We start from the raw sequence: 115,343 nt of genomic DNA, 5'->3' as shown, positions 1-115,343 counted from the left end.
CAGATGACCCAAAACAAGAAAAACTAGAAGAACCAAAAACAGATGATCCAAAACAAGAAAAACCAGAAGAACCAAAAACGGATGATCCAAAACAAGAAAAACCAGAAGAACCAAAAACGGATGATCCAAAACAAGAAAAACCAGAAGAACCAAAGACAGATGATCCAAAACAAGAAAAACCAGAAGAACCAAAAACAAATGATGAAAAGGTAGAACAACCAAAGCAAGAGAACATTCAAGTTCCAGTAGCGCAAGTAAATGAAGCGATTTTTAAGACATCTGAAAAGATGTTACAAGATGGAATTGAAAGTGATTGGGTAGCTTTAGGCCTTTCTCGTTCTGGAAAGAATGTTCCAATTGAGGCGAAATTAAATTATGTTAAGTCAGTAACTGAAAAAGTAGAAAAGCGCATTAACCGTTTTTCAGCGACAGATTTAGCTAGAACGATTATTATGATGAATGCAATGCAAGCAGACCCTACAAAGGTTGGCGAACATAATTTAGTTCAAAAATTGTACGAATCAGATAAAGTGAATTCTGTTACAGGTTATACATTTGCTTTACTTGCATTTGATACGAAGAAATATGAAGTGCCAGTGAATTCAAAATGGAATCGAGTTGCTTTAGTAGATGCGCTTTTAAACTCACAGCATACAGATGGTGGCTGGACTTACGATAGCGCAAGCAGTAAAGACAGTGCTAGTAGCGTTGATGTAACAGGTATGGTTTTATCAGCATTAGCTCCTTATCAAGAACGAGAAGATGTGAAACCCGCTGTGCAAAAGGCTGTTGCCTATTTATATAACGAACAGCTAGAAAACGGTGGTTTTTCTGCTGATGGACAAGAAAATTCTAATAGTGTTGCACAAGCAATTATTGGATTATCTCTTGTACAAGATGTAGATCAAAATCGTCTACATAAGGCAATGCAAAATCTACTGTCATACCAACTTCCAAATGGTGAATTCAAATGGTTACCAAGTGATCAAAACGGTAGCGGAATGGCTACAGAGCAAGCATTCTTAGCTTTACTTCAGTTTAAAGATCTTGGGAAATCGATTTATGACTGGTCAACTGTATCTGTTCCTGAAATTGATACGAAACCAAATGTGGATGCAGAAAATATTGTAGTAGAAAAAGAAGTTACTGAGCAACCAGAAGAACAAAAACAAGTACAACAAGAAACGAAAGATGACACGCTAAAAGTTGTTGTCGATAACGAACCGGTTAAAAGCAAAAAGTCAGGAAACGGTAGCACGTTACCAAAAACAGGAGCATCTTCTCATAGTGCAGCTACAGAAGTAGGTATGGGTGTATTATGTATTGCTTCTGCATATGTATTATGGAGACGTAAAGCAGCTTAACAAAAATTAGGAGCAATCATTTGCTCCTAATTTTTAATATGAAAGGTGAGAGACAACATGAGTAAGATGAAATGGTTTATTTCTTTAATGCTTTCACTTGGGCTACTTGCCGGGTGTGAAGAGGCAGCTGTAAAGCCTGAGAAGAAAGTAGAACCAAAGCAAGAAGAGGTAGCAAAACAAGAAGAGAAAAAAGATGAAGCGAAACCGGAAGAAAAACCGGAGGAAAAACAAGCTGAACAAGAGCAAAAGCAGCAAGAAGAGCAGAAAGAGAAACAAGAGCAAAAAGTAGAAGAGAAGCCGAAAGAAGAAAAGGCACAGGCACAACCGGAAGTAAAGAAAGAAGAGAAACCTCAGGAACAGCCTGCTACTAAGCAACCAGAACAGCAAAAAGCACAAGAAGAGAAACAACCGAAAGCGCAAGAAATAAAAGAAGAAGCGAAGGTTGTGAATCAGCCGAAAGAAACACCGAAGCAGGAGCAGAAGGTTGATCCGAATAAAGAGCAACAAGCAACTGTACCAACGCCACCAACACCGGTACCAGATCCAGTACCGCCAGTGCCAGTGCCAGATCCAGTAATACCAAAACCAAAACAAGTCACTATCTCAGTAAAAGGTGATAAAGGGTACTTATTAGGTGCGAAAAAAATGGATGTACAAGAAGGCGATACTGTTTATAAAGTATTGCAGCGTACAGGTTTAGATGTGGATGCAATGGGCTCTAAAGGTGATATTTATGTAAAAGGTATTAATGATTTATATGAAAAAGATATTACAGATACTAGTGGATGGAAATATCGTGTGAACGGTGCATTTCCAAACCATAGTGCAGGTGTAGTAACAGTTAAACCAGGAGATACAATTGAGTGGGTGTATGTATTAAAATAAGAAAGGCATTCGGTAAAGGACTATGAAAATAAGTTTTTCTTCTTTACATCCTTTTGTGAATTTTTTCTATTATATCGGGGTGATGATACTATGTATGATGTGTCTTCATCCTCTTTTTTTAATTGGAGCAATACTATTAATCGTCATAATCAATATAATGCAAGGGAATAGTGAAAAGATAAGAAAGATGTTACCGAGCACAATCGTTTTCTTTTTTATGGTCATTTTATTTAATTCGTTATTAACACATAGAGGGCGAACTACGTTATTTTGGTTAGGTGATAGCCGTATTAAGCTTGAGGCGATTATGTTTGGAGTAGTAATGGGATTATTATTAGTTGCGATTATGTTTACGTTTGCTTCGTATAATGATATTATTTCGAGTCATAAATTTTTATATTTGTTTTCTAGAATTTCACCGAAGGTAGCATTGTTAACGATGATTACGGTGAGGTTTGTTCCTTTGTTTATGAGGCGATTACAGAAAATAACACTCGTTCAAAAAACGAAAGGTGTACAAGTAGACGCAGGTTCCATTGTAGAACGGGTGAAAAATGGTATGCAATTGCTGCAAGTATTATTAATTTGTTCATTAGAAGATGCGCTGCAAACAGCAGATTCTATGCAAGCTCGTGGATTTGGTGTAACGAAGCGTACGACATATATTCGGTATAGAATGGAAAGACGAGATTGGTATACGCTCAGTTATTTAAGTATTCTACTTATCATTGCTATTATATGTAATACGTATGGCGGGGGAAAGCTAATCATTTATCCGAAAGTCGAATCTATTCTATTTCAGCAATACGATGGAGTGATGTTCGGAGTATTTATGATGTTTATTAGTCTACCAATTATAATGGAAGGAAAGGAATGGATATGGTGGCGCATGCAGAAATAAACAATTTATCATTTGTATATGCTGATGAAAACGAATATGCGTTACAGCATATTTCTCTTTCTATTCAAAAAGGAGAGTTTATTGCACTTGCTGGAGGGTCAGGCTCTGGAAAGACGACTTTATTGAAACATTTTAAAAAGGAATTACTTCCAATCGGTACACGTTCAGGAGAAATTTTTTATGATGACGTTTTATTAGAGGAAGTACCTGATTTATTATCTGCACAAGAAATTGGTATGGTATTTCAAAATCCAGAAAATCAGCTCGTAATGGATACGGTCATTCAAGAATTAGCATTTTCTTTAGAAAATATCGGGTTACCATCACAGATTATTCAAAAACGAATAGCAGAGCTTATTAGCTTCTTAGGATTTCAAGATTTATTGCATCAATCTGTTCATACGTTATCTGGTGGACAAAAACAACTTGTCAATTTGGCTGCGGTACTAGTTATGCAGCCAAAACTATTATTATTAGATGAACCGACGGCGCAGTTAGATCCCATTGCTGCGAAAGAGTTTTTAGGATTGTTAAAACGTATTAACGAAGAACTTGGTATTACGATTGTGTTAAGTGAACATCGTTTAGATGAAGTGATCCCACTTGCTACGCGCGTTATTTGTATGAATAATGGTCAAATCGTGTATGATGGAAATCCTAAAACGGTTATCGCGAACATGTGGGAAGTAGAAAAATTCCGTCCATTTATTCCGCAAATTCCAAGATTGTTTTTAGAATGGAATGCGGAAGATATTCCGTTTACAGTGCGAGAAGCGCAAATGAAACTGAATCATTTTTCAGCGATATCATATGTGAATGAGCCAATAGCACAAAGTGAAAAGCGAGAAGTCATTTTAAGTGCAGAGCATATTTCGTTCCAATATGAAAAAAATAGTCCACTTATTTTACGAGACTTAACCGTATCGATTGAAAAAGGAAAATGGGTAGCTCTCGTTGGAAAAAATGGTACAGGTAAGTCTACACTGTTAACGATTTTAGCTGGATTACAAAAAGCGAGAAGAGGGAAAGTAAAGTGGAATGGGAAAGTGATACATAAAATTGATTCGAAAGAACGATTTAAAAGGATCGGGTATGTATCGCAGCATCCGTATTATCATTTTACATTTGATACAGTGTGGGAAGAAGTGTATGAACGTGCACGAGAGTTATACGGAAAACAAGGAAAAGAAATAGCAGAAGATATGTTGAAGAAGTTTTGGTTGTATTCGCTTAAAGAACGCCATCCGCATGATTGTAGCGGGGGAGAGCAACAACTACTTGCGTTATGTACAACGTTATTATCAAAGCCGACTTTATTGTTACTTGATGAACCGACAAAGGGATTAGATCCGTGGAAAAAAGAAAGAGTAGGAGAGCTATTTAGAAAGCTGCAAAAAGAAGGTACAACAATTGTAATGGCAACGCATGATATTGAGTTTGCAGCGAAATACGTTGATCAATGTATGATGTTATTTGACGGAGCAGTCATTATGAATGACACACCGAAAGAATTTTTTAGTGGCAACTTCTTTTATACAACCTCTATTAATCGATTTATTCGAAAAGAGTTACCATATGCATTAACGTGGGAGGATGTGTACGAAGCGTGTCCAAACGATATGTTGCATTCATAATATGTATTTTTGCAGTAATAATAGGCACACTACTCTTTACTACACTTATCATGGATGGTTATTACATGTTAAGTAGTTTGTTTTTATTAGTTGTTATTATGTTACCGTTTTATATCCGTTTTGAAAGAAAGGCTTTTGTTTCACGTGAAATTGTGCTCGTTGCTGTGTTAGCGGCAATTGCAGCAGTTAGCCGTGTACCATTTTCTATTTTACCAAGTGTACAACCGACTTCATTTGTCATTATCGTTTCTGCAATTGTGTTTGGGAGTGAAACTGGTTTTATGATCGGTGCAACAGCGGCTATCGTATCTAACATCTTTTTAGGACAAGGTCCGTGGACGCCGTGGCAAATGTTTTCTTGGGGCATGATTGGTTTTATAGCTGGATTATTACGTAATACATTTTTAATGAAAAAGCTGTGGGGAAGGCTTCTATACGGATTGTTTGTTGGATTTTTATTTGGCTGGATTATGAACTTATGGGGGCTTCTCGGTTTCATACGTGAGGCAACGTGGGAAGCAGTCGTTTCGTATTATATTGCAAGTTTTTATTTCGATTTGAGTCATGCAATTTCGAATGTTATTTTCTTACTACTATTTAGTACGTCTTGGATTATGATTCTTACGAGATTTAAAAAGAAATACGGCATATTAGATAAGCATAACATGGCATAGAAAAGCATACTCATATAAGGTAGGGTCGCGACTTACATATTCGTTTGCCTCTTTCATGCTTCTTACACATTGTAAGGAGCATTTTTTAATGTCAAGAAATAGTCCAATATATATACGTTACTATATAAAATTATTTGTATAATAGTAGGTGAGAACTGCTTTCAAAAGGGAGGTGTATAGTTAATGAAGTTAGTTATTCCGAAGCAACACGGTGCATGGGCCATGCTCGTTATACCATTTCTATTAAGTGTCATGCTTGGGAAACCTACTATGTATCATATTCCATTGTTTTTAGCTTGGTTCTTTATCTATTTAGCTACGTATCCATTTCTTACGTACATAAAGCAAAAACGAAAAAAAGAGTTTTTACATGCTGCAATTGTATATTTTATCATCGCTTTCGTATTTGGGATGATCTCTCTATTATATGAATGGCGCATTCTTTTATTCATAGCAGTAATGATTCCGTTATTTATAGTAAATATGTATTACGCTCGTCAAAAGAATGAAAGAGCGTTACTAAATGACATTAGTGCGATTATTGTTTTCTGTATTGGTGGTTTAGTTAGTTATTATTTTTCAATGAAACTTATAGATAAAACAGCATTATTTATTGCGCTTATTTCATTTTTATATTTTTTAGGAAGTACATTTTATGTAAAAACGATGATTCGCGAGAAAAATAACCCGAAGTATCGTCTTATATCATGGGGGTATCATATTGTATTAACAGTCATTGTCTTTGCTATCAATCCGTGGTGTTCTCTTATTTTTATACCGAGTGTCATTCGAGCAATTATGTTATATGGCAAAAAAATTTCTATTATAAAAGTAGGGGTTTTAGAAATTGCTAATTCTGTATATTTTTTAATTATAACGGTAATAATTATGAAGTATGCCATTTGAAAAAACTTCCCACCTTATGATGGGAAGTTTTTTCAATCTTGTTCTAAAATATGAACCGTGTAATCACAGCGTTGAATAGCTTGTTCGATCGCATAAAGTGATTGTTCAATACGAGCGCGATTAAAATCTTTTTCAACAGTCTGTAGCGCTTCTTCTAAACAATGTTTTGCTTCTTGTAATGATTGAAAAGAATTTTGGACATATCCGCGAGCATTTTCGTGCATTTCATAATCCTCCTTGCATATTCATATATGTATAGTATGAACAGTAAGGAACAAAATATAATTTGTTATATTTGTTTGACAATTAGAATGAAATTACGTATAGTAAGAATTAAGTGAATATTTTCTTATCCAGAGAGGTGGAGGGACTGGCCCGATGAAACCCAGCAACCGCGATGCAGGTGCTAATTCCAGCAGAACATATTTGTTCTGGGAGATAAGACGAAGATATATACGTAACTTCTTCTTATCGGAGAGGTTTTTTTGTTGCAAAAAAACCGATTACGAAAATTTATATTAAGAAGAAAGGGGTTGCGAAGTACTGTGACACTCGAAAAATACGTAAAACTGCGTAGTACAGTTTATGAATATATGATAGAGCAAGATAAGCCAATATCATTGTTAGATATTCAAGAACATATCGTTTCGCATCATGAAGGAAAATTCACGAAAAAGATGTTACATCAATTTTATTTATCAAGACTATTAGATGAACTGAAACTGGATGGGAAAATTACATTAGCTGATGAATATCTCTATACTGAAAAAGGGGTATTTTATAAGGCGGGAAAAGGGAGCTAAGCTCTCTTTTTTTTGGAGTATGTAGCGTAAAAGACTGCTTAAGCAGCCTGATACAAGGGAATGGTGTTGAGTGTGTAGTGTCAAAGATTGAATGTGCCTGAAAGAGGCACTTCATATCGGCTGCAAATGAAAAGAGACACCTCCGCCGAATAGGTGTCAGTCGTTTTGTCATATAGACTTGCTATTTGACAGTTATTAGAATAACATGCAGGGTTTTGGAAGTCAAAAGGGAATTAAAGGAAGAGGTGTTGTTATGTACGCTTACTTACTAAATGATATAACGAAATGGATTCCTAAGTACATTATGGATAAAGGTTATGAATATTATGAAGAAGGACATGTAGAAGATGTTGAAATACAAGAAAAGAAAATATTTGCTTTTGTTACTGGAAATGCAGGAAACTATGAAGTAATGATTGATCTTGAAAATTTTACAGAAAGTAGCTGCGAGTGTCCATATGAGAATTATTGTAAGCATATGGCGGCAGTTGTTTATGATATTCAAAGTGCTGGTGAGAGTACGGTGAAAGAGAAACTGAAAGATTTAGAAAAGGAAGAGTTACTTACATTATTAAATCGTTTATTACAAAGTTCGAAAAACGTGCAAATTGTAGAGAAGATGTTAAAGAAGGGGAAACTTTAACTTATAGAGGGAGTTGTTATGTAGTGAATGTACTAATTGTATACGCTCATCCTAGTCCTTCCAGTTTTAATGCGGGGATATTAAAGCATGTGCAAAAAGGATTACAAGAAACAAATCATTCGGTTACGGTACTTGATTTATATAAGGAACAATTTGATCCCGTCCTTGTATTTAATGAGGAGAAGAAAAGACGTGATTTAGTAAATGAAGAAGAGACAGCTCGGTACAGAACGTTAGTGGAAGAAGCGGATACTCTTCTCTTCATTTATCCAATATGGTGGTGGGGGATGCCAGCTATTTTAAAAGGGTTTATTGATCGCATTTTCGTAGCTGGTTTTGCTTATAAATATGAAGGTGCCCTGCCGAAAGGCTTATTGAAAGGTAAGAAGGCATGGGTAATTAATACGTTAGACTCACCGTTATGGTACGTCGCACTACTATATCGATCAGCAGATTGGATTATGATGAAGAGAGGTGTTTTACGTTTTTGCGGCATTCGCGATGTAAAACGATCTTTTTTTCAATCTGTGAAAACGAGTAAACGAGAGAAGCGGGAAAAGTGGTTATTACAAATAGAAGAAAAGGCTCGTACGTTATGAATGAAATGGAACGTATTATAAATTGTTGTCAGTATGATAACGAACTTTTTCGTACATATATTAATTGCTTAATCCAATTGAAGAAATGTAGTGAAACGTTTCAACAAATACAGATTCAATTAAGAAATGATTATTTAATAAGAGGAATTTGTGAAAGAGAAGTGGATGAGGTAGTAAGAGGAAGTAAAGAGTATGAAACGTATTTTCTTCCTAAAGCGTTACAGTGGAATTTCTTGAGGGAAAATCCACATCTGATTGAAAAAGTATGTGAAGATTTTTTTGCATTTGAGGCATTACAGCTTACGGATATAGAGTGGAAGATCGTGATAAATTGCGTGGGAAATAAGTGATTTATTATATAAAAAAGCTAGTATAAAACTAGCTTTTCGTTTAAATAAATAAGAAACATAGACTAATGATAAATCCTGCATATAGTAAGTTAACAACGCAAAATCCCATAATATCACGAGCACCTAAACCAGCTATCGCTAATGCCGGTAATGCCCAGAATGGTTGAATCAAATTCGTCCAAGCATCGCCCCACGCAATTGCCATTGCTGTTTTTGCGGCAGGTACACCAAGTTCAGCGCCAGCTGGAATCATAATTGGTGCTTGCACAGCCCATTGCCCCCCACCAGATGGAACGAAAATATTAACGATTCCAGCACTTAAAAAAGTAAAGAGCGGGAAAGTCGTTTCGTTTGAAATGCTAATAAAGTAATTCGAAATAGCCCCTCCAAGTGAAAGTCCTTCACTATTCGCTCCAATCATCATCCCCATAATTCCTGCGTAAAACGGAAATTGAAGTAAAATGCCAGAAGCACTTTTCGTAGAGTCTGAAAAAGCGCGAATATATTGAATCGGAGTACGGTGGAAAATAAGTCCAGCAATTAATAACATAAAAATAACGATGTCTAGCGTAAGGTTAAAGCCTTTCGTATAAAAATAATTGAAAATATAAATGAGACCTAACAATCCAACGCAAAGTGTAATAATGATGCTATTTTCCATTTTTTCGGCGAATGTATTGTTTCCTACTTCTTGCGCGGCAGCTTCTTCATGGAATACGCTAGGATCTACCGTTATCGTATGTTTTTCATCTGGATGCATCGCTTTATTAATGAGAGGCATCGTAACGAGAAAAATAATAACTGGTACAAGTGCGTATGGTGAGAATAACGTTTCTGTTATTGGAATCGCTTCTTTAATACTTCCAGCTGTCGTTTTAATTAACGTTTCGCCGCCTGTTGCTAACGTAAGAGGAATAGAAGCAGAAAGCCCCGCATGCCAAATGAGAAATCCAGAGTAAGAAGAGGCAATGGCTAGTCTATAGTCTAATCCTTCAAGCTGCCGTGCTACTTCTTTTGCATATAAAACAGATACAACAATACCAAATCCCCAGTTTATGTATGCCCCTAGTAAACTTACGATTGAAATGGCAATAATACCTTGTCCATTCGTTTTCGGTAGTTTTGCCGCTTTCGTTAATCCTTTTTTAATGAGAGGCGCGTTTGCTAAAGCAGATCCTGTCACGAGTACAAGTGCCATTTGCATAGAAAAGGCGAGTAGTCCCCAAATGCCATTACCCCAGTGATTAATCATTTCCACAGGTGTTTGGTGAGTCGCAAACATGCCGAAGAAAATAACGAAAACAGTTAATAAACATGATAAAATAAACGGCTCTGGCAAGAAACGTTGCACTAAGGCGACGCAACCATTTGTAAAAGAACGAAACAAAATAGATCAACCTCCTTATGTATATGTATTACAATTATTCGAGGTTGATTCGTTCATAACCTTTTAGAATTAGAAAATTCTGATATTTTTGGAGGGATTGAAATATTGTCAAGAAGAGTAGTACCACCATCACCCTGACAGAAAAAGTTGCTTTTCCTCAATATGAAATATTGCATATAAAAATGAATTGATGCAAATGCAAAAGCTTATTATAATGAAAGCATAAATATACAACGCATCTTAATACAGCAAAGAGGAGGAAGTAATATGGAAATCGCAATGGCAGTTTTAAAATTTTTAGGTGGAGTAATTCCTTTAGTTCAAGAACTTTTAAAAGCGTTTATGTAAGGTTATTAGTTAGCTATCATATATCAATCATTATTATATCTTACTAAAAAAGAACGGGGTGATTTTTCTGAATAATAAGAAAAGTACCAAGAGAAGAAAGTTCCTTGCATGTTTATTAGTTAGTTTATGCACTCTTAATTATTCATCTATTTCTTTCGCAGAAACACAAGCCGGTAATGCAACTGATATAACTAAAAATGCTAGTAGTATTGATACTGGTATAGGAAATCTTAAATACAATAATCAAGAGGTTTTAGCTGTAAATGGTGATAAAGTAGAGAGTTTTGTTCCGAAAGAAAGTATCAATTCAAATGGTAAATTTGTAGTAGTGGAACGCGAGAAAAAATCACTTACAACGTCACCAGTCGATATTTCGATTATTGATTCTGTAGTAAATCGTACGTATCCAGGAGCTGTACAACTTGCCAATAAAGCATTTGCAGACAATCAACCGAGTTTATTAGTGGCTAAGAGAAAGCCTTTGAATATTAGTATAGACTTACCTGGTATGAGAAAAGAAAATACAATCACTGTTCAAAATCCGACATATGGTAATGTGGCTGGAGCAGTAGACGATTTAGTATCTACTTGGAATGAAAAGTATTCTACAACACATACGTTACCTGCAAGAATGCAATATACAGAATCTATGGTTTATAGTAAATCACAAATCGCAAGTGCTCTTAATGTTAACGCTAAATATCTTGATAACAGTCTAAATATTGACTTTAATGCGGTAGCAAATGGAGAAAAGAAAGTGATGGTGGCCGCATATAAACAAATATTTTATACTGTAAGTGCTGAACTACCAAACAATCCATCTGATCTCTTTGATAATAGTGTTACTTTTGGTGAGTTAACTCGTAAAGGAGTAAGTAATGCGGCTCCACCTGTTATGGTTTCAAATGTAGCTTATGGTAGAACGGTTTATGTAAAATTAGAAACCACATCTAAGAGTAAAGATGTACAAGCTGCTTTTAAAGCTTTACTTAAGAATAACAGCGTCGAAACGAGTGGACAGTATAAAGATATTTTTGAAGAAAGTACCTTTACTGCTGTCGTATTAGGCGGAGATGCGAAAGAGCATAACAAGGTTGTTACAAAAGATTTCAATGAAATCCGAAATATCATTAAAGATAATGCTGAATTAAGTTTTAAAAATCCAGCATACCCAATTTCATATACAAGCACTTTCTTAAAAGATAATGCAACTGCTGCTGTTCATAACAATACAGATTATATCGAGACGACAACTACAGAATATTCAAGTGCTAAAATGACACTTGATCATTACGGTGCTTACGTTGCTCAATTTGATGTATCTTGGGATGAATTCACATTTGATCAAAATGGGAAAGAAGTATTAACACATAAAACATGGGAAGGTAGTGGCAAAGACAAAACGGCTCATTACTCTACAGTTATCCCTCTTCCACCAAATTCAAAAAATATAAAAATTGTAGCAAGAGAATGTACAGGTCTTGCATGGGAATGGTGGAGAACAATTATTAATGAACAAAACGTTCCGTTAACAAATGAAATAAAGGTTTCAATTGGAGGAACAACATTATATCCAACTGCTACTATTAGTCATTAGGTTGGAGTAAAGCGCCCTGGTTATAGGGCGCTTTTTTACTTGTTTGAAAGAATATCGGTGTTTTTAGATGTATCATAATCAATTCGCAAATCTTGTAATCATATTTTTTTATGGCTGTATCAATGTTATTAATGATTGCATTTCCCATTATTAAATCCCCATAAATGTAGCCTATCTTAGGTTGATAGTGATGCATGGTGCCTCAATGTATATAAATGCATTTTGTCGAAATTATTAAAAAGGGGAATTTTTCTATTTGAAGAACTAATAATTGATTGTCAATATGTATTAGAAATCTCAATCTAAACTAAAGGAGAACAAAATGGGACAAAACAATAAGGGCTTTTCTGAAACAGGATTGCGCAAAATGCGCAATATATTGGCGCGGCATGTTGATTCTGGAAAGATTCCTGGGCTCGTCGCCTTAGTCAGCCGAAACGGCGAGACGTATGTCGAAGCGCTTGGAACAATGAGGCATGATGGTGGTGCACCAATGCGTCGGGACACGATTTTTCGATTGGCGTCCACTAGCAAGCCAATCGCAGTTTCACCAGTAATGGTTCTGCTCGATGAGTGCAAACTGCATTTAGACGACCCAGTAGACAAATGGCTACCGGAACTCGCCGACCGACAAGTGTTGAAACAGCCCGATGGCCCGCTAGAAGAGACCGTCCCAGCACGACGTCCTATCACTGTACGAGACTTGTTGACCTCCACATTCGGGCTCGGAGTGGATCTCACGTTGATGGGTTCTCCAATCATGAACGCGTTCTTCGAGAGTGGGATATTCGACACGCCAGGTCAGGATATGCCCGATCCAGATGAGTTTATGCGTCGCCTAGGTGCACTTCCGCTAAGCTATCAGCCCGGAGAGCGGTGGCAGTATCATATCAGTATAGAAGTAATCGGCGTTCTTGTTGCCAGGGTCACGGGTCAGACGTTCGAGTCGTTCTTGCGCGAACGCATATTCGATCCGCTAGGAATGAAGGACACTGGATTCTACGTACCTCAGCTCAAGATTGATCGGCTTCCACCAGCCTTCAACCCCAATCCGCAGACAGGTGAATTCATCGTTTGGGATGAGGGGGCGGGTGGACGTTACAGCAAACCTCCAGCATTCCAAGCAGGCGGTGGTGGACTGCTTGGAACCGTCGACGATTATCACGCGTATTTGCAGATGCTTTTGAATAAAGGGGTGCACGGTACTAAACGGATCTTGTCTAGGCCCGCAGTCCAGCTGATGACCACCAACCGTCTTACTCCGGAACAACAAGTATACCGAGACGATTTGGCCAAAAATAACGTCCATTTGTCGTTCGGACAAGGGATCCAAGGTGGCTGGGGCTTTGGGATGGCGGTGCGTACCTATCTTGGAGACTACGCGTCTATTGGTCAATTCGGCTGGGATGGTGGAACCGGTACTTCAGCTTACGCTGATCCAGATAAACAGTTTATTGGAATTCTGTTCACCCAGGTTGGGATGTCCACTCCGGCCCCATCGCATCTTATCCAAGACTTCTGGACCACGACCTATCAAGCGATCGAAGACTAGGGTATCGTTTAAAGGAAAACGCCAAGACGGATAGATAATCATAGGCTTGATGGCCACGATCAACACCATGGTTAAAAGTTAGGATAGGACCGTGTTGGAAGTACTGCGGTAATAGTTGGGCATTATTAATAATAGCACAACAAAAAATCCCCTTGGATGCAAGAGGATTTTTTTATTGGGAATAGTAAGGACGAGAGGAGGTGCATTACATATGGGAAAAGGTAGAAGTAATAATGCTGGTAAAAAGCAACCGAATTTCGATGATTCATCTAATTTCGCTAAACAAAGCCAACCGACAGAAAAGAAGAAGAAGTAAAAAAAGGATCTCTCTTGATAAAGAGAGATCCTTTTTTAATATATTGACGTTTCGGCACAACATATCGATTGCTCAACCAAATAGTCATTATAGTCATTCAGGCAAGGCTTAAACTCCTTCGAATGGAAGTTAATTTAATATTATTGCCCTGCTTTTTATAATGCTTCTTCACGTTTACCTTATTTAAAAAGCCAATAAAAAAAAGGCACGTTTCCTAAATAAACGAGCTCTTAATGGAGTATTATCTTTATTTTGAGCATTTAATAAAATTCTCCAATTTATATTTTACTCTAATAGTCTATGAAATTTAATTAATTAAATGTAAAATTTATATAGTAAGTTATAAAAATTTATGAAGAACTTTAAATATATTATTCTACAATTAGGCCAAATTATAGATTGCAAGTTCTACTAGGCTTAAAACTATTGAGAAACATGAGGAGAGGATTACATTGACTATTTATGAGCAATTTATAGAGGCTCTTAAAGAAAAGATAGGCGATACTGTAATATCTGCAGAGATAAAGGACAGATTAATAACAAAATTTAATACAAAACCGGGGAGTATTAATCCTGCTGATTATTGTTATAACCGTTATAACAAAGGGAGAGCTGTTAATAAAAATCTGTTTATATATATAAATAAAAAAACTTTTAGATATGTAGGTGAAAATTATCCTTATACAGGATTAGTTTTTCACAAACCTAAAGGGACAGATTGTGAATCTGTTGTAGGTGAGTGGGATAATGGGAAACTTCTTGTCTATGGGGATAAGGATAAAATAGGAATCTCACAAATTAAAAAGTTATATGAGGCATATTTTGAAATGTTACGATTTGAAATGAATGTTCTTGGTTGTAAGGCGACTGAATTAAGGCATCTTATAGGTCGTCTAGGTGAATTTTTTTGTGTTCTTTATACGAATGGTGAGCTATCCAAAGTGACGAATCAGCATGGATATGATGTCATTAAAGATGGACGAAGAATAAGTGTTAAAACAACTGCCCAAGAAAAAGGGTTTATCACGATCAATCAAAACACATTTGACCAATTTGATGACTTCTTTGTAGTTCAGTATAAAGATGATGAGTTGAAAGTATTATTTTATGGGCCAAAGGAAGAACTTTCGGCGCTTAGACCATATGGGAATAATTATGAGGTCGATATAAATTCTTTAAAGAGAATAGAAAAGACACTATGATAAGAGTGTCTTTTCTAATAGTTTTTTAGCAGAAGCAAGCAGCTCCAACGATGATTAATAAAATAAACAATACAACTAATAAAGTAAAACCTTCAGCAAAATCGCGACTACCACCAAATCCCATAATAGTTCCTCCTTTAATAAGAGGGAACAACAGGGGTATGCTCATGTAATTACATTCTAAACAAAAACATATTTGGAGCCACTTGGCGTTCTTATCATTAATTTTAACTTTTTGTTCAGGAATACAAGCTCTAGCATTTTGGACAATCCGTTTAGATTTCGATATTTCTTGGTGGATTCCTAATTTATATTTATTAGTTTACCCATGCTTCTTTTTACAAAGTGTTTGGAGAGAGTGTGGATGGTATGACAGTAGCATGAGAAAAGAAAGAAAAGAATTCATTTAATAAAAGAAAGACAGGGGCTTTAAGCACATTCGAATTCTAGATCAGTTTTTTCGCTAGCCTTACAGCAGAAGTTAAAACAGAAGCTAAACAATTTTTGAAATGAAAATAGCCGATGTTTCCTTAACATAGGAAACATCGGCTTGTATTATTTATATTGAGTTAGTTTACGTTTCTGGAATAATTGTAATAGCGATGGTCCGAACAGGAGCCTCTTTTTCGTCACCTTTACTTTGGGTATGGTAGTATTTATTCATTAATTCATTAAGTTCGTTTTGAAAGTTCATAAAGTGTTCTTCATCTAGCTTTAATTCCACTACAGAAAAAGTAGCATTATCTTCTTGACTGTTTTGTTCCTCTAATTTTTTAAGGTAACTTTGATATTGTGTCATAAGTGATAATTGGTAATAGGAAATGTAATTTAACTTTTCCTCATCACATAATCCTTTCCACTCACTTCCTTCAATTTTTGCATCTTCTTCATTGATTGCGTAATATTTTTCAGAAACAGATTTTACCTTTTTTTCGTTAATTACATGGACGATATCAGAATCAACCATAGTTTGTAGATGTCTATATAGAGTTGCTTGTGGTACATTTTTAATGATTTTTACCATTTCTAATGGTGTTAGTCCATCTTCTTTATTTCTCATTAATACTTGGCAAATTTTCATTCTTACTGGATGCATTAAGATTTCAACTTTATTACTCACTATATATCACCTTATTCATTATTTATTCTCATTATAAATAATGAGAATAATGTTTGCAATGCATCTGCTCTTGATTTATCATTATTATTATCAATAATGATAATGAGTTTAGGAAGGAATGATAAAAATGCAACTACATTATGGATGGAATGATCTTAAAGACATGGATATTATGGCGTTTCTCCCGATCATATTGCCAGTTATTGCAGTCGGGGTACTTTTAGTTTTCATTGCACTAATTGATTTATACCGACATAGAAAAACAAGAAAAAATGTACTTGTATGGGCGCTAATTATTCTTTTTGTTAACGTATTGGGACCTATTCTATACTTTGTTATAGGGAGAAAGGACGGTGAGAAATTATGAAATTAGAGATTAGAAATGTAACAAAATCATTTAAAGGGAAAATTGCTGTCAATACTTTCTCGATGGAACTGCAATCAGGGGAATGTGTAGGGTTAATCGGACCAAATGGAGCAGGGAAATCTACATTAATAAAAGTGATTTCGGATATTATTAATCCAGATGTGGGTGAAGTGTTATTGAATGGGATAAAAATATCAAAAATGAAAAGGGAAATTGGCTACTTACCACAATACCCTAATTTTTTTCATTGGATGACAGCGCGAGAAACCCTTATGTTTATGGGGCAACTTTCAGGGATGAAAAAAGAAGCATTGTCAAAGTCGATATCAAAAATTTTGGAGAAAGTTGGATTAAGTGGGGAAGAAGATTCGAAGGTGAGTACCTTTTCTGGTGGAATGAAACAAAGACTCGGTATTGCACAAGCATTACTGCATAAACCGGCGCTTATTGTCATGGATGAGCCAGTATCCGCATTAGATCCAATAGGTAGAAGGGAAGTATTAAATCTCATTGAAGAAATAAAAAAAGATACGACTATTTTATTATCAACCCATATATTGAGTGATGCAGAAGAAATCTGTGAACGATTTGTCATGATTAAAGATGGAACAAAGATAGAAGATACAACAATTACTGAGCTTTTACACCGTAATAGCGAAAATAAATTAATCATTGAAATTACAGCTAAAGATCGAGAGTGGATTGACGTTGTAAAAAATTTGCCTTATGTGAAGGATGTAGAAGTGATTGGACTTAAAGTCAAAGTGAAGGTTGAAAGTATCAAAATAAATAAAAATATGTTACTGCAAAATGCACTCGAACATAAAGTGGACATCGTTAAGTTTGAAATAAACAACGATACTTTAGAAGAAATTTTCTTGAAATTGGTGGTGCAAAAATGAATAACTCAATGATATTGATAAAAAAAGAATGTGTTCAAATGTTACGTGATTTTAAGATCATTTGGCTACCAATTGTTTTTATATTTTTAGGGGCAACACAGCCAATAGTAACGCATTACTTACCATCCATTTTAGGAGCATTAGGTGGAGGGCAGGGAATTACCATCGATCCAAGTATGACATCACAAAAAGGAGGCGAAGTATTAGCGAGTACTTTGGGGTCTCAGTTTGATCAGCTCGGACTTATGATTCTAGTGATTTCTATGATGGGTGCTATTCAAACAGATAAAGCTAACGGTATGTTGGCCTTTATTTTAACGAGACCTGTTACGGTTACTTCATATATAGTGGGGAAAATAGTATCAAATTATGTAATAGTAGCGCTTAGTGTAATGATTGGATACTTTACCTCTTATCTATATACAAACTATCTTTTTACTGTTGTTCCGTTTTCGCACATGATTACTGGATTACTATTTTATTTAATTTGGGTTCTTTTTATCGTATCTTTCACAACAATGATAAGTGCTATTTTTCACAGTCAAGGTATTATTGCACTAATTTCAATTGTTGTTCTTTTAGCTTGTAGAATAATCGTCGGTTTGAGTCCAATAATAGATCAAGTTAATCCAGCCAGTATGAGTAAACACGCAATGGAAACGTTAGTCACAGGGGGAGTGAATGCAACTGCAATGGTCAATGTACTACTAACGATTATTTGGATCTTATTGACACTCTTCGTGACAAATTATTGGATTGCTAATAAAAAATTCACGTATGAATAAGAAAAGAATAATCGTGATGAGGGGATTTATTAAAATAAATACCCCAATAAGAAGAAGCTTCCACTACTGTGGAAGCTTCTCTAAATGATGTGCAATATCAATATACATATTTGAGTAGACTGAATGTATTTCATTACTTGGCGTAGCGTTAGAAGAGAAGTGGACAATGACCATATTTGCTTTCGGATCGATGTAAAGTGTTTGTCCGTAACTACCTAACACTTCAAAAGCACCTTGTTCATTGTGCGGAATCCACCATTGATTATGATAAGAAATGGAAGCTCCAGGGCCAACTGCAAGTTCACCTTCTTGGACATTTTTTATATCTTTAGTAATAGAAGAAGGGAGAATTTGTTTTCCATTATATTCCCCGTTGTTTAATAGTAATTGCCCGAATCTAGCCATATCTCTAGCAGTTGCATTTAAACCAGCGCTAGCTTGTTCAACTTTTGTTTCATCGGTGACATAATAAGCATTTTCTTCCATACCAATTTGAGACCATATGCGTTCGCTAACATTTTCAGCTAATGATTTACCCGTGATAGTTCGAATAACCCAAGCGAGTGTTTCGGCTGATCCGTTATCGTAAGAAAAATCGGAACCAGGCGTTGCAGTTTCTTCTGCTTCTCGTAACATATCATAAATTTTCATCGGACCGTCGTAGTTTTTACCTCTAGGTAAAATATTGCTCGCTAAATATAGTTGTGCATCTTGATTTTCTAACGCTGGATGTTCGTATCCGTGAGTAGGGTATTCTACAGAAACTTGCATGTCCATTAATTGCTGAAGTGTGGCATTACCGAACGGTGTATTTTTTAATTCTTTTATATATGCGTCAGCTGTTTTTTCTAAGTCAATACGATTTTCTTCAGCGAGAGATTGTATAATTGCACCGGTAAAAACCTTTGCTAATGACGCCATGCCATGAGGTTCACTCTCGTTATACCCGTTGAAATATCGTTCATAAACAAGTTGTCCATTGTGTACAACGACAAAAGCATCCGTTTTGTTATCGTCTAAAAGTTTTTTTAGAGGAGTTGTATTTCCAAATCTACGCTCCACAGCAAAATCGTCTAAGTTTTGTGATGCGGTAGAGAAGTGGGAAACGTGATCCGGGTTATTATTTACCTCGTTAATTAAAGTGAATTCTTTCATATGTGTGTACGACCAACGTAAGTAAGGATCATCTAACCAATTTTTTTTCGTCACGTTATTTTTTGATGGGATTGTTTTATTATGTTTGAAGTATGTAAAACCGAGCCCTGTAATTACAAATATGAATGTGATTATGAGTAAGAGTAGGGGAGATTTTTTAAGTTTCATATCGGTCCCTCCTTTTTTATTTCTATTATAAGTATACGCTTCTATTAAAAGAAATACAAAATAAGGAAAGTAAACGGGGAAGTTTACTTTCCTTATTCATGTTAAGCGGAAACTTTTCCATCTGTATGTTGTTTCTTGAATTTTTGTTTTCGTCCGTGTAATCCATAATATAGAAGTAAAGTGAAGGCAACGATAATAGCTGCGATAAAATACATATTATGGTAACTGGATTTCGCTGCGACGATACCTAAAATGAAAGAACCAAAGCCAATACCACTATCAAAGAATGAGAAGTAAGTAGCTGTCGCAGAACCACGTCGGTGGTTTGGAGCGGCAGAAATCGCAATCGTTTGGAAGCTAGGAATTAATGTCCCGTAGCCTAAACCGATTAGCATACCTGCGCCAAGGAACCAAAATGAAGTTTGTGCTTGGCTTAAAATAAACATCCCAATTGTGAAAATAATGATAGCAGGGTAAACAAGTACATTTTCACCGAAGCGATCAAAAATCTTTCCTGTAAATGGACGAGAAATTACAACAACAAGTGCGTATACAATAAAGAAGTAACTAGCAACTTCTCCTAAACCGATCTCTTTCGCATAAATAGGAATAAAGGATAAAATGCCACTATAAGAAAAGGCTAAAACAAATCCTGTCAGAGCGATCGGAATAGAGGATGGTTCAATTAAGTCCTTCCATTTCATTTTTTCTCGTTTTTGTTTGTTCACTGGTGCTTCATGCGGAATATTTACAAGTAGTCCTAATAAAAATGCAAGCAATGAAAATACGGAACAAACGATAAATAGTACAGTAAATGAAAAATGAGAAATAATTGTTAAACCTAAAAAAGGACCAATTACCATCGGCAGACTCATGAATACGCCGAAATAGGCAAGTGCTTCGCCTCGTCTATGAGCTGGCGCAACATCTGTGACAATCGTACCAGTTGCTGTCGTTGCCATACCGAACCCAATACCATGTAAGAAGCGAAGGGCAAGTAATAAAAATAAACTTTGCGCACCGAAATACATAACAGTAGCAGCTAAAAATAATGAAAGTGAAATAAATAATATTTTCTTTCTTCCTAAATCATCGAGCCATTTACCTGTAAATGGTCTACATAAAACAGATGAAATAAGAAAAACAGTTGCAACTAAACCAATTTCCTCAGGTTTTCCTTTTAGGCCGTCTATTACATAGACAGGCAGAGTAGTCATAAGCATGTAAAATGTTAAGAAGAGAAATAGACTACTAAAACAAGTTCCGAGGAAATCCTTCGTCCAAAGTTTCTCACTTTGCATCGTCATCCCTCCAATTTAATCTAAATTTTTAATAATTTGTTGTAACACTTCAAATGCTTGATGTAAATCATCTTCGTTAATATCTTCTAGTGTTTTTTCTTCGAAAGTATCAACTTCTTCTTGCCATACCGGAATCATTTTTATCGCTGTCTCTGATAAAGAAATGAGCTTCTCACGACGATCTTTTCCTTCTGTACGAATAATCCAGCCCATCGTTTCCATACGTGTTAACGTACGAGTCATCGTTGGTGATTCAACATTTAAGTACTGGCACAATTCTGTTTGCGTACAAGAACCGGTTTGATTAATGCGGAAAATAACAGCCCATTGCGCACTGAATAGCCCAGTTGGAGATACGCGTTCATTAAATTTCTTTGTGAATTTTCGAGAAGTCTGGCTGACAATGTGAAAAAAATGTTGTTTTTCGTCCATGTATTTTGATCCTTTCAAATTAGTTACCTAGCTAACTATATACTTTTTCATTATAATTGTCTAGTAATAGACATGTTGATTTATGTAAAAATTTCGTATAGGTTTTATGTTGCGAACGTATATTCTGCATGCTATTCTTTAAGTAAGTAAAGAATTTTCTTTCTATTAAAAAGAATGGGGGAACTTGTGATGATTAAGCCTGCAACAATGGAGTTTGTTTCACTATCGAACGGAGAAACGATTGCGTATCAGGAAGTTGGAAGGCAAAATGCAGAAATTCTTGTACTCATTCACGGAAACATGACATCGTCACAACATTGGGATTTAGTAATTGAAAAGCTGCAAGACCGATACCATATTTACGCTCTTGATTTAAGAGGATTTGGACAATCAACATATAATCAATCGATAGATTCATTACAAGACTTTGCAAGAGATGTAAAACTATTTATTGATCAATTAAAACTAGAGAAATTTTCATTAATGGGCTGGTCAATGGGTGGTGGTGTTGCGATGCAATTTACAGCGAATCATCCAACTTTTGTTGAAAAGTTAATTTTAGTAGAATCAGTAGGCATGAAGGGATATCCAATTTTTAAAAAAGATATTAACGGGCAACCGATCGTATCAAGTTTAGTAAAGACGAAAGAAGAAATCGCGCAAGATCCCGTACAAATTGCTCCAGTGCTAGATGCGATAAAAAATATGAATAAATTATATTACCGTACAGTATGGAATCTATTAATATATACACATAATCAACCGGAACCGGATCGTTACGAAAAGTATTTAGACGATATGTTAACGCAACGTAATTTCGTAGATGTGAATTATGCACTCATTACATTTAACATTTCGGATGAACATAACGGGGTTGTAGAGGGAAATAAGCAAATTCATCATATTAAAGCTCCAACACTCGTCATACAAGGTGACAGAGATTATGTCGTACCGCAAGTAGTCGGTGAGGAATTAGCAAAACATTTGCCGAATGCAGAGTTGAAAGTGTTAGAGGATTGCGGTCATTCGCCGTTTATTGATTGTTTAGATGTATTTATAAAACATGTAGAGGATTGGTTAGAAGAGAAATAATCCCCGAAATGATAAGTATTGCATATACTATAACATTGTAGGTAAAAGGGGAGATTATCCATGCATCAGCCGTTCTTAATTGCGCATTCGCCATATAATCATCACTTATATACAAAAATAATGATAGCTCCGATGTATATGCAAGTTTCACCAGCTGTAGTTCCTTTACAAATGCAATACCCGCAGCCACCAATTGCTCATGCACAGCAATACGTGTATGAAACTGCTTTTTATAAACATCCGTATTTCAAGCAATTCCATAACAATGTGAAAGCGCAAGTATGGGAAGGATAAGAAGCTAAAGGATTCATTCTTTTAGCTTCTTTTTTATTCATAATATTCGTACACGCATTTGGAGAAACAGTTTATAATGAAAAGTGGAAAGCGTGAGAAGGAGAGGGAAAAGGATGTCGATGCGTTTTACTTTTTGGATTATGGTTGGAATTGTAGCAATCTCGGGTTTGTCACAAGGGATGCTTTTACCGGCCATTGCAATGATTTTTGAACAAGAAGGGGTAAGTTCAAGTATTAACGGTATTCATGCGACGGCATTATACATTGGGATATTAGTTATTTCACCGTTTCTTGAAAAACCGATGCAAAAGTTTGGAATGAAGCCAATTATCGTTATTGGTGGGTTTCTCGTTATTATTTCATTATTCTTTTTTACACAAACTTTTTCATTTTGGGTATGGTTTATTCTTAGATTTCTAGTTGGAGTCGGAGATCATATGCTTCATGTCGGAACACAAACATGGATTACGACAACATCAGACCCGAGTAAAATAGGGAGACAAGTATCGATATACGGTGTATTCTTCGGAATTGGTTTTGCCGTTGGTCCGTATTTAGCAAGCACTGTGCAGTACGGTCTTGCAACGCCATTTATTATATCTACTATACTTTGCTTAATAGGTTGGCTATTATTACTTCCAACGAAAAATGCATTCCCGGCGCAAGATGAAAGAGAAGTGAAGAGTGAATCATCATTTTCTCGTTATAAACAAGTTGTTGGATTAGGGTGGATTGCATTACTAGGACCACTTGCATATGGCGTACTAGAAGCAATGTTAAATAGTAACTTACCAGTATACGCGCTTCGTAAAGGATGGTCTGTATCAGATGTATCCTTCTTATTACCAGCGTTCGCAGTTGGGGGCATTATTACACAAATTCCACTCGGTATATTAAGTGATAAATACGGAAGAGATCGTATTTTAACGTGGACGTTCAGCGTAAGTACGGGCATTTTCCTACTTGCAGCAGTATTTGATCACTATTACTGGATCGTCTTTGCCTGTATGCTGTTAGCGGGTATGGTCATTGGATCATGCTTCTCACTAGGTCTTGGATTTATGACAGATTTATTACCGAGACATTTACTACCAGCAGGTAATATATTATCTGGAATCGCCTTTAGTTTAGGAAGTATTATGGGACCTGTATTAGGAGGCGTATTTATAGAAAAAATACAGTATACAAGCTTTTTTATTGCGGTTATGATTATAATGGGAATTCTCGCAATGGTATATATGGTCTACATGAAGAATCAATTCGCATCAAGAAAAATAGAAAGTAGGTTAGGGCATGACAAAACAACCTAATAAAAAGAAATTTGAAGTACTCGAAAACGAAACAATTACAGACTGCTTAGCACGTATGGAACAAGAAGGCTATGCACCGTCTCGTCGTATGGAAGAACCAATCTTTCATGAAGTGAAGAAAAACGGCAAAACAGAAGTTGAACCGTGCGGTAGAAAGATTGTCTTTGAGGGGAAATTGAAGTAATACGTTATATAAAAAGAATTTGCTTTTGGGTACAAACAAGATAAAACATAAAGTCACATAAGAAAACGCTATTGATTCCAATATCAATAGCGTTTTTATTTTTAACAAATATATAGATCAAAATGAATTTCTGCTTGAATGGAACTAACAAAATCAATAATGTTTTTTTGTAAATACATCGCGGGTGATTCGTTATTCTCCACTTGCATTACTACCATAAAAAGAAACTCTAAACTATACTTCTTCTTGAGATGTTTTAATTGCTCTGTTTTTCCTTCAAGGGATTTTAGAATAACTTGCAACTGATTATTTATATCGTATGATTCTTGATAGCCGGTGCTGAAAGTCCAATTAGTTTCTTTTCTATATAGGGTTTTGGTGGATACAAGATTCGGATTATCACGTTTTGCAACAACATCACCTTTTTTATAAGTTCTTGTAGGCTCGATACTTAGGGCGTCGGTAATTGCTTCAACAGGGAATATATTACCCGTTGCACTAAAATAAGCCATAACTTTTGTTTTATCCAGAATGGCTCCTCCTCTATTATTAAGATGTTAATCTTATTACATTATAAAAATTTATGAATGTAAATAGAATTTTTATCCTGCTATTTGTGGGCAGCAAAGCTTCTAATGGGAGAAAAGTAGGTGAGAGCCAATTTTTCATAAAAGCTCACTAGTTCCATTGTATTGAATTCCGGCGTTGAGGCATTAGTTAAAGATGGATACCTATACATTTGTAGGACAGAACAATTATACAAAAGTAGGATGCTTAAAAATATAAATATTTGTATGATAAAAACAAAATATATTTTAAAAATCAGAATGTAGAGGAGAGGGAAATATATAATGATACAAAGCATATATGAAACTCATTTACATGTAAGAAATTTAGAAAAGGCGATAGATTTCTATCAAAATAAGTTAGGCTTAACAGTAGCAAAAAACTATCGAAAAGACGAGTTGCGTTCTTTTGGATAGGCGAAAATAAAGAGCAAATGCTCGGATTATGGGAAGTACATACGAATGAAGAGTTTGAGACGAAACACTTCGCTTTTCGTGTAGATTTAGAGTTTTTAAAGATTTCTAAATTATGGCTAGAGAAGCGTGGAATAGAGGTAGTAGGGAGTCAAGGGAAAGGAAATCGAGAACCAATTGTCCAAAGGTGGATGCCAGCTGCAAGTGTATATTTTCTAGATTGTGATGGAAATAAATTAGAGTTTATTTCTATGTTACATGATGATCCAGATGAATTAGAATATGCAACGTATTTAAGTGAATGGGATGCGGAGCATCAAGAAAAATAAAGTTTAAACAGTAGGAGTTATATAGTTTTGGATTATATTAAATAGATAGAGACAAATAAAATCCCTCAAGAAAAAGCACGTTCTTGAAGGATTTTTTATGCTTTATATATTTTATATTGCTTGTAACTTATTAATTGAATTTATTTTTAGATATTTCAGCGCGTTGAATATAACCATCAGAGAAGCTGAAATAAAGAGAATAGCTTCCTCGATTATATATAAAGCCTTCACTAGTCATATCCTCTCCGATTCCATCTGGCTCACCAAACCACTCTTTTAATTCATTAATAGTGATATCCATTTTCACTGAAATATATCTAGCGTCCGAAGGGTACATGTCAATATTATAATCGCCGTATACCGCTATATTAGGTGCATCACATTCTGTACATGATGCTTGCTTCCAAACATCAGGCGCTCCAAATTCTTTTTTCACTTCAGATATATCTTTACCTAGTGCATCTAATTTAAATGGACCAAACGTCCCATTCTGTAAAGCTGTTGTTAACATTTGTTTCATTTCTTCTTTTGTATTGATGTTGAAATTATAAGATCGGTTCTTGGCTATTGCATTATAGAAAAATTGTGCATATTGCTCACGCTTCACAATCATGTTGCCATTAAAATTACCTGATTCGTCACCTTGTGCTATACGGTTACTACGCACTGCATTTACAGATTCATAGGCCCAATGACCTTTTGGTACATCTTTAAAGCTCCCTTGTCCTTTTGATTCTAAATGAAATGCTTTTTGTAACACTACTGCCATTTCATATCGAGTTAATACATCATCTGGACGAAATGTACCTGATCCATCACCTGTCATAATTCCAGCTTGCGCAATGGCTTTAATATCCTTTTCAAACATATGATTTGTAATGTCACTAAACATATTCGCCTGTTTATCATCTGCTATTAAACCTAAATGTCGATTGACTAAAGAAGCTACCTGTCCTCTAGTAACATTGTCCCCAAAACCAAATTTCCCATTTCCGTATCCTTTATAAATTCCTGCTGACGCTAAGTAATCGATAGCATCTTTTGACCAGTGGTCCTTTGGTACATCTGTAAATACAACGTTCGCATTGCTAGCTACCTTATAGCTATTTTCATTACCGCTTGTTTTCGTAGTTGTTTCTGCATTTACTGTACCTACCATCGTTGTAGTTGCTAATGCTGCAGTGATTATGAAACCGAAAAATTTTTTAGCTTTGCTTGTTTTCTTGCCCATTTGCGCAAGCCTCCCCAGTTTAATTTAACTTTATTAAATATACGTATTACACATTTAATATAACTAAATGCATGCATCGTAATTATAACATGTAAATTATAATTATTTGTCATTTATTTCCGCAATATGGATAAATTTTTGATAATATAACTGAAAATGTAATATTTGGATAATGGATATTCAGCTCTATTTAATAATGGTATATACAGTAAAACATTCTGCTTTCCAATCTGTAATAGAAAACAGAACGTATATTTGGTATAATCGAAACATACTATATGAAACGATGTACATGAGTTTGACATTTACGTAATAAGGTAAGTACTACATAATAATAACTACGCTATAGAATTCAGTTCATGTTATACAAATCAATCGTTAGAAAGGAAAAGAAGTAATGAATCAAATTTCATTTGAAGATTTATTTGAAGAAGAAAACAAACCAGAAAAGGTGGAGGTAGCTGATATACCAGTACCTTTATCGCCATTGCAAAAAGATATATTGGAATTAGTGGATTCTGAAGAAATAAGTACACTTGAGCTATGTGAACAATTAATACGATCCGGCAAAATATCAGATGAAAGATTCACAACGAATAAGCCGAAAGCATATGGACAAGTATGCTTAGTATTAGAAGATTTTGTTAAAGAAGGAAAGCTTATTTTTGTCAAAAGCGATGAGAAAAGAGATAGGGTTTATAAGTTAAAAGAAGAAGTTTCTAACATATAAGTTGTCCAGAGGTAAATGAATGTTTTCTAAGAAGAGAGTTCAGTAGTCAAAGAAAAAGGTGGTATCAATCAAGAAAGATTGATACCACCTTTTTCTTTTTTAACATCTTACATACTTACGTTTGAAACCAAGTCTGCCTCTATCAAGTTCTTTCTGAATACTTTCGGAAGCATTTAGCAAACTGCTTTTTTTATTATCACGTTTTACTTCAACTATACCAACTTCTTTTGCAATCTCGACTGCCTTTTCGTGTAGTGGCACATATGAAATTGCTACAGTGTTTAGAAAATTATTCATAGCGGATTTTGTTCGTTCTGGTGAATCATGGATCGTATTTTTTACCATTTCAAGCATAGTGGAAATTTTGCTTTCAGAAAACTCATTGTCTTTGCGATTTCCTAAAAGCCAGCAGTAGCAACTCCAGCCCGCTGACATTCGTAGCTCGTCTCCACTTGCAATCCATTTATCAGCAACATCTTGTGCAATATTTGATTCTGATAAAGTTACTGCCACCACATAATCGGACAACATATAAAAATATGCTCCGTCTATCCAGCGATCAAAATCAGACTCACTCATAGCTTTCGGGTCTGCAATAATGCCTGCAAAATACATAGCATCGTAGTTGCCTGTCGCATACAGTTCTTCAGCTAACTCTTGGTTTAATTTTATTTTTTTAGCGATTGGTTTCATAGCGCCTGTAGCTACGCCGAAAACTGGCTCGTGCGCACCGTTAGATATGTATATTTTTTTCGTTCTTTCCTTACCGAGGGATTCAAGCTCTTGCATAACTGTTTTTAAATCCATAGCTGTGCACTTCCTTCCTTCATATAAAAATCATTTTAATTGCGATCATCTAGTTTAAATTTTTTATCATGTCTTCCATACTTCCTAATTTTAAATCTTATGTGAGTAGGATGTCTACTTTCTGTAATTTATCGATAATTCAGTTATTGATTTTGAAATTCTAGCTATCTATAATTGTAAGGGTACTATATGAAAGTAGACGGGAAGGAAATACAGAAGTATAGCTTTTTACATAGATTGTTGGGATGAAAATAATATTTTACCTTTGGCTCTTTCTCGGTATTATCATGTTATTATTTGGAAAGGGGATAAATGGAATTTAAAGTTAAACATGTGAGGTTGGTTATAAGTGATAAAGAAATTTACTAGAGTAGTATTAACTGCAATTATGCCAATTGGTATAATTGCGGGTTGTGGAAATACTGAAAAAACTGAAGCAAAAGAGCCGAAAGCGGTACAATCGGAGAAAAAGGATTATACGGATTACTCGTATGGAAGCAAAGGTATAGTAGTAAGCGGCAAAGCGAAAGAACGTCAACAATACGAGGTTGGATATATGGATGACAATAAGTTAATTGGAATTGATGAAAATATTGAGGATTGTATTATTTTAGATAATAAAGATGAAGCAGGTCTCGTTTGGAAACAAATAGAGCGTGGGTCTATTATTGAAGTGCAATATGGTAAAGACCGCAATGATATTGTAGGCGTACAATTAGTAGGAGATCGTGAGCCATACGAAATTAGTGATAAGTTTGATCGGAATACGATAAACGAGATTGTCGAAAACGTTAAAGGGAATTTGTAATAGATGTACTTCGCTAGTATAGGATTTATTATTATAAAATGATGAATCGCATATGTGAAAATTTAGAATCAACGGCATTTTTTATATGAAAATGCCGTTGATTTGTGTTAAAAAGTAAATGCTATTCTATAGTCTTGTAGAAAAACACGTATGAAACATAAATGAATTATTCTTCTTTTAGCTGTTATGATCGCCGTAAGGTTATTATCCAAAATAAAAGAGCACAAGCACTAACAGATACACCTAATATGCATACTCCATCCCAACCATATTTTGCATACGTATTTGTTGAAAGAATTGCACCTGTTGCACTACCGATAGAGTAAAAAATCATGTAACTGGCAGTGAGTCGACTTCTCGCTTCAGGACGCACTGTGAAAAGCATACTTTGATTGGTGACATGTACAGCTTGCACCGCTAAATCTAAAAGGATAATTCCGAAAATTAGTAATAATAGAGAATGGTTAATAGATTTAATTAGGAGCCATGAAAGTACTAATAATGATAAGGCTATGCCAGTTGTTCTTTGTCCGAATCCTTTATCAGCTAATTGTCCAGCTTTAGTAGCAGCTAATGCACCTGCAACTCCAGCAAGGCCGAATGCGCCAATAGCTGTATGAGATAGATTATGTGGTGTAGCACTTAGAGGTAATACTAAAGAAGTCCATAAAATACTGAATGAAGTAAAAATGAGAAATGCTAGTATTCCGCGAACGCGTAAAAGTCGTTCTTCTACAAATAATAAGAGAACAGAGTGTATTAATTTTCGGTAAGACATAGTTGTCACTTTTTTAAGTTTAAGAGTTGGTAAGTTCCGGTGTAACAAAACAGTTACGAAGAGTAAAAGAATAGCGGAGGTGAGATAAACGGATCGCCATCCAGCTAAATCTGTTAATGTGCCTGCAAATGTACGAGCAAGGAGAATACCTATTACAACACCACTTGTAACGAAACCTACTATGCGTCCACGTTCTGCTGGATTAGCTAAAATTGATGCATATGCGACGAGTGTTTGCGTAACCGTTGCAAGAATACCTACTAAGGCCATACCTATAAAAAGTACGGTGCTTGAGGAAGCGCACCCGATTATAATTAAAGCGAAAACAGATAAAAGCATTTGGAGAATTATTATTTTCTTTTGGTTTAATAAATCACCAAGTGGAACTAATAAAAGTAAACCGAGTGCATAACAAACTTGAGTAATAGTAATCACAATACCGATAGTTGAATGACTAATCTTAAATTCATTTGACAATGAATCAAGTAGTGGATGAGCGAAGTATATATTTGCTACAGCCATCCCACAAGCGATTGCGAATAATAGAGTCATATAGCGAGACATGGTTGCATGAACAGGTGGATGTATCTGAGTGTGAGTATGTTTTAGAATGGGCATCATTTTTTCTTTACTATTCATAAAAACAGCTCCTTTTTGCATTACTTACAAATAATGTACCGAACGGTATGTTATTTGTAAGTAAAATATAATCTCGAAGAAACATATATGTCAAGTTTATTTTGAGTTAATTATAATTTTTTTGACATGTCGTTTATAATCTAATACGATATATAACATACTGATTGGTACATAAATGACGATGTGTAATCTTAATAACTAGATATAGAAAGGATATGGTTTTAAATGGCACGACTACGCGAATTTGATGAAGAAAAAGCTTTGGATGCTGCTATGCAACTTTTTTGGGAGAAGGGATACGCAGCTACTTCATTAAGCGATTTAACTGCAAAAATGGAAATACAAAAGCCGAGTTTATATTCAGCCTTTGGTGATAAAGAGGGTTTATTTGAAGCGGCATTAAGGAGATACACAAATTTACATGCGGCTAATATACGAACAAAACTTCAAAACGAACAATCTGTAAAAGGAGCAATTCGGACGTTTTTTGAAAATATGGTGGAAGAGGAATATAAAAAAGAGTTCAGTAAAGGTTGTTTTTGTATTAACACAATGGTTGAACTTGCTCCTCATAATGAAAAATTTGAAGTACTGACTAGAGAACATCAAATGTATCTTGCAGTTATTTTTCAAGAATTAATTACGAAGGGAATACGATCAGGTGAACTGCAAAGTGATTTGAACGCTAAAGCATTAGCGCAAACATTAGTCACGTCCTTAATTGGATTAACAGTGTTAATGAAATCACGTCCAGAACGTTCCGTTATAGAAAATTCGATATCGATAATAGTATCGTTAGTAAAATGATCTTTGGGCGAGGTGTTAATCAGCAAATTAGATATTAAGAAAGTCGATTCCTTATTAAAATAAGAAATCGACTTATTATAATTATTTATTTTGTAAGTTGTCTTTCCAAAAATTATAGCTATTATCAATAACGTTTTTTAATTTGAAATAGTTTTCCCAAGTATCTTGCACATGGTAGAGAGTTTCGCCTTCGTCTATAAAAACATCACTGTAATCATTTATATATTTCCAGTCCTCGTCATGGTTAAAGTAGTACTTTGCGAATTGGTTGCCCTCATCATTTAACATGTCGTCTGCTAAAACGCCATCCCAGTTCATATAAATTTCTGTGCCAGTCATTTGTTTAAGTTTAAACTGATTAATTTCGTCTTGAGACTCTTCTTCAAATTCTTCACTAAATAAATTATGTTCAAGTATCCATCCTAAAAACATACCAGTATGTACAAAAGCTTGATCAATTGGTAAGTCCTCAGGGAAATCACCTTGATAATGGTACTTCGCTTTATCATAAACGATCGTATTTAACAATTAGGTCATCCCCTTTAATGTATAATCTAATAAACTTGTATGGTTTGTTTTAATATTTCAACTATGTTTTCAAGCCATTCTACCGGTGTGATTTCTAGCCCTTCAAAATATATCCCATCTGCTGAATATCGAATGTACGCTTGTTTTTCTTCAATGCTATAATCATTTTTTAGAAATTTAGATAGAAAAACAATAGAGTCTTGTAAATATTCCTTGTGTGCCTCTTCTAATAATTCTTTAAGTGCTTCTTCGTAGAAAGTATCTTGATGGAAAGTGCCAGCTAGAAATTGGAAAACTTCATCATCTTCCATATTTTCTATTCGTAGCATACTCATACTCATCCTCCTTGTTTCGTATGTAGTGATATTTCACAATTAATTAATCTAGAATAATTAATTGTGAAAATAAACTTTCTATGTCTTTAGCATCTTTCTTGAAAAATTTAAGTATGCGTGCCATAACGTAGTAATTTTCCCCGCCACGCTCTGATACTAGAACATTCTTTTCGTTTTCTTTTGTCACTTCATTTTCTAATACAGAGTAGATGTGTTTGAAATCGCCTTTTTCAAATACTACACAACATGTTAATAATGCTATGCTGTAGTAATAGCCAATAACATCATACATAGCAAATTGATTGTTTGGCATTAAATCTAATTGGTAAGAGTGTACTGTATTGGCAACGAGTCTAGTTATTCCTTCAGATTCAATAAAAGGTTTCATACGTAAGCAGTGATTTTTATTTAGTGGTGCATGAGCAAAAGATTTTAACTTATTAACTAGTTTCTTTACAATTTTTTGGTCTTCTTCATTTAATGTATCAATATTAGTGAGTAAAATATGAGCAATTTCTTCCATATAAAAACTCCTTTCAATGTAAAAAGATGACAACTATATTATAACGAAAAATTGAAAAGCTTAGTATTTTCAAATAGGGAAATTACATTAAATCAGGATCTAATTAATAGATACATAGTATTTATGAAAAAACGTAAAGGTCCTTCTTGGTGAAGAAAATCAGTAAAAGGTATCCTAATCTATTTTTTGAGAAGTAGTAGTGTGTAAGGGGATAAGTGTTTTTGACGGCAATTGCAATTGGTTATAAAATAATGTCTGTTAAGGGATTTTATAGAAACTATCATTCACCTGCTGGGGATAAAATGAAAGCATGTATAAAAGGATGAATATACATAGGTGATGAAAAAGTTTTGTTACAAGTACATAGTAGATTCATAGTCTTTCACGAGTGAGAATAGAAAGGGAGGTTGAAGTATTTACACGAACAATGTAGATATCGATTACAGCAATGAATAAAATTATAAAAAAAAGAGTAATTGCACTATCAACAAGTTTAGTAATGTTAGGGAGTGCACCTTTAGCGATATCAGCAGAAGAGAGCAAAAACCTTCAAACGGATCAACTTCGTATCGCACAAGGGGAAGGTGGAACGAGCGGATTAAGTTATTCGAATTTCAATCTAGAAACTCCTGATCACATGCAAATTAACGAAGCAGAAGTATCAGAAAACGAGAAAATACTTCTAGAAGAATATAAGCATAAACATGATGAAACAGAAGAACTAAATAAAATGAAGGAAGCTAAAAAAGGTCAAGTAGCAGAAGATGAAGCTATTTCAAACATTGAAAAGGCATTTGAACATGTAGACGGTAAAAATGATGGCTCTACTCGTGAAATGAAGCCGGTTGAAAAGCCAAGAGCCATTCAGTATAGTGCATCGATGACTACAAAGAAATATGGAACACTTGCAGGTACTCCATTTGTAGAGTGGATTGTTCCAGCAGGAAACCCTGATATTCGCCCTGCTAATCCGATGAAAGCACGCTACATTACAATTCATGAGACTGCAAACACAGCCCGTGGTGCGAATGCTGAAAATCATGCGAAATATTTGTATAAACAAGCAACGGAAGGTACGTTCCGAACAGCTTCATGGCATTTTACTGTAGACGACAAACAAATTTATCAGCACTTACCAACAAATGAAAATGGATGGCATGCAGGAGATGGCGATGGCTCAGGAAATAGAGAGTCTATCGGTATCGAAATTTCAGTTAACCAAGATGGAGATTACAATAAAGCATTAGAGAATGCAAAGAGACTTGCAGGTTATTTAATGAACAAAGAAGGTATTAGTGCGGATCACATTTACAGGCATCAACAATGGAGCGGAAAAAACTGTCCTGATATTTTAATTTCTCGTGGGAATTGGACTGGCTTCGTACAAGGTATTCAATGGTATGCAAATGTTAATGCGCAAATTGACTCGCCTTTACAAGAAAGAGATGAGCTATTTGATTCAAATGAATATAATCCAGCTGAACCTAATATGGAGCTTGTAGTGAATGGTGACGGTATAAACGTACGTAGTGGCGTAGGACTTGAGCATCATATTGTTCGTAAAGCTTCAAACGGAGATCGTTACAAAGTGTTAGCAGTTAAAAATGGTTGGTATAAAATAGGTAATGATGAGTGGATTTTCTATAACCCAAGTTGGATTAAGATAAACTATAATGTGCCAAATAAAGAAGTGCAAAAACCAAAAGATGATATTACAGGTGGATGGTTTGAAGGGCATATTCGTAAGCTGAACAGCCTAGGAATTATGCACGGTGAAGGAAATGGTGTATTTGCGCCTTATCGTAATGTAACGAGAGCTGAGTTTGCGACATTAATCTCAAATGCTCTAAAGCTACCAGAAGGAAATAAGTCATTTGTAGATATTAACAAAGCGCATCCATCACTTCATAGCGGTATTAAACGTAGTGCAAGTGCAGGAATTATTAACGGTCGTGGCGGAGGGATTTTTGATCCTAACGCATCTATCACACGTGAAGAAGCATCTATCATGATTGACAACGCATTACAGTATAAAGGTGTTACAGGTAAATTAGTCGTATTACCATTTACAGATCAACATTTGATTACATACAAACAGCCAGTTCAGCGGTTATATAGCTTAAAGGTAGTTACAGGTGTTGGAAATAATGAGTTTAATCCTAAAGGGACAACAACTCGTGGTGAAGCAGCTGCCTTTTTAGTGAAGATGTTAGACTCTATGCAGAAATAAATGAATTGTATGTAGTAGTTTGTACTGGTACAAGAAAAAGTAATAAGGATTTTAAAGGAGCTATTCAAATGGAACAGCTCCTTTTTATATTAGCCACTATTAAGCCACTTCCAAGCCCCTCATAAGCACCTACCAAGTAATAAATCACTAAGAAAAAACAAAACAAAAACAACTACAAGAACAAAAAAGCGGGAAAAAATAAAACCGGCGTTGTAGTAGTTAAAAAAATTTGGAATTCAAATGCAAAAACAAAGCCCTCATTCCTATATGTATATTGAAGGGGTGAATTCTGCCTTTTTATGAATAAAAGGAGGAGGGAAATATATGGCGGTGTACCGTAATGTGCAGGTGAACTTTTGGCAAAATGAATTCATATTAGATTTAACGCCAGAGGAGCGTTATTTTTATATATATTTGTTAACTGGTACGAAAACAAAGCAATGTGGAATTTACGTATTACCGAAGCGTGTGGCAGAACTGGAAACAGGCTACAGTATGGAAACTGTTGAGAAGCTGTTAAATAGATTTGTTGAATACGGAAAGATTTTATACGATGCGGAAACGAAAGAGTTATACATACTAAATTGGCTACACTATAACCCTATTTTAAATACAAATGTAGAGAAGTGTGTGTTACGTGAGTTAAAGACTGTAAAAAATAAAGAGTTCATACATATGTTTTTACGTAAATGTCTTGAAGAAGAATGGAAGATTCCATTGTTATTGCAGCATTTTGGTATGCTGAAAGAAGAGGATAATAGTAGTTTACAAGAAGTTGTTGAGGAGAAGGAAGAAGAGATAGAAGAGACAGAAGAGGATACGTCGCATAGTGAAGTTTATAAGTTTTACAAACAAAATATAAGTAGTCTATCTCCATATATCGTGAAGGAATTAAAAGAGTGGATACAAAAAGCTTCAGGAGAGACAGTACTAAAGGCACTTAAAGTTGCGTTTGAACATAATAAGCGAACGTTTGCTTATGTGAAGGGGATTTTGAGGAATTGGTGTAAGAAAGGGCGGGGAGATTTCAGTGGAAGAAAGGAAGGAGAAGTCTGTTTACATGATCCATAGCATAAGAAAAGATGGATTTTTCCTATTCAAAAAGGTTCTTTCAAAATAGAAGCGAATAGTTTGAGAAAGGAGGGGTTATATGGAAGTCGTCATAAAGAAGAAACGAACTAGAGGGAAGAAAATTTTTATTTGGTCTAGTAGTATCGTTCTTTTGGTAGTTATTTGTACAGTGATTTTTTTGAACATATATACGCTTAGTTCTGTGCCAAAGATAGATGGGACGATAAAGCTAGAGGATTTACAACATGCTGTTCAAGTAAAGCGAGATAGTAAAGGGGTACCTCATATTAAAGCGGAAAATGTACATGATTTATATTTTTCGCAAGGGTATGTACAAGCGCAAGATCGTTTGTTTCAAATGGATTTAAGTAGAAGGCAAGCTTCTGGGATGTTGAGTGAAGTTGTAGGGGAAGCAGCTGTTGATCGAGATAAGTTGTTTCGAACGCTCGGTTTACGGCGAGCAGCCGAAGCATCTGTTAGTCAATATGACGGGGAAGCGAAATATGCCTTGCAGTCATTTGCTGATGGAGTGAACGCTTTTATACGTGAGGCAAAAGAAGAAAAGAAATCGCCAGTTGAGTTTACTATATTAGGCTATGAGCCTGCTGAATGGTCTATTGTTGATACGTTAACGATTGGAAAGTATATGGCGTTTGATTTAGGTGGACATTGGCACGGACAGGCGTTTCGATATTGGGCGCTGAAAAATTTGCCGAAAGAGCAAGCAAATGAGCTATTTCCTACATATCCGAAAGATGCGCCTAGATTGTTAGCTGAACTGAAAAATACAAATGTGGACGTAGCACAAAGTTTTGCAAAAACGATTATTCCGCCAGAGTTTAATGGTAGTAATAATTGGGTCATAAGCGGTGAGAAAAGTGCGTCTGGTAAGCCAATCTTAGCGGATGATCCTCATTTATCTCTTGCGACGCCTTCAATTTGGTATCAATCGCAACTCGAAATGAAAGATTTACATGTGAGTGGTGTTATTTTCGCTGGAGTACCGGGTGTTATATTAGGTCACAATGACAAAATAGCATGGGGCGTTACGAATACAGGTCCTGATGTGCAAGATTTATATATTGAGAAGCGAAATCCTAATAATGAAAATGAATTTTTGTATAACGATAAGTGGGAAAAAGCTACAGTTGTTGATGAATCTATTAAAGTAAAAGGCGGGAAAACAATTCCGTATAATGTGACGGTTACGAGGCATGGTCCAGTTATTTCAGAGTTTGCGGATAAAGTAAAAGAGAAAACAAGAACAGTATTCGCTTTGAAATGGACTGCTTTGGAGCCTTCTGCTGAATTAAAGGCTGTATTAAATATGAATAAAGCGAAAGATTGGAATGAGTTTGAAACGGCACTTCAAGATTTTCATACACCAACTCAAAACTTTGTATTTGCATCAAATGACGGCACAATTGCGTATAAAGCGAATGGAAATATACCAGTGCGTAAAAAAGGTGATGGAAGTTTGCCAGTGCCAGGGTGGACAGATGAATATGAATGGGAAGGGTATATCCCATATGATCAACTTCCAAAAGTAATAAATCCAAAACAAGGGTTTATTTCAACTGCGAATAATAAAATTGTGGATGATAATTATCCGTACCATATTAGTAATACGTGGGCACAGCCATATAGGCAAATGCGTATTCAAGAATTTTTACAAGAGAAAGAAAAGTATACGGTGAAAGATTTAGAAGAGTTACAGATGGATCAAAAAAATTTATACGGGAAAGAATTTGCCCTTATATTTTTAAAAGAGTTAAATAAAGCATCTTTAAATGAAGTAGAGAAAGAAGGCGTAAAACAATTAACAAAGTGGAATTTTTACGATAGTAAAGATGAAGCGGCACCATTAATATTCCATTTGTTAATGAAAGAGATTTCGAATACGTTATTTTCAAAAGAAATACCGAAAGATGTGATGGAGTTATTTGAAGGGAAGTCACAAGTTGTTGATGAATTGATTCGAAAAGAAGTAGCGGGAGAAAACGGCGCTTGGTTTACGAAGTACGGAGGCTTCACAAAAGTTGTGCATACATCGTACGAAAATGTAATGAAGAAACTGCAGAAGGAATATGGCCCTGATGTTGCGGAGTGGAAGTGGGGCGATTACCATCAACTGGCGTTCACACATCCAATTTCAAAATCATCTAGTATGCTAGCACTACTTGCATTTAATCGTGAAAAACCAATTCCAATCGGCGGAAGCCAAGTTACCGTTCAAGCAGCGAGTTACGGAGAAAATGGTATTGTAAATCACGGAGCTTCTTGGAGATTTGTTATTGATACAAAAGATATGTCAAACGGTTATCATATTGTAGGACCGGGACAATCGGGACATTTTAGAAGCGATTGGTACCATGATCAAATAGATGATTGGGTAAATGGAACGTATCATACGACTACATTGAATACGGAGGGGATAGAGGGGAAAGTGTTAACTTTAGAGCCGAAGTGATAATATTTCCACTGATTAAAAATTATAAATTAGAATATAACCCAGTTCTTAAATGATTTTAAAAGCCTACTATCAGTTAAGTGGATAGTAGGCTATTTTATAGGATAAGATTCAATAATTTTATTATGACAAAACAGTAAGTGTTTTAACATTTACTTATACGATAACGGGCCTTATTTACTCTGTTACAGTTGCTCATTTTTATACACCGCGAAACATTTTGTTATTCAATAATTCCAATTTCTAGAGCCTTTTGAACAGCTTCTTCTTTGTTACGGACTCCTAGCTTTGTATAAGCTGTGGAAGCATAATTTCTGACCGTACCACTCGATAAATATAACCTTGATGCTATGGTAGTGTATCGAAGGCCTTTTGCTACTAGCTGCAATATTTCTATCTCCCTAGCTGTTAGCTCATAAGCGGTTGCTTTTGATTGTGGTGTCTCTTTTTGCACATCAAACTTCTCAAATATTTTGTGAGACATTCCCTGATCAATTAGTGTCCCACCTTTGTGAATAAGACGTATCGTATTAGCTAGCTCCAACGTTTCAATAGATTTAAGTAAGAAACCATCCGCACCGTTGCGAAGCGATTCTAACGCCTGTTCGGTATCCTGAAACGTTGTAAAGATCAATACGCGGATATGTGGCCATTGTTGCTTAATCTTTTTGGTTGCTTCGACTCCATCCATGTGCTGCATATCTAAATCCATAAGTATAACATGGGGTTGAAGGCGCCCACACAAATCGATGGCTTGATTGCCATCCTCAGCCAAACCGACTACATTTAAATCTTCATATCTATCGAGTAGTGTCCTCAAACTTTCTCGAACAAATGGCTGATCGTCTACAATTAATAAACGAATAAGTCCATCTTTTATTTCAGTTTGTCGTGGTATGGTACATGTAACAAGCATTCCTTCCTCTGGCTTTGTATATACAGACAATTGACCTTGCAAGTTCATTGCCCGTTCTTTCATCGCATTCATACCGAAGCCTTCCTGCCATTCTACATTTCCTTTTCCATTATCTTGAACTTCTAATCTCGTATATTGTTGTTCAAACTGCAATGAAACTATAATTTCAGTTCCCTGTCCATGACGTACTGCATTCGTAAGGGACTCTTGTAAGCAACGAATGAAGGCTATCTTCGCTTGCCGAGACAATTCATATTCCTCTCCGAATATCCTAAAACTTACATTTACCTGAGCGTGCTCCTGAAATTCGGCTCCAAGATTTTGTAGAGATTGAATTAAGGAAGGCGATTGACACGGAGAATCCATTTGATGTAGGTAACCTCTCACGTCCTCGATGCTTTTCCGTCCCATTTCAAGCAGAGAATCTAGCCTCTGTATACCCATTTCAGTAGCAAGTTCGGTACGCAATGTTTCCATCCCCATAATAATAGAAGTATAAGCGTGACCAACTGTATCATGAAGCTCACTCGACAGTCTGTTCCGTTCTTCTGCCAGTGTAATGCGTTCAATCTGAGACATATATTGCTCAAGTACCGCGTTTTGTTTACGAATCGCTTCATTTTGCTTATGATTGACGATTAATAAATGGAAAGCGAAGCCCATTACATAAGCAAGTCCATAGTTGGTAACCATAATCCAATAGCTATTACTTGGCGCAACCGCATAGAAAATTCCAGTTGTTATAAAAACTGTTGTTGGAGCTGTCCAATAATAGGACAAATGCTGACTATTCGCAGCAATCAGAAAAACCGATATAAGAAATGTAACGTTAGCTCCCGGAAATAAAGAAGTTAAATATATACACAGTCCACCATATAGCAGTATTTCTGTGAACAAATAATATTTATAATTGAATAGTAAGGCTACCCATGGAACAGAGAAGGCAATAATTTCCCAAAGAATAATAATCCAAATTGGCAATGTTAAACTATCCTGAAAATCTAATGTGGCTATGGCGATAGAGACACTAACAAGTATACGGACTCCTAACATAATCCAATCGTACCAAAACCAATACTTAACCATATCTAACAAGTCATTTACCCCCTAAGTAGCCTACCTTTTTACTTCCTATATTATAAATTAATCCTTCATACATTGTTATACTTTTTAATTTTACACTGCAATTCTTTTACAGAAGGCAAACTTCTATTGATTTAGTTGCCGGATCATGCTACGTGTATAGCCCCCGATTTTCTTTGTTAAACCATCTACTATTCTAATACTTATGGCGGTAAATACTATACCCATAAACATTACAAAGAGTGACTTGGCAAACGTATCTATCTGTATGAATATGATATTCATTTCAATGTAGCGATACAGTAGTGGTGCTAACAGGAACATAAGTGGCATTACATAAAAAATGGTTGCACTAATGAGACTAAAAATGCCAATCGCAAATTTCTGCATTAACCAATAGACAGCAGACCAAGTGCGACGATCAGTAAGCACTAATTTCACCTGAGTCCAGTTCGATGTATCTATTGTTATACTTTTATCATAAGAGTCTGTTGAAATATCTGTATAAATTTTCGTCTGTATGCGCTCGAATTGGATAAAAGGTGTAGTAGTCTGTAGTACACGTATAACTAGTGGAATCCCAATTACCGTAAATGAAAGGGTGAAACTGAATAGCAGTGCTATTAGATAAAAACAAAAATAAAACAATCCTGTAACGAAAGTTAGCAATAAAAAATAACCATTCTGGATGAATCTTGATTTCATAAAGTTCATCGCTCCTATCTATGTAATAACCGAATTGTACTGCTTTTTTTGTCATTCTCACTAGTGTAAAAGTGTCATATGACATTTCTAAATGATGCTAAAAAGGGGAGAGTAACCTACTTCTGGTTAAAAAAGATGCTTATATTAATCTCCATAAAACAATCCCGTTCTTGCAGATGCAAGAAGGGATTGTTTTGTACTTTTATCCCGCTTTAATGGGCAGTAAGACCCCCACCTGAAAATGCAGCAAAAGCAAAGAATTTAGGTGGGGGATCAACTGCCCATAAAAGTCCGATTGGTTCAACTAATAATCAGTGGGGGATGAAGAAAATCCCCACTGATTAAAGTTTCACTTTATTTAATATGAGATGGACTTGTTTTTCGAATGTGAAAAATAATATCAAATTGCTCAAGCAATGACTTATCAAAGTATGCCAATTGGTTCGGTAAGAGTCGTGCCCCTATACTTAGTAATGGTCTTTTTGCTTTAACCCATTTCTCTGCCGGTCCTTTAAGGTGACGGTTATCCAATAAAAACATTTTATATGGTACTTTTCCGAGGGTATAATTGAAACTATTTACATCTTGTGGAATCGGATCTGTTATAATCTTATCTCCGGTGTCGTTGTATAAGGTGAAATTCCCTTCCGTAGTTGTACTGCCAATTGTGACATAATTATTGTCTAAACGTTCCTTCAAATTCTGCCCTGCAGCATAAGGGTATAATTCCTCATCGATAATTCCTTTAGCTATATGAATATTGTGTCCCCATACCATCGTTTTACCACCCAATGTCTCTTGTGCCCACATTGCATGATCGGCCAAGTATTGCTCATGTAGCTTTAACATACTTGGATAGTCGTTAGGAATTAGCATTGTTGTATATTTCTCTATTGCACTTGCCGTTGCTTTCGCCCAGATGTACTCGGGTGAAGCCATTTCTGTGTTGGCTTGCCCATTCTCATCTTTTAGTAATTGGGCTACTCTCTCAGCGTTTGCTTTGAACTTTTCTTTTATTTCAGGAGCGAGGTCCATATATTCCTTTGTACTTCCATTAAAAGCCGACAATTCTTTATAATTTTCTTCTACTTCTGCCAGCAAATCTGGTCGATGCAGCCTTACATAATCAATTACTTTATTAAAGCAACCTTGGTCCATCTCCTTTAAGTCAAGCCCAATAAATTGTATCTTTTTTTTATTGGATGGATTAGCATTATAATCTTTCATCCACTCAATCATGGCTATAATTTCATCAGTAGGATATAAATAATTTAAAAATTCCCTAGGGTTTCCTTTTCCTGTTTGGATATATTCATTTAGTTTTAAGCCGTTTCCCCAATCTTCTTCCATTGTGAAATTTGTAAAACCCATCTCAGTAACCAAATATTTCACAAGGCGAAACTTCATAGTGAAAATTTCAGAGCTTCCATGAGTAGTCTCTCCTAATCCTACATATTGTGCGCTCCCAATCATTTTCTTAAGTGGTTTTAAATCCTCAAATTTTTTTGACGGCTCTATCGTTTTTAATGGGTAAGCCTGTGATTGTATGGATTTAACTATATTTTTTTGGATTGATTGATCTGAATTTTCGACTGCTACTGTTTGAGCCTTTCCTACTTCTACACATCCTGTGACTAATAAAGCTGTACTAACCATTGCAATTATTCTTTTCTTATTCATTTTTTCCACCTCAATTGAATTATTTGTAAAAGCAAGATTGATTCATGTACTTGCACGAATCAATTGCCTTAATTCAATTGTTATCTATCCCATATCATATTTTCTAGTTACATATTGTCATAAGGTTAATTGACACAGGTCATAGACTAATCATTACACTTTTGTACTATCGGCTATGACAACTTATAAATAATAATTACATTGATGAGTCGTAAGTAAGACTAGATTATAAATTGGGGAGGGATTTTAAAGATGAATGAATTTGTATACAAAAATATTTTTATTCTAAGTTGTGTCTGTGGAAATGACAAGAAGTATATTCGATAAACAAGTGAATTATAGGGGAAGGGCGGATTACAATGATATTACACGCAAAATCGTTCCACAATAAAGATAAAATCCAACGTGCTAAAGTAGGACTTCAACTTTTTCTGAGTATCTTAATCATTACTTCAATTATCCTAAATGTAGTAGTAATAATTACGAAAAGTATGCCGCTTATTGTGGTATATATGTTTACCCCGGCAATTTCTTCTATTTTGACTCGCATAATACTGAAAGAAGGGTTTAAAGATGTATCTTTTAGTCTCGGTAACTTAAAGATATGGAAGGGGATTGGTTTTGCTCTGCTAATCCCTATGATTATTTGTGGAATTACTTATTCTATCGCCTGGTTGAGCGGAATTGCGGGGTTTCAGCATCCCGAAGGTGGTATGTTAGAACCGATCTACAATTTACTTGGGCTTCAGTATGTAACGGCACCATTCAGTTTCATTTATCTAGTAGTATTGAGCGGCATTTTCGGAAGTTTGCTTAACTTAATCCCAGTTTTGGGAGAAGAAATGGGTTGGCGAGGTTATATGCTCACAAGGCTAGTCGATGCAGAGTTTTCACGGCCTATCCTTATTAGTGGATTGATTTGGGCAACGTGGCATGTTCCAATAGTTATTGCTGGTCTATATGTAGAGGGACCATCTGTCGTTCTTTCAGTACTTGGTATCTATCTTTGTATTGTACCATTTGGTTATATTACAGCTTATTTACGACTTATCACAGGTAGCGTTTGGCCTTCGGTTATCATCCATACTACTTGGAATGCCATTATTCAAGGACCTTTCGCACGTGCAAGTACAGGGTATCAAACTGAGATTTGGATTGGAGAATCTGGCTTGATAACCGCTATTATTATCTTGATTACGGCAATAATTGTGTCTCGGATAATAAGATTTACTAAATATTGATTTTTCACATAAATTTTTAAAAAATGATTGTTAATCAGAAAAAACGGACTCTCAGATTGCTTTTTAAGGGTTTTTAGCGGTCGTGTGAATGTCATATGTATCGATAAGGATTAAATTTCACACGATTGAAAACAGGGTGTTTAAACGTTATTTTGTTTTTATTCGTAATTTTAAATCTGAAATACTGAAGCCAATGTAATACAATTTCATTGGCTTCAGTATTTTGATTCTTAACTAAAAATAGAGTGGAAAATTAAGGGTGTCATATATATTAATTAAAAGTAGCATACAAAGAATGCTTAAGTGACATTTCTTTTGTTATAGAATAAACAAATCCTGATATTGCAGTAACTATTATTTTGAGGTCAATTTACTGTGAAATAAGTGTCTAATGTCTACTATTAATTTGGATCTATGTGACTGCACCTCTTAATTAGAGGTGTTGTTTTTGTTAAGTAATAGCCATTGTACTTAGAAAATAAATAATATGTTTATGTGATGGAGTAATAAAGCTAGGTAGCATAAAGATTGATACTACAAAGATTAACAACATATAAAAAAAATATTTATATGTTGTGTCACCGCTGCTATCCCTAATAATTTTTGAATCTATTTATTTCTTCCGCTTTTGCGGAAACTAAAACTAATGTTGCGACCAGTAATATAGTGCCAATTAGATAAAAATAGTTGGCACTATATCGTCAGTATTTTTAATATTCCATTCGCTTTTTGTGTTTTCTATTTTTATTTTTGTACTGATGATAAGACCTTTCCCTCAATTAGATCTTTAAATAACGTAGACCTATTTGGTGCTTGAATTTCTTCCAACGTGAATTTTCCGAAGTACAGTGGTTCAGAAATAGCTTTATCATTTTCATCTGCTGTTAAATTTTCGACTTCTTTATTATCTTTGTCAAAAATTTGGAATACAGCAGTTTATCAGTTTTATATTCGAATTTGCAGCATCCACTTTTTTAATCTCAGTTTGTCCAAGTGATTGAATTTTTGGCTGTTAGTTCTTACGGTGATACAGTATCTCCTTGGACTTTCACTGTATTTTTAATCTTTTTTCCAGCTTGTCCCTCGCATGGAGTACCATTGTATGCCACTCTGTATGTGTCACATCCCAAAATTCTTCGTTTTCTTTTCCTACATTAAATTTACTTTTGTCTGTATCGAATTGTATCTGTCACTGTTTAGCCTACTATTTGTAATGTACCTGGGGCATATTCTAGTTCGTCTGGCAATGTATCCGCAAAGGCTAGATTTTTCGCAGGATTAGCAAGAAGCTATTACTTACTAGAGTTGTATACTCCAATCATCCCTTGTTTCTGTATTTTGTAGGTTCTTCACTGTTTTCCCAAGTTCTATGATTAGATCTTGGAGAATTAAGAAACGACCTCAGCTCATTTCATTGTCGTTTAGAAAATTATAAGAAAAGAATCTATTTCTTTCACACTTTTCCTAACTACTCTGATATTTAGATGCTACTTACAAATAAATAATATATGATTTTCATAAAAAAAATATAGTAATATTTTGTCGTGAATTGTACTAATTTGATATTTTATAGTAATATTTTGTCGTGAGTTATACCTGACGGAAAATAATTTATGAACCTATACAGGAACGATGTAAAAATTTATCAGTAATCTAATTAAGAGGAGAAGGTAATGAATAATTCAATCGATATACAACACTTGTGTGATCTCGCACATAAAGCCTTTAATGTACCTGTTCACATTTTATCCACAGACAAAAAAATCTTATATCATTCTAATTCTGAGGATATTTGTAGTCCTTTTTATTCTTCTAAAGAAGAATATCTTAGTGACATTTATCAAGAAAATGATCCCTATAATTTGCCCCTTTTCAGATGTAACAGTTATCTTGAAAATTTCATCCTAATTCATATAGAAAATCATGATTATATAAAAGGGACTATAATAATTGGCCCCACTATACATCCAAAGGGATCGGATGATGTAACCTTTAAACTTCGAAAAGAATTTAACTCAAATGATAATATTCAAGAAAGACTAACCTATTTTCAATCCCTACCTGAGGTTAAAAAAACTTCTTTAATTGATATGGGAATTTTATTGCATTACATGATTTTCAATGAAAAGTTAGATGTTGATATTGTGGTAGAAAAAAATAAAGTGTTAGAGGAAGTTCCCTATAAAATTGTGAAACCTGATCTATATATTTTAAAACGTCAACAAAATAAACCAAAAACTCACAACATGGCATTAGTACATAATTATTTTTCAGCAATCAAAGAGGGAAATAAAAAGAAGTTGTTGCAATATATGTATGCAGTTTCGCAGGAAGATACGGAATTAATTTTAACAGCGGATCCACTCAGAAACCAAAAAAACCATGGGATTATTGCGATTACTTTAGCAACTCGATATGCGATAGAAGGTAATCTCCCACCAGACATTGCTTTTGCTCTTAGTATTTTGTATATCCAAACCATGGAACAACTAGAGAACGTGGACTCTGTAAGGCGATTGTCAGGAGATGCCTTACGTACTTTTGCAGATCGAGTGAAAGAATTCAATGCGCAAAAATTTTCAAATGCGGTTACTACATGTATGAACCATATTAGTAAAAATGTTTACGATGGAATATCTCTCAATGAACTCGCTAATCATTTGGATATTACGCCTACTTATTTATCTAAATTATTTAAAAAAGAAGTGGGAATTCCTTTAAGTGAATTTATTCAAAGGGAACGAGTGGAAGAAGCAAAAAAATTATTAACACTCACTACATATCCACTATCAGATATTTGTGCTTGGCTTAATTTTAACGACCAAAGTTATTTTACAAGGGTTTTTAAAAAATCAACTAACATGACACCTAGACAGTATCGTGAAAAATATACCGTAATATAAGCTTAGTATCAGTTTCTTGTGAAAAAACTTTAATATACGCGCAAGTAACTCTAAAACTTGAGCATACTGTTTCTTTTACTCTAGAAAGGGTATGTGATTGATCTAGAAAAGGAATATGTATTCAAATAGATCTTGAAGAGTCCATGAAACATTTAGTGAAGCCAAAGGACAAGGGTAAGATTTATAACATGTTGTTAATTTTAAAGAGTACACTATCCATTATTTTTCTAAGGAGATAAAAAAACAGAAGGCTGCAAAGGTTCTTCTCGAGAAAGCTTTGCGGCTTTTTTTATATTTTAAAACCCATAGTTATAACGAGGAATAAGTTTATAGATTAATATCTTCATGTTAAGTATTTAATAATAGTGATATTAGGGACTATTACATAAAGTTTAATAATATAACATATATCACTTGATATATCTATATTATATGCAATTATACATAACCAAATAAAAGGAAAAAAGTATAAAAAAACCTATTAAATTATTCTATAAGTATTTTTTTTAAAATAAAATTGCTTGGTTGAGCTAAAATGGTTATTTACTAACCGTATACACTTTAATTTGTAATCATTACAATTACAGAGCTGTAATTCCTAATTAATTATATTGGTATAATTAATTAGACTCGTATTTTTACTTAATAGTTAAATTATCGAGCTCAATCGACAAAATTTTGCTATTTACGCATTGGAAATTTAATGTTTTAATGAACAACATAACTGGTATGACCACACAGAAGGGAGAAGAGCAAGCTAATAGAGATAGAGGTTATTAAATTTGCAAGTAACATTATGTTGTGGATAATTTTCTTAATAATCAGTTTATTTTTAAGGTATTTAGAATCTCAAAAGTAGTATTTTTGTAAAAATGGGTTTTAAGTTTCTACATAGCAAAAGTGAATTTATTCCGCAATAAAAGTATAAGCAATGTACAGTATAATTTCATCTTTTGTAGTCTTGTAAGGCTATTGCTGACAAAACTAAAAACCATATTATGAAATTGATATTAAAAAAAGGTCATGACAGGATTAACTCTAGAAGCAATGGTTATCTATCTTCACGGATCTGTAAGTTAAACAGCAGCTCTAAGGGGGAAATAATATTTTACTACTCATTGGGCAGCTAATTCAAATATAGCTGATGAATTTTTATCGTTTACTATTTGAAAAATAGAGTATCTAAATGAGAGGGAAGTAAAATCCTTAGATCCTCTTAGAAGTAAATAATAACGATAACACCCTATCCGAAAGACTTCCCATTCCCCATGCGTGTGCAAGGAGAGAGCCTAGCGCTAGGGCGTACAAGTTATATGAATCAAGTTATAAAAAACAATGGTAAAGGAGTGTACGGAATGAAAAATAAAATAATGACAGGATTTTTAATAACATCCATTGTAACGGGAGCAACTATTCCTATCAATACTCTCGCAGCACCAATCGTTCAAGCAGAAAATCAACAGGAAAGCATGGATATTTCTTCATCATTACGAAAATTAGGTGCGCAATCTAAATTAATCCAAACGTATATTGATCAATCTTTAATGAGTCCTAATGTACAGCTAGAGGAAGTCCCAGCTTTAAATAACAATCAATTCCTAATCAAACAAGATATGAAGGAATGGTCATCGGAACTCTATCCACAGTTAATTCTATTAAATTCAAAAAGTAAAGGATTTGTAACGAAATTTAATAGCTATTACCCGACATTAAAATCGTATGTAGACAATAAAGAAGATAGAGAAGGGTTTTCGGATAGACTTGAAGTTCTTCAAGAAATGGCTATGACGAATCAAGAAAATGCGCAACGACAAATTAATGAATTAACAGATCTTAAATTACAGCTTGATAAAAAATTAAAAGATTTCGATACTAATGTGACAACTGCGCAAGGCATATTAGGTACAGATGGAACAGGAAAAATAGATCAGTTAAAAAATGAAATATTAAATACCAAAAAAGCAATTCAAAATGATTTACAACAAATTGCATTAATACCAGGAGCTTTAAATGAGCAGGGATTTGCTATATTCAAAGAAGTTTATAGTCTTTCAAAAGAAATTATTGAACCGGCTGCTCAAGCAGGGATGGCAGCGTATAACAAAGGAAAAGAAATTAACAACTCTATTCTAGAAGCGGAGAAAAAAGCGGCGCAAGAAGCGACAGAGCAAGGTAAAACTGCTCTAGAGATTGAATCGGCCAAAAAAGCAGCTCGTGAAGCAATTGAGAAAAGCAAACAAGGTGAAATAGCTGCAGCTGCAGCCGCAAAAACGCAAGAATATGACCTGATGAAAGCCATTGATACTGAAAAGATTAAGAAAACATTTGGTGTCTTCGCAGAAGTAAATAAACTAACAGCAGAGCAGCGAGCATATTTAGATGACTTAGAGAAACAAAACCAAAAAATATATGATTTAACAACGAAACTATCAATAGCAGATTTACAAAAATCAATGCTTCTTATTTCACAAAATGATTTGCATACGTTTGCAAATCAAGTAGATGTAGAACTTGACCTACTAAAGCGCTATAAAGAAGATTTGGATCTAATAAAAAATAACATTACAAAATTATCTACTAATGTTGATGCAACTAACGAGCAGTCTCAAAAAGATACATTAAGACAATTAAAAAATGTAATAAGTTACCTTGAAGAACAGGTATATAAATTTTGATATTACGTTTTTGAAAAAACTATAAAGATTATAAGAATCTAGCGAAAGAAGGAGAATAGTTATGAAAAAATTCCCATTCAAAGTGCTAACTTTAGCCACTCTGGCAACGGTTATAACTGCTACTACTGGTAACACTATTCATGCATTTGCACAAGAAACGACCGCTCAAGAACAAAAAGTAGGCAATTATGCTTTAGGTCCCGAGGGACTGAAGAAAGCATTGGCTGAAACAGGGTCTCATATTCTTGTAATGGATTTGTACGCAAAAACAATGATTAAGCAACCGAATGTAAATTTATCTAATATCGATTTAGAATCAGAAGGAGGGGAGTTGCTCAAAAATATTCACCTTAATCAAGAACTGTCACGAATCAATGCGAATTATTGGTTAGATAAAGCGAAGCCACAGATTCAAAAAACAGCTCGTAATATTGTAAATTACGATGAACAATTTCAAAATTATTACGACACTTTAGTAGATACTGTACAAAAGAAAGATAAGGCAGGTCTAAAAGAGGGCATAAGTGATTTAATTACTACAATTAATACAAATTCAAAAGAGGTTACAGATGTAATTAAGATGCTACAAGACTTCAAAGGGAAACTATATCAAAATTCTACAGATTTTAAAAATAATGTTGGTGGTCCAGATGGCAAAGGTGGATTAACTGCAATATTAGCAGGTCAACAGGCAACGATTCCGCAACTTCAAGCTGAAATTGAGCAACTTCGTTCTACTCAGAAAAAACATTTTGATGATGTATTAGCATGGTCAATTGGTGGTGGATTGGGAGCAGCTATTTTAGTTATTGCAGCTATTGGAGGAGCAGTTGTAATTGTTGTAACTGGTGGTACAGCAACACCAGCTGTTGTTGGTGGACTTTCAGCTCTTGGAGCAGCTGGTATCGGTCTAGGAACTGCGGCGGGTGTCACGGCATCTAAGCATATGGACTCCTATAACGAAATTTCTAACAAAATCGGAGAATTAAGTATGAAAGCAGATCGTGCTAATCAAGCAGTTCTTTCGCTTACTAACGCGAAAGAAACATTGGCATATCTATATCAGACTGTAGATCAAGCGATCTTGTCTCTAACAAATATTCAAAAGCAATGGAATACAATGGGCGCAAATTATACAGATTTACTGGATAATATCGATTCTATGCAAGACCACAAATTCTCTTTAATACCGGATGATTTAAAAGCTGCTAAAGAAAGTTGGAATGATATTCATAAAGATGCAGAATTCATTTCAAAAGATATTGCTTTTAAACAGGAATAGAACTGAAAATTAAAACCTAAATTGGAGGAAAATGAAATGATAAAAAAAATCCCTTACAAATTACTCGCTGTATCGACGTTATTAACTATTACAACCGCTAATGTAGTTTCACCAGTAACAACTTTTGCAAGTGAAATTGAACAAACGAACAATGGAGATACGGCTCTTTCTGCAAATGAAGCGAGAATGAAAGAGACCTTGCAAAAGGCCGGTTTATTTGCAAAATCTATGAATGCCTATTCTTATATGTTAATTAAAAATCCAGATGTGAACTTTGAAGGAATTACTATTAATGGATATGTGGATTTACCTGGTAGAATTGTACAAGATCAAAAGAATGCAAGAGCACATGCTGTTACTTGGGATACAAAAGTAAAAAAACAGCTTTTAGATACATTGACTGGTATTGTTGAATATGATACAACATTTGATAATTATTATGAAACAATGGTAGAGGCGATTAATACAGGGGATGGAGAAACTTTAAAAGAAGGGATTACAGATTTACGAGGTGAAATTCAACAAAATCAAAAGGTTGCACAACAACTAATAGAAGAATTAACTAAATTAAGAGACTCTATTGGACAAGATGTTAGAGCATTTGGAAGCAATAAAGATCTCTTGCAGTCGATTTTAAAAAACCAAGGTGCAGATGTTGAAGCCGATCAAAAGCGTCTAGAAGAAGTATTAGGATCAGTAAACTATTATAAACAATTAGAATCTGATGGGTTTAATGTAATGAAGGGTGCTATTTTGGGTCTACCGATAATTGGCGGTATTATAGTGGGAGTAGCAAGAGATAATTTAGGTAAGTTAGAGCCTTTATTAGCAGAATTACGTCAGACCGTGGATTATAAAGTAACATTAAATCGCGTAGTTGGAGTTGCTTATAGTAATATTAATGAAATGCACAAGGCACTAGATGATGCTATTAACGCTCTTACTTATATGTCCACGCAGTGGCATGATTTAGATTCTCAATATTCGGGCGTTCTAGGGCATATTGAGAATGCAGCTCAAAAAGCGGATCAAAATAAATTTAAATTCTTAAAACCTAATTTAAATGCAGCGAAAGACAGTTGGAAAACATTAAGAACAGATGCTGTTACATTAAAAGAAGGGATAAAGGAATTAAAAGTGGAAACTGTTACTCCACAAAAATAGGGAAATATTAATTCTGTTGCAAAGTGAACCATAACATAGAGAGTCTATGATTACACTGTTAAACAGTAAAGCGATAATTAATAAATCCTTATATATTAAAAAGGCGGAGTCTCATTAAAGACTTCGCCTTTCACTTATATATAAGTTTTATCCAAATAAAAAGATAGCCATGTAGTTTACTTGTTTTTAAAAATTTGTAACAGAATCGATTAATAGGGGACAGTTTATATAGATTCGCTTAATAATATCGAATCTATGCAACTACATCGTCTTTTAATAAGAATAGGACTTGAAATCATACTCTATACAGGAGGAATAAGAAAAGATGAAAAAAAAAACTTATAAAATACTGGCTGTATCAGCATTTTTAATTATGACAACTACCTATGCAGTCACACCAGTAGCAACCTTTGCAATTGAAACTGAACAAACGAACACTGGAGATATGTCTCTTTCAGCAAATGAAGAAAAGATGAAAAAAACTGTACAAGATGCTGGGTTATTTGCAAAAGCTATGAATGAATATTCTTATTTGCTAATTAATAATCCGGATGTGAGTTTTGAAGGAATTTCTATTAATGGGTATGCAGATTTACCTAGTAAAATTGTACAGGATCAAAAGAATGCAAGAGCACATGCTGTTACATGGAATACAAAAGTAAAAAAACAGCTTTTAGATACATTGACCGGCATTATTGAATACGATACAAAGTTTGAAAATTATTATGAAACATTAGTAGAGGCGATCAACAATGGAAATGGGGATACTTTAAAAAAGGGGATTACTGATTTAAGGGGGGGAATTCAACGAAACCAGAAGTCTGCAAAAGCATTAATAGAAGAATTAACTAAATTTAAAAACGCTATTGGAGAAGATGTTAGAGTATTTGGAAGCCATAAAGAGACCTTGCAATCGATTTTAAAAAACCAAGGAGCTGATGTGGAGACTGATCAAAAGCGTTTAGATGAAGTTTTAGGACAAGTAAACTATTATAAGAAATTAGAATCTGATGGATTAATAATGGTGAAAATACCTTTTATCCCCACGCTTATTTCTGGTGGCATAATGATAGGTACTGCTAGAGATAATTTAGGTCGATTAGAGCCTGCTTTAGCAGAATTACGTAAAACTGTTGATTATAAAATTACATTAAATCGTGTAGTCGGAGTTGCATTTCATAATATTAGTGATATGCATAGTACGATTGATAGTGCTATTACTGCTCTTACTTATATGTCCACACAATGGGATGATTTAGACTCTCAATATTCGGGCGTACTGGGGCATATTGATAAAGCTGATGAAAAAGCTGATCAAAATAGATATAAATTTTTAAAGCCTAACTTGAATTCAGCTAAAGATAGTTGGAAAACATTAAGAACAGATGTTGTCACATTACTAGAAGGCATAAAAATTGCAGAGAAGAAAGAACAGGATTTTATGAATCTACTTCGTCCATCAAACGTTTTTTACTTTTATAAAAAAATCCATAACGCATACACTTTTGAAATAAAGACTGGAACAAATGCACCAAATGCGTCTTATAAAGTTATGAATTTAACTAAAAACACTGTTCATCATATGTGGAGTGGAGGTGCTAATACAAGCATGTGGGCTGACTGGCTTTCATTCAATCCAAATGATGAATTTGCGGTGGTAGCAGTAGTGGATGGGAAAGAATATGTTGTGTATAAAGACAAAGTAGAAAATATAATGAACTGAACCCAAAAAATGCATTAATTGGGGATGGTACACATCGCTATCAAGCTAAGAAAAACAAATACCCCCAGAACGAAATTTTGTGCTAACTTTTAACAGAAAAGCTCATTTTTTCGTTTTGGGGTGAATCTATTTTCTTAAGTTGATGGGCATGGGGGGTATCTCAAAATCTTAGCTTGATGGGCATGTGGCGGTACCCCACATCCATCAACTTAAGGATTTACACTATTCTTGAAGTTAAAAGCAGGTTACTATTTTCTTATGTTAATGAGAATTGCAACCTGCCTTTATGAAATATGCACCAAAAACTTTATAGTAATAAGTCTGGCGTTATCTCTCTAATTATTAGGATATTTTTTCTTCATATATGCATACTAAACATACTATAGAAGGTGCATAGAAGGTGAGGAAGCCATGACTAAATTTCTGAAATGGTTAAAATATAGAGAAAATCCTAAATCATGTTCAATACGAGACGATACTCCTGTTCCCAAAAAAAATATAGAAGACTCTCTCTTAGAAGCTAGTTTATCGAAGAATATAGCTGAGCTTCAGAATGTATTTCATCAATCACCTGATCTAGTGATTCGACGGTTTCAAATGACAGGAGCTGGACTAGAAGCCGCTTTAGTATATTTGTCTGGATTAACAGATAAAGAATTGATTCAAAATCATGTTCTAAGTCCTTTGATGAATAGTGATTTTGATACCAATACAGAACTTCCCATTACATTAGGACAAATTAAAATTATTAATACGTGGAGTCAGAGTGAAAATGCTATTTTAGAAGGGGATAGTGTTTTATTAATTCACGGTCGAACTACAGCGTATCAATTGGACACAAAAGGATGGCCGCAAAGAAGTATTGAAGATGCTCATAACGAAATATCTCTAAAAGGTGGGCATCAAGGATTTGTAGAAACCGGAGCTCAAAATATCACAATGATTCGAAGGTATATTCCACATCGCCAATTAATGATAAAAGAGATAACAATTGGTTTACGAAGCAAAACAAAGATTTCTATTTTATATTTAAAAGATGTAACTTCTGAGGATGTGCTAAAGGAATTAGAAACACGGATTCAAAGTATAACAGTTGATGCTGTTACTAGTACAGGTGAACTTATTGAATTCATTGAAGATAACCCGTACTCACCATTTCCACAATTTATGTTAACAGAAAGACCTGATTTAGCCGTATCGCACATTCTACAGGGCAGATTTGTGACTGTAGTGGATCATTCGCCAAATGTATTAATTGCTCCAACAAATTTCATCTCTTTTTTTCAAGGGGTGGATGATTACGGTACAAGATGGCTAGTTGCTTCGTTTATTCGTATACTTCGTTTTATCGCCTTTTTGGTTGCTCTATTTTTGCCAGCGAGTTATGTTGCGTTTATTTCCTTTAATTTCGAAGTTATTCCTGTAGAGCTTTATTTATCTATTGCAGAGTCAAGAACAAGCGTACCTTTTGCTCCAGTAATGGAAGCATTACTTATGGAAATAACGCTGGAAATGATGAGAGAAGGGGCCTTACGCCTGCCTACCCCGATTGGTCAGACAGTTGGAATGGTAGGAGGTATTATCATTGGACAAGCAGCTGTTCAGGCCGGAATTGTAAGTAACATTATGATTATTGTTGTTGCTGTTACAGCCATCTCTTCTTTTATTATCCCTAACTATGATATGGGATCTGCAGTTAGACTTTTACGATTCCCCATGATGATCTTAGCTGCATTATTTGGAATTGTAGGACTGGTTATCGGGTGGATGACATTAATTGGACATCTTATCAGTCTTGAATCGCTAGGAACTCCTTATGGAACACCGTTAGCACCGTTTCGCTTTGCAGATATGAAAGATACTTTTATACGCTTTCCTTTATGGGCAATCAGAAGGCGTCCTAAGGGTACAGGAGCTATTCAATCTATTCGACAAGGTAAGAATCATAACAAAAGGTGAAATTATGAAAAAATATGCCTATAATGACATCACTCTTATGCAGTATATTGTTTTAATCAATGGAATGCAGGTCGGCACTGGCGTTCTATCTCTTCCACGTGTGCTTGCAGAAAAAGCTGGAACAGATGGATGGATAGCTATATTGATTGGCTGGATATTCTCCACAATATCAGGTGTTTTTATTGTGAAAACAGCTGCAAAATATCCCGAGGACACACTTTACGAAATTCTTATACGATTTTTCGGGAAAATAATAGGGAAAACACTTGTTGTTATTTACATGATGTACTTCGCTTTTTATTCTTGTACTGTTCTTGTGAACGCTATGCTTTATCTTAAGGGATGGCTTCTTCCAAAAACGCCTGATTATCTAGTTATCTTTTTGTTTTCGATTCCTACCTTTCTTGTCGCACGTAACGGCCCTCGTATTATAGGGCGGTACTCCGAACTTACTTTTTATATGTTGCTTTGGATTCCGTTATTTTTTTTGGTACCTCTTAAAGAGAACGGAAGTTGGATGCCATTCTTTCCGCTCTTAAAAGAGGGGTGGAAGCCTATATTAACGGCTGTGCCGACCACTATCTATGCTTATTTAGGATTTGACATTGCGTTCTTTTTATATCCCTTTTTACGAAAAAAACAGTATGCAGTCCATGGAATGGTTATTGCAAACACTTTAACGATGTTATTTTATTTATTCGCTACTATTGTTTGCTTTGCCTATTTTAGCCCTGATAGCATTACGCAATTTAACCAACCGGTACTAAATTTACTTAAAGTAATTGAATTTCGGTTTTTAGAACGTTTTGACATGATTTTATTGGCTACTTACTTGCCCGTTGTTTCTACATGCTGGATTCCTGCAATATTCTGTTCTGTATTTTGTTCAAGCCGATTACTTGGGAAACAAGATCACAGCTCTCATGTAGTTATTCTCTTATTACTCATTATCGGCTTCGTATTCTGGATTAGTCCTAGTTGGAATCAAGCCGAAACGGGACTACAGGTGTTATCGAATGCTGGGATTGGGTTAACCTATATATTACCTATCATTTTATGGATGTATGGCTGGCTATATGAGAAGTCTCATTGGGGGAAGATACATTGAAAAGAAAAGTACTATGTTGTATTTTGTTATCGGTGTTCATGATGACTGGATGCTTTGATCAAACAAATATTGAAGATGTTTCCCTTACTCTTGTACTTGGTATCGATTTAGATCGTAATAATAATCTATTGGTGTACATGTCAAGTCCTGTTTTTAATAAAGAAGCCAAGGTAAAAGAAGAAGTTACGGGTGTGAAATCTGCTACGATTCGAAATTCTAGAGACAAATTTGATGCTACTGTTATGGCACTTACCTCGGGAAGTAAAACACAGGTGATTTTAGTTGGAAAACGGCTATTGAAACAAAAAAATTGGATGAAATATCTCGATCCATTTCAACGAGACCCCAAAAATACAGTTACTACAAGGGTTGTTGCTGTTGATGGACCTGTTTCGGACGTCATCTTTTATAACCCAAAAGATAAGCCGCGTCTTCCTCTATATTTAACAAAACTAGTTGATACAGCCTCTTTAAGAAATATCACAGTAAAAACAAATCTTCAAGAACTACATGAACAAATGGCAGACAAAGGGGTAACAGCGAATATTACTGAAATGAAAAAAACGAATAAAATATTTGTGGCAGGTACAGCTTTGTTAGATGAAAAAGGAAGGCATAAATTAACGCTAAAACCTGATGAAAACAAACTATTACGCATTTTGCAACAAGGAACTACAGGTGATTTTTCATTTACAATCCCAATTAAACTAAAGTCGGATAGCCAGGATAAAGATTGGATAAGCTTTGCTGCCTATAACATTAAAGTAAAGACAAAGGCAAGATATGATAATAAATTTATATTTAATACAGATATAAAGATGAAGGTCGGCATTACAGAACAGCTTTTTTCGTTCAATACAAGAAAGGATGGAGTAAAATTACAAAAGGCGATTGAAACTAAGCTGGAAGCTGATTTCAAGCAATTAATAAAGAAAATACAAACTGCCAATATTGATCCTATTGGGCTTGGGAGATATGCAAGAACTTACACATATCCAGAATGGAAAAAAGTCCAAAATAAATGGAATAATGAATTAGCAAAGGGCGATGTAAACGTCAAGGTAAATGTGAAAATTGGTGGGATGGGGACAATTAAGTAACAGGAGTTCAACTGAGATTCGTACTAAATTTACAAGTATCTTCAATTTTAGAATGGGAATTTTCTTTAATAGGAGTACCCCCCGTACCCATCAACTTAAGGATTTAGACTATTCTTAAACTTAAAAGCACGTTACTATTCTCTTATGTTAATGAGAAAGGGTGACGTGCTTTTTATGAATATGCATCAAAAACAAGAGCGATTAGAATGCCACCTTTATGGACAACTCATTAGTATCCTATTATGTTCTTCTACTATGTTTAAAATGAGAGAACTCCTGTTACGTAAGAAACAAAAAGAACTAAGTGAATATAAAGCGATGTACATAATTAAAGATTATTTCTTACTTTTTCATCAAGCACTACATAAAAACACCCTAAGCAAAAAATACAATAGGCTGCCCATATGGACAGCTCATTTACATAATTCTCGTTATTAATAGACAACAATGGATAGAATTTTCGTTTTGGGGTGAATCTATTTTCTTAAGTTGATGGGCATGGGGATGGTACACTAAACTAGACACCAAGTTAAGTGAAAAATTGAACGGCATAAGGCTCCTTATTTCCTAGAACACCTAGCTAAAGCAAAAGAATTTGTACAGCAAAAAAGTGAATATTGAATCAAGGTGCTGGTTGCTTTATGTGTATGGCTTAACCAAAAGATTGCAAATACATTAAAAGAGTAACTTGTAATAAAGATATTGCAATATTTTTAAAGCGAAAAGCCGAAATTGAGGGATTTGAAGAATTGTAATAGTGAAGGAATTGATTAATTTATAAAAAACATTTAAATAAAAAGAGAGAATAAATACCTTATTTTTGGGGTGTTTGAAGGTTCAAATGGAAGATTCTCTGGTTTTCGATTTGAATCAAAATGATACTATTTACATGTACTGTCATGTAGGGAATTATATTTTTTACACCTGAACTGTTTGTACTATTTGTAGGATTTTCAGTTTTTTTGTCGAATATATCTTTAATGCAAGGAGGGACATTACATGATTATTAAAGACTATTTTATCAATCTTTCTATTTTTTCTTTATTAGTTAGCGCAGCGATATTTATTCAAGTGTTTTTGATTCATTCCAGGCGATATTTCGAAAAATTCTATGGAGGGATTATTGCAGTTACTTTGATGCTCTTTTCTTTTCCATACATGGGATTTTCCTACGATCTTCGAGTTGTTCCTCTTATTCTATCTTTTATTTACTTTGGTCGCATTGCTGGTTGGATTACATTAATTAGCATTATTATAATGCGTATCTTTTACATTGGAGGTTACTGGGAACCTCCTGTGATTGCTTATTTAGGTTTGGGTATCCTATTTGTTACTTTTAAAACATATTTTAAAAACCTTCATCCTTTTAAAAGTGCATCTTTATATTTTTTTGTTTTTGTCGGAATAAAATGGTTAGTTGGTGTATTCTTTAATACTAAGTTACTTTACACTGGAGGCTTATTATATATAGCTTTAGGGCTTTTAATTGGGCTATTTCTTATGGAAGCCTACCAGAGATTATATTATTTAACACAGGACTTATCTAAAATGAATCGGGAATTAAAAAAATCCAAGCAAGAACTCACAGATACCGTACATGAGCTTCAAGGAGGGATTTTTAAATTTAAAAAAGTGGGTAAGCACTTTATACACACTTTATGTGATGGACAGTTTTATTATCAAAAAGGATTTTATTCTGAACAGGTGGTAGGGAAAAGCTTACGGACTATTGATGCTTCTATTGTTCCACCACATTTAGTTCCACAATTGATGAAGTATTATCTTCAGGCATGGGAAGGGAAAGAAATTATATTCGAATTACCCTGGCCAGATGATAAAACGATTATTCTTATTGCACTTAGGCCGATTAAACGAAATGGACAAGTTATGGAAGTTGTTGGTTCTATAGTCGATATAACCGAAAGGAAAAAGGTAGAATCAGAATTAAGGGCTACCAAAGAATTACTAGAATCATTTATAAAGCATAATGTAGATGCTATTACCATTTCTGATCGAGAAGGGCATATTTTACAAGCAAATAAAGCTTATGAAAAGATATTTGGATGGTCATTACAAGAAATCATAGGTAAGAGATTACCCTGTGTACCAGATTTCTTAATGGAAGAATCACTTAAAAATATTCAGAAAATTCTAACGGGTGAATCCGTAGTTACCAGATTAGAAACTGTTAGACGACGTAACGATGGAAGTCTTCTTGATGTCAGTCTGACAGTTTCTCCTATACTAGACGTAAGAGGAAATGTGATAGCTTTATCTGCAATATGTAGAGACATCTCTGAAAGAAAACAAGCAGAAAGAGAACGACAGCGATTACACCAACAATTAAAAGATAGTGAAATGAAGTACCGTGCACTAATCGAACAAGCAACTGATGCAGTATATGTAGTAGAGCTGAATGAAAATCATGTTCCAAGTCGATTCATTGAGGTAAACCCTGTTGGTTGTAAAAGATTTGGATATAGTAGAGAAGAGCTGCTCTCGTTACCATTTCCAAATGTAGTACCACAAGATTCTAAAATGATTGTAAGGTTGTTAGAAAAAATTAGAGAGGGACAAACTTCCTTCACTTTGCAAGATGAATATGTTTTTCCAACAGGAAAAATAATAACAACTGAGTTTAGTGTCCGTGTTTTTAACTTAAATGGTAAAAAAGTTTTCCTAAGTATTTCTCGTGATATCACTGAACGGCTAAAAACAGAAGAATTACTACGGAAATCTGAAAAACTTGCTGTCGTAGGACAATTAGCGACTGCAATGGCTCATGAAATTAATAATCCATTAACCGCAATGAAAGGGTTTATGCAATTACTAAAATCAACGGAAACTGAGAATAATCGGGGTTATATAAATATAGTATCATCAGAGATTGAGCGTATAGAAAGTATTACTAATGAATTTATGGCGGTAGCCAAACCACAGGTGGTAAAGATACAACCTAATGATATTAGTGTGCTAATGGATCAAGTGTTAATGCTACTGCAACCTCAAGCAATGATGAATAATATAAAAATTAGAATTGATTTTACACCTGGTATTCCACTGATTCCATGTGAAGGAAATCAATTAAAACAAGTATTTGTTAATATTATAAAAAATGCAATTGAATCCATGCCAACAGGAGGAGAAATTTTGATTCAATTTGATAAACTTGATAATAATCAAATAAGGATTCGCTTTATCGATCAAGGATGTGGGATTCCAAAAGAACGTATACCATATTTAGGAGAACCTTTTTACAGTATTAAGGAAGAGGGAATCGGCTTAGGATTAATGGTCTGTTATAAAATTATTGAAACACACCAGGGGAAGGTATTTATTGAGAGTGAAGTGAATAAGGGGACTATAGTTGAAGTCACTCTCCCAATTTGCACACTTCAAAATTAATACATTCTTTTACTGAAATTTTGTAAGTTAGTGAGCAGTTAGCTTTGGCTAGCTGCTTTTTTGTATATATTGTAATCGATTCTTCATATTACGGCTTTTTGATGTTTCATATATAGATTTTATGGCTTTTAAAAACTCTGTAAGTGTTTTGTAATATTTACGAGAGACTTTTTTAACAGTTATGAGAGAGAAAAGAAAGATTTGTTATATATGATGAAATTAATCTTACTAGTAGGTGTTCTAATGGATCTAGAAACAAAGGAGGAAAAATAACAATGAAACAATTGAAGCCAGCAATTAGTGTATTAGGTAGTGTATCGATGGCACTGACTTTAGCATCTCCTGCTTTAGCAGATGTAAAACAACCGAATCCAGGAGGTACAGTTGAAATATTCAAAGAGAATGCAGATGTAAAAAAAGAAGATAAGAATTTCACGCTCGGATCTGATGGAGAAATAGGTTCACTCATTACACAAAACATTGAAATGGCAAACAACGATTGGGATAAAGATGGTATTTCCAACGACTTAGAGATTAATGGATATAAAATTGAATTCAATTCACAAACTGGAAAAAATGAAGCGAAAGCATGGGATCCCGAGAAGGATAAAGGGAAACCAAAATTTATATCGAATCCTATGAATGCAAATACGGATGGTGATCCTTTTACTGATATGTATGAGGTTGAGAATTATAACAACGATTCTGATACTAATTTCAATCCGATAGTTGCCAACATGCCGAATTTGCAAATTGGTGTCAAACGAATTGAAGTAATTCCTATTGCAACCATTACGGATAATAATGGTGGATCAGTTAGTAGAGGATGGGAAAAAAGTGTATCTACACAACATTCATTTAATGTAGGTTTAAGTGGTTCAGGTGGTGTAGAAGGCTCAGCAGCCGGTCCTGTTCCTTCCGGAAGTGTTTCAGCAAATGTGGGATACGGATATTCAAAAACAACTACGGAAACGGAGAGTTATACAAATAATTTTGATTGGTCTACTGCAACAACTGTGGATACAGCGAACGCAGCAAAATTACGTGTACATTTGGAATATAAGAATGTAGGAACAGCATCCGCTGAAAATGTTTCGCCTCATTTTAATATTCGTTTAGGAAACAAAATTATTAATACTGTAAAGGCAACACAAGATCGTTATAAAGCAAACTATTTAAGTACAGAAAAAGGTGGACGGAATAAAACAGAAGTAGTAATTGACAGTTTAGAAGGACAAGCAGATGCGAATATTGTCTTATCTTTGGATGAATTGAAAGCTGTTGAACAAGGGGAACTTCTTTCGATTGAAGTTTTACCTACAAGTACAATGGATTTATCTATTGAAAAAGGTGAAGAAATTATGCATTTGGGGGATTCAGGGAGATATGAGTCTAGAGTAAATGCAGCTACTGAACAATTAGAAACAGATATAGGAAATATACCAAAGTTTAGGGTATATACTCCTAAAGACAAATCTCTTGCTGATAAGCCAGTTTTATCCTATAACGAAGTTTTTCAACAGGTAAATATAGATACGAAAAAAGTAAATCATATTGTAAACAAGGCTAAAAGTACTAATAACGTATCAGTGGTTTCAGCTAATAATGGAACTGATGCATTGAACGATTTAAAAGCGGGACAGGGAGATCGCGGTTATTTACATAAAGACTCTGTACACGGAGCTTTTGCAAAACTACAGCACCCAACATTAGTAGAAGGTAGTTATGATTCTGTGACGCAAAAGATTAGGGCAACAATTTTACCTGGTTTATTTGGAGTGAGTAAAGATATTCCTACTACTTATAGTAAGAAATGGAATGCTCCGTCACAAACAGTAACACTGGTTAAACGTGAAAATGGATTTACATATGAGTCTAGAGAAAATATACACCCTATTAAATCTGAAATTGCTGCGCACAGAAAAGTTACATTTGAAATCAATGACGCACACAATCTAACGCCTACACAAAAGATTGATACTGAAATTAAAGCTAATAAAGAATTTGAAGATTATGTAGTAGATAATTCAGGTGAATTTGTTACAGAAGGAGTTCCTTATACCGTGGCTTCATATGGAAATACAGCTTATTTGGGAAGTCATCATGCAGGGAATAAATGGGAGTATCTTTGGGCTGAAAAATCTAGCGATGAAAAAGTGAATGTAATTATTGAAAGAGTAGGTCAACCTAAACCTGGAAAACCAATTAAAAAGGATGAAGAGGTATTAATTAAATTTCAAAATCCTATTTATTCAGATTATGCATATTTAAAACTTCAAGATAGTTATATCCATTTAGATCAAAAACAGAACGCAAGTACTTTTAAATTTAATCATGCATATCCAAAGAATTTCACTGGACACCATAAGCAATGGAACATACTATCTAATGGTAATAAGTTAAAGGTAGGATATTTAATCGATTATATGAAATATGGTAATGGAGAGAATGGGACTGATACTATAGCATGGAATCTATCAAGAGTTCAGTAATAGGTAACAGTTCTGTTGCTAAGTTTGAAAAGAGAACCGGAAATGAATTGTATCTGAAAAGTTAGATGCAAAAATTTAGGTTACTATTAAGGAATGAGTTCGATGTTGAATCGGACTCATTCCTTTTAATTTATATATGATTTAGAAACTACTATTTTAAATACTTATCTAGTCATATAAGTAATCAAATGTTAAGATTACTATCTGTATTACATGATTTATTTTCCGAATTTTCATTCGTTTCGAGGGTGAAATGTGGAATTCTGATTTATTTATGTGATTAGTTTTTATATCTTTACCTATAAAGATATTTTTATTGGATAATAGAAAAAATTTTTTGTTATTGGTGAAAAAGAAGTGAGGATAGTATATGAAGAAAAGAATTTTAATCGTAGAAGATGAAGAAAATATTCGAGAAGTATGCAAACGGTATTTAGAAAGAGAAGAATATGAAGTTTATACCGCTGTAAATGGTAAAGAAGGTTGGGATTTATTTCTTACACATCAACCAGATTTAATTATATTAGATTTGATGATGCCAAAAAAAGATGGATGGGAATTATGCGAGGAAATTCGTCAACAATCAAATGTCCCTATTATTATGTTAACTGCTAAGGGAGAGGAAAGGGATCGAATTTTAGGCTTAACAATGGGGGCAGATGATTATTTAACAAAACCATTTTCCCCTCGTGAATTAGTATTAAGGGTTCAAATTATACTAAGAAGAGGAAGCCATGTACAAATACAAGCGAAAGAATCCTTATTGGAAGTGATAGAGTTTCCAGATTTAAAAATATATCCAAAGACAAGATATGTACTTGTTTGTAATAAGGAAGTGGAGTTAACGGTGAAAGAGTTTGAGGTACTTTATCTCATGGCAAAGCATCCAAAACAAGTATTTTCTCGCTCACAGCTTCTTGAATTAATTTGGGATTTTGGACATGAAGGGGCATCAAACACAGTTACTGTGTTAGTGAGTCGTTTACGTGAAAAGCTCGAGAAGCATACGATAAAGAATCGTTGGATTCATACGGTTTGGGGTATAGGATATCGCTTTGAGCCAAATGGAGGAAATGAAACATGAGATTACGTATTCAATTGTTACTCATGAATCTATTAAGTACTAGTATTATGGTAATTGCTATATGGTATAGTGATACGAAAATGTTACTTGAACCGGAACAAACGCGGTTATTAACAGTAATTGCATTTGTGGCATTCATTATTTCAACGTTTATTTATTGGTTAATGACACGTCCTATCATGAGATCTATACAAAATTTAATAAAATTGACGAAACAATTTAGTGATAGACACTTTGAAACGATGTATATAATTGGGCAAGAACCACGTGAGTTTAAAGAATTGGCAACAGCCTTTCAACAGATGGCAAAAAAATTAGAAGAAGGGTTTACTAAGTTAGAGGAACAGGAAAACTCTCGTAAGGAGCTAATTACCAATATCTCACACGACTTACGAACACCTATGACTAGCATGCAAATGATGATAGAAGCATTACAAGATAACCTGATTGAAGATCCTGAAATGAAAAAGCAATACTTAGCAACGGTTTTAAAAGAAATAGAAAGATTAAATGGATTAATTAACGACTTATTTGATCTTTCAAAGTTAGAGTTTGAGCAAGTAGATTTTCACCCAAGTTTCACACATTTAGATAAAGTTCTATTAGATGTATTAGAGTCACATTCTGTCTTATTAGGAGACAAACAAATCCATGTGCAATTGGATGTCCCTGATACATTACCTCGACTTTTGATTATGCCTTGTAAAATAGAAAGGGTCATAGGTAATTTATTACATAATGCAATTCGATATTCTCCTATCTCTGGAACAATTGAATTGACTGTAGTGGAAAATAAACCAACTCAACAGGTCCAATTCACTTTGCGGGATGAAGGAATGGGAATTTCTCCAAATGATCAATTACGCGTATTTGAACGTTTTTTTAGAACAGATCGATCAAGAAGTTCACAATCTGGAGGTTCCGGACTTGGATTAGCTATTGCAAAATCATTGATTGAAATGCACAAAGGGGAAATTGGTGTAAGGAATCGCACAGATGGTAAGCAGGGAAGTGAATTTTGGTTCACTCTTCCCATCACATCAGTAAAAAAATAAGACGGCTGAAAGACTTTTGTAACATTTACGTTAGAAAAATGAAAGACCTTCTTGTTAACATACTACTACACAGTATGTTACAGGAGGTTTTTTACTTTATGAAAAGAAAATATGTATGGCTTATAGGTGGTTTGATAATTGTATTGGGGATTTTATGGTCATTGTTCCGACCAGAGAAATTATTTATTGATAAGCACGTAAATGAATCATTGCCACAAGCAGAGATACAATCAACTGAAGTAAGGCAACAAAGTGATCGAGTAATAAGGGAAGGTCAGTTTCAAAACGGTGTCCATGAAACAACTGGAACGGCAAAAATTTACCAATTAGCGGATGGAAAACGTGTTTTACGACTTTCTGATTTTGCAACATCTAATGGGCCAGATGTACGAGTTGTATTAGTTCCTACAAATCGTTTGAAAAATAATGAAGACGTGAAAAACTATCAGTATATTGAATTAGGAAAATTAAAGGGAAATAAAGGAGACCAAAACTACGAAATTCCTGAAGGGATAGATGTAAGTGAATATGGTTCGGTTTCTGTTTGGTGTAAAAGATTTAATGAAAACTTTGGTGCGGTTTATTTTAATAATTAAATATGAACTTAAAATTTCCTCTTACAGGCGAAATTCATCGGGGTAATGATAATAGTTGCAGCGGACTTAGTTGCTAAGAAGGGCACTCATAAGAGTGTTTTTTTCATATTCTTCAATTTTTGTATATTTTAGAGCTATTGGACGTTTACGGAGAGATTTTATTTAGTGTGGAAGCGTACTGTCTGTGAATAGAAGGATGAATAATATGTTACAGGAAAACATTACTCTTTTATAACTTAATTTTGAAGGAACATATACTTTTTTCATTTATCGGCTTGTAAAGAAGTATGGAAATTAAAGTTTATAATTTAAAAGTCAGCTTAAAGATGCAATAAGCAATTTGAATAGTAATCTTAAGTAAATAAAAAAGAGAGAGGAGCATCGATGAGCTCTTCTCTCTTTTTAAATCTAATTAGGGTTTCCATAACTGTAAAGGGGATGGTGTAAATTGTTGGATATTACCAAAATATCACTTTAAGTTAAGATTATAAAAAAGAAGTTCTTTTTTTCTGACAATGAATATTAATACAAAATTAATGATTAATATTCAAAAATGATTTTATAGTTCATTAATTTATTACTTGCTATCTATATTAATCATTTATTACAACAGCTTTCATGTCCAAAATTAAATGTTTCAACAAAGGATAATATAAGTATCATTATAATGATTTTCCAATATAATCAATGTGTTAATGAAAGGAACTCTGTGTTATTTTTGCTTTTCTACTAACTAATACAGCTTCAAACAAAGGACACAATTGCTACATGCTAAGTGTAATCTATTACCCATTCAAGATTCTGTTTATTCAATCTTTCTAAAAATAAAAAAATATTGTACTCATAAATATACAAGCTATAATGAGGGCGTCGAGAAAGAATTTATTACCTCTAGAGAAAGTATCAAACCTAGTTTTTTTGCAAAAATCCTAATGACATTGTAAGTAACCTTTTAAATTTGGACATACTCACATGATTACTCTAAGAAAGGTATGTGATCAAAAGGAAAAGTGTATTTGACACGAGAATGAAAGCGCATTCAATTAGATCTTGTTTTGAATCAGTCATTTTAATAACTTAGATTCAACTGTAATTAAAAATAATAAATTATGGGGGTGCTTATATGAACATGAATGTAGCATCTATTAAAGAAAAAAAGGTTGTTAAATACAAAAGTTGTTTTGATGTGATTGGGCCCATAATGATAGGTCCTTCAAGTTCACATACTGCAGGTGCTTTGGCTATTGGAACGGTAGCCAATAAATTATTTCAAGGTCTTCCAAAAAAAGTCGTGGTAAGGTATTATGAATCATTTGCTGAAACCCATAAAGGTCACGGAACTGATTTTGCAATTATTGCTGGGATATTAGGATTTGCTGCCGATGACAGCAAAGTGCCAGATGCTATTGAAATAGCAGAATCTAAAGGAATTGAAATTACCTTTATTGAAGAAGCAGGTGATAGTCCTGCTGGCCATCCAAATACGGCAGATGTATATTTAGAGGATGAAAATCGAAGTATTAGAACGATGGGGATTTCGGTTGGCGGTGGATTAATTGAAATCAAACATGTTGAAATTGACGGATTTAGTTTAGATCTGCAGGGGCCATTGCCAGTTATTATTGCGATTTCTGAAAGAGCTGACTTTGAATTTGTCTTACGCAGGATCTTTAAACAATATGATGTGGAAATAAACAACTTTCATAGTTTAGAAGAAAACAGGAAATATTTATATGCATTCGCTTTGGATACGCTATTGCCTGGTAATGTCCAGGAGGAATTAGGAAATTTAAGCAATATAGTTAAGCTCATTATTCTTTAGTTACATTAAGGAGTGAAAAAATATGTATATGGCCATAAAAGAAATTGTGGATGCAGCTAATAAAAGCCAAAAGACAATTTATGAATTAGCAATTGAACAGGAAATTGAACAAACTAAATCTACTTATGAAGAAGTTTGGAGTAAAATGGAACGAAATTTAGCGACTATGCAAAATGCTATAAATAAAAGTATCGAGGGCGACGGTGTATTTTCTCCAACTGGTTTAACCGGAGGTGATGCTGTTAAAATTAAAAACTATCGAGAAAATAGGAAAACCCTTTCTGGAGATTTGATGGTGTTAGGGATTCAAAGTGCTATCGGTGTTAATGAAGTAAATGCTGCATTAGGAGCTATTTGTGCAACTCCAACAGCAGGTGCGAGTGGGACGATTCCGGGAGTCCTTTTTAGTATTAAAGATACATTGCAGTTAAGTCATGAAGATATGATTCATTTTCTATTTACTTCAGCGTTATTTGGAACCATAGTCGCAAACAACGCTTGTATTTCAGGAGCGTACGGAGGATGTCAAGCTGAAGTAGGCAGTGCCTCAGCGATGGCGGCTGCAGCTGCGGTTGAAGCTGCAGGTGGAACGCCACATCAATCTTCTGTAGCTTTTTCGATTGCATTACAAAATTTACTCGGTTTAGTTTGTGATCCGGTCGCTGGTTTAGTAGAAATTCCTTGTGTAAAGAGAAACGCCATTGGAACGGCAAATGCTTTAGCAGCAGCGGACATCGCATTAGCCGGCGTAAACAATATCATCAATGCTGACGAAGTTATTGAAGCGATGTATAGAGTTGGAAGACAGATGCCTCGCGAATTAAGAGAGACAGGTTTAGGTGGAATTGCAGCTACACCTACAGGGATTGCCATTAAAAATAAAATCTTTGGAGAGAAATAATCAAATCAATGAACAATTACCGGATATATTGTGAAAAAGTTAACAATCTATTCTCTATTGTTCGCCTAAGGATGTCTGTATATTGGGGGAATTACTAATAAAATATACCACTATATAATTGGGATATTTTGTAATTTGTAACAACCCCGTCAGGTTGATGCTTCGCCAATTTTTTGATTTTGATTAACTTAGAAGAAGGATATACGATGTGGCGCACTTTATAAGCAATTCATTTTTCAAGAACGGTCTATATTCCGATGCCTTAAATAGAGAAGTAAGAATAGAAAACTAGGAGGAATTATTATATGAATGGGAATACTGCAAAAAACATAGAATTTCAAGTTGATAATACTGCAGTAAAAAATGAGAAATATCTAGACCCTAAAAAGTGGCATAAACAGGATACTACCTGGGCATTGAGTCTATTTGGAACAGCAATTGGAGCAGGAGTACTCTTCTTACCTATTAATGCAGGTTCAGGTGGTTTATTATCATTGCTGTTAATTACCATACTTGCATATCCTGTTATGTATTACTCACATAGGGCACTTGCTAAAATGATATATGCTTCTAATTCTGCCGATGAGGGGATTACAGGTACAATAAGAGAGTATTTCGGAAATAAGGCAAGTATCATTTTTAACATTGTATATTTCGTTTCAATTTATACGATCGTGCTGATGTATTCGGTTGCACTTACAAATACTGCAAGTAGTTTTATTGTGCATCAATTGCACATGCCGGAGCCTCCAAGGGCCATTTTATCGCTTGTATTAGTACTCGGTCTTATCACTATACTAAATTTTGGTCAAGATATTACTGTAAAGATAATGAGCATGCTAGTATATCCTTTCATTGTTTCTCTACTTTTTATCGCAATATCTTTAATTCCACAGTGGAATACGTCAATGCTAAGTTTTTCAAGTGTTTCTACTGCTTCAACTGGAACAGGATATTTTGGAACAATATGGATGATACTACCAATCATCGTATTCTCGTTTAATCATTCTCCTATGATTTCGTCATTCGTTATGAAACAGAGAGCTACGTATGGAATAGATGCTACTGATGCCAAGTGTGCTCAAATACAAAAAGTTTGTTATATCATGACATTCGTTGTTGTTATGTTCTTTGTTTGGAGCAGTACTTTAAGTTTGACTCCAGATGATCTTAAGGTGGCAAAAGAACAGAACTTGTCAATCCTATCATATCTTGCTAATGAGCTTAATTCGCCAGTAATTACTATTGCGGCTCCTATCATTGCGTTTGTGGCTATTACAAAGTCTTTCCTTGGCCATTATATAGGAGCGTATGAGGTAATGCGTGACATGATTATTAAGTCCGGTAAAAAACGTGGGAAAGATTTAGGAGAGAAAACAGTTAAGACAATGATTCTTACTTTTGTCGTATTAACATGCTGGTATGTTGCTTATACAAATCCAAGTATTCTTGGAATCATTGATGCCCTTAGCGGTCCGTTAGTTGCTGCTATCTTATGTCTATTACCGATGTATGCAATCAATAAAGTACCAGTACTGGCTAAATACAAAGGGAAAATGAGTAATGTATTTGTAATTGTTATAGGAATACTTACTGTTCTAGCAAGTATTAAGTCATTATTCTAATTCTCTATTGTTCGTTCGGATGCAAAAATAGTAGGATATGAAAAGAGAATAAAAGACTTTTAGCGGAACTGAATTATATATTGTTAAACCATAGAGTTTATGGTTTTGGACAAACTATTCACCTTGGATAGTTTGTCCTTTTTTGATTATATGTATAACTTCTATTGCAGCATTTTTTTTAAGCTGTTTGTAATGATTTTAATCCAAGCATTTGAGGGCGCCTAACCATGTGCATCAAGCTAATATTTTAAAGTATCTCACATCTGTTTTCTTAGGTTAATGGGAATGGGCCGGTACCCCATGTATGGCGAACAACTAAACTGGCTTCCTTATATCCTATGTCCGAAGCCAGTTCATCTCTCACATACTCACTTCGCGTTCCTTGAGGAAGGAATCTTCTTGGCTAGATTTATAAACTTAACTTATTGAGCTTAGGGTGATACTCCCGTTACAATTTTGATAGTTCATTGACCACACTTTCTAAAAATTGCTCTACCTTTTCTTTTGTAGTATCTGGCGAATGATAACCAATTGTAAATGTAAGTCTCCCATTATAAGAGCTTGCCCCCATTGTAAAGAATGGTGCATACATAATTGGTGATGTTATATACCCGTCCTGAGCTTGAACTTCACCAAACTTAATAGGTTCATCAGCTATCGATCCGAAATTAGTAAGTAACGGTAAAGCCATTCCCATTTGTAAAGCCCATTCATATTGCTGTTTATACATTTCCTTAACTTCAGATAGCTTTTTACTTGCCAGTAACTCCATTCCTGCGGCTGAAGAAAGACCTGGATTTTGAGATTTTATTGTATCCATTGATTCTTTGACTCGAACTAGAGTTTGATTAAATGAGTCATCATTTTCCATTTTAATCACTGGCATTTCCATCCCGGATAAGTTGCAAATTGAACCAGTTGTATGATTAGGGAGATATCGGCGTAAATCAATTGTTAAACCAACCATTTTTTCTGCGGTACGAGGTTCTGCATACACAGCGAAATGTGATAAAGAGCGGAAGTATGCAGTCAGGATTGCATCATTTAAGGTAGCTTGTTGTGCCTTTGTCCATAGGGTTAAACGTAGAGTTTGCTCACGGCTTAACCGTCGCACGGCCATTTTTGGATAAGTATTTTTGTTAGGTTGAGATGGAAAAGACCATAATGCTGCTTGTTGTTCTTGGCTGGGACGATACGCACTTTTTATGTCTGTTATTCCAGTATATTTGAATACAGGTGATTGATCGCGAAAACCCTCATTTTTTGCATTAAATCTCTTTATAATTTCATCCTTAGACTGTCCCAGAGAAAGGTGAGTATAAATTGCTCCCAGCAAATTAATATATTCCTTGACTCCAGCACCATCTGAACAAAGATGAGATAATTTAACAACTAATATATTTGTTGAAGTGCCTCGTAATAATTTTGTCTGAACCATAGGCCCTTGAATAGGATCTCCAGATTCCTTTATAAAATCTATTGCCATCACTTCAAGATTTTGATCATCTCCTTCTGCAAAAAAACAAATTGGTGAGTTAGTACTAGATGAATGTTCCTCCCAGTAAGGCATATCACTTTCTACAAAACGGCTGTTTAAAACGGGCTGTAATTGTAACGTTATTCTTACTGATTGTTCAAGTACTTTTTTTGATATACCTATAGGAAAATAAAGAACGGCATTAATTTGTTGATTTGCGGAATAAAGACCAAGTATATAATTCATTCGATCTTGAGGTGTTACTGAATATTTCCTTTGTTCCATAATTTTCTCCCTCTTTTCAAGCTATTTTTGGTTACAATCTTGTTTTTCATAGGGTTGTAACTTTTTTAAAGGATCCATATTGTTTTATTTTCACTTTTTTAGTATTTCACTTATGAAAGTATGATTTCTGTATTGGCTCATGTTGTTATTGGTATTAATAATATTCATCAATTTTGTTTGGTTTTTGTATAAAAAGTAGATGAATTGTATTTTCGTTTGATTATATATAAACATTTTACATAAATGTTTGTGTATAATCTACAAAAAATAATCGAGTCATTTTTATCTTTTTTCGACAGTATCTCCCATCTATTTACTAACGCTATCCCAACATCAAACAAATTAAGGAGGGGGTCTTCTGACATAAAATATACACGTTGTAACTTCTAATCTTACAATATTGTAAGATTAGAAGTTAGATAGTTAGATAGAAGTCATTAACTTATGAAAAAATCACATCTATAATCCAGATATAAATCATTAATTAAAGGAGTATTCTAGTGAAAAAAATTATAAGTTATGTGGTGGTTATTGCTATTTTTATAGGAGTAGGATTAGGAGTAAAACGTTATGTGCAAGGTCCAGGACAACCAGTCGATGGGATTCTAGTTAGTGGTACTGCAGCTGATATAGAAAAAGTCAAACAAGAATTTAAAGATGATATTAAACAATCTAATGAAGTAAATATAAAAGTAATACAAACAAAAAGCGAATATAGATAAAAATTTATTTATATAAAAAATTAGATGTGGTTAGGTTATCAGAAAAAATCCAATAACTTCAATTTTAAAAAGATAAAAAAGGAGCGGAAATACGCTCCTTTTTTATTTATCTTACTATTTTTAGGAGGTTAGTATGAATAAGATATGGATAAAGGGTGAATAGCATTTTTATTGATGAAATTTCACTAAATATTCTTGTGGAATATATGTGAAACATTGTATAGAATAAGCAAGAATGCCAAAAATTATAGGGGGAAAGTTGTGAAGAAAAATAAGAGTTTAATAAGTTTTTTAGGAGTGTTTATTATGTTGTTTTCTTTTTGTTTTCAAGGAAATGTACAGGCTGATGTAAATACTGTTCAATCTGGAAAAATCAAATCAGGAAATGTAACGGTATGGGAAGTTGGAAATGTGGCGAAAGTGTTAGCTGATGTAGAGCGCTTAAATTTAAATACAGTAAATGTACCGATTCAGGTAGATATTCCGAATGTGACTTCTACGAACATGGTAATTAATCAAGCGCAAAAGCAACAGGCTATTCTTTTAATTCAAGAATTATTAAAGCGTAATATTCAAGTTATTGTGGAACCGTTCCCATATATTCAGCAAGGAAATGTTGGGGAAACGGAATGGAATCCGAGTAATATTAATGATTTCTTCTGGAATTGGAAAACGGTTATTCTACAAGATATTTCTAATTCGATTACAAGTAAATACAATGTGTACGGGCTCAAGATTGCCTCTAATTTCGTGAATATGGAATATGCAGAAGGATATTGGAGCGATACGATTGATTTCGTCCGTCAGCAATATAAAGGAAATGTTTTGTATCAAATGAATTGGTGGTTAACAGCAAGCTTTGATCCATCTTATGAAGCAAAGTTTATAGAAAAAATAAATCGTCCATATTTAAAAAAGGTGGATATTGTTAGTATTGATAGTTGGTTTGAAGTTTCAGGAAAAAGAAATCCATCATACGAAGAAGTGAAGCAAAGTTTATTTGCCACAACAGTATATAATCGTGGGCAAAATGTTGTGCAGCAGTTAGAACAATTACATAATGCAACAGGAAAACCGGTTTATTTTGGTGGATTTAACGTTCCAGCACGTGAACTTGGACTACAAAATCCGTGGAATCCAGATGTATCTAATGTGTTTTCAAAGGACGTACAATTAAACGGATGGCGTGCTTACCGAGATATATTAGAAACGAAACCGTATTTTAAAGGTTTTTCAATTTGGTTTATTGGCTCTCATAATAGTACGCATGCGTATCAAATACATAGTAAAGAAGCAGAGGCAGTTATTAACGGCTGGTACCGAAAATAATTTTTATTAAATAGGTAAGTTTTGAATTTTACCACATATATTTCTAGTGAAAGGCCTTTCACCATCTTATCACCTAGGGGGCAATCATAATGAAATTTTTGTCTTACCTTACAGTAATTTTGGTGATTCTTGGCGGTTTGAATTGGTTGTTTGTAGCGTTAGATTACAATGTAGTTGAGAAATGGTTTGGTTCTATGCCGGCGCTTGTGGACACTATTTATTGGCTCATTGGTCTTTCTGCTATTTATCAAATTTTTGATCGGTTCTTCACGGACAATTAGCAATTATACTTTATTACTAGAGTGTTAAGTACGATTATGTACTTAACACTTTTTTGTATGTTTATAAAAAGTAGTTTGCACATGCAAGCGATTCCATTGCGTCTTACGCCGTAATAATAGAAAACAAATTGACCACGTATTATATTTCAGGTTATAATTCAGAAAGTTTAAAAATTAATAAAAATAAGAAATAGGGAGGTTATCAGGGTGATGGAGAGAGTATATAATTTTTCAGCTGGACCATCAATACTCCCTTTGCCAGTTTTAGAGAAAGTGCAAAAGGAGCTTGTAAATTATAACGGGACAGGCATGTCTATTATGGAAATGAGTCATCGATCTTCTTATTTTCAAAGTATTATAGATGAAGCAAGTAGCCTAATTCGTGAATTAATGAACATTCCTGATGAGTATGAAGTACTGTTTTTACAAGGCGGTGCGTCATTACAATTCTCTATGATACCGTTAAATGTAATGAATACGTACAAAAAAGCAGGGTACGTATTAACTGGCTCATGGTCTAAAAAGGCGATGCAAGAAGCTGAAAAAATAGGGGAAGTACAAGTGCTTGCTTCTTCTGAAAAAGAGAAGTTTACTACAATTCCTAAACTGGATGGTTTACCAAATGATGAAAAACTAGATTATGTACATATTACAACGAACAATACAATTGAGGGTACGAAATATGTGGACATTCCACGTTTAGATAGAGTACCGCTCGTTGCAGATATGTCCTCAAATATTTTATCAGAACAATATGATGTTACGAAGTTCGGCCTTATATATGCGGGAGCGCAAAAGAATTTAGGACCAGCGGGCTTAACGATTGCAATTATAAAAAGAGATTTAATTGGGGGAGCAGATCGCTCTTGTCCTACAATGTTAAACTATGAAACTTACAGCAAAAATAACTCCTTATATAATACACCGCCATCCTTTAGTATTTACGTAACGAAACTTGTACTAGAGTGGTTGAAAGAGCAAGGCGGGGTATCTGCGATTGAAGAACAGAATAGAATGAAATCTTCACTTCTTTACAATTTCTTAGATGAATCAAAATTGTTTACTTCACCAGTTGATCCTACGTATCGATCACTTATGAACATTCCGTTTACAACACCGTCAGAAGAGCTGAACAATGAGTTTTTACAAAAAGCGAAAGAACGCGGCCTTGTTACGTTAAAAGGGCATCGCTCAGTCGGTGGTATGCGTGCAAGTATTTACAATGCGATGCCAGTACACGGTGTACAGCAATTAGTAAATTATATGAAGGAATTTGAGCTTGAGAATAGATAGGGAGATGGGGATATGTTTCGTGTTCAAACGTTAAATCAAATTGCGGAAAAGGGTTTGCAAGTACTTAGCGGAGAGCGTTATGAAGTAGGGGATAGAATGGACCACCCAGATGGTATTTTACTTCGCAGCTATTCTTTACACCAAGAAGAATTTTCAAAAGACTTAAAGGCGATTGCAAGAGCTGGTGCTGGTGTAAATAATATTCCTGTCGAGCGATGTACAGAAAAAGGGATTGTAGTATTTAATACACCAGGAGCGAATGCCAATGCAGTAAAGGAACTTATTATCGCCAGCCTTATTATGTCTTCACGTAACATTATTAACGGTGTAAGCTGGACGAAAAATTTAGAGGGTGAAGAAGTACCGCAGCTTGTTGAATCAGGAAAAAAACAATTCGTTGGATCAGAAATTGCAGGGAAACGTCTAGGTGTAATTGGCCTCGGCGCAATCGGTGCTTTAGTTGCGAACGATGCGTTAGCTTTAGGGATGGACGTTGTCGGATATGATCCTTACATTTCAGTTGAAACAGCATGGCGCCTTTCTACACATGTACAAAGAGCATTTAGTTTAGATGAAATTTTCGCAACATGTGATTATATTACACTTCATATTCCTCTTACGAATCAAACGAAGGGGATTATTGGTGAACACGCTGTAGAGAAGATGAAAAAAGGTATGCGTTTATTCAATTTCTCTAGAGGAGAACTTGTAGATGAAAATGTTCTTCAAAAAGCGTTAGAAGAAGATGTTATTACGCATTACGTAACAGACTTCCCGAATGAAAATGTGATAAAGATGAAAAATGTAACAGCGACGCCTCACCTTGGTGCATCTACATCTGAATCAGAAGAAAATTGTGCAATCATGGCAGCGCGCCAATTACGTGAATATTTAGAGACAGGAAATATTCGTAATTCAGTAAACTATCCAAACGTCGAACTCCCTTATATCGGAAAGAAACGTATTACAATCATGCATCAAAACGTTCCGAACATGGTAGGACAAATTACAGGATGTTTAGCAGAACATCATATTAATATTGCGGATATGATTAATCGTAGTAAACATTCTTGGGCGTATACAATGATTGATATTGATAACGGAATTGATGATATAATAAAAGAGAACATTGTGGAAAATATAAGCAAAATTACAGGTGTTGTAGCCGTTCGAATGATTGTGTAAAGGAGAGAGGAAAACTTGGCAAAAATCCGACCGTTTCGGGCCATTCGTCCAGTAGAAGAAAAAGCAGCGGAAGTTGCAGCTTTACCGTATGACGTATTAAATAGTAAAGAGGCAAGAGAGGTTGTAAAAGGGAATCCGTATTCTTTCTTACACGTTGATAAAGCAGAAATTGATTTAGACCCGGCACTTTCACCGTACGATGATCGTGTATATGAAAAAGCGGGTGAAAATTTAAATCGATTTATACGAGAAGAAGTATTCATACAAGATGAAGAGCCATCACTGTACATTTATGAACTGACGATGGAAGGAAGAACGCAGTCAGGTCTTGTCGTTTGTACATCTATTGATGAGTATGAAGATGATACAATTAAAAAACATGAAAGAACGCGTCACGAAAAAGAATTAGATCGTATTCGCCATGTAGATGTGTGTGATGCAAATACGGGGCCTATCTTTTTAACGTATCGTACGAAAGAAGATGTGAAACGTATCATTGCAAGCTGGAAAGAAGAGCATGCGCCAATCTATACATTTACAGCAGAAGATGGCGTGGAGCATGTTGCCTGGAAAATAGTTGATGAGGATGTAATTGCTACTTTAGTAAACTTATTTGAAGATATTTCTAATCTTTATATTGCAGATGGGCATCATCGCTCAGCATCAGCAGCAAAAGTAGGGCTCATGCGAAGAGAACAATATCCGAATTACACAGGAGAAGAAGAGTTTAATTTCTTCCTATCTGTATTATTCCCTCACGATGAATTATCCATTTGGGACTATAACCGAGTTGTGAAAGATTTAAACGGCTTATCAGAAGAACAGTTTTTAAAGCAAATTGCACAATACTTTTATGTAGAAGAAGCAGCTGTTTCTCCGTATAAACCAAATGAGCCAAAAACATTTGGTATGTATGTAAACGAGAAATGGTATAGACTCACAGTGAAAGAGGAAACGTTTGATGCGAATGATCTCGTTAAAGGTTTAGATGTATCTATTCTGCAAGATCATTTATTAAGCCAAGTACTTGAAATACACGACCCGCGATCTGATTCACGCATTGACTTTGTCGGAGGAATCCGCGGATTAGAAGAACTAGAACGCCTTGTAAATAGCGGTGAATATAAAGCAGCGTTTTCATTATATCCGACATCAATGGAAGCTTTACTATCAATCGCAGACGCTGGAGAAATTATGCCGCCGAAGTCAACGTGGTTTGAACCGAAACTGCGTAGTGGGTTGTTTGTACATTCTTTAAAGTAAATATAGACTTCTTTAGATTGAAAAACCGAAATGATTATAGTTTCGGTTTTTCTTATTTATAAAGTGTTTTTGAGGAGGGGTATAGATGAAATTGCAAGTAGGGGAAAAAATCACCTTTGAGCGAACTTTTACGAAAGAGGATGTTGTTTTATTTACGGAAGTATCGAAAGATGAAGGTGTTCATCATGTTACACCAGATGAGCAGGGGAGATTTGTTGTACAAGGACTGTTAACATCAACGTTGCCTACAAAAATTGGCGGTGATTATAACGTACTAGCTCGCAAGATGGATTTTGAATTTGTACGTCCTGTTTTTAGCGGTGATACGATTCGTTGTGACGTAACTATTGAACAATTTGAGCTCGATGAAAAAAATCGTACAAAAATTATTGCGATGTTTATATGTAGGAATCAACTTGAAAAAGAAGTTATGCAGGGGAGTTTTTCTGGGATTATTCTTTAGTTAGTAGGAAAAGTAATGAATAGGTGGGGGCACATGCCTCTCGGGCTTAGATTTTTAATTCCCCCCATAACGAAAATTTTATGCATTGCTGGATACTGATAATAAGACGTTATGTAATATACTCTGTTCTTTTCTTAACTAATAGAAGAATAGTTGAATAAGCTTGTCAATAAAAAGGACATTCCTAGTATTACAAGAAATGTCCTTTCCACTAAATTATAGGATATTTTGCTGGAATTCAAACTCTAAAATTAGTTTACTGGTTTGACCTGTAAACTGATAATTATAGGACCCTCTTAGTTTTTCTAAGTTACCGGTAGCTTTAATAATTGTTCCTGGGGAATCTAGATTTCCTTTATCAAATATTCCTTGCTCTATAGCTGTAAATGTCCCTTGTTGCCCCTTATAAATTCCTTCGAAGTGTAAAAATCCAGAAATTTTAGCAGTAGCCAAGTGACCATCATTTATATTTGAGTCTAAATAATATAATAAGTATTCAACAAAAGCTTTTCCTTTTAATTCACCATCAATATCATATTCAACATGGGCAATATTAATAGGGAAATCTTTTCTAGTATCATCAATTAGTTTTTCATCCCATTTACTTACTGTAAATGTTGCTTCCATACACGTAAATCCCCCTTTATCATTAGATAAGTAATCTCCCTAAAATGAAAAAATACGCTATTCTTCCTGTAGGATCAGGAAAACATAATTATAAAACTTATGGCTATACTTATTTAAAGTTTTCCTTTATTCCACGCCACTCTCTAAAATAGAGAAAGACCCATTTTCACAATCAATTTCTGCCATCGCACCGTAAGGTAAAATAAACTTCGGCTCGGTATGACCAAAATTTAAATTATAAAGAATCGGCAAATCTTCTAAGTTATGTTCTTTCATAACTTGCAGTATTTCATGTTTATATTCTTCATAATACATTTCGTCTTTTGGTTTACCAAAGATGATACCCTTCGCTTTTTGGAGAATGCCTTGCGCTGCGTAATTTCGTAACCAATACTTTATATAGCTTGGTTCTGGATGGTCTTCAGAAGTTTCAAAGAAAAGGATACTATTTTCCCAATGTTTTTTCTCAGGCCAAAGCTCCGTTCCTTTTGCAAATTCCAAGACTTCTATACAACCACCAATTAAGCGTCCTTGTACGGTAGTAGAGCCTTGAAGTAGTTCATAGCCATTGTTTTGTTGCATCGTACGCCTTGTATCTTTATTTACCTCTATCCATTCTAAATGCTCACTCGTCCATTCATGAGCTGGTTGAATCTCGCCAATTGTCTCATTTGAAAAGAGAGTCCGATTTACCATTTCAACTGTATATGGATCCATCTCTACATTTTCGGCAAAATCAGTTAAAATTGCTGGACCGTAAAAAGAGGAAACTCCTGCTTTATGACAAAACAAGTGTGAAACGGTAACGTCAGAGTACCCCATAAAAATTTTCGGATTTTCACGTATTACATTAAAATCTATATAAGGAAGTAAGCGGATGCTATCTTCACCGCCAATATTCGCAATAATTGCTTTCACGCGCGTATCCTTAAAAGCTGTCATTAAATCTTCCGCACGAGCCTGTGGATTGTTATAAATGAATTCGCTACCTTTTAAACTATTTGGCATTGGGATAACCGTAAGACTGAAAACTTCTTCTAATCTCTTTACCCCTTGTTCATAACGCCATCTTATCTCAGAATCACCTGCGCCTCCCCATGAAGGACTTACTGTTGCTACGATATCACCTGGCTGTAATCTGTTTGGTTTCTTTAACATATTAACTCCGCTCCTACATAATGTAATGGACTACGATTATACAAACTGTAGTATTGAAAAAATATGATGCATCACATTAGTTTCTTCATCATCAATCCGTTTCCCTGCTGTGATTCAAGAATTTAGCACTCGTGTTGAATATAGGAATAATCGATTCATATTTAAAAGTTACAGTATGCAACATTGCATAAGAAAGCTGGTTGCTATTTTATACAACCTGTAACTATAATAGTTACAGGTTGGTCGTATCCAATCAAAAAATATAATCATCATGAATGGAGAGGTTACATATGGGTATGAAAAAATTAATTTTAGCAGGTGCTTTAGGGATCGCAGCATTATCAGGAACGAATTTACCAGGATTAGAACTATCAAAAGCGAGTGCAGCTTCTATTGAATCGAATTTCTCGACGTTAGAAGGACGAGTAGTAGAAGTAGATAACGGTGTAATTGTCGTAAAATCTAAGCAATATGAGGAGCCTGTAAGTGTATATATAGATTCTCTTTCAAATGTGAAAGTAGGAGATGAAGTAAAAGCTACTGGATCTATGATGCGTAATTTTACTGAATATATGGTTGCAAATACAGTTGAAAATACGTCAAATAAATTAGGTATGCACATGAAAGAAGATGGTTCTCCTGATTATGTGATTGGGGAAGTATCAAAAGTAGGAACGAGGGAAGAGGAAGGAGAAGGTTCTACTAAATATGTCGTAGTTGAGTATCCATCACTAAATGGGAAGAAAGTTATTATTGATGTTTTCTTAACGAAGGGACAAGTATTTAATACGGGCGAGAAAGTAAAAATTGATATGAAGTATGTAGGCTGGGGTGGAAGTTCTATTAACTGGAACACAACGGATCATATCGAAAAAGTGTATGAGGTAAAGAGCAACGTTGAAAATAATGATGATGTTTGGATTTGGTCTTAATTAGAATTCTGTAATTAACAAATATATCCCTTAGTACCCAGCAAATTGTCATACACATGATCATTTGCTGGGTACTTTTTGTTTATTTTTACATCATTGTATCTATAATAATTTTTAAAATGCGGGTATACAGTTGAATCGAATAAACCCATATAGACAAGTGTTTTATCCTATTGCTTATGCATTGATTTTATTCAAAATTGAGACTCTATTGGTCGTAAATAATAGATAATTTTGTTTTACTGTTCTGATTAAAATCCGGTCTGTTGTAGCGTATGCTGTTCCAATTCGGATTACGTTTTCTTCTTCTACACCAGCATAGGTTTCATCTTCTGTAACTTCAATAATTTCACTTAATGGAATTTGAATCTTAGCTAGTTGCCATGAAATAATTAATTCTCCATCTGTTTTTTTGATATCGATACCTAGCATGTTACCAAAACCTTTCTGTATTAAAATATGGCTATTAATTTTATTATACAGATTTAAAGGGTTTATTTCTATTGTGAAATTTGATTTTTCAATTTTTTCACAAGGTATCGTACTACGAACAAAAAAGGGTATCCACCAGCACCTGCAATCTTCCTGAAATGAAGACGATCTTTTTTATTTTGTGAATTTTTGAGAATAAGAGATTTTTGATTAGAATATGATGTTTAAATCGGAGCGAATTTAAAAAATACAATAATGAAAGAGGTGTTTATATATGGAGCAAGATGAGAATTATTTACGAGCTAAAAAAAGGGTGGAGAATTTAAAAGCGTTTTACATTCATTTAACGGTGTATATACTAGTGAACTTAATGCTTTTTATTATAAATATAATCTCTGATTCCAGTAAATTGTGGTTTTTATATCCACTTGCAGGTTGGGGAATCGGTATCGTTATACATGGTTTGACAACTTTTCCAGTTGGGATATTCGGAAAAGAGTGGGAAGAACGAAAGATTAAAGAATATATGGAGAAGGATAAGTAAATTTATTTCTGGAAATTATGAATATAAAATCTCATATGAATCTCTATGATCACACGCTTGATGCGAAGTTTATTCTATAGCTTCGCCTATTTGTTTTGTATTTGAAGTTTGTGCGAGTGAGAGTGTTGATATACATTTTTTAGGGTGAATTGCATGTGAAATCAAAACTTTATTTGTCGTACATAATAAATACAGTTGTTTTACTTTTTAATTACATGTGGATATAGGATGAAGTTGATTTATTACCCTATATTAAAATAAAAATAAACCACTGTTCGATTTGAATATTCCACGATATAATGGTGAGAGTTTATGACAGAATAAATATTTACATAAGAAGTGAGGTACTGTATGAAAAAAAGAACGACAGACATTATTTTTATTATTATTGGTGCATTTCTTTTTGCGTTAGGTGTCAATTTGTTTGTTATCCCGAACGAGTTTGGTGAGGGTGGAGTAACTGGTATCACGATTATTACGTATTATTTATTTGAATGGTCACCAGGCTTAGTTAACTTAATTTTAAATGCGATTTTGTTAATAGCTGGTTATAAATTTTTAAATAAGATTACAACAATTTATACGATTATCGCTGTAGTTACGAACTCGCTATTCCTTCATTTGACAGAAGGTTGGACGATTGCTTCGGATGAAATGCTCGTAAATGCCATTTTCGGAGGAATATTTATTGGGTGCGGGATTGGTCTTATTATTCGTGTTGGCGGAACAACAGCAGGTACTACCATCTTAGCAAGGATGACGCATAAATATTTAGGATGGAGCATTAGCTATGGTTTACTGTTCTTCGATTTAATCGTTGCGTTTTCGTCTTATTTCATCATTGGTGCAGAAAAACTGATGATAACAATTATTATGCTATATGTAGCAACGAAAGTGATGGAATTTGTAATTGAAGGTTTAAATCCGAAGAAAGCCATTACGATTATTTCTGATAACCCGAATGAAATTGCCGGAAAGGTAACTACATTAATGGGCAGAGGGGTTACTGTGTACTCAGGTCATGGCTATTACACGAAAACGCCGAAGGAAATTCTTTATGTTGTTATTAATAAGCAAGAAGTAGTCAAGCTAAAACGGATTGTTCAAACTACAGATCCGGCTGCGTTCATTGCTATACACGATGTTCGTGACGTATTTGGAGAAGGATTCGTTGATATTTCTAAAGCATAGAAATTACTTTTCATTAAAATAATCTTAATACTAAAACGTAAGAATCTATTTTGAATAATCTTTTTTCAAAATAGATTCTTTTTATTTATCTTAAAATGTTGGTTTGTTTTTCTTTTTCTTGCAAAAAATCCAATTGTTTCTTAAGGTAAGGATGTAGAAGGATGAACAAGAGAGGGTTTAATGAAGATGATACATATTTTATTAGCTGATGATGATAAGCATATTAGAGAATTGTTACATTACCATTTGCAAAAAGAGGGGTTTAAAGTTTTTGAAGCGGAAGATGGAAAGGTAGCGCAAGGCGTATTAGAGAAAGAAAATATTCATCTTGCGATAGTAGACATTATGATGCCGTTTGTTGATGGCTATACGTTATGTGAAGAAATCCGGAAGTATCATGATATACCGGTTATTTTATTAACTGCGAAAGATCAGCTAGTCGATAAAGAAAAAGGATTCATTTCTGGTACGGACGATTATATTGTAAAACCATTTGAACCAGCTGAAGTAATTTTCCGTATGAAAGCTCTATTGCGCCGTTATCAAATGCTTAGTGCTGATATTATTACATTACACGGAACGATAATTGACCGAAAAGGGTTTGAAGTGAAGTGTAACGGTCAGACGATTTTGCTTCCATTAAAGGAATTTGAATTATTATCACAACTTGCTAGTTATCCTGGAAGAACCTTTTCAAGAGAAGAATTAATTGAATTAGTATGGGGAATGGATTTTGAAGGAGATGAACGAACAGTTGACGTTCATGTGAAGCGACTGAGAGATCGTTTTTCAAAACGAACAGATGATTTTCAAATTACGACAGTACGCGGACTCGGTTATAAGTTGGAGTTGAAATAAAATGAAATCACTATACTCTAGATTTGTTTTTATGACGGTTGGAATCATGCTACTTAGCAGTATTATCGGTTTTTTATTAACAAATGTGTACTATCAAGTGAAGTTAAAACCGTACAATAGTGAAAAGATTTTAATGTATGCGGAAGAAGTAAAATCGTTATATGAAAAGCAAAGTGAAGAAAATCAAGAGGCATACTTACAGTCTATTGCGAAGTTAGGATATGAAATTTATATTGTCGATGATAAAAAGAATGGAAAACGTATCGGCAACGCGTTTCGTAAGACAACAATAAGTGATGATACCGTTCATAAAGTATTGAATGGCGAAACGTTTAATGGTGTTTCTACGTATCCAACACGTCTCTTTATTACAGGTTTTTTCGATAATGAATTAATAAATAGTGTCGGTGTACCAGTGCAACACGGTGATAAACAGTACGCTTTATTTATTCGTCCTGACATTCAGAACCAATTTGGCGAGATGCGAATTTTCTTAGCGGTATTACTTGGGTTTATCGTACTATTAAGTATTATCTTTATAGCGATTGCAGCAGGTTATATCGTTCGTCCCATTCGAACATTTACGAAAGCGACTCAAAAGATTGCAAGTGGTGAATATGATATCGAATTAGATGAAAATCGAAAAGATGAAATTGGTACATTAGCAACTAATTTTCAAAAGATGACGAAAAGTATAAAAGAATTAGATGAGATGAGACAAGAATTCGTTTCAAATGTTTCTCATGAATTTCAATCGCCGCTTTCTTCCATACAAGGGTTCTCAAAAACGTTACAGTCAGAAGAGATGAGTGCGGAAGAAAGAAACCATTACTTACAAATTATTGAGGGCGAAAGTAAGCGAATGTCTAGTTTATGTAAACAGTTACTTACGCTAGCTTCACTAGATAAAGAAGAAAAAGTATTACAAATAAAAGAATTCAATTTGCAGAAGCAAATTAAAGACGTTATTTTTATGCTCGAATGGAAATGGCGTGAAAAAGATATCGCCGTTGAATTTGATGTGCCGGATATTACAATACAAGGTGATGAAAACTTACTTCATCAAGTATGGAGTAATATTTTTACGAATAGCATTAAGTTTTCAAACGACGGCGGAACGATTGAATTTGTTGTAGAAGAATTAGAGTCGAGCGTGATGATCTCTATATCAGACAACGGAATCGGTATGGAAAAAGAAGAAATGGATCGTATATTTGATCGTTTTTACAAAGTAGATACTGCAAGGGCAAGAAACGTAGAAGGTAGTGGTTTAGGATTATCGATTGTGCAGAAAATTGTTGAACTGCATAACGGAAACGTTTCAGTATATAGTACGAAAGTGGAAGGGACTACTGTTCAGGTGGAGCTTCCGAAATAGATGGAAGAGGCTGCTTGGGAACAGCCTCTTCTTTTTGTCATTTTTTGTCGATAAATCGATATAATCGGAAAATCGCTGATATAATTTGAGTTGCGCCGATATATTATGAAAATCGCCGATATAATCCGAGTTGCGCTGATATATTTGAAAAATCGCCGATATAAATTTCACGTACTGCCACTTCTGCTATAAAGCTGTACTTTTCCCGCGCTCTTCTTTAAACCGAACTTCAAAAGTATCCGCTGTAATTTCATCAGCTTTCGGCAAAGCCCGTAACTTTGGATGAAGTAGCCATACGAAAGAAATAAATAAAATCCCGATGCTAGCGAACGCGAAAATGAGTTGGCTACTAAATACATTTGCAGCATATCCACCAATTAAAGAACCGAACGGCATAGCAATTGTGCCCATACTTCGCATGACTGAGTTTATGCGTCCAATATACTGATTTGGAATTACAATTTGACTAATTGTCGCAAATAATATGTTGGTTGCACCAATTGGAATCCAGGCTAGACCGAATAAGAGAATAGACAACCACTGAAACGGTACGATCGTGGAGAGAAACCAAAAGATAGCACCAGTCGCAAAGCCAATAATAGAGACACGGCCAACATTACGTTTACCAACCCATGAACTGAATAATGCTCCAATTAAACTGCCGGCTGATATAGCGGCTAAGAAGAAGCCATATGATTTCACGCCTCCTAAAGAATCAGCGAAAGAAGGGAGTATCGCCATCGTCATACCGATTGAAAAATTAGCGACTACTGAACCGATTAAGAATACGCCCATTAATGAACGGAAGACGATCGAAAAACCTTCTTTTAAATCAGTGAAATATTGTTTAGTTGAAAGTGATGTATTGGTTTCTGCTTGCTTTGGCATTTTCAATGAAAAGAACAAAAGGGCAGTAATCGCGAATGTAATAGAGTCAATTACATATAAAGTGATTGCGCCAAGTAGTGCTACTAATATGCCAGAAAGCGTCGTGCAAATTAAATCAATGCCTTGATACGCAAATGAAAAGAGTGAATTTCCTTTTAATAGTTGTGTTTTATGAAGTAGAAGTGGTAAAGCTTTTGATTGTGCGGGATAGGCGAATTGTTCGATAAAGGCTACGATGGGCATGATGATGAGTAGTAGTTGAACTGTTAATAGATCGAAGTAGTGTGTAATAGGAATGATTAAAATAAGCATGCATTGCAAAACTTGTGTAATGACGAGGGTGTTTTTTATTGCCCATCTATCAACGAATGGGCCGGTAAGGAATTGTAATGCAGAAGGTAATAATGTAAGGAAACCAGCCAATCCAGAATAAAAAGGATTACCACTCAGCTTATATACGAGCCACATCGCAGCTACATAATATAAGCTATCTCCTATGTTTGTAAAAATTCTTCCTAAAAAAAGTAAGAGGAAATTTCGGTTTTTTAATATGTCCATTTAAACTACTCCTTTATAAAAAAATTATTCGGTAAAATAAATTTGACCGTCTATGTAAAAAAAATCGTATTACGATTTTTCTTCTTTTTTCACAAAGCGCTGCATTGCTTTTTCATCGATTTGTAGTGCAGTAGTAGAAATGTAATAAGATTTACTATTTGGATCTTTATCTGCGTCTTTTGCGATATCATTTAATTCAGCCATTAATTCATGAAATTTTTTCACCCACACTTGAAATTGTTCTGGCGTGGCATCAAACTCCCAGCAAGATGAAACGTAATTCCACTCTGCTGGGTCTTCGCTTACTTTTCGTAATGTAAAAGCTTCTTCTGGTGCAGCGAGAATATGGCTTTTCGTTCTTTCTGTCATTTGTAAAAAGATTTGGCGACCTGATTCGCTTAATATTTCTAAATGAGGTAATAGGTACGCGGCAGGGGTGAAGCCTCTAGCGACAGATTGATAAAACTTTTGAATGATGCCATTCTTTTCTTCTGTATAAACAATTTCTATAAAACCATTCTTTTCTAATTCTTTTAAATGATAATGAATTTTAGCCCTTGGAATGCCGAATTTATCAGATAGTAGTTGTCCTGTATAAGGACGTTCGCATAGACGCATCATCATTTCGACACGAAGTGGATCGCTTATTGCTTTTAGTTGGCTATAAGTAGTTAGTGTTAACATGGGCTTCAACAAGATCAACTCCTCAAATAAAATTACTCGGTCAAGATTATTTGACTGAATTGTATCAAGGATTCTGATTATTTTCAATGCTTTCCGAAAATTAAATCTTCTCCTCTGTAATCTTCTGTTCATATTCCGTTCATATTTCTTTTTTATGATAAGTGCATAGAAAGAAAGAGGAAGGAGCGAGCGAAATGTTTTTAGCTCTGCGTGAATTAAAACAATCAAAATTAAGATACGGATTAATCGGACTGATTATGGTGTTATTATCATTTTTAGTTCTTGTTATTTCAGGATTAGCAAATGGATTATCATATGATAATGCTTCATCGATTCAAAATATGGAGGCAAATAAGTTCGTTTTAGCAGATGATGCGGAAAATAAATTACTTCGTTCACAAATTAAGAAAGAAGATGTAGATAACGTAGTCAATCAAGTAGGCGACAAAGAGGCCGTTCCGTTTCGTGTGAAAGTTTCAACGTATGAAAAGAAAGATAGTTCGAAAAAAGTGGATGTTGCTATTTTCTCAAGTGAACGTGATTCATTTTTAGAACCGAACATTGTAAAAGGTGAGAAATTAGGCACAGCAAATAACGAAATGGTTGCTGATGAATCTATTAAAGAAAAAGGAATCGATATTGGGGATACAATTATTGATCCTGTTTCAAAGAAAGAATTTACAATCGTTGGATTTACGAAAGATCAAATGTTTAGCCATACACCAGTCGTTTATGTAAATGAAGACGTATGGGGATCTATTTCACAACCAAACCAAAAAGATTATAGTGCAATTGCACTGAATACAGATAAAGAAATTAAAAATGCACATGTTATCGACAAAAAAGAAGTACTGCAAAGCATTCCAGGATTTAAAGAAGAGCAAGGAACATTAACAATGATCATTGCATTCTTACTTGTTATCGCTGCGTTACTAATCGGTGTATTCTTCTACGTCATTACATTGCAAAAAACACAGCAATTAGGTGTATTAAAAGCAATCGGTACAAAGAACTCTTATTTAGCAAATAGCTTAGTCGTGCAGGCGTTATTCTTATCAGTCGTTGCGATGGTAATCAGTATTGTTCTTGTACAAGGATTAGAACAAATTTTACCAGCGGGTATGCCGTTCTTATTAACAACACCGATGATTGCACAATATGCAGCAATCTTCATCGTAATTAGTATTTTAGGAACACTTATTTCGTTATACCAAGTATTAAAAGTTGATGCATTAGAAGCAATTGGAGGCGGGATGTAATGACTTCATTATTAAAATTAGACAAAGTAAGTAAAGTGTACGGAGAAGGGAATACGGAAGTAACAGCCCTTCATCCGATGTCGCTTGATGTGAAAGCTGGAGAATTTATCGGAATCGTCGGTCCTTCTGGATCAGGGAAAAGTACGTTATTATCAATCGCGGGTGCGTTATTATCACCATCAAAAGGGGATATTTACATTCGTGAGCAAAATATTACGAAGCTATCAGAAAAGGAAATGACAGACATTCGTTTGAAAAAAATCGGCTTCATTTTCCAGTTTGCAAATCTTGTTCCATATCTAAATGTAAAAGAACAATTGCTTTACATTGCAAAGCTTAAAAAAGAAAACAAACAAGACTCAGAAAAGCGTGCGGATCATTTATTAGCGGCAGTTGGATTAGGAGAAAGAAAAAGTCATTATCCAAATCAACTATCTGGCGGGGAAAAACAAAGGGTAGCAATCGCTCGCGCGTTCATGAACAACCCAGATTTAATATTAGCGGATGAACCAACAGCAAGCTTAGATTCAAAACGCGCACGTGAAGTTGTAGAAATGATGAAACGTGAAGTGAAAGAGAGCCAAAAAGCAGCAATTATGATTACGCATGATGAAAGAATGCTTGATGTATGTGATCGTATATTGACGCTAAGAGATGGGAAGTTAATATAAAGAAAAAAGACAATCGCACAAGTGTGCGGTTGTCTTTTGTATAATTGCTTTATTTTGAGAATAACGCTTTAATTTTATTTCGTGTAATTAATAAAACGCCGCCTAATACAGATAACATACCTAAAGCCATATTGTTTGATTGCTCACTACCAGCGTTAGGAAGTTCTCTAGCGTTATTGTTTGTGTTTGTAGTACCAGTCTTTGTTTCTGTTTGTTTTGATTGAGATACTTCATTAATTTTGTTATCTACATTTTGCTTCGTTGTATGTACCTCAGCTAATTTGTCCTCAATTTTTTTCTCAGTATGCTTAAAGTCGTTAATTTTAATATCTAAGTCTTGTTTTTTCTTTGTTAAATCATCTGAAACAGTTTGTTTCGCTTGTTTAATTTCGTTAATTTTATTTAGTAAATCTTCTCTAGCTTTTTGTAATTCAGCTAGTTTGTTTTTTACATCTTGTTTCGCTAGTTCTAAGTTAGCGGAAAGACTATCTAAATTGCCTTTAATTTTCTTAAGTTCCTCTAACGTATTTCCAGTATGCGGCTTATTTTCTTTTAACTCAGCAAGTTTGTCCTCAGCAGTTTGTTTTGCTTTCTTTAACTCAGCTAATTTTTCATCTACCTGTTTTTTTACTTCCTTAAGTTCATTAACCTTTTGATCGATGTTCTCTTTATGTTGCTTCATTTCATTCACTTTTTCATCGACAGTTTGTTTATGTTCTTTAATCTCATTCACTTTATTATCGATATTTTGCTTATGTTCTTTCACTTCAGCAACTTTTTCTTCTACTTGTTTTTTATGCTCTTTTATTTCAGCGATTTTATCTTCGGCGATTTGCTTGTCTTGCTGAAGTTTTGCATCTAGCTCTTCTTTACGTTGTTTTATTTCGTTAATTTTTTCATCAGCAACTTGTTTACGCTCATGTAGTTCATTAACCTTCGTGTCAACATTTTCCTTAACTTGGTTAAGTTCATTCAACTTTTGATCCACGTTTTCTTTGTGCTGCTGTAATTTCGCATCTAATTCTTGTCTATGTTGCTTAATTTCAGCTAATCGATCTCCTGTACTTTGCTGAGGAGTAGCATCAGTTACTTCCGCATGAGCAGAATTTGCGCCAGCAATCATTGCTAAAGCTAGTGTAGACGCAGCGATTGTTTGTTTTGTTTTCATATTTTTGTACCTCTTTTCTTTCATATGCATGAGTTGTTTTGTGTAGAATTGAGCATATAGAAGTAGATTATCTTATCATTATATACCATGTAGGATGTCTAGAGGAAGTATTTGCATAATAATCTATCATTATGTAATGCTTATAGTCTATTATTTTTGGGTAGGGGAGAGATCTTTAGCTAGATGAACAATTTCTTCTATAGTAGAGTTTACATCCTTACGATTACGAATAACAAACAAATAATCAGCCTCGTTTTCTATAGGATTTACCACATCTTCGTGAAGTGATTCAGACTGTTGTCGATCGAGTACTTCTTTGAAACTACAATAATCACCTCTAAAAATATTGGTACTTCGCGTGCTTCGAGCTACTCTTTCGTAAAGTACATCATTTGGAATGTCAAAATGAACGAGTATACGTACATATTCCTCTTTCTGAAACAATTCATTTAGCAAATACATCCGGCCGTTTCGGCTTCTATTTGAGTTGCAAATAATAAGATGTAAACTTGTATGTTCTTTTGCATAATCAACAATGAATTTCGAAAGACCGTGTTTAAATGTATTTGGGCCTTCGCCCGGCTGTAATTTTTCATAATGCGTGTTAATGAATTCAGCTTGGTTATCTTGATCCATAACGAAAGCGTGGGGTAACTCTTTTTCTAGTTCTTTAGCAAATGTAGTTTTTCCGCTGTGTGTTTTTCCTACTGTAATGATCACTAATCGTTTCATATTGGCCTCCATATGTATTGTTATCATTTGGGACATTCGATGTGAATTGACAATTTTCCTGCTAGAGAATATACAAAATGTCGGAGTAGTAGCAGGCTGAAAACTTGACAAAAAAACTTATTTATGCTATAATTTACCAATATAAAAATAAAGTGTATAATAGGGTTCTCCTGGCCAGGGGAACCCTATTTTTGTTGTGAAAATGAAGGAGTGTATGTGCGTGAAAAAAGGTGAAGCGAGTGTAACGTCGCTAGTATCAGCTTTCGGAAGGGCGTACCATAGTGAATTTGATAGTCCTAAAATCTTTGATGATTATGTAGCTAAAGATTTCATTTCAAAAAAAGAACGTAACGATATTGAAACAAATATGGTCCAAGGAATCCATTTTTTCAATACAGACATTGCACAAAAGTTTCAAGACAATCCACAAGAAATATTAAAATGGATTACACAAGTTCAATTATCACCAACACCTTTGGCACGTGCGGCATATTGTGAAAGAGTATTGCTACATGAAATTACATTAGGCGCAAAACAATACGTCATACTCGGTGCAGGCTTAGATACGTTCAGCTTTAGACACCGAGAATTAGAGAATGAAATAGAAATATTTGAAGTAGATCATCCTTCTACACAAAGGTTTAAGAGGGAGAGAATAAAAGAAGCAGCACTTGAAACTCCAAACAACCTTCATTTTGTTTCGATGGATTTTACTAAAGATTTCTTGAAGCAAAAATTAGTAAATGAAGGATTTGAAAATAAAAAGACTTTCTTTAGCCTATTAGGTGTTACGTACTATTTAACGAAAGAGGAGCTTTCTAGTTTAATAGAAAATTTATTCGAGATGGTTCCAGTGGGGAGCTCTATCGTATTCGATTATCCGGATGAAAACTTATTTACGGAAAAAGGATTGTCCAATCGAGTGGAAAATATGGTAAAAATGGCTGCAGTAGGCGGAGAACCGATGAAATCGTGTTTTTCTTACGCTGAAATGGAAGCACTATTAGAGAAGGTGGGCTTACTCATTTATGAGCAATTATCGCCAGAAGACATAAATACATTATATTTTGAAGGACGAAACGATTATTTAAAAGCTTTTGAGACGGTGCATTATGTGCATGCGGTGAAGAATTAGGAATTAGTAGGCATGGGGAGAAATCTCTGTGTCTTTTTTTATGAAAAAAGGAGATGGGGTGTAGTGGTGGAAAGTATTAAATACATTGCTATTGGAAGGCGGGGAATGATGAAAAATTATATAGGGGTAGCCGCTGCTATAAGTATTTTTATCCTTACAATTGTTTTTCTATATTTCAACCCATATAGCAATCAAGAGCTTGATAAGGAAGTATATATCACTGTATTTTTCATGTTCTTACTTCCTTCTTTTCTAGCAGTAATTGCGGTAGTTGCTAGGAAAAAGACTTTTATGATCGTTTGCTGCATTTGGATGTTGCCAGGAACTCTTTATTTAGGTGTAGTGGCGATACCTAGTTTATGGAATACATACGTTATATTTTTCATAATGTATTGTTTAGCTATTGTTTGGACGGGGAGGAGAAATGCTTAAAGAAAGTAGTTCTCTTTTTTATTCATGTATTGAAATGGTAGTGAAGGGACGAAGGTGTAATGAAGCGAAAACTATCGAAATTAGCAGATATACTAGTCAATCATTCTACAAAAGTACAGCCTGGTGATCAAGTGTTGATCCAAAGTGTTACAGAAATAGATCCCGCAGTCGTTCGTGAAATTATTAAGTCCGTAGAAAAAGCAGGTGGATATGCGCATGTATCAATGCGCGATGTGTCTGTAACGAGGCAATTAATTTTTTCGGGATCTGAAGAACAATTTAAGTTGTTAGCAGATTGGGAGTGTTACCGATTAAGTAAGATGCAAGTGTATATTAATCTCCGAAGCCCTAGAAATGCATATGAATTAGCAGATGTACCAGCAGAAAAAATGAAATTATATCAAAAGGTATTTGGAAAAGCGCATAGTGAAGCAGTGTATAAAACGAGATGGGTGACAACGCGAATTCCGAATGCAGCATCTGCACAAGAAGCGAATATGAGTACTGAGGCTTATGAAAAATTTTATTTTGATGTATGTACGCTAGATTATAATAAAATGTCCAAAGCAATGGAGCCATTAAAAGAATTAATGGAAAAGACAAAACGAGTGAGGATTATTGGAGAAGGAACGGATTTGGAGTTTTCCATTGAAGGAATAGGCGTTTTAAAGGGGGATGGCATGGATAACATTCCGGATGGCGAAATATATACAGCACCTGCCAAAGGTTCTGTAAATGGAGTAATAACATTTAACACAGTATCTGTTCAACAAGGTTATGCATTTCGAAATATAAAGTTACATATGAAGCATGGGAAAATAATAGAGGCATATGCAAATGATACAGAACGAATAAATCGAATTCTTGATACGGATGAGGGAGCAAGATATATTGGAGAATTTGCACTGGCGTTTAATCCCTATATATTACACCCGATGAATAATACGTTATTTGATGAAAAAATAAACGGTAGTTATCATATAGCAATTGGAGATTCGCTATAAGGTGCAGACAACGGAAATAAATCAGCGATACATTGGGATTTAGTAAACATTCAAAGGCCAGAGTATGGCGGCGGTGAAATTTGGTTTGATGATGTACTGATAAGAAAAGATGGACGGTTTATTTTACAAGAGTTGTTCGGATTAAATGAAGAAAATTTGAAAAGATAAAAACTACGTTTATTTAAGTAGGCTACATAAAATAATCAATCTTTTTCATAAAAATTTAAGGAAGCCAAAAGAACCCCACACATTTTAATCAAAATGTGTGGGGTTCTTCTTTTTATAGAATAAATATTTGCAGCAATACTTTGGTCAAATTCTAATTAAAACTAAAATCCACCTTTTCTATTATAAATTTTTGTAGTTTGGAATATATCTATTTGATTAACCAAACTAGTATTTTAGGGGCCTTAACTGAAACAATAGATATAACTTCATATCAATCTTGTTAATGAATTTCATTGCCCTCAGATAAAGGACAATAGTAGATCTTTGATTTTTATTACAATTTTGTAAGGTTAAGTAATAAAAATCGATAGAACAGGATATTAGAATGGGATACTCTGATTGATGGATAGAATATTCTGAAAAAAGGTGGAGCAAATGAAGAATAGACAAAAAGCATCGATAATATGCAAAAGTATTTTATGTTTAATGATTTACATATTTATTACGAATGAAGCATGGTTTACAAATGTGGTGAGGGCAGAATCGGGCACGTTGACTGATAGGAGTATAGAGGATTTCAAAAAAAAGCTGGATGAACAGGTACCAAAATGGCAAGAGAATTATGAGGTACCAGGGGTTGCAATAGGGATTGTACATGAGGGGCGTATTGCTTATACACTTAACTACGGTTATGTAGACAAAAAGACAAAAAAAGCGGTGAGTGACGATACATTGTTTCAAGCTGGTTCCATATCTAAAAACCTTACAGCGTGGGGAATCCTACATCTTGTAGATGAAGGGCATTTATCACTAGATGATCCCGTTGGAAAATATCTGACCAAATGGAAATTACCTAATTCAGAGTTTAATAATAATGAAGTCACAATAAGAAGATTGTTAAGCCATACAGCAGGGCTGTCTGCACATAAAGGATACCTCGGGGTTACACCAGGGAAACATCTTGACTCTATTGAGGAGTCTCTGTCTGGAAAAGGATGGCTTAATGAACCAGTGGAGGTTACCAATAAACCAGGTTCAGAAACAATTTACTCTGGTGGCGGATATACAATTTTACAACTTGTAATTGAAGAGGTTACCGGAATACCGTTTGATCGTTATATGGAAGAACAAATTATGAAACCTTTAGGAATGAAATCTAGTTCATTCTTACAACGTCCTGAAAACCATAACCTTTCGAAAGCTTATGGATATTTTGGAGAGGAGCTCCCTAGTTACCAATTTACCGAACAGGCTGCTGCAGGTCTTAAGACAAATGTTACCGATATGATGACATTGATACTTGCAAGCATGGATGCACATAATAAAGGGAATGGTGTCATCAAAAGTGAACGTGTTACGGAAATGCAAAAGCCGGTATTAGGGGAGAATGGTTTAGGTATATTTGAAAAAAAACTATCTAATCAATGGAAATTAATTTATCATTCTGGTGATAATCGAGGGTGGCATTCTTTTTATGGTTTCATTCCTAATACAAAGGATGGATTGGTAATCCTCACGAATAGTGAAGGTGGTATAGACTTACGACAGGATATTTACCACGCATGGATTGAATATGAAACTGGAAAATTACCTGAAAGTTACTTCTCTCTAGCTGAGCAGAGAAAAAACAACTCTATTACATCAATTGTTATTGGAGCCACACTTGGTTTATATTTGCTGCTATTTGTGATTAGATTGTACAAAGGTAGAAGAACTTTCATTTTTAAGCAAGAGAAGAGATCCTACATCGGATTAGTAGTTAGGACATTTTTACTTATTAGTACTGCTATCCTCGTTTTTTGTGCTGCCTATTTTTGGAGAGTTTTCAGCTTGAATTCCGGTAATACAATAAATTTTATTCTAATAATGGTATGGATTATAACATTATTAATTAGTGGATTTTTCCCGAAAATTAGAAGTAATAAAAAACAACGTATGAAACGAAAAGATTTAACATCAAAATTTACATGTATGTAATGTTAAAAGCTAGAAAGCTAGATTGACGTAAATCGCTAATTGTGGTTTGCAAAAAACGACAAAATCTCTTAAAAAACACTTAACTTTTAACGTCATCTATCTTTACAATCCCTCCCTATAATGTGAATTGGACAAGCATCTAAGAGAAAGCAGAACATGGCAGTTTGTACATTCTATTATTAGGGGGAGAATTTGTATGAAAAAGACAGTTGCTTCGTTAGCAGTTATGGCGGCATTATTGCCGACGTTTTCAGTGTATGCAGAAGGGAAAGAGCAAGTTCGAAAATCAGCTACAACTTTTAATGTTATTAGTGACATTCAAGGGGATTTAGGAGACTTTGATCATGTGTTAAAAGATATGAACAAAGTGACGCCACTTTCTAGAGCGCTTATTATGAATGGGGATATAACGCCAACTGGACAACAGTCACAATACGATGATGTGAAGCGTGTGTTAAACAAAAATAAGCATCCAGAGAATGTATGGTCAACTGTTGGGAATCATGAGTTTTATGCTGGTAAATGACAGCTGATGGAAAGCTCTCTCAAAGTACATGGCCAAATGGTGTAACGGAAGAACCGCTATTTAACCGCTACTTACAATTTAGCGGGCAAGAAAAGGTATATCATAAAAAAGAATTAGACGGTTATCCGCTTTTATTTTTAGGAACTGAAAAATATATGAAATACCACGATTCAAAAATGTGGGATGAAGTATTTATGAGTGATGAGCAATTAGGTTGGTTAAAACAAAATTTAGAAGAATATAGCCAAAAAGATAAAAATAAGCCCATTTTCATTTTCTCTCATCACGTTTTACCGGATACAGTATCTGGATCAAGACAATCACCGTATTTAAATGACTATTTAAACGTGGATAAATTGTACGATATATTAAAAGATTACCCGCAAGTTGTTTTCTTCACGAGTCACACGCATTGGGATTTAAACTTACCGGACTGGGCTGGAAAAAAGAAAATTGCAGGCGGAGATGAAAAAGGATTTACAGTTGTAAATACGGGCGGTATTGAAACTGGATGGATGTCGGCTGGACCAAATGGCGGAGAGAAGACTGCTCCTGATGGCTATTCATTTAAACAAGGATTACAAGTGAAAGCATATGGTAACGATGTAATGGTAACAGCTTACGATTATAAACGTGATAAGGATATAAAGAAGCTATTAATTAGTGATGCGAAAGTCGCACAAATGGCACCAAATGTAACAGCTGACGATAGTAAAAATGTAATTGTCGGTGCAACGGAGTATATGGAGTACTCTGTAGAAGGAACGAACGAATGGTTGACGTATAATCCAGGGAATGCTCCGAAATTTGATGGGAACAAGGTTGTACACGTACGTCATAAAGGCGAAATGAATTTAGAGCCAGGATTAACACAGCTTCTTCGATTTTCGGCAAATAAGTGATTAGTAAGGGCCTACTTTTTAATAAGTGGGCTCTTTTGTGTTGTCGTTTTTTATCGGTAAGTCGATATATTTCAAGTTATGGACGATATATTTGAAAAAATCGTTCATATAAACTTCATGTACCGAAATAAAGTGAAAGTTATTAATGTAATTTCACGTACCGTATTGGAGTTAAAATTATTAATACAATTCCATTCACAAAAACCGAATTCCAACACATTTTTCACCCAGAAAGATGACTTCATCATTTTTACATGTAATAATAGTATCGTTACATACATTGTGAAAGAAGTACAAAAGGAGCGTTATTAATGAATTTAGCTAAATTCCCGAGAAAAAAATATACAGAGTCATATACTCCAATTGAAAAATTAAACAATTTTTCTGAAGCACTTGGTGGGCCGACTATTTATTTTAAACGAGATGATTTACTTGGTTTAACAGCTGGTGGTAATAAGACGAGAAAGTTAGAGTTTCTAGTTGCAGATGCACAGGCAAAAGGTGCAGATACGTTAATTACAGCTGGTGGTATTCAGTCAAATCATTGCCGTCTAACACTGGCAGCTGCGGTAAAAGAAAAAATGAAATGTATCCTTGTATTAGAAGAAGGGCTTGAGCCAGAAGAGAAGCCAGACTTTAACGGAAACTATTTCTTATATCATTTACTAGGTGCTGAAAATGTAATTGTTGTACCAAACGGAGCAGATCTTATGGAAGAGATGCATAAAGTAGCGAAAGAAGTAAGTGAAAAAGGTAATACACCATATGTAATACCAGTTGGTGGATCAAATCCTACTGGTGCAATGGGATACGTTGCTTGTGCGCAAGAAATTATGGCACAATCATTTGACCAAGGAATTGATTTCAGTACAGTTGTTTGCGTAAGTGGTAGTGCTGGTATGCACGCTGGTTTAATTACTGGTTTTGCTGGAACACAAAGTCACATTCCTGTAATCGGAATCAACGTAAGTAGAGGAAAAGCAGAACAAGAAGAGAAAGTAGCAAAACTTGTAGAGGAAACGTCAGCTCACGTTGGTATTCCGAACTTTATCCCGCGCGAAACTGTTACATGCTTTGATGAATATGTAGGACCAGGTTACGCGTTACCAACACCAGAAATGGTGGAAGCTGTTCAATTACTTGCGAAAACTGAAGGTATTTTACTCGATCCAGTATATACAGGTAAAGCAGTAGCGGGACTAATCGACTTAATTAAAAAAGGTACATTTAATAAAGAAGACAACATTTTATTCGTACATTCAGGTGGTTCACCAGCGTTATATGCGAATACGTCTTTATTTGCGTAAGTGTGAAAAGCATTGGGTATCCAATGCTTTTTTGTTATATAATGGAATTATTATGAAGTGAGAAGGGGGAGTATATGAGTACAAATGCAAAATGGACCATATATACGGTACTTAGCATTTCTATGTTACTAATTTTATTTGTGGCTTATGGAGTTTATTTATATTTCAATTAAGTGAAATGGTAACCAAACCAAAGGAAAAATAAAATAATTACTGTGTTAAATAGAGTAAAACATAAACCGATAATGGCTAAAATTTTCTTCTCAGATCGGCTACAAAAAGAGATAACTGCTAATATTATTACTATAACAGCAGAAGCTAATATGAAATAGGCGAAAGGTACAACATATTCTACTCCAACTCTGTCTAAAATAGGTGAGAAGAGAAAGAGATTAATAGTAACGAATATACTTACAATGAGAAACGTATAACTTTTCCAAGTGTATGTTTGTAACTGCATGGAACGATACTCCTTTCTCTTTATTATGTATATTTTTAAGTTTAAATTAATTACCTTTATTTTACAAATTAAAATATTTTGTATTGAAAAGAGGGTATGAATATGAAAATTAGAAATTGGTCTCTAGTCTTTATTGCGATCTGTATACTCATAATAACCGGCTGTTCAAATATATCAGGCAATGAAGATCAAAGAATCCAAGTGCAAAAACATATTGGTGATAATGAATATGAAGATCTTAAGGTAGTGAAAGATAATAATGAAGTGTTGCAAGTAAAGAAAATATTAAATGATATTACTTTTGAAAATAAAAAAGTGGAAATGTCTCGTCCAGCTGATTATCACTTTATTTTTCAATTTAAAAATCCGAAAATAGAGGCGAAAGCTGTGTCGTATCAAATTTGGGTAAGCCCTAATAAGGATAAAATAGAAATCAAGACGGGGGAAAATCGGTACGCTCAATTAGAAGGGAAACATGCAGCCACTTTGTTTCAGATTGTTACAGGGGAGAAACTAGTTGAATAAACGTATATAGGGTTATAGGAACTCAGCTCGTATTGTTCATTTTGGAGATAATTAGTATTCAACAAAAATAGCTATCTTTTTATATTGGAATAAATATTGAGAATCGGATAAAATGGAAATTGGACATTGACTTGATGAGCATGAGGTTCTCCGCTTATAAGCAGATTAATGAACATTAAGGTGTCCATTAATCCGCCATTGAATAATAATGCTAGGAAATATATTGTTTTTACAAAGATTCGATGTTATGTTTAATTTTCTCAATATAATATTTTCCTTATATAGGAGTGGCTATTTGAAGAAGTTAATATTATTAGTTTTATTGGCTACATGCTGTCTCACCATTGCAGGATGTTCTAATAATAGGATTACACCAAAGAATGAGTCTAAAACTTCAACATCTGTAAAGATTAAACGTATCAACAAAGCGTGGTACAAACATATTTAATAGTTTTAAGAAACTTGAAATTGTTGATGATAAAGGTCATAAGGTGAAATTCGTTAGACTGATAGTAGAGGTTGTGAAACCTGGTGAAAAGCGGGAAGCATAGTTTGCATTTGAATTTATAAAAAATGCGACATTAAAATATTCACAAAAAAGAGTCTACATGTAGTCCTTTTTTTGTGGATATTTTTCATAAATAATAGACATTCTATGGTGCCTTCCTCTGATTTGAACCATCCGGAAATTATTTTACCAAGTTAAGTAGTGTCGCCCTTCAAAATTCGGCGAATGCGAGGGACCCGTAGTAGCTCGATTGATATGGTCCTTTTTTCACTTTATCTATCATCTTAATGTATCTGTCTATTAAAAAATCTAACTTTAATCGATTAAATGAGATGAAATCTGTTAAAAATAATGAAATTTCAGGAAAAATAAGGTACACTATTCAATGGTTTTGGTTTAAAATCGATTGACGTTAATGTATACGGGGGAAAGATTAATGAACAACAATACAGTAAATGAATCTGTTGAAGAAGTTGAGAAAAAACGGGTAAGATCAAAAAAACGCTTTACAAATTGGAAGCTTATCGCAGCGGGTGGCGGTTTAATTGCACTTCTTATTGGAGGAATGAGTTATTATCAAACAACTCACTTCAATTCGAATGTTACGATTAACGATACAAAAGTCGGTGGTTTGAGCGCTGATCAGGCAATACAGAAATTAAAAACGTCTGGGCTAGCAAATAAAGTCTATATTGATCAACAAGAAATTTTAGATGAACAAGATACAAAAACGGAACTGACGGAAAAAGATTTGCCACAAGTTAAGAAACTATTAAAAAGTCAGTGGACATTTTTCCCTTCTGCAAAGGAAAAAGATTATTCATTGCTACCGGAAAAAGCGGATCAGTATCGTAGTGAAACGATGAAAAAACTTGTAGAAGAAAAGCTCGTTTCTATGAATGAAAAATTAAAAGCTCCTCAAGATGCTATGGCGAAGCTTGAACAAGGGAAAGTTGTAATTTCGAAGAGCGTTGATGGAAAACAGTATGACGTTACAAATCTACTAAAAGATTACGACAAGCAGAAGCATAAAAGCGAAATTCATCTGAAGTCTGCATACATACAGCCTATTAAAGAAGACGATCCAATCATCAAAAAAGAAGAGAAAGCATTACAAAATCTTCTTACGCAGTCTGTTGATTATAAAGTGCAGGATGAAGTGTATTCATTAAAAGCGAAAGATCTAATTCAAAATGCTACTATGTCAAAGGATATGAAAGTAAAAATCGATGCGAGCGACATTAAGAATAAGGTTGCTGAAATTAATAAGGCTAAATCTACATTACATAAAGACTTTGCTTTTAAAACACATTCTGGCTCGGTTATTTCAGTAAAGGGACAAGGATACGGCTGGGCACTAGATGTGGAAAAAGAAACAAAACAAGTTCAACAAGCCTTTGAGAAAGGCGAGAAATCGCTTTCTGCTTCTAATATTCACGGGAATGGTTGGGAGAAGGAAGGGATCGGCTATAAAACAACATCGAATAATGGCATTGGAGACACATATGCAGAAGTTTCTATTGCAGATCAACAAATTTGGATTTATAAAGATGGGAAATTAGTTGTCACAACCAATGTAGTAACGGGTAAACATAGCACGAGTGAAGATACATCACCAGGTGTTTGGTACGTTCTATATAAACGAACACCATACACGCTTAAAGGAAGCGCAGTAGGTAAAGCTGATTATGCAGTGAAAGTAGATTACTGGGTTCCATTCACAAATAGCGGTCAAGGATTCCATGATGCAGGCTGGCGAAAAGACTGGGGAAATAATGCTTATTTAACAGGAGGATCAGGCGGGTGTGTAAACCTTCTTCCTAACGTTGCAAAAACTGTATATGATAGTTTGAACACGTATGATCCAGTTATTGTGTACTAGAAAATAGTTACATATTAAGAAATAAATAAAGCGGGAAATCTTACTTGATGGTATATGAAAAAACACCTCTTGAATTCGCATGCGAATTCAAGAGGTGTTTTTTGTTTGAAAACAAGAGTTCATTGCTTCTAAGAAACAAAGTAGAAAGAGATTAAGATGAAGAAACAGGTATTCAAATAGTCAATAAAATTGACATTGAATATCATTTTCACTTATTATAGAATCATTGCATTTAATTAGACATGACTTTTTTATTAATATAATAGATTTTTAATAAGGTGTCCCATTAAAGAATTTAAACGTAGGAAAGGGTAATATAAAAATGAACTGGAAAAAAGGCGGATTATGGATCATTATTTTTTTCATTGTAAAAGGTACGATTTCTACACTGTTAATCGTTACAGGTGCTAAATATTTTAATTTATCATTTATGCAACTTTTCGCACTAGTACTGATCTTATTACTGATTTCTCTCATAAGCCGAAAATTGCTGTATAAACATAAACAAAACAAAAAGCAAAAAGAGCTAAATATATAATGAAGCCCCAGAGACCTTTGGATTTCTGGGGTTTTATTTCTATAGTTTTTTCTACATGTATATCAACTTAACAGAAAAGGTTGTCCAAAATGATAAAATCGATGTTGTTTAAAATGTGTCAATTATTTTTACATAAGGATTGAAGAGAGCTTTTGAATCAATCTTTATTTGGAAGCTACAGATGCGCATAAATTATGCTTGTTTTTCCATTGGTAGTTTAAATGTAAACGTACTGCCTTCTCCTAATTTACTTTCAACTGTAATTTCTCCTCCGTGTAGTTCGACAATCCATTTTACCATCGACAATCCTAAACCTGTGTTTCCGGTGCTTGAAGATGTTCGTGCTGCGTCAACTCGATAGAAGCGATCCCATATTTTCGTAATATGTTGCTCGCTGATGCCTATGCCATTATCGGAGACTTTACCTATTATGTTGGTTTCATCACGGAACAGTTGCATATGCACAGTGCCGTTCGCTTTGCTATAAGCAATCGCATTCGTTAGTAAATTCATTAATAAACGCATCATCAATGTTTGATCTGCTTTCATAAACAGGTTTTCCTCTATATGAGTTGTTATATCAATCGAAGCTTCTTGAACCATTAATGAAAGCTCTTCTACAACGATTTCCGTTAATTCACTCATATTGATACATTCAAATTGGAAAGTATTATGGTTTTCTTGGTCAGCTCTTGCTAATAATAAGAGTTGTGAGATTAGCGCGGACATTTTACGTGATTGCTTTAAAATTACTTCTAACGATTCTTCCATTTCTTTCGGATTATTCCTCAGTGATAAAGCGTATTCGCATTGCGAAATAATAACAGATGTTGGTGTTCTTAATTCATGAGATGCGTCAGATGTAAATTGTTTTTCACTTTCGAATGATGTCTCCAATCGCTCAAACATTTTGTCAAAGGTTTGTGCTAAATGATACATTTCGTCTTTCGGTGAACCTTGTAAATGAATTCTCTTGGAAAGGTCTTTACCATCACCAATTTTACTAGCTGAATCACTCATTTGTTGCACAGGTCGAAACGCTCTTTGTGTAATAAAATACCCTCCCACTGCGGCAATGAGAATAAGTAATGGGAATGAGATGAGTGTTATCACGATAAGCGTATTCATCGTTGATGATAATTGGCTCATAGTCATTATTCCACGAATCCAGACTTGCTCATCGCCGCCTGCATTATGGAGAAAATCATATACAATCCATTCTTTATTACCGTCTTTAATGGTTTGTATTTCATCGGATTTAAGCGATATCTTTTTATTAAAGCTTGTTGGACTATTTCCTGCCAGCAGCTCACCTTGTTTATTATAAATAATGATATTTACTCCATCTTCTAAGGGTTCAAAATCATCGTCCATCTTTAATTGTCTATGCTTATATTCAATATCTTCCATGCTTTCTTTTACTGTGCTCTTCAATTGATCTTTCATATTAAAAAGCAAAACTTTATCTGAAGAAGTTAAAATAAAAGCTAACACGAGTGCCATAATAATTACAATTAGCCCTGTATACCACAGGGTTACTTTCATTTTAATTGATAGTCTTTTCATGATTCTACTCGCAATACATAACCAGTTCCTCGTATTGTATGAATTAACTTCGTTTCAAACTGGCTATCAATTTTTTTACGAAGATAGCGGACGTAAACATCAATAATATTCGAGCCACCTTCATAGTCGTAATTCCACACATGTTGTTCAATTTTATCTCGTGTCAGCACAACGTCTTTATTACGAATCATATATTCTAAAATAGCAAATTCTTTACTGGAAAGAGTGATAACTTGGCCTCCTCTTGTTACTTTATGCATATTGCAGTCTACCACTAGGTCAGCGATTTCAAACACATTAGATGTGCTTCCTGTATTTCTTCGCATTAACACTCGAATTCTTGCTAGCAGTTCGTCAAAAGCAAACGGCTTTACTAAATAATCGTCCGCACCTAAGTCGAGTCCTGTTACGCGATCATCAATTGTATCTTTAGCTGTAAGAAGCAAGACAGGGGTTGTATGATTGTCCGCGCGTAATCTTTGTAATACTTGTAAACCATCTATTCCGGGAATCATAATGTCAAGCACAATCAAATCGTAGGTAGCCATGTTTATATAATCCAAGGCATCTTCGCCATTCCCACATGCATCGACACTATAATGTTCTGCATTTAATCGTTTTACTAATATATTTTGTAAGTCTTGTTCATCTTCGACAATAAGAACTCGCATTACCATTCTCCTTTTCTTCTTATTAATATGTATCAGTATAATTCCAAAACATTAAAGAAAGATTAGAAACTATTTAATTATATCATTTTATTTTTTTGTATATTAATCTTCCTTTAATGTTTGTTCAGTAATATAAAGGCAAGGATAAGATGCACATGTAAAGGGAGGAAAAAAGAATGAGAAAGTGGATGGTGATTGGAGCAATGTCTTGTTTATTCTTAACAGCTTGTTCTACTCAAGCTGATAACAATACAGAAGTACAACAACTGAAAGTGGAAAATGATACATTGCAAAAAGAAAGTGCTCAACTACAACAAGAACCACACAAAACAGGGCCTGCTGCGAATGATACGAAGCAAATACAAGATTTTAAAAATGAAGTCACATCTATCGTTGAAAAGGCAAATAATACGAAACCAGTTGGAGCAAAAGAAGAAAACTTAAATACGTACTTAGCAGCAAAAAAAGAAATTGATCAATTAGATGACAAAATAGATCTATCTGATAATCAGCTTGAAGCAGATTATCGTGCTGGAACGATAACTGTTGAACAATATGAAACGCAAGAAAGAGAACACGATATACTAGAAGATCAATTAGAGCAAGCAGAAAATGCACTTGAAGCAAGATTCGGAATAGATGATTAATCATGAAGGAGTGGATGAAAATGTTAAAACATAAAAAGAAAATAATGATAAGTATAATTGCTATTTTAGTAAGTGGTATTGCTATTGTTGGGGGATATTATGGTATGGGTTACAATTATGCAAAAAAGAATGAAAACTACACAGAGAAACAAGTTCGTGAAATTTCTTTATCTCATACAAAAGGAGAAATTATTAATGTGAAAAAAGAATTCGAATTAGAAGATGACAACTTAACACAATCTACATTTGAATATGAAGTGGAAATCAAAACACCTGATAATCTGTTAAATAGTTTAAAAGTTAGTGCTAGAACAGGTACAATAGAAATCAATAGTGAAGATTAAAAAAATATCGCATATTTGAAAAAACTCCTAACAAAATTTGTTAGGAGTTTTTTCATGTTTTGTGTTTGGATATTCGCTTTTCTTAGCTTGATAGCAATGTGGCTCTACCCCTTATAAACCGTACAAAAACCTTTCAAATAGCTCTAACTTGCACAATGCTTCCCGTTAATATAATACGCCGATTCTGTGAAAACCGTAAATACAACCTCTACTTCTGGAAGTCCAAAATCCATTACATATGTAGTAATGGCCTTGGCAAATCGATCACGAATTTCCTGTCCGCGCTCGAACCATTTCACTTCAATAAGAGGAAACGCTTCTATTTCTTCTCCATTGAATACAAACGTAGAACTTGGTAGTTCCAACGTAAAATTATCCGTACCACACTCACAAATCTCTGCGAGCTCTTCTACTAATGGCTTGCTTATGCGTTTTAATTGTTCAATAGTAATTCCACGAAATACAACATGCGGCATATGAATCCCTCCGTTAAATAGCTTTATATTTGCTCACATCATAACACAATTTATTTTACTGCACTAATATCTATTGGTACATTTCAATGACATTCTTAAGAATGATCATATGTTATTGAAGCAATACATGTATTATAACTATTTAAAACATTTGAGAGCTCGGTAATTGGGTAAATAAAAAAAGCCTTATCATTCTCCCTGTAAGGAAGCATGAGGGGAGGCCTCTGTTAGGAAAGGGATAGTACGCTTATATATTTTAAAAAGAAAAGACACCTTAAGGTGCCTTCCTCCGACTTGATAACCACTTTAATTTTAATAACATTGGATTCGCATCCGAATACTATTTTACTATGTTAAGTAATGTTGGTCATTGAGAAAGTCAAATACGTAGTGTTCATATATAGTGACACCTAGGAGGATGCAAGATGTAATACAGTTTTTTATTTATACAACAACAAAAAAGAATCCTAAAACCGTGCCGGGATAGGAATGTATAAAAAAATGCATAGATCGATAGAACAAAGAAAGGGGGTTCCCTTGTAAGGGGAAGATGCCTCCTTGTCCTTGCTACCGATAATAATGCGTTATGTAGACAATATTTGTATAGATAGGATATATAGTCCATACCCATCAACTTAAGAATTTAGAACTCCCCCAAAAAATTATGAGTTTTTTGTTACAAGTTATCACAAAATTTTCGTTTTTTGGGTAGTTTTATTTTCTTAGCTTGATTGCGATGAGCGGTACTCCATAAAGGCCCCTGATACATAATTGATGTTCTGCCATTTGTAGAAAACAATCCACTTATACCATTTTAACAAGAATAAATATCTCGTCCATGTTGTAATATTGGCTTACGTTAAGCTTGTGAAAAAAACATATTCATGTATAATACAATTGATGTATGATACATTAGTTGTAGGAGGGTGACCTATTTGAAAAGAGAAGATGCCTTAAAACTAAGAACAGATATTAAGAAAATGATTATAATAACTGGGGTTTTTGAATCTCAAAATTTGCCCAATGGACCATTTGAAAAACCTTTACCAACTTCTCAAATGATGGCGTTAGAGGAACTAGAGGTGGAAAAATTAACTGTTTGGCAACTATCCAATAAACTTAGATTAGAGACTTCAACTGTAAGTAGATTGGTAGATAAGTTAGTAAAAAAGGGGCTTATTTATCGTGAAGTAAATGAAAAAAATAGAAGAGAACTTTTTCTGCACCTCACAGAAAAAGGTCACATAACTGTTAATTGCTTAAGAGAGCAATCCATTACATTTTATCAAAGTATTCTCAATAATTTATCAGAATCAGAACAAAAAATAGTTGTGGATGGTTTTGAATTATTTATTGATTCTATTTCTAAGCCTTTTGATTAGAGTGAGGTAAATCATAACATTTGGAGGGTAAAATGAGTTTGGATTTTGAACGTCCTATTATTGAATTAAAAGAGAAATTTGATGAATTAAAGAAAATTATGAAAGAAAATAATGTAGATTTATCGCCAGAAATTCATGTATTAGAAAAACGTTTAAATAAAATGCAAGATAAAATTTATTCTAATATTACACCTTTTCAACGAGTTCAAATTGCAAGGCTACGTAACCGGCCCACGACATTGGACTATATACCTTTATTGTTTACAAACTTTCTCGAACTTCATGGTGATCGATTATATGGTGATGATAAAGCAATGATAGGTGGTATTGCAAAATTTAAAGGGATGCCCGTTACGGTTATTGGTCATCAAAGAGGTAGAAATACAAAGGAAAATATAGAAAGAAATTTTGGAATGGCACATCCAGAAGGTTATAGAAAAGCGCTAAGACTTATGAAACAAGCTGATAAATTTAATCGCCCTATTATTACATTTATTGATACAATAGGCGCCTATCCAGGGAAAGGGTCTGAAGAACGTGGAATTTCTGAAGCGATAGCTCGAAATCTATTTGAAATGGCTACACTTAAAGTGCCAATTGTTTGTATTGTAATTGGAGAGGCATCAAGTGGTGGAGCTCTTGGCATTAGTGTCGGTAACCATATCCATATGTTAGAGTATTCATGGTACTCGGTAATTTCGCCAGAAGGAGCAGCATCTATCCTATGGAAGGACGCTAAGTATGCTCCAGAAGCTGCCGAACATATGAAAATTTCAGCAAAAGATTTAAAACATTTAGGAGTTATTGATGAAATCATTCCTGAAATTAAAGGTGGAGCACAAAATGATATAAAATCACAGGCAAAAGTGATTGAATCTGTAATCGAATCATCTCTAAAAAAATTGATACTATTATCCTCGGAAGAGCTTATACAACAGCGGTATGAAAAGTATAGACAAATAGAGAATTATAAATGAAAATATTTAAAGTCCGTATTAAATTTTGGAGGATTATCGCAAAAAATTCTAAATATTTTGCAAGTAACCTCTTAAACTGGGATATGCTGATACTATTACACTACAAAAGGTGTATGATCGGTATGGAAAAGGAAAATTTGTTCAAATGGAAGCATTATCACATACCCATCAACTTAAGAAATGGATTGTTCCCCAAAACGAAAAAATGAGCTGAATTCTCATAAATAACTGTAAAAAGGTGGAAATTTCGGTATGGGGGTATCTCAAAGGCTTAGGTTGATGGCAATGGGGTGGGCCCCCTTTTAGCAAAACCGGAGTGGAAATGATGAGTATAAACAGTTTTGTGGGATTGATAAAGGACGAATTATTAAAAGAGGTAAGCATTAGAAGTGAGGATGAATTCGAGCCTGTAGTAGTTAAAGATATTCCTAGACTTTGGAAGTGTTTAGGGATGGGTAATTATGCCGCAGTATTTATGCATCAAGAATACAAAGATTGGGTAGTGAAAGTTTACGCGCGAGAAGGAGAAGGAATTGAAAAAGAGTCAGAAGTATACCGAAGAATTGGAAACCATCCTTCTTATTCGAAGCTTATATATAAAGGAGAAAATTTCATAGTATTGAAACGTTTAAAAGAAATTACCTTATACGATGCTATTCATAAGGGCATTAAAATTCCTAAGCAGGTGATCTTTGATATCAATGAAGCTTTAGAGTATGCAAGAGAACAAGGATTAACTCCTTGTGACGTTCACGGGAAAAATGTGATGATGGAAAACGGAAGGGGATATGTAGTCGATGTATCTGACTTCTTAAAAACAAAAGAAGATAGTAAGTGGAGAGACCTAGAAAAGGCATATTTTATATTTTATTTGCCTTTCATTTATAAATTTCCTTTCCCTGTTAAAGTACCGTATTTTATGTTAAACATTGTTAGACGTTCGTATAGAAAATATAAGAAGCTTAAAAAGAAATTCAAATTGTAAAAGGACCACATACTTATCTTTAGGTTAGATAGGTGAACCACTAGTAAACAAAAGGACCGTACATTTTAGATATGTCTAATATGTACGGTCCTTTTTTTATGAATTTATGAAGTAATCAGTAAGCTGTACCTTTCCTTTTTCACGCAATTACTTATTTTCTTCCTCAAAGCCTTTATTCTTTTTCTTGTTTATTTCGCAAGAATTGATGCGTTCTTTGAGTTCTGTTTGGTTATACAGTGTGGTTTTACTAATCAGGATTCTTTTTGTCATACTCGTGAAGTTAATTATATTTTTCTACGTACTAAATAAAAAGATAAGGCCCCCATAATAACAGGTGCAACGAAATCAAAGAAATGGGAAAAATTAAAAAGAAAAAGAAATGGTATAAGTGTATAGATAACTGCTAGTCCTATAAATACAGGAATTCCAAATTGAAATTCTCTACATCGTTTGATTTTCCTGTATAACACTTCCCCAATTAGACAGGCTACAAGAGCCGGTATACTACCATAAGTGACGATCGTTTTAATGAATCCTAATACAACGTTCGGGTGAATAAAGCTAGGATGAGAAATATATGAAATCAAGAACCATCCAAAAATAAAAGCAAACAGATTTGCAGCATAACTAATTACAAATTTTATCAACGTAATCATCCTCACAGTTTTCTAATATTAACTCCATTGTATGACATAACGTCTCATTAACAGTAGTCAATGATGCATATAATTTTCATTTTTGTGGGATTCGCTTTTCTTAACTTGATAACGAGGGTTGAGTCATAAATTGTGGGAAATCTCTATACTGCTATTAACTCATTAGTTGAAGAAGAATTTGTTCTACAACTAATGAGTTATTATAATATGAAAAATGAAATTCTCCTTCTATAATTTATTCAAATGACTCAATCTCCGCATCTTTTGAATGCCCTGAAAGTGCTAAACATAAGCAAAATAATTAACTATCTCATGCAAGAAAGTTAGGCTAGTTAATTGCATATGTTTTATTGAAAGGGTGTGATGGAACTATGGAACGGCCGAATTGGGGAATTGGAGGATTAGTATTCGTTGGCTGCATGTTTCTTGGCGGAGGAGTGGGATCTATGTTAGGTAATGCCCAAACTGGATGGTTAATAGGAATGGGAGCTGGATTTCTTGGGATGGCTTTAACAAGACTGATTAGAAAGTGAGATAACGGGATTCTGCTTCCAGTAAATAAGGAAATATGTATGTAATACATGGCATAATAGCTTTATAAATTATAGTTAGAACCTTCTATTTTCTAAATTTTTCCATACATAGATATGATTCTCGAGTTGGAGTATGGCACCTTAGGGTGTTTTTTTTATGCTTTTTAAAAATGCCTTACCATATAATAGACTTCGTTAGATTCCGATAATCTTTTTTGTAATAGTATAGATTCATTACCGTTTCAGACTTAAGTATTCATTCATAACCTAACAGTAAAAGGGGGGATGATTCAAGATATGGCGTTTAATGATGAATTAATTTGTCAACAGTTTGCAAGAATTATCGGTGGTCAAGAAGGATTCGCCGGTGGGAAATGTGTGGCAACAATAAATCGGGATGAAATACATGCAACTATTTTAGGAAAACGTTTTAGAGTAACAACTTCTTTCTCGTTTGAATCACGAGATAATAAAACTGGACGAGCATTATGTCTAGGACGTGTAGCGCTCTTGCAGAAGGAAGTCAATGGATTTGTTGCTACAATTATTAAACAAGGAATAATCGTTTCGTCTATACACAATGAGTGGTTATGTGATGATCCAAATTTGATTTACGTTAATATTGAAGATGTTGATGATCCGCTAAGTTTCGCAAGGAAAGTTAGACGAGCGTTATGCAGTTAACCGATTTTTTTAGTTAAATGTGCAATAGAAAAGGATCTTCAATCGAAAGATCCTTTTATGCATAAGATGAAGGTTTTTCCCTTTGTTTCATTAATTAAGTCTAATTGACTAGCAAACGAACGTAATTTCTGTGTACGAATCGATATAATAATAATCTTCGCTTTTATTATAGAGTCAGTCTTTTAGTAGAAAATGAAAATATACGACAAATTTTGACAAATAAAGGCTTATATTTTTGTTATGCTATGAAAGTTATTGATTTGTAATGTATATATAGGAGGATTTTTTAATGTTAAAGAAATTGTTATTTTTTGTAATTTTGAGTTTGTGTGTAATGTCTTTAAGTGCTTGTAAAGGTGATGAAGAAAAATTAAAAGTGGCATCAGATGAGCAAAAAATAGATGAAGATAAAAAAGTAGCGGAGGAAGAAAAACGTAAGCAAGAAGAGCAACAAAGAGTAGAAGAAGAGAAGCGTAAACAAGAAGAGCAGCAAAGAGTAGAGGAAGAAAAACGTAAACAAGAAGAGCAACAAAAAGCAGAGGAAGAAAAACGTAAACAAGAAGAGCAGCAAAGAGTAGAAGAAGAGAAGCGTAAACAAGAAGAGCAGAAGACTCAGCAACAACAGTCTATACAACAAGAGAGAACACAAAAACAAGAAAAAACAATACAAGCAACAGGTGGGAAACCAACAAGATCACAAATTTCAGTTGGTTCACATGTAGTTATTCAATTAGATAATGACTATAGTAAAACTGTAAGTGGTGTTGTGAAAGACATCTTAACACATAGTGAAACACATACATACGGCATTAAAGTTCGATTACAAGATGGACAAATTGGCCGTGTTCAAAGTGTTAATTAGTGAAAAAAGATTTGACTACTTTTCAAAGAAATAAAAACTACAAAAAACCGGTTCTTTCGTAAAGGAATTGGTTTTTTGTAGCGTTTTGCTTAGCGTACGAAATTTGCGTTTTGTTGATGTCACCACATCTCTATCAAGTTATCACATACAAAGTAATAGATGTTTTTTATGATTTGAAAGGAGAGGAAGCGAACTTGGAGGGAGTATGTTTGAGAAGATTAAAGGAAATGTTTTTTTGTTCTGGATTATGGACTTATTCGCCTGTTCTAATGAACTAAAAGAAGAACTTTCCCATACCGATTAGACTACTAAGCATTCCGATTCCATTCATGGTGCCTTTTCCTACTGTCAGTAAGTTTCCAAGCATTCCTGGCTGACCGTTATTTCCCCATCCCATAGGACTTACCTGTCCTCCCCATCCTGGAGGGTTTCCAAAAATACCCCAGTTATTATTGGTATTAAAATTAAAAGCTTTAGCTGGTGGCGATAGTAAAGCGGCGAGATGACCTTGTGCGAACATCCCTGCATGATTGAATGGTTGGGCCCAGGGTAAGGGAGGTTTTTGGAGATTACCTACATGGCCTTGTAATGGCGTCCAATTAGCGGGATGTCCTTGTGGCATCATCCCTGCATAATGGATTGGCTGACCTAAAGAGAAGGGAGGAGTTTGAGGATTGAAACCCGTATAATAGGCTGGCGAATCCCAACCAAATGGATAGCCTCGACAACTCCAATTCTCAGGAATCTTCAAATCATTCATTCCCTCAGCCTTAGTGATTTGGGGCTGTAAATATAATGATGACATTGCAATTTGGTTCGTATATTGCTCACCGTTGCCCTCTGAATTCAAATACCAATATTGGTACATAAGTTTATTCCCCTCACTTTAAAAATGTAATGTTAGACTTAGCCTATGTAATATTCCTTTTTATGGATGGTTACATAACTAGATTTACAAGCCTGTATTTAAAGGAATAGGTGTATGGTCTTGTTGATTTATCCTACTATTTGTGGGCAATAAGACAACTCCACCTCAAAATGTAACCTAATTTAATTTCGGTTAACAAACGCGTTTATGAACGTTTGATCAATAAAAAAGATTTTCAGATATTATGTTGGGCAAGTAGAATTGTTAAAAAGAGAATATCCATTCGAAGAGTTTGGCAAAATACTGCAAGGGCAATGTATTCTTGTGCAGATTTGCAAACGGCTTAAACGAATTAATGGAATTTATAATGAAGGGGTAAATGAATATATGAGTGAAACATTACATAAAAGAAAACCACCATATTTAATGCTTGTAATCCTTTTTATTGGGGCCTTTGTTTCATTTCTAAATAACTCGCTTTTAAATGTAGCCTTGCCATCGATAATGAAGGATTTAGACATTAAAGATTATTCAACGATTCAGTGGCTTTCTACAGGGTATATGCTTGTAAGTGGTATATTAATTCCGGCATCAGCATTTTTAATAACCCGCTTCTCCAATAGGAGCTTATTTATTACATCTATGTTGATTTTTATTCTTGGTACGGGCTTAGCGGCTTTAGCGCCGAACTTTAGTTTATTACTGACTGGGCGGATGGTTCAAGCAGCAGGTTCTTCAGTCATGGGGCCTTTGTTAATGAATATTATGCTAGTAAGCTTTCCAAGAGAAAAAAGGGGAACAGCGATGGGGATTTTTGGGTTAGTTATGATTACAGCTCCAGCAATTGGACCGACACTATCGGGTTATATTGTAGAGTATTATGACTGGCGTTTG

The 115,343-nt window shown here is 34.6% G+C and carries 105 protein-coding genes, 5 pseudogenes and 1 riboswitch (2 of these 111 cut by a window edge); of the genes and pseudogenes, 78 read left to right on the top strand and 32 right to left on the bottom strand.

Annotated elements, in window-relative coordinates; genetic code table 11:
* From ACU8YW_RS16355 to ACU8YW_RS16330, 6 genes are all read left to right on the top strand, one after another.
* Positions 1 to 1,364: the 3' portion of a DUF4430 domain-containing protein gene (locus tag ACU8YW_RS16355; RefSeq protein WP_106382911.1), read on the top strand. The gene continues 472 nt to the left of window position 1, outside the view; only the last 1,364 of its 1,836 coding nucleotides appear in the window; its start codon lies beyond the left edge, outside the window; the stop codon is at positions 1,362 to 1,364.
* A 57-nt stretch (positions 1,365 to 1,421) separates the two neighbouring features.
* The gene (locus tag ACU8YW_RS16350; protein ID WP_088609313.1) at positions 1,422 to 2,249 is read left to right on the top strand and encodes a DUF4430 domain-containing protein; all 828 of its coding nucleotides are present in this window, start codon (positions 1,422 to 1,424) and stop codon (positions 2,247 to 2,249) included.
* A gap of 22 nt (positions 2,250 to 2,271) precedes the next feature.
* Positions 2,272 to 3,150 carry an energy-coupling factor transporter transmembrane component T gene (locus ACU8YW_RS16345; protein ID WP_088064026.1) on the top strand — a complete coding sequence of 293 codons (879 nt, stop codon included), beginning with the start codon at positions 2,272 to 2,274 and terminating at the stop codon, positions 3,148 to 3,150.
* A complete protein-coding gene (locus ACU8YW_RS16340) occupies positions 3,123 to 4,784 on the top strand; it encodes an ABC transporter ATP-binding protein (RefSeq protein WP_097906982.1) in 1,662 nt (553 codons plus the stop codon). The genes ACU8YW_RS16345 and ACU8YW_RS16340 overlap by 28 nt, the downstream gene beginning before the upstream one ends.
* Positions 4,757 to 5,458 (top strand): ECF transporter S component, encoded by a 702-nt coding sequence (locus ACU8YW_RS16335; RefSeq protein ID WP_426934013.1) that lies wholly within the window; start codon positions 4,757 to 4,759, stop codon positions 5,456 to 5,458. The genes ACU8YW_RS16340 and ACU8YW_RS16335 overlap by 28 nt, the downstream gene beginning before the upstream one ends.
* Before the next feature lie 183 nt (positions 5,459 to 5,641).
* Entirely contained in the window at positions 5,642 to 6,364 is a 723-nt protein-coding gene (locus ACU8YW_RS16330) for a YwiC-like family protein (protein WP_098134387.1), read from the top strand.
* Positions 6,365 to 6,396: 32 nt separating this feature from the next.
* Here the strand turns inward: ACU8YW_RS16330 and ACU8YW_RS16325 are convergent, their stop codons facing one another.
* Positions 6,397 to 6,588, bottom strand: coding sequence for a hypothetical protein (locus tag ACU8YW_RS16325; RefSeq protein WP_000545003.1), 192 nt, complete (start codon positions 6,586 to 6,588; stop codon positions 6,397 to 6,399).
* A 122-nt stretch (positions 6,589 to 6,710) separates the two neighbouring features.
* A riboswitch (SAM riboswitch) is annotated at positions 6,711 to 6,809 on the top strand.
* A 40-nt stretch (positions 6,810 to 6,849) separates the two neighbouring features.
* Between ACU8YW_RS16325 and ACU8YW_RS16320 the strand changes: the two genes are divergently transcribed.
* The 4 genes from ACU8YW_RS16320 (at position 6,850) to ACU8YW_RS16305 (ending at position 8,759) form a co-directional block, all read left to right on the top strand.
* Positions 6,850 to 7,167, top strand: coding sequence for a hypothetical protein (locus ACU8YW_RS16320; RefSeq protein ID WP_002096439.1), 318 nt, complete (start codon positions 6,850 to 6,852; stop codon positions 7,165 to 7,167).
* Positions 7,168 to 7,420: 253 nt separating this feature from the next.
* A complete protein-coding gene (locus ACU8YW_RS16315; RefSeq protein ID WP_060487719.1) occupies positions 7,421 to 7,810 on the top strand; it encodes an SWIM zinc finger family protein in 390 nt (129 codons plus the stop codon).
* A gap of 23 nt (positions 7,811 to 7,833) precedes the next feature.
* Positions 7,834 to 8,409, top strand: a complete 576-nt coding sequence (locus tag ACU8YW_RS16310; RefSeq protein WP_060487718.1) for an NAD(P)H-dependent oxidoreductase — start codon at positions 7,834 to 7,836, stop codon at positions 8,407 to 8,409.
* The gene (locus ACU8YW_RS16305) at positions 8,406 to 8,759 is read left to right on the top strand and encodes a group-specific protein (RefSeq protein WP_142293508.1); all 354 of its coding nucleotides are present in this window, start codon (positions 8,406 to 8,408) and stop codon (positions 8,757 to 8,759) included. Before ACU8YW_RS16310 ends, ACU8YW_RS16305 begins: the two co-directional genes overlap by 4 nt.
* A gap of 40 nt (positions 8,760 to 8,799) precedes the next feature.
* Here the strand turns inward: ACU8YW_RS16305 and ACU8YW_RS16300 are convergent, their stop codons facing one another.
* Positions 8,800 to 10,146, bottom strand: coding sequence for a short-chain fatty acid transporter (locus ACU8YW_RS16300; protein WP_060487716.1), 1,347 nt, complete (start codon positions 10,144 to 10,146; stop codon positions 8,800 to 8,802).
* 406 nt (positions 10,147 to 10,552) lie between these two features.
* On the opposite strand from ACU8YW_RS16300, the gene alo reads away from it, so the two are divergent.
* The 3 genes from alo to ACU8YW_RS16285 all read left to right on the top strand — a co-directional run bounded on the left by alo (position 10,553) and on the right by ACU8YW_RS16285 (position 15,161).
* The gene (gene alo, locus ACU8YW_RS16295) at positions 10,553 to 12,091 is read left to right on the top strand and encodes an anthrolysin O/cereolysin O family cholesterol-dependent cytolysin Alo (RefSeq protein ID WP_088064022.1); all 1,539 of its coding nucleotides are present in this window, start codon (positions 10,553 to 10,555) and stop codon (positions 12,089 to 12,091) included.
* A 322-nt stretch (positions 12,092 to 12,413) separates the two neighbouring features.
* The gene (locus ACU8YW_RS16290) at positions 12,414 to 13,643 is read left to right on the top strand and encodes a serine hydrolase domain-containing protein (protein WP_088064021.1); all 1,230 of its coding nucleotides are present in this window, start codon (positions 12,414 to 12,416) and stop codon (positions 13,641 to 13,643) included.
* 768 nt (positions 13,644 to 14,411) lie between these two features.
* On the top strand, positions 14,412 to 15,161 hold the full coding sequence (locus ACU8YW_RS16285) for a DUF7225 domain-containing protein (protein WP_426934012.1): 750 nt from the start codon (positions 14,412 to 14,414) through the stop codon (positions 15,159 to 15,161).
* Positions 15,162 to 15,186: 25 nt separating this feature from the next.
* Here ACU8YW_RS16285 and ACU8YW_RS16280 read toward each other — a convergent pair whose 3' ends face one another.
* Positions 15,187 to 15,285, bottom strand: a complete 99-nt coding sequence (locus tag ACU8YW_RS16280; protein WP_426934011.1) for a YjcZ family sporulation protein — start codon at positions 15,283 to 15,285, stop codon at positions 15,187 to 15,189.
* A gap of 49 nt (positions 15,286 to 15,334) precedes the next feature.
* Here ACU8YW_RS16280 and ACU8YW_RS16275 point away from each other — a divergent pair.
* A pseudogene (locus ACU8YW_RS16275) lies at positions 15,335 to 15,571 on the top strand (DUF5360 family protein); the annotation flags it as partial.
* A gap of 164 nt (positions 15,572 to 15,735) precedes the next feature.
* On the opposite strand, the gene ACU8YW_RS16270 reads toward ACU8YW_RS16275, so the two are convergent.
* Complete coding sequence (locus ACU8YW_RS16270; protein ID WP_446893973.1) at positions 15,736 to 16,281, bottom strand: transcriptional regulator; 546 nt, start codon at positions 16,279 to 16,281, stop codon at positions 15,736 to 15,738.
* 127 nt (positions 16,282 to 16,408) lie between these two features.
* Here ACU8YW_RS16270 and ACU8YW_RS16265 point away from each other — a divergent pair, with 127 nt between their 5' ends.
* Genes ACU8YW_RS16265 through ACU8YW_RS16255 form a run of 3 tightly spaced genes read left to right on the top strand, consistent with a single transcriptional unit; the run spans position 16,409 to position 18,335 of the window.
* Complete coding sequence (locus ACU8YW_RS16265; RefSeq protein ID WP_097906976.1) at positions 16,409 to 16,648, top strand: PLD nuclease N-terminal domain-containing protein; 240 nt, start codon at positions 16,409 to 16,411, stop codon at positions 16,646 to 16,648.
* Complete coding sequence (locus ACU8YW_RS16260) at positions 16,645 to 17,550, top strand: ABC transporter ATP-binding protein (protein WP_426934010.1); 906 nt, start codon at positions 16,645 to 16,647, stop codon at positions 17,548 to 17,550. The genes ACU8YW_RS16265 and ACU8YW_RS16260 overlap by 4 nt, the downstream gene beginning before the upstream one ends.
* Positions 17,547 to 18,335, top strand: a complete 789-nt coding sequence (locus ACU8YW_RS16255) for an ABC transporter permease subunit (protein WP_088064016.1) — start codon at positions 17,547 to 17,549, stop codon at positions 18,333 to 18,335. Before ACU8YW_RS16260 ends, ACU8YW_RS16255 begins: the two co-directional genes overlap by 4 nt.
* 63 nt (positions 18,336 to 18,398) lie before the next feature.
* Here the strand turns inward: ACU8YW_RS16255 and ACU8YW_RS16250 are convergent, their stop codons facing one another.
* From ACU8YW_RS16250 to ACU8YW_RS16240, 3 genes are all read right to left on the bottom strand, one after another.
* Complete coding sequence (locus tag ACU8YW_RS16250) at positions 18,399 to 19,658, bottom strand: serine hydrolase domain-containing protein (protein WP_088064015.1); 1,260 nt, start codon at positions 19,656 to 19,658, stop codon at positions 18,399 to 18,401.
* A 101-nt stretch (positions 19,659 to 19,759) separates the two neighbouring features.
* Entirely contained in the window at positions 19,760 to 20,959 is a 1,200-nt protein-coding gene (locus ACU8YW_RS16245; protein WP_087984184.1) for an MFS transporter, read from the bottom strand.
* A 15-nt stretch (positions 20,960 to 20,974) separates the two neighbouring features.
* A complete protein-coding gene (locus tag ACU8YW_RS16240; RefSeq protein ID WP_046954781.1) occupies positions 20,975 to 21,391 on the bottom strand; it encodes a MarR family winged helix-turn-helix transcriptional regulator in 417 nt (138 codons plus the stop codon).
* A gap of 174 nt (positions 21,392 to 21,565) precedes the next feature.
* Between ACU8YW_RS16240 and phaZ the strand changes: the two genes are divergently transcribed.
* From phaZ to ACU8YW_RS16220, 4 genes are all read left to right on the top strand, one after another.
* Positions 21,566 to 22,483 (top strand): intracellular short-chain-length polyhydroxyalkanoate depolymerase, encoded by a 918-nt coding sequence (gene phaZ / locus ACU8YW_RS16235; RefSeq protein WP_142291779.1) that lies wholly within the window; start codon positions 21,566 to 21,568, stop codon positions 22,481 to 22,483.
* Between the two features lie 60 nt (positions 22,484 to 22,543).
* Positions 22,544 to 22,777: a hypothetical protein gene (locus ACU8YW_RS16230; protein ID WP_088064013.1), complete on the top strand. Its 234-nt coding sequence runs from the start codon at positions 22,544 to 22,546 to the stop codon at positions 22,775 to 22,777.
* 113 nt (positions 22,778 to 22,890) lie between these two features.
* Positions 22,891 to 24,087, top strand: coding sequence for an MFS transporter (locus ACU8YW_RS16225; protein WP_088064012.1), 1,197 nt, complete (start codon positions 22,891 to 22,893; stop codon positions 24,085 to 24,087).
* On the top strand, positions 24,071 to 24,271 hold the full coding sequence (locus ACU8YW_RS16220; protein ID WP_000166305.1) for an NETI motif-containing protein: 201 nt from the start codon (positions 24,071 to 24,073) through the stop codon (positions 24,269 to 24,271). The genes ACU8YW_RS16225 and ACU8YW_RS16220 overlap by 17 nt, the downstream gene beginning before the upstream one ends.
* Before the next feature lie 101 nt (positions 24,272 to 24,372).
* Here the strand turns inward: ACU8YW_RS16220 and ACU8YW_RS16215 are convergent, their stop codons facing one another.
* Positions 24,373 to 24,783, bottom strand: coding sequence for a DUF4279 domain-containing protein (locus ACU8YW_RS16215; RefSeq protein ID WP_088064011.1), 411 nt, complete (start codon positions 24,781 to 24,783; stop codon positions 24,373 to 24,375).
* A gap of 339 nt (positions 24,784 to 25,122) precedes the next feature.
* Here ACU8YW_RS16215 and ACU8YW_RS16210 point away from each other — a divergent pair.
* Positions 25,123 to 25,580, top strand: a pseudogene (locus ACU8YW_RS16210) (VOC family protein).
* 130 nt (positions 25,581 to 25,710) lie between these two features.
* On the opposite strand, the gene ACU8YW_RS16205 reads toward ACU8YW_RS16210, so the two are convergent.
* Complete coding sequence (locus ACU8YW_RS16205) at positions 25,711 to 26,811, bottom strand: S-layer homology domain-containing protein (protein WP_426934009.1); 1,101 nt, start codon at positions 26,809 to 26,811, stop codon at positions 25,711 to 25,713.
* 397 nt (positions 26,812 to 27,208) lie between these two features.
* Here ACU8YW_RS16205 and ACU8YW_RS16200 point away from each other — a divergent pair, with 397 nt between their 5' ends.
* Complete coding sequence (locus tag ACU8YW_RS16200; protein ID WP_087984191.1) at positions 27,209 to 27,541, top strand: DUF3895 domain-containing protein; 333 nt, start codon at positions 27,209 to 27,211, stop codon at positions 27,539 to 27,541.
* A gap of 99 nt (positions 27,542 to 27,640) precedes the next feature.
* Here the strand turns inward: ACU8YW_RS16200 and ACU8YW_RS16195 are convergent, their stop codons facing one another.
* Positions 27,641 to 28,348: a DNA alkylation repair protein gene (locus tag ACU8YW_RS16195; protein ID WP_088064009.1), complete on the bottom strand. Its 708-nt coding sequence runs from the start codon at positions 28,346 to 28,348 to the stop codon at positions 27,641 to 27,643.
* Between the two features lie 349 nt (positions 28,349 to 28,697).
* Between ACU8YW_RS16195 and ACU8YW_RS16190 the strand changes: the two genes are divergently transcribed.
* The gene (locus tag ACU8YW_RS16190) at positions 28,698 to 29,156 is read left to right on the top strand and encodes a hypothetical protein (protein ID WP_088064008.1); all 459 of its coding nucleotides are present in this window, start codon (positions 28,698 to 28,700) and stop codon (positions 29,154 to 29,156) included.
* Positions 29,157 to 29,340: 184 nt separating this feature from the next.
* Here ACU8YW_RS16190 and ACU8YW_RS16185 read toward each other — a convergent pair whose 3' ends face one another.
* Positions 29,341 to 30,573, bottom strand: coding sequence for an MFS transporter (locus ACU8YW_RS16185; RefSeq protein ID WP_088064007.1), 1,233 nt, complete (start codon positions 30,571 to 30,573; stop codon positions 29,341 to 29,343).
* A 225-nt stretch (positions 30,574 to 30,798) separates the two neighbouring features.
* Between ACU8YW_RS16185 and ACU8YW_RS16180 the strand changes: the two genes are divergently transcribed.
* Positions 30,799 to 31,380 (top strand): TetR/AcrR family transcriptional regulator, encoded by a 582-nt coding sequence (locus ACU8YW_RS16180; RefSeq protein WP_088064006.1) that lies wholly within the window; start codon positions 30,799 to 30,801, stop codon positions 31,378 to 31,380.
* A gap of 81 nt (positions 31,381 to 31,461) precedes the next feature.
* On the opposite strand, the gene ACU8YW_RS16175 is transcribed toward ACU8YW_RS16180, so the two are convergent.
* From ACU8YW_RS16175 to ACU8YW_RS16165, 3 genes are read right to left on the bottom strand one after another with little or no spacing between them, the layout of a single operon-like run.
* On the bottom strand, positions 31,462 to 31,908 hold the full coding sequence (locus ACU8YW_RS16175) for a DUF7832 domain-containing protein (RefSeq protein ID WP_063220963.1): 447 nt from the start codon (positions 31,906 to 31,908) through the stop codon (positions 31,462 to 31,464).
* A 26-nt stretch (positions 31,909 to 31,934) separates the two neighbouring features.
* Positions 31,935 to 32,237 (bottom strand): contact-dependent growth inhibition system immunity protein, encoded by a 303-nt coding sequence (locus ACU8YW_RS16170; protein ID WP_088064482.1) that lies wholly within the window; start codon positions 32,235 to 32,237, stop codon positions 31,935 to 31,937.
* A 49-nt stretch (positions 32,238 to 32,286) separates the two neighbouring features.
* Positions 32,287 to 32,766, bottom strand: coding sequence for a hypothetical protein (locus ACU8YW_RS16165; protein ID WP_063220964.1), 480 nt, complete (start codon positions 32,764 to 32,766; stop codon positions 32,287 to 32,289).
* A gap of 448 nt (positions 32,767 to 33,214) precedes the next feature.
* Between ACU8YW_RS16165 and ACU8YW_RS16160 the strand changes: the two genes are divergently transcribed.
* The 3 genes from ACU8YW_RS16160 to ACU8YW_RS16150 all read left to right on the top strand — a co-directional run bounded on the left by ACU8YW_RS16160 (position 33,215) and on the right by ACU8YW_RS16150 (position 38,537).
* Positions 33,215 to 34,996: an S-layer homology domain-containing protein gene (locus ACU8YW_RS16160; protein WP_088064005.1), complete on the top strand. Its 1,782-nt coding sequence runs from the start codon at positions 33,215 to 33,217 to the stop codon at positions 34,994 to 34,996.
* Between the two features lie 324 nt (positions 34,997 to 35,320).
* On the top strand, positions 35,321 to 36,067 hold the full coding sequence (locus ACU8YW_RS16155; protein ID WP_088064004.1) for a DnaD domain-containing protein: 747 nt from the start codon (positions 35,321 to 35,323) through the stop codon (positions 36,065 to 36,067).
* A gap of 79 nt (positions 36,068 to 36,146) precedes the next feature.
* Positions 36,147 to 38,537: a penicillin acylase family protein gene (locus tag ACU8YW_RS16150; RefSeq protein ID WP_088609321.1), complete on the top strand. Its 2,391-nt coding sequence runs from the start codon at positions 36,147 to 36,149 to the stop codon at positions 38,535 to 38,537.
* A 223-nt stretch (positions 38,538 to 38,760) separates the two neighbouring features.
* Here ACU8YW_RS16150 and ACU8YW_RS16145 read toward each other — a convergent pair whose 3' ends face one another.
* From ACU8YW_RS16145 to ACU8YW_RS16135, 3 genes are all read right to left on the bottom strand, one after another.
* Positions 38,761 to 40,548: a response regulator gene (locus ACU8YW_RS16145; RefSeq protein WP_446893972.1), complete on the bottom strand. Its 1,788-nt coding sequence runs from the start codon at positions 40,546 to 40,548 to the stop codon at positions 38,761 to 38,763.
* Positions 40,549 to 40,662: 114 nt separating this feature from the next.
* A complete protein-coding gene (locus tag ACU8YW_RS16140) occupies positions 40,663 to 41,241 on the bottom strand; it encodes a sensor domain-containing protein (protein WP_098134406.1) in 579 nt (192 codons plus the stop codon).
* 354 nt (positions 41,242 to 41,595) lie between these two features.
* Positions 41,596 to 42,921, bottom strand: coding sequence for an erythromycin esterase family protein (locus ACU8YW_RS16135; protein WP_097907658.1), 1,326 nt, complete (start codon positions 42,919 to 42,921; stop codon positions 41,596 to 41,598).
* Between the two features lie 359 nt (positions 42,922 to 43,280).
* On the opposite strand from ACU8YW_RS16135, the gene ACU8YW_RS16130 reads away from it, so the two are divergent.
* Positions 43,281 to 44,162, top strand: coding sequence for a CPBP family intramembrane glutamic endopeptidase (locus tag ACU8YW_RS16130; protein WP_098134408.1), 882 nt, complete (start codon positions 43,281 to 43,283; stop codon positions 44,160 to 44,162).
* A 744-nt stretch (positions 44,163 to 44,906) separates the two neighbouring features.
* Here the strand turns inward: ACU8YW_RS16130 and ACU8YW_RS16125 are convergent.
* Entirely contained in the window at positions 44,907 to 45,083 is a 177-nt protein-coding gene (locus ACU8YW_RS16125; RefSeq protein WP_179211924.1) for a SpaA isopeptide-forming pilin-related protein, read from the bottom strand.
* Between the two features lie 752 nt (positions 45,084 to 45,835).
* Between ACU8YW_RS16125 and ACU8YW_RS16120 the strand changes: the two genes are divergently transcribed.
* The 17 genes and pseudogenes from ACU8YW_RS16120 to ACU8YW_RS16040 all read left to right on the top strand — a co-directional run bounded on the left by ACU8YW_RS16120 (position 45,836) and on the right by ACU8YW_RS16040 (position 71,056).
* The gene (locus ACU8YW_RS16120; RefSeq protein WP_088063998.1) at positions 45,836 to 47,065 is read left to right on the top strand and encodes a helix-turn-helix domain-containing protein; all 1,230 of its coding nucleotides are present in this window, start codon (positions 45,836 to 45,838) and stop codon (positions 47,063 to 47,065) included.
* Between the two features lie 1,355 nt (positions 47,066 to 48,420).
* On the top strand, positions 48,421 to 49,740 hold the full coding sequence (gene hblC, locus ACU8YW_RS16115) for a hemolytic enterotoxin HBL lytic component L2 (protein ID WP_426934007.1): 1,320 nt from the start codon (positions 48,421 to 48,423) through the stop codon (positions 49,738 to 49,740).
* Between the two features lie 61 nt (positions 49,741 to 49,801).
* Positions 49,802 to 51,022 carry a hemolytic enterotoxin HBL lytic component L1 gene (hblD, locus tag ACU8YW_RS16110; protein ID WP_426934006.1) on the top strand — a complete coding sequence of 407 codons (1,221 nt, stop codon included), beginning with the start codon at positions 49,802 to 49,804 and terminating at the stop codon, positions 51,020 to 51,022.
* Positions 51,023 to 51,058: 36 nt separating this feature from the next.
* A complete protein-coding gene (gene hblA / locus ACU8YW_RS16105; protein WP_000591974.1) occupies positions 51,059 to 52,186 on the top strand; it encodes a hemolysin BL binding component B in 1,128 nt (375 codons plus the stop codon).
* 325 nt (positions 52,187 to 52,511) lie between these two features.
* Complete coding sequence (gene hblB / locus ACU8YW_RS16100; RefSeq protein ID WP_446893971.1) at positions 52,512 to 53,909, top strand: hemolysin BL regulatory component HblB; 1,398 nt, start codon at positions 52,512 to 52,514, stop codon at positions 53,907 to 53,909.
* 411 nt (positions 53,910 to 54,320) lie between these two features.
* A complete protein-coding gene (locus ACU8YW_RS16095; RefSeq protein WP_426934005.1) occupies positions 54,321 to 55,868 on the top strand; it encodes a spore germination protein in 1,548 nt (515 codons plus the stop codon).
* Positions 55,869 to 55,872: 4 nt separating this feature from the next.
* Positions 55,873 to 56,976 (top strand): GerAB/ArcD/ProY family transporter, encoded by a 1,104-nt coding sequence (locus ACU8YW_RS16090; protein ID WP_044444145.1) that lies wholly within the window; start codon positions 55,873 to 55,875, stop codon positions 56,974 to 56,976.
* Positions 56,973 to 58,076, top strand: coding sequence for a Ger(x)C family spore germination protein (locus tag ACU8YW_RS16085; protein ID WP_044444146.1), 1,104 nt, complete (start codon positions 56,973 to 56,975; stop codon positions 58,074 to 58,076). Before ACU8YW_RS16090 ends, ACU8YW_RS16085 begins: the two co-directional genes overlap by 4 nt.
* A 189-nt stretch (positions 58,077 to 58,265) precedes the next feature.
* Positions 58,266 to 58,475: pseudogene (locus tag ACU8YW_RS16080) on the top strand (IS4 family transposase); the annotation flags it as partial.
* 600 nt (positions 58,476 to 59,075) lie between these two features.
* A complete protein-coding gene (locus ACU8YW_RS16075) occupies positions 59,076 to 61,481 on the top strand; it encodes a PAS domain S-box protein (protein WP_098920590.1) in 2,406 nt (801 codons plus the stop codon).
* A 275-nt stretch (positions 61,482 to 61,756) separates the two neighbouring features.
* Positions 61,757 to 63,973, top strand: coding sequence for a binary toxin-like calcium binding domain-containing protein (locus ACU8YW_RS16070; RefSeq protein ID WP_088063995.1), 2,217 nt, complete (start codon positions 61,757 to 61,759; stop codon positions 63,971 to 63,973).
* Between the two features lie 370 nt (positions 63,974 to 64,343).
* The gene (locus ACU8YW_RS16065) at positions 64,344 to 65,057 is read left to right on the top strand and encodes a response regulator transcription factor (RefSeq protein WP_002017159.1); all 714 of its coding nucleotides are present in this window, start codon (positions 64,344 to 64,346) and stop codon (positions 65,055 to 65,057) included.
* Positions 65,054 to 66,112, top strand: a complete 1,059-nt coding sequence (locus ACU8YW_RS16060; RefSeq protein WP_426934004.1) for a sensor histidine kinase — start codon at positions 65,054 to 65,056, stop codon at positions 66,110 to 66,112. Before ACU8YW_RS16065 ends, ACU8YW_RS16060 begins: the two co-directional genes overlap by 4 nt.
* A 98-nt stretch (positions 66,113 to 66,210) precedes the next feature.
* Positions 66,211 to 66,708 carry a DM13 domain-containing protein gene (locus tag ACU8YW_RS16055; RefSeq protein ID WP_002017161.1) on the top strand — a complete coding sequence of 166 codons (498 nt, stop codon included), beginning with the start codon at positions 66,211 to 66,213 and terminating at the stop codon, positions 66,706 to 66,708.
* A 1,123-nt stretch (positions 66,709 to 67,831) separates the two neighbouring features.
* On the top strand, positions 67,832 to 68,530 hold the full coding sequence (gene sdaAB, locus ACU8YW_RS16050; RefSeq protein ID WP_426934003.1) for an L-serine ammonia-lyase, iron-sulfur-dependent subunit beta: 699 nt from the start codon (positions 67,832 to 67,834) through the stop codon (positions 68,528 to 68,530).
* Between the two features lie 22 nt (positions 68,531 to 68,552).
* Complete coding sequence (gene sdaAA, locus ACU8YW_RS16045; RefSeq protein WP_088609326.1) at positions 68,553 to 69,431, top strand: L-serine ammonia-lyase, iron-sulfur-dependent, subunit alpha; 879 nt, start codon at positions 68,553 to 68,555, stop codon at positions 69,429 to 69,431.
* A 305-nt stretch (positions 69,432 to 69,736) separates the two neighbouring features.
* The gene (locus ACU8YW_RS16040) at positions 69,737 to 71,056 is read left to right on the top strand and encodes an aromatic amino acid transport family protein (protein WP_088063991.1); all 1,320 of its coding nucleotides are present in this window, start codon (positions 69,737 to 69,739) and stop codon (positions 71,054 to 71,056) included.
* Positions 71,057 to 71,504: 448 nt separating this feature from the next.
* Here the strand turns inward: ACU8YW_RS16040 and ACU8YW_RS16035 are convergent, their stop codons facing one another.
* A complete protein-coding gene (locus ACU8YW_RS16035; RefSeq protein ID WP_088063990.1) occupies positions 71,505 to 72,818 on the bottom strand; it encodes a condensation protein in 1,314 nt (437 codons plus the stop codon).
* 500 nt (positions 72,819 to 73,318) lie between these two features.
* On the opposite strand from ACU8YW_RS16035, the gene ACU8YW_RS16030 reads away from it, so the two are divergent.
* From ACU8YW_RS16030 to ACU8YW_RS16000, 7 genes are all read left to right on the top strand, one after another.
* Positions 73,319 to 73,540 carry a hypothetical protein gene (locus tag ACU8YW_RS16030; RefSeq protein WP_088609327.1) on the top strand — a complete coding sequence of 74 codons (222 nt, stop codon included), beginning with the start codon at positions 73,319 to 73,321 and terminating at the stop codon, positions 73,538 to 73,540.
* 261 nt (positions 73,541 to 73,801) lie between these two features.
* Positions 73,802 to 74,869, top strand: a complete 1,068-nt coding sequence (locus tag ACU8YW_RS16025) for a glycoside hydrolase family 113 (RefSeq protein ID WP_426934001.1) — start codon at positions 73,802 to 73,804, stop codon at positions 74,867 to 74,869.
* Positions 74,870 to 74,958: 89 nt separating this feature from the next.
* The gene (locus tag ACU8YW_RS16020) at positions 74,959 to 75,150 is read left to right on the top strand and encodes a DUF378 domain-containing protein (protein ID WP_000670803.1); all 192 of its coding nucleotides are present in this window, start codon (positions 74,959 to 74,961) and stop codon (positions 75,148 to 75,150) included.
* 210 nt (positions 75,151 to 75,360) lie between these two features.
* Complete coding sequence (gene serC / locus ACU8YW_RS16015) at positions 75,361 to 76,443, top strand: 3-phosphoserine/phosphohydroxythreonine transaminase (protein WP_087984264.1); 1,083 nt, start codon at positions 75,361 to 75,363, stop codon at positions 76,441 to 76,443.
* Between the two features lie 12 nt (positions 76,444 to 76,455).
* A complete protein-coding gene (locus ACU8YW_RS16010; protein WP_087984206.1) occupies positions 76,456 to 77,628 on the top strand; it encodes a 3-phosphoglycerate dehydrogenase family protein in 1,173 nt (390 codons plus the stop codon).
* A gap of 15 nt (positions 77,629 to 77,643) precedes the next feature.
* Complete coding sequence (locus ACU8YW_RS16005) at positions 77,644 to 78,891, top strand: DUF1015 domain-containing protein (protein ID WP_088609329.1); 1,248 nt, start codon at positions 77,644 to 77,646, stop codon at positions 78,889 to 78,891.
* Positions 78,892 to 78,976: 85 nt separating this feature from the next.
* Entirely contained in the window at positions 78,977 to 79,354 is a 378-nt protein-coding gene (locus ACU8YW_RS16000) for a hotdog family protein (protein ID WP_097907131.1), read from the top strand.
* Positions 79,355 to 79,570: 216 nt separating this feature from the next.
* On the opposite strand, the gene ACU8YW_RS15995 is transcribed toward ACU8YW_RS16000, so the two are convergent.
* On the bottom strand, positions 79,571 to 79,981 hold the full coding sequence (locus ACU8YW_RS15995; protein WP_088609330.1) for a DUF3224 domain-containing protein: 411 nt from the start codon (positions 79,979 to 79,981) through the stop codon (positions 79,571 to 79,573).
* A gap of 126 nt (positions 79,982 to 80,107) precedes the next feature.
* Complete coding sequence (locus tag ACU8YW_RS15990; protein WP_098134420.1) at positions 80,108 to 81,139, bottom strand: S66 family peptidase; 1,032 nt, start codon at positions 81,137 to 81,139, stop codon at positions 80,108 to 80,110.
* A 290-nt stretch (positions 81,140 to 81,429) separates the two neighbouring features.
* On the opposite strand from ACU8YW_RS15990, the gene ACU8YW_RS15985 reads away from it, so the two are divergent.
* Positions 81,430 to 82,071 carry an ATP F0F1 synthase subunit alpha gene (locus ACU8YW_RS15985; RefSeq protein ID WP_097907132.1) on the top strand — a complete coding sequence of 214 codons (642 nt, stop codon included), beginning with the start codon at positions 81,430 to 81,432 and terminating at the stop codon, positions 82,069 to 82,071.
* A 177-nt stretch (positions 82,072 to 82,248) separates the two neighbouring features.
* Here ACU8YW_RS15985 and ACU8YW_RS15980 read toward each other — a convergent pair whose 3' ends face one another.
* A complete protein-coding gene (locus tag ACU8YW_RS15980) occupies positions 82,249 to 82,503 on the bottom strand; it encodes a SunI/YnzG family protein (protein ID WP_000900575.1) in 255 nt (84 codons plus the stop codon).
* A gap of 274 nt (positions 82,504 to 82,777) precedes the next feature.
* Here ACU8YW_RS15980 and ACU8YW_RS15975 point away from each other — a divergent pair, with 274 nt between their 5' ends.
* The 4 genes from ACU8YW_RS15975 to ACU8YW_RS15960 all read left to right on the top strand — a co-directional run bounded on the left by ACU8YW_RS15975 (position 82,778) and on the right by ACU8YW_RS15960 (position 86,474).
* Positions 82,778 to 83,047, top strand: a complete 270-nt coding sequence (locus ACU8YW_RS15975) for a 2TM domain-containing protein (protein ID WP_088609333.1) — start codon at positions 82,778 to 82,780, stop codon at positions 83,045 to 83,047.
* A gap of 351 nt (positions 83,048 to 83,398) precedes the next feature.
* Positions 83,399 to 84,238, top strand: coding sequence for a YitT family protein (locus ACU8YW_RS15970; protein ID WP_000747488.1), 840 nt, complete (start codon positions 83,399 to 83,401; stop codon positions 84,236 to 84,238).
* Positions 84,239 to 84,418: 180 nt separating this feature from the next.
* Positions 84,419 to 85,096: a response regulator transcription factor gene (locus ACU8YW_RS15965; protein ID WP_002013739.1), complete on the top strand. Its 678-nt coding sequence runs from the start codon at positions 84,419 to 84,421 to the stop codon at positions 85,094 to 85,096.
* A 1-nt stretch (position 85,097) separates the two neighbouring features.
* Positions 85,098 to 86,474 (top strand): sensor histidine kinase, encoded by a 1,377-nt coding sequence (locus tag ACU8YW_RS15960; RefSeq protein ID WP_446893970.1) that lies wholly within the window; start codon positions 85,098 to 85,100, stop codon positions 86,472 to 86,474.
* 186 nt (positions 86,475 to 86,660) lie between these two features.
* Here the strand turns inward: ACU8YW_RS15960 and ACU8YW_RS15955 are convergent, their stop codons facing one another.
* Both ACU8YW_RS15955 and ACU8YW_RS15950 read right to left on the bottom strand, forming a co-directional pair.
* Positions 86,661 to 87,920 (bottom strand): MFS transporter, encoded by a 1,260-nt coding sequence (locus tag ACU8YW_RS15955; protein ID WP_088063982.1) that lies wholly within the window; start codon positions 87,918 to 87,920, stop codon positions 86,661 to 86,663.
* A gap of 69 nt (positions 87,921 to 87,989) precedes the next feature.
* Entirely contained in the window at positions 87,990 to 88,613 is a 624-nt protein-coding gene (locus ACU8YW_RS15950; RefSeq protein ID WP_097907133.1) for an ArsR/SmtB family transcription factor, read from the bottom strand.
* A gap of 185 nt (positions 88,614 to 88,798) precedes the next feature.
* On the opposite strand from ACU8YW_RS15950, the gene ACU8YW_RS15945 reads away from it, so the two are divergent.
* Positions 88,799 to 89,863: an ABC transporter permease gene (locus ACU8YW_RS15945; RefSeq protein WP_088063981.1), complete on the top strand. Its 1,065-nt coding sequence runs from the start codon at positions 88,799 to 88,801 to the stop codon at positions 89,861 to 89,863.
* Positions 89,863 to 90,534 (top strand): ABC transporter ATP-binding protein, encoded by a 672-nt coding sequence (locus ACU8YW_RS15940; RefSeq protein ID WP_426934000.1) that lies wholly within the window; start codon positions 89,863 to 89,865, stop codon positions 90,532 to 90,534. The genes ACU8YW_RS15945 and ACU8YW_RS15940 overlap by 1 nt, the downstream gene beginning before the upstream one ends.
* Before the next feature lie 49 nt (positions 90,535 to 90,583).
* On the opposite strand, the gene ACU8YW_RS15935 is transcribed toward ACU8YW_RS15940, so the two are convergent.
* Together ACU8YW_RS15935 and ACU8YW_RS15930 are read right to left on the bottom strand one after the other, a co-directional pair.
* A complete protein-coding gene (locus ACU8YW_RS15935) occupies positions 90,584 to 91,702 on the bottom strand; it encodes an LPXTG cell wall anchor domain-containing protein (protein ID WP_088063980.1) in 1,119 nt (372 codons plus the stop codon).
* A 150-nt stretch (positions 91,703 to 91,852) separates the two neighbouring features.
* Positions 91,853 to 92,434, bottom strand: a complete 582-nt coding sequence (locus tag ACU8YW_RS15930; RefSeq protein ID WP_088609336.1) for an ATP-binding protein — start codon at positions 92,432 to 92,434, stop codon at positions 91,853 to 91,855.
* 220 nt (positions 92,435 to 92,654) lie between these two features.
* On the opposite strand from ACU8YW_RS15930, the gene ACU8YW_RS15925 reads away from it, so the two are divergent.
* From ACU8YW_RS15925 to cuyA, 6 genes and pseudogenes are all read left to right on the top strand, one after another.
* Positions 92,655 to 93,569 carry a class I SAM-dependent methyltransferase gene (locus ACU8YW_RS15925; RefSeq protein WP_142310396.1) on the top strand — a complete coding sequence of 305 codons (915 nt, stop codon included), beginning with the start codon at positions 92,655 to 92,657 and terminating at the stop codon, positions 93,567 to 93,569.
* A 66-nt stretch (positions 93,570 to 93,635) separates the two neighbouring features.
* Complete coding sequence (locus tag ACU8YW_RS15920; RefSeq protein ID WP_514132807.1) at positions 93,636 to 94,001, top strand: hypothetical protein; 366 nt, start codon at positions 93,636 to 93,638, stop codon at positions 93,999 to 94,001.
* A 59-nt stretch (positions 94,002 to 94,060) separates the two neighbouring features.
* A pseudogene (locus ACU8YW_RS15915) lies at positions 94,061 to 95,173 on the top strand (aminopeptidase).
* A gap of 435 nt (positions 95,174 to 95,608) precedes the next feature.
* Positions 95,609 to 97,150, top strand: a complete 1,542-nt coding sequence (locus ACU8YW_RS15910; protein ID WP_088063977.1) for a serine hydrolase domain-containing protein — start codon at positions 95,609 to 95,611, stop codon at positions 97,148 to 97,150.
* A 196-nt stretch (positions 97,151 to 97,346) separates the two neighbouring features.
* Positions 97,347 to 98,578, top strand: a pseudogene (locus ACU8YW_RS15905) (DUF4073 domain-containing protein).
* A 311-nt stretch (positions 98,579 to 98,889) separates the two neighbouring features.
* Positions 98,890 to 99,885 (top strand): D-cysteate sulfo-lyase, encoded by a 996-nt coding sequence (gene cuyA, locus ACU8YW_RS15900; protein ID WP_088063975.1) that lies wholly within the window; start codon positions 98,890 to 98,892, stop codon positions 99,883 to 99,885.
* 169 nt (positions 99,886 to 100,054) lie between these two features.
* Here cuyA and ACU8YW_RS15895 read toward each other — a convergent pair whose 3' ends face one another.
* Entirely contained in the window at positions 100,055 to 100,345 is a 291-nt protein-coding gene (locus tag ACU8YW_RS15895; RefSeq protein ID WP_088063973.1) for a hypothetical protein, read from the bottom strand.
* Positions 100,346 to 100,447: 102 nt separating this feature from the next.
* Between ACU8YW_RS15895 and ACU8YW_RS15890 the strand changes: the two genes are divergently transcribed.
* The 3 genes from ACU8YW_RS15890 to ACU8YW_RS15880 all read left to right on the top strand — a co-directional run bounded on the left by ACU8YW_RS15890 (position 100,448) and on the right by ACU8YW_RS15880 (position 103,798).
* Positions 100,448 to 100,870, top strand: coding sequence for a YhfM domain-containing protein (locus tag ACU8YW_RS15890; RefSeq protein WP_097907138.1), 423 nt, complete (start codon positions 100,448 to 100,450; stop codon positions 100,868 to 100,870).
* 944 nt (positions 100,871 to 101,814) lie between these two features.
* Positions 101,815 to 103,260 carry a L,D-transpeptidase family protein gene (locus ACU8YW_RS15885; RefSeq protein WP_446893969.1) on the top strand — a complete coding sequence of 482 codons (1,446 nt, stop codon included), beginning with the start codon at positions 101,815 to 101,817 and terminating at the stop codon, positions 103,258 to 103,260.
* A gap of 322 nt (positions 103,261 to 103,582) precedes the next feature.
* Entirely contained in the window at positions 103,583 to 103,798 is a 216-nt protein-coding gene (locus tag ACU8YW_RS15880; protein WP_001104093.1) for a hypothetical protein, read from the top strand.
* Between the two features lie 192 nt (positions 103,799 to 103,990).
* On the opposite strand, the gene ACU8YW_RS15875 is transcribed toward ACU8YW_RS15880, so the two are convergent.
* Positions 103,991 to 105,364: a sensor histidine kinase gene (locus ACU8YW_RS15875; RefSeq protein ID WP_088063970.1), complete on the bottom strand. Its 1,374-nt coding sequence runs from the start codon at positions 105,362 to 105,364 to the stop codon at positions 103,991 to 103,993.
* Positions 105,361 to 106,035 (bottom strand): response regulator transcription factor, encoded by a 675-nt coding sequence (locus ACU8YW_RS15870; RefSeq protein WP_087984229.1) that lies wholly within the window; start codon positions 106,033 to 106,035, stop codon positions 105,361 to 105,363. Before ACU8YW_RS15870 ends, ACU8YW_RS15875 begins: the two co-directional genes overlap by 4 nt.
* A gap of 176 nt (positions 106,036 to 106,211) precedes the next feature.
* On the opposite strand from ACU8YW_RS15870, the gene ACU8YW_RS15865 reads away from it, so the two are divergent.
* Positions 106,212 to 106,682 carry a hypothetical protein gene (locus ACU8YW_RS15865; protein WP_088063969.1) on the top strand — a complete coding sequence of 157 codons (471 nt, stop codon included), beginning with the start codon at positions 106,212 to 106,214 and terminating at the stop codon, positions 106,680 to 106,682.
* Between the two features lie 20 nt (positions 106,683 to 106,702).
* A complete protein-coding gene (locus ACU8YW_RS15860) occupies positions 106,703 to 107,026 on the top strand; it encodes a PepSY domain-containing protein (RefSeq protein WP_088063968.1) in 324 nt (107 codons plus the stop codon).
* Between the two features lie 143 nt (positions 107,027 to 107,169).
* Here the strand turns inward: ACU8YW_RS15860 and ACU8YW_RS15855 are convergent, their stop codons facing one another.
* Positions 107,170 to 107,502 carry a DUF1904 family protein gene (locus tag ACU8YW_RS15855; protein ID WP_088063967.1) on the bottom strand — a complete coding sequence of 111 codons (333 nt, stop codon included), beginning with the start codon at positions 107,500 to 107,502 and terminating at the stop codon, positions 107,170 to 107,172.
* A 935-nt stretch (positions 107,503 to 108,437) separates the two neighbouring features.
* On the opposite strand from ACU8YW_RS15855, the gene ACU8YW_RS15850 reads away from it, so the two are divergent.
* The 3 genes from ACU8YW_RS15850 to ACU8YW_RS15840 all read left to right on the top strand — a co-directional run bounded on the left by ACU8YW_RS15850 (position 108,438) and on the right by ACU8YW_RS15840 (position 110,846).
* On the top strand, positions 108,438 to 108,884 hold the full coding sequence (locus ACU8YW_RS15850; protein WP_000817662.1) for a MarR family winged helix-turn-helix transcriptional regulator: 447 nt from the start codon (positions 108,438 to 108,440) through the stop codon (positions 108,882 to 108,884).
* Positions 108,885 to 108,916: 32 nt separating this feature from the next.
* On the top strand, positions 108,917 to 109,861 hold the full coding sequence (locus tag ACU8YW_RS15845) for an acetyl-CoA carboxylase carboxyltransferase subunit alpha (RefSeq protein ID WP_000050728.1): 945 nt from the start codon (positions 108,917 to 108,919) through the stop codon (positions 109,859 to 109,861).
* A 325-nt stretch (positions 109,862 to 110,186) separates the two neighbouring features.
* Positions 110,187 to 110,846, top strand: a complete 660-nt coding sequence (locus ACU8YW_RS15840; RefSeq protein WP_088063964.1) for a protein kinase family protein — start codon at positions 110,187 to 110,189, stop codon at positions 110,844 to 110,846.
* A gap of 284 nt (positions 110,847 to 111,130) precedes the next feature.
* On the opposite strand, the gene ACU8YW_RS15835 is transcribed toward ACU8YW_RS15840, so the two are convergent.
* Positions 111,131 to 111,502 carry a hypothetical protein gene (locus ACU8YW_RS15835; RefSeq protein WP_088063963.1) on the bottom strand — a complete coding sequence of 124 codons (372 nt, stop codon included), beginning with the start codon at positions 111,500 to 111,502 and terminating at the stop codon, positions 111,131 to 111,133.
* A 371-nt stretch (positions 111,503 to 111,873) separates the two neighbouring features.
* Here ACU8YW_RS15835 and ACU8YW_RS15830 point away from each other — a divergent pair, with 371 nt between their 5' ends.
* The 3 genes from ACU8YW_RS15830 to ACU8YW_RS15820 all read left to right on the top strand — a co-directional run bounded on the left by ACU8YW_RS15830 (position 111,874) and on the right by ACU8YW_RS15820 (position 113,581).
* A complete protein-coding gene (locus tag ACU8YW_RS15830; RefSeq protein WP_029442740.1) occupies positions 111,874 to 112,035 on the top strand; it encodes a hypothetical protein in 162 nt (53 codons plus the stop codon).
* 297 nt (positions 112,036 to 112,332) lie between these two features.
* The gene (locus ACU8YW_RS15825; RefSeq protein WP_097907795.1) at positions 112,333 to 112,719 is read left to right on the top strand and encodes a DUF1259 domain-containing protein; all 387 of its coding nucleotides are present in this window, start codon (positions 112,333 to 112,335) and stop codon (positions 112,717 to 112,719) included.
* Between the two features lie 289 nt (positions 112,720 to 113,008).
* Positions 113,009 to 113,581 carry a YwbE family protein gene (locus ACU8YW_RS15820; protein ID WP_088063961.1) on the top strand — a complete coding sequence of 191 codons (573 nt, stop codon included), beginning with the start codon at positions 113,009 to 113,011 and terminating at the stop codon, positions 113,579 to 113,581.
* Between the two features lie 274 nt (positions 113,582 to 113,855).
* Here the strand turns inward: ACU8YW_RS15820 and ACU8YW_RS15815 are convergent, their stop codons facing one another.
* Positions 113,856 to 114,449, bottom strand: a complete 594-nt coding sequence (locus ACU8YW_RS15815) for a hypothetical protein (RefSeq protein WP_088063960.1) — start codon at positions 114,447 to 114,449, stop codon at positions 113,856 to 113,858.
* Positions 114,450 to 114,836: 387 nt separating this feature from the next.
* Between ACU8YW_RS15815 and ACU8YW_RS15810 the strand changes: the two genes are divergently transcribed.
* Positions 114,837 to 115,343: the 5' end (the start) of a DHA2 family efflux MFS transporter permease subunit gene (locus ACU8YW_RS15810; RefSeq protein ID WP_088063959.1), read on the top strand. It continues 972 nt past the right edge of the window; the window shows 507 of its 1,479 coding nt (coding positions 1–507); the start codon lies at positions 114,837 to 114,839; its stop codon lies off the right edge, out of view.

This window comes from Bacillus pretiosus, from assembly GCF_052947655.1.
The sequence above is the reverse complement of the archived record's forward strand: the minus strand, read 5'-3'. Positions and strand labels throughout refer to the sequence as shown.

Bases quoted from the DNA above. Each gene is read 5' to 3' on its own strand.
- ACU8YW_RS15935 (WP_088063980.1), bottom strand. From the start codon at position 91,702: ATGAAAACAAAACAAACAATCGCTGCGTCTACACTAGCTTTAGCAATG.
- ACU8YW_RS15820 (WP_088063961.1), top strand. From the start codon at position 113,009: ATGTTAAAGAAATTGTTATTTTTTGTAATTTTGAGTTTGTGTGTAATG.
- ACU8YW_RS15895 (WP_088063973.1), bottom strand. From the start codon at position 100,345: ATGCAGTTACAAACATACACTTGGAAAAGTTATACGTTTCTCATTGTA.
- ACU8YW_RS16230 (WP_088064013.1), top strand. From the start codon at position 22,544: ATGCATCAGCCGTTCTTAATTGCGCATTCGCCATATAATCATCACTTA.
- ACU8YW_RS16260 (WP_426934010.1), top strand. From the start codon at position 16,645: ATGAAATTAGAGATTAGAAATGTAACAAAATCATTTAAAGGGAAAATT.
- ACU8YW_RS16010 (WP_087984206.1), top strand. From the start codon at position 76,456: ATGTTTCGTGTTCAAACGTTAAATCAAATTGCGGAAAAGGGTTTGCAA.
- ACU8YW_RS15825 (WP_097907795.1), top strand. From the start codon at position 112,333: ATGGCGTTTAATGATGAATTAATTTGTCAACAGTTTGCAAGAATTATC.
- ACU8YW_RS16350 (WP_088609313.1), top strand. From the start codon at position 1,422: ATGAGTAAGATGAAATGGTTTATTTCTTTAATGCTTTCACTTGGGCTA.
- ACU8YW_RS16200 (WP_087984191.1), top strand. From the start codon at position 27,209: ATGAATCAAATTTCATTTGAAGATTTATTTGAAGAAGAAAACAAACCA.
- ACU8YW_RS15995 (WP_088609330.1), bottom strand. From the start codon at position 79,981: ATGGAAGCAACATTTACAGTAAGTAAATGGGATGAAAAACTAATTGAT.
- ACU8YW_RS16180 (WP_088064006.1), top strand. From the start codon at position 30,799: ATGGCACGACTACGCGAATTTGATGAAGAAAAAGCTTTGGATGCTGCT.
- ACU8YW_RS16065 (WP_002017159.1), top strand. From the start codon at position 64,344: ATGAAGAAAAGAATTTTAATCGTAGAAGATGAAGAAAATATTCGAGAA.
- ACU8YW_RS16225 (WP_088064012.1), top strand. From the start codon at position 22,891: ATGTCGATGCGTTTTACTTTTTGGATTATGGTTGGAATTGTAGCAATC.
- sdaAA (WP_088609326.1), top strand. From the start codon at position 68,553: ATGTATATGGCCATAAAAGAAATTGTGGATGCAGCTAATAAAAGCCAA.
- ACU8YW_RS16055 (WP_002017161.1), top strand. From the start codon at position 66,211: ATGAAAAGAAAATATGTATGGCTTATAGGTGGTTTGATAATTGTATTG.
- ACU8YW_RS15960 (WP_446893970.1), top strand. From the start codon at position 85,098: ATGAAATCACTATACTCTAGATTTGTTTTTATGACGGTTGGAATCATG.
- ACU8YW_RS15885 (WP_446893969.1), top strand. From the start codon at position 101,815: ATGAACAACAATACAGTAAATGAATCTGTTGAAGAAGTTGAGAAAAAA.
- ACU8YW_RS15910 (WP_088063977.1), top strand. From the start codon at position 95,609: ATGAAGAATAGACAAAAAGCATCGATAATATGCAAAAGTATTTTATGT.
- ACU8YW_RS16305 (WP_142293508.1), top strand. From the start codon at position 8,406: ATGAATGAAATGGAACGTATTATAAATTGTTGTCAGTATGATAACGAA.
- ACU8YW_RS16195 (WP_088064009.1), bottom strand. From the start codon at position 28,348: ATGGATTTAAAAACAGTTATGCAAGAGCTTGAATCCCTCGGTAAGGAA.
- ACU8YW_RS16165 (WP_063220964.1), bottom strand. From the start codon at position 32,766: ATGGAAGAAATTGCTCATATTTTACTCACTAATATTGATACATTAAAT.
- ACU8YW_RS16140 (WP_098134406.1), bottom strand. From the start codon at position 41,241: ATGAAATCAAGATTCATCCAGAATGGTTATTTTTTATTGCTAACTTTC.
- ACU8YW_RS15830 (WP_029442740.1), top strand. From the start codon at position 111,874: ATGGAACGGCCGAATTGGGGAATTGGAGGATTAGTATTCGTTGGCTGC.
- ACU8YW_RS16040 (WP_088063991.1), top strand. From the start codon at position 69,737: ATGAATGGGAATACTGCAAAAAACATAGAATTTCAAGTTGATAATACT.
- ACU8YW_RS16130 (WP_098134408.1), top strand. From the start codon at position 43,281: ATGATATTACACGCAAAATCGTTCCACAATAAAGATAAAATCCAACGT.
- cuyA (WP_088063975.1), top strand. From the start codon at position 98,890: ATGAATTTAGCTAAATTCCCGAGAAAAAAATATACAGAGTCATATACT.
- hblB (WP_446893971.1), top strand. From the start codon at position 52,512: ATGAAAAAAAAAACTTATAAAATACTGGCTGTATCAGCATTTTTAATT.
- ACU8YW_RS16215 (WP_088064011.1), bottom strand. From the start codon at position 24,783: ATGGCTTATTTTAGTGCAACGGGTAATATATTCCCTGTTGAAGCAATT.
- ACU8YW_RS15875 (WP_088063970.1), bottom strand. From the start codon at position 105,364: ATGAAAAGACTATCAATTAAAATGAAAGTAACCCTGTGGTATACAGGG.
- ACU8YW_RS15840 (WP_088063964.1), top strand. From the start codon at position 110,187: ATGAGTATAAACAGTTTTGTGGGATTGATAAAGGACGAATTATTAAAA.
- hblD (WP_426934006.1), top strand. From the start codon at position 49,802: ATGAAAAAATTCCCATTCAAAGTGCTAACTTTAGCCACTCTGGCAACG.
- ACU8YW_RS16240 (WP_046954781.1), bottom strand. From the start codon at position 21,391: ATGGACGAAAAACAACATTTTTTTCACATTGTCAGCCAGACTTCTCGA.
- ACU8YW_RS16315 (WP_060487719.1), top strand. From the start codon at position 7,421: ATGTACGCTTACTTACTAAATGATATAACGAAATGGATTCCTAAGTAC.
- ACU8YW_RS16150 (WP_088609321.1), top strand. From the start codon at position 36,147: ATGGAAGTCGTCATAAAGAAGAAACGAACTAGAGGGAAGAAAATTTTT.
- ACU8YW_RS16160 (WP_088064005.1), top strand. From the start codon at position 33,215: ATGAATAAAATTATAAAAAAAAGAGTAATTGCACTATCAACAAGTTTA.
- ACU8YW_RS15970 (WP_000747488.1), top strand. From the start codon at position 83,399: ATGAAAAAAAGAACGACAGACATTATTTTTATTATTATTGGTGCATTT.
- phaZ (WP_142291779.1), top strand. From the start codon at position 21,566: ATGGGGGAACTTGTGATGATTAAGCCTGCAACAATGGAGTTTGTTTCA.
- ACU8YW_RS16330 (WP_098134387.1), top strand. From the start codon at position 5,642: ATGAAGTTAGTTATTCCGAAGCAACACGGTGCATGGGCCATGCTCGTT.
- ACU8YW_RS15890 (WP_097907138.1), top strand. From the start codon at position 100,448: ATGAAAATTAGAAATTGGTCTCTAGTCTTTATTGCGATCTGTATACTC.
- ACU8YW_RS16170 (WP_088064482.1), bottom strand. From the start codon at position 32,237: ATGCTACGAATAGAAAATATGGAAGATGATGAAGTTTTCCAATTTCTA.
- ACU8YW_RS16250 (WP_088064015.1), bottom strand. From the start codon at position 19,658: ATGAAACTTAAAAAATCTCCCCTACTCTTACTCATAATCACATTCATA.
- ACU8YW_RS16205 (WP_426934009.1), bottom strand. From the start codon at position 26,811: ATGGGCAAGAAAACAAGCAAAGCTAAAAAATTTTTCGGTTTCATAATC.
- ACU8YW_RS16265 (WP_097906976.1), top strand. From the start codon at position 16,409: ATGCAACTACATTATGGATGGAATGATCTTAAAGACATGGATATTATG.
- ACU8YW_RS16060 (WP_426934004.1), top strand. From the start codon at position 65,054: ATGAGATTACGTATTCAATTGTTACTCATGAATCTATTAAGTACTAGT.
- ACU8YW_RS16345 (WP_088064026.1), top strand. From the start codon at position 2,272: ATGAAAATAAGTTTTTCTTCTTTACATCCTTTTGTGAATTTTTTCTAT.
- ACU8YW_RS15965 (WP_002013739.1), top strand. From the start codon at position 84,419: ATGAAGATGATACATATTTTATTAGCTGATGATGATAAGCATATTAGA.
- ACU8YW_RS15845 (WP_000050728.1), top strand. From the start codon at position 108,917: ATGAGTTTGGATTTTGAACGTCCTATTATTGAATTAAAAGAGAAATTT.
- ACU8YW_RS15815 (WP_088063960.1), bottom strand. From the start codon at position 114,449: ATGTACCAATATTGGTATTTGAATTCAGAGGGCAACGGTGAGCAATAT.
- ACU8YW_RS16290 (WP_088064021.1), top strand. From the start codon at position 12,414: ATGGGACAAAACAATAAGGGCTTTTCTGAAACAGGATTGCGCAAAATG.
- ACU8YW_RS16185 (WP_088064007.1), bottom strand. From the start codon at position 30,573: ATGAATAGTAAAGAAAAAATGATGCCCATTCTAAAACATACTCACACT.
- ACU8YW_RS16070 (WP_088063995.1), top strand. From the start codon at position 61,757: ATGAAACAATTGAAGCCAGCAATTAGTGTATTAGGTAGTGTATCGATG.
- sdaAB (WP_426934003.1), top strand. From the start codon at position 67,832: ATGAACATGAATGTAGCATCTATTAAAGAAAAAAAGGTTGTTAAATAC.
- ACU8YW_RS15880 (WP_001104093.1), top strand. From the start codon at position 103,583: ATGAACTGGAAAAAAGGCGGATTATGGATCATTATTTTTTTCATTGTA.
- ACU8YW_RS16325 (WP_000545003.1), bottom strand. From the start codon at position 6,588: ATGCACGAAAATGCTCGCGGATATGTCCAAAATTCTTTTCAATCATTA.
- ACU8YW_RS15940 (WP_426934000.1), top strand. From the start codon at position 89,863: ATGACTTCATTATTAAAATTAGACAAAGTAAGTAAAGTGTACGGAGAA.
- ACU8YW_RS16220 (WP_000166305.1), top strand. From the start codon at position 24,071: ATGACAAAACAACCTAATAAAAAGAAATTTGAAGTACTCGAAAACGAA.
- ACU8YW_RS15990 (WP_098134420.1), bottom strand. From the start codon at position 81,139: ATGTTAAAGAAACCAAACAGATTACAGCCAGGTGATATCGTAGCAACA.
- serC (WP_087984264.1), top strand. From the start codon at position 75,361: ATGGAGAGAGTATATAATTTTTCAGCTGGACCATCAATACTCCCTTTG.
- ACU8YW_RS15975 (WP_088609333.1), top strand. From the start codon at position 82,778: ATGGAGCAAGATGAGAATTATTTACGAGCTAAAAAAAGGGTGGAGAAT.
- ACU8YW_RS16035 (WP_088063990.1), bottom strand. From the start codon at position 72,818: ATGGAACAAAGGAAATATTCAGTAACACCTCAAGATCGAATGAATTAT.
- ACU8YW_RS16135 (WP_097907658.1), bottom strand. From the start codon at position 42,921: ATGAATAAGAAAAGAATAATTGCAATGGTTAGTACAGCTTTATTAGTC.
- ACU8YW_RS15980 (WP_000900575.1), bottom strand. From the start codon at position 82,503: ATGCTAGGTATCGATATCAAAAAAACAGATGGAGAATTAATTATTTCA.
- ACU8YW_RS16090 (WP_044444145.1), top strand. From the start codon at position 55,873: ATGAAAAAATATGCCTATAATGACATCACTCTTATGCAGTATATTGTT.
- ACU8YW_RS16155 (WP_088064004.1), top strand. From the start codon at position 35,321: ATGGCGGTGTACCGTAATGTGCAGGTGAACTTTTGGCAAAATGAATTC.
- ACU8YW_RS16000 (WP_097907131.1), top strand. From the start codon at position 78,977: ATGAAATTGCAAGTAGGGGAAAAAATCACCTTTGAGCGAACTTTTACG.
- ACU8YW_RS15870 (WP_087984229.1), bottom strand. From the start codon at position 106,035: ATGCGAGTTCTTATTGTCGAAGATGAACAAGACTTACAAAATATATTA.
- ACU8YW_RS16075 (WP_098920590.1), top strand. From the start codon at position 59,076: ATGATTATTAAAGACTATTTTATCAATCTTTCTATTTTTTCTTTATTA.
- ACU8YW_RS15865 (WP_088063969.1), top strand. From the start codon at position 106,212: ATGAGAAAGTGGATGGTGATTGGAGCAATGTCTTGTTTATTCTTAACA.
- ACU8YW_RS16245 (WP_087984184.1), bottom strand. From the start codon at position 20,959: ATGCAAAGTGAGAAACTTTGGACGAAGGATTTCCTCGGAACTTGTTTT.
- ACU8YW_RS16095 (WP_426934005.1), top strand. From the start codon at position 54,321: ATGACTAAATTTCTGAAATGGTTAAAATATAGAGAAAATCCTAAATCA.
- hblC (WP_426934007.1), top strand. From the start codon at position 48,421: ATGAAAAATAAAATAATGACAGGATTTTTAATAACATCCATTGTAACG.
- ACU8YW_RS16340 (WP_097906982.1), top strand. From the start codon at position 3,123: ATGGATATGGTGGCGCATGCAGAAATAAACAATTTATCATTTGTATAT.
- ACU8YW_RS15855 (WP_088063967.1), bottom strand. From the start codon at position 107,502: ATGCCGCATGTTGTATTTCGTGGAATTACTATTGAACAATTAAAACGC.
- ACU8YW_RS15835 (WP_088063963.1), bottom strand. From the start codon at position 111,502: ATGATTACGTTGATAAAATTTGTAATTAGTTATGCTGCAAATCTGTTT.
- ACU8YW_RS16120 (WP_088063998.1), top strand. From the start codon at position 45,836: ATGAATAATTCAATCGATATACAACACTTGTGTGATCTCGCACATAAA.
- ACU8YW_RS16280 (WP_426934011.1), bottom strand. From the start codon at position 15,285: ATGGGATTTGGTGGTAGTCGCGATTTTGCTGAAGGTTTTACTTTATTA.
- ACU8YW_RS15955 (WP_088063982.1), bottom strand. From the start codon at position 87,920: ATGGACATATTAAAAAACCGAAATTTCCTCTTACTTTTTTTAGGAAGA.
- ACU8YW_RS15930 (WP_088609336.1), bottom strand. From the start codon at position 92,434: ATGAAACGATTAGTGATCATTACAGTAGGAAAAACACACAGCGGAAAA.
- ACU8YW_RS15860 (WP_088063968.1), top strand. From the start codon at position 106,703: ATGTTAAAACATAAAAAGAAAATAATGATAAGTATAATTGCTATTTTA.
- hblA (WP_000591974.1), top strand. From the start codon at position 51,059: ATGATAAAAAAAATCCCTTACAAATTACTCGCTGTATCGACGTTATTA.
- ACU8YW_RS16255 (WP_088064016.1), top strand. From the start codon at position 17,547: ATGAATAACTCAATGATATTGATAAAAAAAGAATGTGTTCAAATGTTA.
- ACU8YW_RS16020 (WP_000670803.1), top strand. From the start codon at position 74,959: ATGAAATTTTTGTCTTACCTTACAGTAATTTTGGTGATTCTTGGCGGT.
- ACU8YW_RS15985 (WP_097907132.1), top strand. From the start codon at position 81,430: ATGGGTATGAAAAAATTAATTTTAGCAGGTGCTTTAGGGATCGCAGCA.
- ACU8YW_RS15945 (WP_088063981.1), top strand. From the start codon at position 88,799: ATGTTTTTAGCTCTGCGTGAATTAAAACAATCAAAATTAAGATACGGA.